Raw genomic sequence first — 110,491 nt, 5'->3', positions numbered from 1 at the left:
ACACCCTGACCAAAACCGAGTTCGCAGTGATAACCGTCGGGGTTGTCCAGACCGGCAAAGCCGCGCAACAACAGGCAGTAACGCTGGAATACCGGATTGATTTCCCGGCTATAGCTGTAGGTGTAGCCTTCGTCCGTGAAATAACCTTCGTTCCAGGCGTTGCTCATGGGTGCAGCCTCTTGAATCGTCATTGAAAGTGGCTTTATACGTGATGGACTCGCGCCATTAAAACCTCTCGGTGTCCACCAGGATGTTGTCGGCAGGATCGAACCATTCGATAGGGTCCATGTGGATATTTCGCAGGGCTACGGTTTGCCGGTGAGATACGTACAGCGGCTCGGCCCAATAATTGATCAGCATCGAGCGTCGGCGCGCGCCCGAAAGATTCCGGCTGCCGGCATGCAGCAGGTCGACATCGAACACCAGAATGTCGCCCGCACGGCCCGTGAGCTGGACGGATCGCGTCTCATCATGGACGTCAGCGGGCGGTGCTCCGGACACGGCAGCGAATGGCGCCAGTCCTGACCCCGGGGCACGGGCCAGCGATCCGACGGCAGTACACCCGCATCAAACGCCTGGCGCAGGTCGTCCAGCCACTCGGCGGGTATGGCGCGACGGAGCAGGGCAAAACCCTGCTGATGAAGCTGTTCACGGTTATTCATGATCGGACGTGTTCGCTCCTCACAAACGCAGGCCCATCTCCAGGGCGCGGGTCTCGAAGCCAAACTCGGCATACATGCGCACCGCGCGCTCGTTGAACGGCCAGACCGTCAGGCGCAAGTCTTGAGCATTTTGCTCGATAGCCCAGCCTTTCACCCGTTGAATCAGCGTGCGGCCAATGCCTTTGCCCCAAAACGGCTCGGCCACACAGACTGACCCGATGCGAACCACGTTCTGCGGCTGCATCAGCGGGCCGGAACTGGCGGACACGGTGGCCGTAATGAACGCCACGGGGCGCTCAGCGGCGCTGGCGATATAGACGATCTGGCCAGGCTTTTCGAATACCCCGGCCCAGTGCGGCAAGTCGCGGGCAAAATCTTCGGTCGCGGCGGCGTAGATATCGGGGCGGGCGGCGTGGTGTACCGAGTTGAGCAATTGGCCCAGCTCGCTCATTGCCAGCGCATCGGCGGCAGTGGCTGTGCGGTAGGCGATGATTTCTTCCATGATAAAAATTGCTCCTTGGGTGTGTTTATAAGTTCGCATCCTGCGGTAAACGGCGAAATAAAGCATCCGGGATCCTGCTGCATTTCAACGAAGCAGGGTGCACCTGGGTCGCTTTTTCAGGCCAATCTGTGCATTGAATGTTTCGGCGTTAAACGAATAATCGAGTGCTCGAATCTTTTGGAGTTGGGCACTGTATGGAAGCGTTACGCATTCAATCTGGCGACATTTATCGTTCATGGACGGCAGCCTCGGAGCGTCGCCCATGAGCCTGCATACCCGCACCAAACGCCTGACTGTACCGCAATTGGTGGCGATGAAAGGCCAACAGAAAATCGTCTCGCTGACGGCGTATTCCAGCGCGATTGCCAAACTGATCGACCCCATCGTCGACTTCATTCTGGTCGGTGATTCCACGGCCATGGTCGGTTACGGCCGCCCCTCGACACTGAGCATGCAGCTCGAAGAAATCATCGGTCACACGCGGGCGGTGGTCGATAGCACGCGCCTGGCCTGTGTGGTGGCCGACATGCCGTTCGGCAGTTATCAGGAATCCCATGAACAGGCCTTTCGCAATTGCGCTCAGGTGTTGGCGCGTACCGGTTGTGATGCGGTGAAGCTGGAAGCCAACAAGGCCTTGGCCTCCACTGTCGAATTTCTCGTGGCCCGTGGGATTCCGGTCATGGCCCATGTCGGGTTGATGCCGCAGTTCGTCAATGTCATGGGCGGTTTCAAGGCCCAGGGCCTGACGGCTGAAACCGCTGCGGTGATTGCCGAAGACGCCCGCGCCAATCTCGACGCGGGCGCCTTCAGCCTGTTGCTCGAAGGTGTGGCGGAGGGCGTGGCACGGCAGATTACGCTGGAGTCGAAAATGCCCACCATCGGCATCGGCGCTTCACCGGCCTGCGACGGGCAGGTGCTGGTCACCGAAGATGTACTCGGCCTGGGCGGTGAACATCTGCCGCGCTTCGTCAAACGCTACGCCGATGTCGGTGCGGTGATCAGCGAGGCTTGTGCGCAGTTTGCTGACGATGTGCGCCACGGCCGGTTTCCTGAAGCGCGGCATTGCTATGGACTGTAGACGCGGTTTTCTTCAGTGATCGACTGCGCCAGTCGTTGCACCGCGTGGGCAATGTTCTTGTCCCAATCGAGGCTGTAGCTCAGGCGCAGGTGCTGGTTCCAGGTGCCTTGCTGGCTGAAGATTTCGCCGGGGGCGATGACAATCCGCTCGGCCAGTAGGCGCTCGAACACCCGTTGCATGTTGATCGGCCGCACAGCCTTGAGCCAGAAGCTCGCACCACCTTGCGGGGGGAGCACCTGCCAGTGGCCGCTACCGTACTCTTCCAGCAAGGTCTGCAGCTGTTGCATGCGCTTGACCAACAGAGCGCGCAACATAGTCAGGTGCTGGTCAATGCGCCTGGAGTTGTAGAGTCTGGCAATCGCTTTCTGCCGCATCGGCGAGAGGCGAAATCCGCGCTGCATAAACAATCGATGAAACTGCGCTGCATGCTGGCGACACAGCACGTAGCCGTACGGCGCTTCGCCGCCAATAATCTTGTCGAATGTCGAGAACACCAGCAGCTTGTGCGGATCGGCAAAGTCCCGATAACGCGTAGCTGACTTGGAGAAACTCAACTCGCCCCACGTGTCGTTTTCGAACAGCCAGATTGCCCGCTCGGCCAGCCAGCGACAGATCTGCTGTTTATCCTGCGCGGGCATCAACTGGCCTTGAGGAATATTCACCGTGGAGGAGAGCACCGCCAAGCGTATCGGTTCGCGCGTGAGTAACGCCTTCAATGCAGGCAGGTTGAAGCGGCCGTCATCGCCGAAGGGCATTTCGACAACGCGGATATTGGCCGCCTGCAACTGGCGCAGAATCGCCCACGAGCAGGGCGATTCCACCAGCGCCACGCTGCCGCCGAGGTTCAAGGCACTGAGCGACAACTCCAGCACACTGCGCAGGTCCGCGCCGATATACACCTGCTCGGCCTGCCAGTGGTTGTGAGTGGAACGGGTGTAGCGTTCAGCCAGGGCCGCGCGCAATTCCGGCTCGCCGAGGGGCTGATAGAGCGGCGCGTGCGAGCGCGGGTATTGGCGGGTCAGTTCGCGCTCCATCGTCAACAATGGGCCTTGCAGCGACAGCAGCATCGCCGGCGCATCGCTGCTCAGTGCCAGCATTCCGGGCTGACGGGCGCTGGCGAAGACGTGATCCAGAAGATTGCCAGAGTTGGCCGTCACAGGTGCCGACGATATTGACCGGGTGAAATAGCCGAACCTGGCTTTGGCGTGGATTCTGCCTTCGTCCTCGAGCAGTGCGTAGGCGTATTTGGTCGTTGATACTGAAACGCCGAGGCGCAACGCCAGTTGTCGCAGTGACGGCAATTTTTGCTCACCCATGCCACTGGCGGCCTCGATCAATCCGACGAGGTAGTGGTAGACCGTTTGATAGGCGAACGCGGTGTCCTTGGGGGGCGTCAATGCTGTTCTCCTTGATTGTCAGCTTAGGGAGCAAACGGAAGACTGCGCTAAAGCAGTCAACTGTCCGTCTGCGCCGCCGCCCAGTGCTTCATCTCTTCAGCAATGAAGTGATTGACCAGGTCGCTGTATATTTTCTCAATGGCATCTGCATTCAAACCTTCGTTTTCGGCCCAGTCGCGACGGGTTGCCAACATCGCCTGAAAACGCTCCTGTGCCCGCACTGAGGCCGCCGAGGTCTTGAACTTCGAGGCAGCGAGTACGTACTGAAAGCGCTTGCCCAGCAGTTTGATCACCGCTTGATCGAGTCGGTCGATTTCACTTCGAATATCTTGCATGTCCGCACAGTCGGCGGGTTGTAACGTGTTGATGACGTCCATGTGCGTCTGTGCCTCTCGAATTGTTGTTGATCGTGCGGCGGGTTTTCAGGGGGTAAGCGCAGCGTTTTTTGTCACTTTGCCGGCGTTCTGAAAAAAACGCTCTGGGCGGCACGGTGCAAGGGCCGCAGATGACTGGCGATCCAGTAGCTCTTCACTGGCGAGGCGCCCGACGATCGCCGCCAGCGTCACTCCGGGATGCATCGCGCAAACGTAAATTCCGCCGACACCGGGCAGGTAACCGACAACGGGGATGCCGTCAGCGGGCATGGGCCGGAACCCGACGACGGCGGTTTGCGGCTCGATGGAAACCACTCCGTGAAGTTCATTTTGTATGGTTTCGGCGGTTCGCCAGGCAAGGTCTGTCGGCGAGTTGCCCGGCGCCTCGCCCAGATAATCTTCAGCGGCCAGCAACGTGCCGTCGGCACTTTGTCGAATTTCCATTTCGGGGCTGGAGATGATGCCTTTGACGAGGCCCGGTTGGGTCTTGTAGCGGATGAAAATGGCGGGGGAGGCGTCGATGGGCAGGGAGACGTTGAGCATCTGCGTTAACTGTTGGGTGCCGGTCCCCGCAGCAAGCACGACAAGGTCGGCATCGATCGCGCCCGTTGTGGTTTCAACGCCGGTGACATCGGCGTTGCAGGTTGTGAAACCGGTCACGCGGGTTTGCGTGAGCAATTGCGCGCCCAGCGCCCGGGCGCCGGCAATCAGGGCGTGGGTGGTTTGCACGGCGTCGAGTGCGCCTTCTTCCGCGCGATACAACGCGCAGGGTGGGGGATTTTTCAGGTTGGGCTCGCGGGCAAGCACCTCGGCAGACGATAACAATGTCGCCGACGCCGGATACTCTGCTGATTCGTTGTACGACAAAGCCCCGGTCCAGCGAATCTGCAAATCCGGCAGCTCGGTTTCGAGTCGTCGGTATGCTTCTATGGCCATACCGCGCAACTGCGCAATCGGATCAGCGCCGGCGTGCGAGGCATTGATCCAGGCGAAAGAGTTTGCCGTGACGCCGCTCGCGATCTCGTCAGCCTCGATCAGCGTGACGTGCGCTCCTTTGCCAGACAGGTGATACGCGAGGGAGGCGCCGACGATGCCCGCACCGACCACCACAATTCGCCCACGTGCTTTATGATCCATTTCAACATTCCCTGTTGTCGATCGGCTGATCCTGCAGCAGGGAGACGCGGCGAGCAACCAGAAAAAAGCCCGGCCAAAGCCGGGCTCGTCCGCTGGCAACGGCTTAAGCAGGCATATCTCCGGCGGGCATTTGGAATGTCAGTCCGTGACGGATGCTCAGTCGCTATGGATCAAGGGTCAGATTACGACGCCGAATGCTGACTGACGTGTTTTGGCCCCGCTAACGCCCAGGCAATCAACCCGAACAACGGCACAAACACGATCAGCACGATCCACACACCTTTATTGCTCGCTTTCCCCTCGCTCTTGCGCACCCGATTGATGGCCCAGAGTTCAATCAGCAGAAGAACTGCCGCCAGTACGATCCACACGGTTTCGATTTGCATTGGCTACCTCCTGATGGTCTGTTCGTTAGGTGGCGTGGGGGGCGGCGGGTTCATTTATTTTTCTTCAGTGCGTTGAGCTGCCGCGCCAGTTGCAAGGCTACGCGGCCGCTGTTGAAAGTCGGCAGCAGGTGGGTGAAAGGGATCTCGATGATCCGGTTTTCGCGCACCGCGCGCAGTTGCGACAACACCGGGTCGTGGGTCAACAGATAGCGTTTGCGACGGGCGGGTGACCATTCGGCGTCGGCCAGCAGAATCACGTCCGGGTCGCTGGCCAGCAGGGTTTCGCTGTTGACGGTGACTCGATAGAGGTTGATTTCGGCAAAGACATTGCGTGCCCCGGCAGCGGCCAATAACGGGGTGACAAACCCCCGCCGACCTTCGCTGTCGAGGCCTTTGACTTCGTTGTCGAGATAGAACACCGACAGCGATTTACCCGCACCGGCCAGGGCTCGGGCACTGGCGAGGTCGGCGTCCATGGCCTCACTCAATTGCCGCGCCTGTGGCTGTTTGTGCAGCAGCCTGCCCAAGGTCAGCAAGTCATTGCGCACATGCGCGAAGTAATCCAGCGAATGCCCGTTGCAGGCCGACTCCAATAGATAAGAACCGACGCCATTGCGCGCCAGACCCGAGCGTGAAGTCACACCGTCGCCGAATGCCGTGGCGAACCCGCCAATCACCAGATCAGGTTTCTGTGCGTAAAGCACTTCGCTGGCCGGGTATTGCCGCGCGATCACCGGCACACCGAAATACGCGGCTGGCCGCTGACCGGCATCGGTGTCATCCAGATACGCCACGCCAACCAGCGCTGGCCCGGCACCCAGCGCCAGGACGAGATCCGCCGCATGCTGATTGAGCGCGACGACGCGCGAAGGCGCAGCGGCGTTCCAGTCCTCGCCGCAATTACTGAAGCTGTCGGCGAGTGTCGGCATTGAACAGAGCAGGGCGCCAAGCGCTAACAGGATCGATTTCATCCCTGCGCCTTGACCAGCAAATCCGCGACCACTTCACCGCCCACCAGATGCCCCTCGACCAGCCGCTGCACCTCTTCATGGCTGTGCACGCCATACCAGCAACGTTCCGGGTACACCGTCACAATCGGCCCCAGATTGCACGGAAACTGGCAGTGCGTGCGCGTCAGCAAGACGCCGCCCGGCGTCTCGATGCGATCGTGCGCCAGCAAATGCCGGCGCAGGGTTTTCCATAACTGCAAGGCGCCGCGCTGGGTGCAGCGCGGGCCGGTGCAGAGGAACACATGGCGTGCGTGCTCGGGCACGTGCGACCAGTCCGGGTGCGTATCGACGCCGTCGACGGTTTTGATTTCACTCATCAGAAGCGGTACGTGTAGCGTACTTCGGAGGTGAACGGCCGGCCGAGGTTGTCGACGTTGCTCGAACGGCTGGTGACGTAGTCGCGGTCGAAGAGGTTTTCCACCAGCAGACTCACCCGGTGTTGGTGGGCGTTGTCGAGGTAGCGATAAGCGTCGGCGTCGACCACCGAATAATTGCCGTATTCGACTTGCTTCGAGCTTTTGATATCGCGGATGTAACGGATCGCACCGCCAACACCCCACAGGCGATTTTCCGATTCATAACCCACCCGCGAACGGGCGAAGAAGCTCGGGATGTCGTTGATGGTTACACCGGTGCGCGACTCGGTGAGGTTGCGGGTCATGTCCGCTTGCAGGCTCCACTGATCGTTGAGCGCCAGTTTCGCGTCCGCCTCGAAACCGCGCATCTGGATCGTGCCTTCACCGTTGACCCACTGAATGTCATCGACGGTGATCAGGTCGTCGATCTTGCGTTTGAACAGGGTCACGCTGGCGCTGACTTCGCGATCCAGCAGCAGGCCCTTGTAGTCGACACCCAGCTCCGTATTGCGGCTTTTTTCCGGTTTCAGGTTGCGGTTGCCGATCTCGTCGCCCGGCTCGTTGACGAACAGTTGCTCGGCGTTCGGCAGTTTGTAGGCGCTGCCGTATTGACCGCGCACCGACCAGTTGTCGTTGAGGTCATACAGCGAAGTGAGCATGCCGACCGTGGCGCTGTCGCCACCGCTCATGGCCTCGTGACGCACGCCGATGCTCGGATGCCAGTCGGGCAGGGCGTCGATCTGCGGGCGCAGTTGCGTGTAGAACGCATGGGCTTCGGCCTTGTCGTTGTCGATGATCAGCACGTCGTCCTGGCCCTTGAACCACTGGTTGTCGCTGCCGAACACCAGCACATGGCCGCCGGGCAATTCTGCTTTGCCTTCGGCCTGCACGCCCCAATCGGTGAAGCCCCAATAGTCGTTGTGGTTGATGACTTTTGTGCCGCCGCCGGCGACGTTGTTGACCCGGGTGTAGCGCGTGTCCCAGTCGTTGATATGGCCTTTGACGAAGTAGCTCAGACGCTCATTGACGGTCTGCTCGAAGGTCGCCGTGGCGATCTGCTGCACGCGGTCGTTGGTGGTCTTGTGATTGTCGACCGGACGGGCGAAGTCGAGGTTGGCGTCGGCGTATTGGTAGAACAGTTCCAGCCGCGCATCCTCGCCAAACGACTGAATCGCCTTACCGCCGAAGGTGGTGACTTCGTAGGCACGGTTCTTCCCAGAATCGTTTTTCATGTCGCGGTTGCGATACGGCTGATAGCCGTCGGAGACGTTGTGACTGACGTACGCCAGCAAACCCAGGTCGCCGAATCCGTTAGTGAAGATATTCTCGACCCGCGCATCCTCGGTGGTACCGCCAAAGCTGTCCACGCCCAGATTCACTTCGCCGGCGGCTTTGCGCGACTGCGGGCTGCGGGTGACGATGTTGATCACGCCGGATACGGCTTGGGTGCCGAACAACAGGCTCTGGCCCCCTTTGAGTACTTCGATGCGTTCGATGGCGTTGGCCGGCAGGGTGTCGAGATAGAGGCCGCCGTACAGGCGATTGTTCAGGCGCACGCCGTCGAGCAGGATCAGCGTATCGTCGTTGCGCCCGCCCAGCAGCGAATAGGTGCCGTAGTCGAACGGGCCATTTTTCGGCGCGACGTACAGGCCGGGAATGAACATCTGCATGACGCGACTGACATCGGCACTGGGGCCGGCGCGCTCGATCTGTTCGCGGCTGACGATCTCGACCTTGCTGCCGAACTTCGCCATGTCGGCGACCGTGGTCGACTCCACCGACGGTGCGGAAACGATTTGCTGATTGAGTTCCAGTGGTGTGTCGTCGGCCAGTAGCAGCGGGCTGAACAGGCAACCAAGAAACAGGGTTGGAGCAGAAGTGTAGAAAGGTCGAATCATTGTCTTCTCGAAAAGGATCTTCGCAGAAGAGCATGCAAGAGAAGGCATCGCGCACAGCCAATACCGGCCCATGCCCGCCCACCGCAGGATTTTGCCAAACAGCAATTCAGGCCGGTCTCCGGGCTCGCGCGTATCGAGGCTTTCACCTTCCCATGGCCGTCTAACCACAGTGGTGTATCGAAAGCATCACGCGCATACCGTTGCGGGGGCAGCACCGGACTTGTTCGAAAAGAACGTACCGGTTTCCCGTTTCACCCCATGCACGGCGGCATGGGACACCTGAAACTGGGCGGCATCTGAACATTCGAATGACCGTTCGTCAACTTGCCGATACAGGTACTCGACCCGCGAATTACCAACTTTGGAAATAACTACTAAGGTCTATAGCGGTAATCACAACGCAATATCGCGCGGCGTCGACAGGCGTGAGGGATTCGCCACGTACGCTGAACAGGGAGGTTCTCATGCACGGTGCCAGCGGCCATCCTCACGGTGGGCACGCCCCGCATTTCATTCGCAGCGCTTTACTGGTCGCCATGGCCAACACCCTGATGCTCGCAGACGCTCAAGCTGCGTGCGGGCCTTTGGCGGCGGGTGCCTACAACGTCTCGCAAACCTGTTTGCCGGCGGCCGGCGTCGATGCGTCGATCAGCACGCAGTCGGGCACTACCATTACCACTACGGCGGGTTCCTCGTTGAACAGTCGTGGCAACAATGCCAACACCACGCTGACACTCACTGGCACTACGGTAAACAGCACACCCCCAACGGCCGCCAACGCAGTGTTTGCCAATGTCATCGGCACCACCGGCAACGCCAGCCTCAGCGTCAATGGCGGGACCAACACGGTGAATGTCGGCGGCAGTGGCCTGGACGCGCTGGCGATCACCAATGCCAGCGCTGGCTCGTCGACGTTTTCGGTGAGTGCCGGCACCACGCTGAACATCCTCAATACCGTGGTCGGCAATGAACACGATGGCATCGACATCAACGCCAGCGGCGGCGGGGCGATCAACCTGAATCATCAGGGCAATGGCCAGATCACGTTGCTCGGCGGCAACGGCGTCTGGACCAAAGCCACGGGCAGTGGCGAGACCAACGTCAACGTCGGCAGTGGCGTGAGTATTCTGGTCAACAACGATGATGCACTCTCGGCCGGTCTTCCGATCATTGACGACACTTTGCCGACTGCCGGCATTGGTAACCACGCCGGCGTGCATACCCGCGCAGTCAATGGCAACACCACACTGATCAACGCGGCGAATGTGCAAAGCATCGGCATGAACGCCTTTGGCTTGTTCACCGAGGGCGGCACAGGCAATACCCGCCTGACCAACAGCGGCAACCTGAGTACCAGCGGCCTCAACGGTTTCGGCATTCGTTCGTTTTCCAGCGTTGGCAGCATCGCCATCGTCAACGACGGCGCCATCACCACCACGGGTGGCGGCGCCCACGGTATCTATGCCAATGACAATGTCGGCGGCAGCGGTTCGATCAGCATCGAGAACAATGCTGCCATCAACGTCGGCAGCACGGCCAATACCGCCGGTTCGCGGGCGATCTACGTGATCAAGCGCGGTACCGGTGATGTCGCGATCACGGGTAGCGGCAATATCAAAGTCCTCGGCGACATCAACACCACCCGGGCCTACGCGATCATTGTCAGCGCCGAAAACAACAATGTGCTGATTGATTACTCGGGCGATCTGTTCGCCAGCGGGTTTGGCGCGGGCGGTATACGGGTCGATTCGACCGGCGGCAATGTTCAGGTCAACTACCGTGGCGATCGCATCGAAACCCTGCACAGCAACGCCAACGGCATCTATGCCTCGACGCAGTCGCCGACGGGCACGGTCAACGTCAATTCCGGCGGCACGATCATCACCCACTCGAACGCTGGCTCGGGCGACGGCACGGGCATTGGTGCTTTTGGTATCCAGGCGCTGACGCTGGGCGGCGACGTGGGTGTCGTGTTCAACGGCCCGCTGATCGACGTCAACGGTCAGGGCGCGGCGATTCTGGCCGGCAATGCCTTCAACTCAGGCAGTGGGCTGGGCACATTGAGTGTCAGTAACAGCGGGGAGTTGATCGCGCGGGGCAATCAACAACGCGGTATCCGAACGTTGTCGGTCACTGGCGCGCAAAGTGTGGTCAACAGCGGCGCGATCCAGACCTTCGGTGCCAGCGACAGTCAGGGCATTCTCGCCCAGGCCTCGGGCGCCGCGAATTTGACCGTCAGCAACAGCGGCGCGATCACTACTCGAGGCGTTGGCTCGTCGGCCATAGACGCCTTGACCGAGGGCGGCAGCGTCAATGTCAGTAACAGCGCCACGCTTCAGGGTGGTCGGGCCGATAGCAGCGGCATTGCCCTTGGCGGTGCGAGCCAGACGTTGACCAACTCAGGTGCGATCACTGCGCTTAGCGATGTCGCCGTACGCGCCGATGCGACCACACCGGGCACGACGTTTGCGCTCAACAATACCGGGCAGATAACCGGCGCTGTGAATGCCGTCAGCGCGGCCAGCACGGTGGCCAACAGCGGCACCTGGACACTGCGCAATTTCACCGCCAGTAGTGCCAGCGGCAGTCGCGATACCTGGGGCGTTGCCGTCAGTGATCTCGGCTCATCGGGCGCCAACAGCATCGACAACAGCGGTGTGATTCGTCTGGCGGCGCAACCGGCGACGGGCATCGTCAGCTTCAACGCCAGCGGCGCCTATCTGCCCTTGGGGCAAACGGCCAATACGCCGACGCTGGGCGGTGCTGTACAGGGCCAGTTGCTCGGTGTAAACCGATTCACCCATAGCGGCACGCTCGACCTTGCCGCCGGCAGCAACACGGTCGGCAATGTGTTGCTGATCAGCGGGGCCAACACCGTCGGCACCGATGGCGGCGGGGTGTTTGTGTCCAATGGCGGCCGGCTGCTGCTTAACACCACGTTGAATGGTGGTGGCGCGAACAGCCTCTCGGACATGCTGGTTGTGGATTCGACAACCACCGCCAGCGGCGGCGCCACCGGCGTGATCGTGAGCAATGTCGGCGGCCAGGGCGATCTGACTCAGGGCAATGGTATTGCGGTGGTCGAACTGCTCAACAAGACCGAAGCCGCGAGCGACGCCAATGCCTTTCAACTGGCCCGGCGTGTTGTCGCCGGTCCGTACGAATATCGCCTGCAGCAAGGTGCCCAGGACGGTAGCGGCAAGGACACTTGGTATCTGCGCTCGGACGCGGTACCGCCGGACGGTCCTCCAGGCCCCGATCCTGATCCCGATCCCGATCCCGATCCCGATCCCGATCCCGATCCGACGCCCGATCCTTCCCCGGTACCCAATTACCGTCCGGAAGTGTCGCTGTACGGTGCCGTGCCCGCGCTGGCCCTGGTTTACGGCCGGACAATGGTCGACACCCTTCACGAGCGGGTCGGCGAGGAACGCCTGAATCGCGGTGATCCATTGCCCAAGGAAGACGAATCGACGTTGGCGCCATCGATGGGCTGGGGCCGGGTGATCTACCGCAGCGGCAAACAGGATGGCGACCGCAAAAACGCCTTGGGCAACACACCCGAGTACAACTATGACCTGACGGCATTTCAGGTCGGCACCGACCTTTACCGCAAGGACCGGCCCGACGGCAGTCACGAGCAGGCCGGGCTGTCATTGTCCGCCGGCACCATCGACGCCGGCGTCAGCCACTACACCCGGCGCGCCGCCGGCGAAGACACCTTGCGTGCGTACGGCGTCGGCGCGTACTGGACGCACTTCGGCCCCTCCGGCTGGTATCTGGACGGGGTGTTGCAGGTCAACCGCTTTGACATCGAAGCCAAACCCAACGACATGGCCAAACTGAAAACCCGCGGTTGGGGCTACACCGCCTCGCTGGAAAACGGCTACCCGTTCGAGGTCGACAAAGACTGGTACATCGAGCCGCAATTGCAAGCGATCTACAGTTACGTCGATCTGGGCAGCAGCGATGACGCCGGCGCGAAGATTCGCTTCAAGGACGTTGACTCACTGATCGGCCGCGCCGGCGTGCGTATCGCCAAGGACTGGGACACCGAGGGCGTCGACAACAGCGCACGGCGCACCAATGGCTGGATCCGTCCGAGCATCTGGCATGAGTTCAAAGGGCAACCGAAAACCGAATTTTCCTCCGAGTCGGGGTACATTCCGTTCGAATCCGACATTCAGGGCACGTGGGGTGAAGTGAATGTCGGGGTGGATTACCAGGCCAATCAACGCACCACGTTTACCGCATCGGCCGGCTATCGTCAGGGGTTCGACGGTGACAGCCATGGGTATGACGCGATGCTGGGGTTCAAGATCAATTTCTAGGGCTTTTGTACACGCCGCAAACCCTACATTGGATGGCTTGCTGACGCTCGGCCCTATATCCTTCACGCCTGTTTGATGGACTGACTTAGGGAAGAATTGCATGCCGTTCAGGGTGATGGTGGTCGGTGGTTACGGAAATTTCGGCAGTATCGTCTGCCGGCACCTGGCGCTGATGCCGGAGATCGGCTTGGTACTCTCCGGCCGTGATCCGCAAAAATTGCAGCGCAAAGTCGATGAACTGAATGGTCAATCGGGCATCGTCTGCGAAGGCTGGTGCGGTGATGCCATGGGTGCGGAGTTCGAAGCCGCTTTGCGTGTGCTGAACATTCAGTTGGTCGTACACACCGGCGGGCCGTTTCAAGGGCAATCCTATGCCGTTGCGCAGAGTTGCATCGATGCCGGCGTGAACTATTGCGACCTGGCGGACTGCCGCACGTTCGTCAACGGCATCGACGTGCTTGATGCGCGGGCGAAGCAGGCGGGTGTGGCGATCCTCAGTGGTTGCAGCTCGGTGCCGACGTTGTCGTCAGCCATCATCGATGAGCAGCGCCAGCGCTTTTCGCGCATTGACTCGATCGAGCATGGCATTTCCTCGTCGGCGAAAATGCCGGGGCTGTCGACCATCGAAGGCGTGCTCGCTTACGCCGGCAAACCGATCAAACAACTGAAAAACGGCAAGGTCCACGAAGTCTCCGGCTGGCTGGACCTGACCTTGCGCAAAATGCCGCAGATGGGTACCCGATTGCTGGCCAACGTTGATGTCCCCGACATGGATATTTTTGCCAATCGTTATGGTGCGCAGACCTTGAGCTTCAAGGCGGGCGCCGGTCTCAAACTCGGCGGCATCGCCAACGGTCTGCTGGCTCAGGCGCTGAAAATCGGGCTGGTGCGCGACCATGCTTTGTGGGCTGCAAGATTGCATCGCCTGGGCACGCGGTTCGAGCGTTTCGGCGATGGCAAAAGTGCAATGTACATCGACGTGCAGGGCCTCGGCATTGACGGCAAACCGTTGTCGATGACCGCGCAACTCACCGCCCTGAATGACAAAGGCCCCGAGATTCCCAGCTGCGCTGCCGTGGCACTGGCCACGAAAATGGCGCAAGGCTACGTGCCGTCCTCCGGTGCCCGGCCTTGCGTGGGCGAAATCAGCGTCGCCGAATACATGGCCGCGATCAACGACCCGGCCAACCTGAGCCTGGCCGTGCATTTCTCCGACGGGCAGCGCTGACATGCTCTATCTGTGCCTGAAGTACTTGCACATCATCGCCGCGATTTTCCTGTTCGGCTTCGGCATGGGTTCCTACCTCTACCTGATCGCCGCCAGCCGCACCGCCAACCCGCAGGTCATAGCGCACGTCGCGCGCATGGTCGTGCGCTTCGACACGTGGATCACCACACCGGCCGGTTTCGTGCAGATCATCACGGGGTATCTGTTGATGCGGCTTTCGGGGTTGTCGATGAGCACCGACTGGGTGCTGACCTCGCTGATTATCTTCTTCTGCGTCGGCTCGCTGTGGCTGCCGGTGTTGCTTCTGCAGAAGCGCTTGTACGTAATGGCGTCGAGTGCGAGCGAGACGGGGGCCGACCTGGATGAGCAATACCAAGGCGTGTACCGCCAATGGTTATGGATGGGCGTGCTCGGTTTTGCCGGGATGTTTGTCATCGTGCTGATGATGGTGACGAAGATGACACCGCTGCAGTTGTTCAGTTTTCTGGCGTAGGTACAGTTGCTTTGAGAAAGCGCTGTTCATGATCTGGAGTTGGCAACAGGCAAGCGTCGTACTTGCCGAACAGGCGATAGCGGTTCAGCGCAATGCGGTCGTAGGCCCAGTCGCGCAAGCCTCGCGGGAAGATGCGCAGCAGTCGTAATGGCTGCCAGCGGGCGGGTAATTGGCTGATGACTTCGAGAAAAGCGTCGGAGCGTTCCCAGTAGTGGCGGTCGCGGATGACGGCCATTGTGTCGAACTGATCTATGGGCAGGCCGGCCCACGCCAGCAACGCTTGGCCCTCCGGCGATTGAACCGCTGCCAAACGTACGCGACGCTGATGATCGTGACGAATCAAGAAGCGCGCCCAGCCGTTGCAGAGTTTGCAGACGCCGTCGAACAGGACCACGGATTCGCCGGGGTTGAGCAGCGGGGCTGGGGTTGGGCGGGTTTTTGGGGTGGACATGGTGTGGGTTCGGGAGATGCTGGAATTGCTGCGATCATAGCCTCAGAAGGTGCTTGGCGCGAATGGCCATATTCGGTGATCGCCGGACTTGCGCGTTAACCTGGACGCGCTGGCACTCTGCGAGAAAACGTAGATCAACTACAGTTTCCCTAACCAGTCTTTAAGGAAGTTCGTCTATGTCAGTGGATCAGGATCGTTTTTCTCGCGCTTTCAGTTTTGTGCTCAACAACGGTATTGAATTGTTCCCGGTGAAAATGAAGCGCAGGGATACCGGCGTCGTTGCCTTTCGCATATCAAAAGGGGGAACTGCCGGAAATACATTGGAGGTAGGGGAGGAGGTTGATGAAGAGACAATGATTTATAAGGTCTTGAAACTTGGCTATGCAGTTCGCTGCTGCTCGGTCGATGGGAGCATTCGGGGATTGTATAAACCGGATCAGCGATCTGTGCGCGAGGTACGTCGTTAATAAACATATTTGTTACCCCCCAAGAGGTTAACCCTTGCGGGTATCTGCACGCCACAGGCAACACGAACTCTAAAGGCCGGCGCTGAAGAGTCTCGAGTGCAGATCAGATTGCGAGGCTCTCAAGAATGGGCGAAATTAGGGTGGAAATGTAATTAGCCAAAAATATCTGACAGCTCCTTGGGGTAGTGTGGTTCCAAGGTGAATACTGGCGAGGTTTTAGCGAATTTGTTTATGTCGCCAGCTAATAACTCTGTGTATCTCTTGAATATATCTCTGAAGGTTTTAGGTACAGGTCCGTATAAGCTTTTGCAAGTCGCTACAAAGTCGGAAACTGCGCTTATGAAATGTTGGTCTGCCTGCGTTACTTCAATGTAATCGTAGGAGGCTTCACTGTTTTCTTTTGTATGAATATCGAAGTTATGAGCAGCAGCGTTCCTTGCCTGGCGTAGCTTGTGAAGCGCGTGGCAGATATCTTTGGAAAGAATTTTGTTTTCCTGCAGATGCTGTATGTGGTCGAAAAAATTAATCTCAGGTGCATTTTTTGTTATTGGTTTTCTACTTAGCCTTTTTTCCCAAGATTTTTTCGGTTTGTACTCTTTTAAACTTTCTGTGCTGGCTTTGGTTGCCATGGCTTCCAGATACAGTGCAGCTCCAATAACTTGGCCCTTTTTTTCAAAGCTTCCAAGGTCAATTGCGTGGCTAGGAAGGTTTTCTAGAACCCCAAGTTCCTCATCGCTCAGGCTATGAACGTATGCATGCAGTGTCAAAAAGTGCGGAATGGGTGCTTCGCTGTATATTAGGTCCCGAACGATATGGTGGACCTTTACTCCTAGGTGTGTTTCGTGGCGTCGGTTTGTTGCAGTCAACTTTTTTGCGAAAGTTGTGATGAAACGTTCCGTTAAAGGGATGTCCAAAAGTATCTGGTCTGCGTTCAGGTAAAATTTAATCTCAATGGTAATGCTGTCGGATGACAGGATATCAATAAAATATTTTAATGTTTTATCATCAAGTCTTGCTTCTTCGACTGGTGTGGTCGTGCCTTCTGTAGATATAAAAAAGCTGCGTAGTTTTGCACCCAGTCCGTAATTCAGGTCTTTCTTGATTTCATCAATGTTCATTCAATTTAGCTTCCCTTGGGGGCTGACGACTTATGTGCGTCAAGTGCCGATTTTTTCGGGCTTTGTCAAGGTGCAGAACAGTATTCAAACCGGCTAGGGTATATTTTTATTAATTAGACATTTTTACTTACTCTCGTTCTTTCGAGCCAAGGGGGCGGCCAAAAACTTCATCAAAGGCTAGTTCCGCTTGTTCGCGTATCATCTTTGAACTGCCTTTCATCTTGAGAATCAAAACTTTCCAGCGAAATTTACTATATGGTAAGTCATCGATATTGATTCCATTATTTTCATCGAGCTTCATGCAGACGTCGTATCGAACGCCTCTCTCAGGAAGATTTTCTCGATAGTTACGGTTGAATAGATGACTTTTAAGGCGATTTTTGACAGTGTAAGAGTGGCCTCTATAAATTGCCTTTAGACCATCGATGGTTAAGTTGCATCTGTTTTGCTCGGACTGATAATCAGACATGATCACATACAGTCCTGTTCCGTAGTACGTTGCCTCAACATCGATGCTGGAACTAACAGATTTTGAAGTAACTGATTTGTGGTCTTTTTTGTAGTCATGAGCCGAAAAGAAGTCTACGAAATGGCTTCGCACAGTTTCCTGCAGTTCACGTTCTAGCGTAACTAAGTTTTTGATGTCATACATGCATCGCGAGTCCAAAAGCTATCTAAGGAGTGGGCAATGGTTAGAGAGCGTGATCCGCTTCCAGTTGCCCTCACACTGCTGTTTCACCGCCCCGAACGTCCCTCACTCGATCTTTCGATCCGGCTCGCAGCGCATGCCGAAGCTTCAACGCCGGCCGTTCGACGCAGTAATACGAAACACCACTCAGCAAGAACGACAGCACCAACACCGTTGCAATCTTGTGCCAGTCGAATGAAGTAATCGGCGAGAGACCGTGCAGGAAGTAGAACACCACGAAGTGATTGAGGAATACGCCGTAGCTGATGTTGCCCAGGAACTCGTCAATCCGGTGAAACTTGAGCTTCGTCAGCAAGAACACTACGGGGATGCCCACGGCAATGCCTGCGGCCACTTCGGCGTTGAACGGTCGGCGTTCGATCCATCCCGCCATGATCGCTACAAAGATTAACGCCGCCGCCACAGCGGTACCACCAGCAATCGCTAAACCCTTCGCCTGTGGTTTGTAGAGATAGCTGCCGCACAGGAAGATGAACAGGACACCCGGCAACAAACGGTAGCCGTAAAAGTCGGTGTTGATGAGTCCAAGACACGCGGGGATGAAGACCGCGACGGACAAGGCGAAAGCCACACCGCGTGCTCGGTAGATGAGCAGGAACGGGATCACCAGGTAGAAGCACATCTCAAGGCCGAGCGACCACGCCGGTGGCAAAATCCAGATTCCGGATGCACCAAACATATAGAACCCGAGGGGCACGATGGCCAGGCTCGCGGCGATGTTTTTGACGGTTAATTCGGCCGCTTGCGGCGTACCGGGCAGCAGGAAGTAGATCACCGCACAAGAAACGACGAAGTAGAACAGGAACTGCGGATAAAGGCGCAAGGCCCGGTCCAGGTAGAACAGACCGACCTTTTCGGGCGCCTTGTAGTTGCGCTCGATCAGTGAAGTCATGACGAAACCGCTGATGAGCAGGAAGGAAATCACAGCAACCACACCCGGGTTGAACCCCATGAACATCTTGCCCAGATGCGAAACGGCGACCATAACGGCCAATAGCAGACGGTAGGCTCCCACGTGTATCCCCAAACGACCTTGTAGTTATGGCGGGTAAATTACGATGGTTTGTGGGTGGATTACAGGTTTTTCTCTGCGCTCGGAGCTAGGGAATGGCGGGGAATTTCAGGATTTCGGAGAATGCGGGATTTATGCGAGTCATTCGCAGTGGGCGAGAGCGCTCGGCACGGAACCAAGCGCTCAGGGTAGGGCGGGGCACTTACTGCTCCACCCTGACGTTTCAGCCTTTGTTTGCGTTCAGCTTGCGCAGTTCTTCGTAGGTCGCCGACTGGACGAACCAGAAGCCGGAAATGATGCACCAGCACAGGGTGCCGGCCACGAAGATACCCAGCGCCGGGAGGAACCCGCTGGTGAAAATCGCGACGATAGCGACCAGCCAGATGAACGCCAGGGACAGATAGAGGACGGTGTTGTTGACGCTGATGACGAAGTCTTTCACAGGGGCATATTCCTTGCGGGATGTAGAAAAATTCCCCCTCTCCGGGGGGCGAACCAATGCTATCACATTGCCTTCATGGTTCAAGGAAGGAGAACTCATTGCCGTGTGGAATGGGGACAGATTTATTTATCAGGCGGACCGGGCGCTTCTGGCCGAAAGCATACGCCCAATGCAATCTTGAGCCCTTTGTGACAGCAGCCACACCACAGCCACAAAGGGATTACCTATCAATCCACCGGCACAACATTATCCAGCGCTCGATTCACCGCCAATTCCCCCAGCATCACCACTTGCGCAATCCCCAGCGCAGTTTTGCGGTGGCCTGGGTCAAGGAGGGCAGCGAAGTTGCAGAGCATTTCGGTGGCAGAGCCGAGGGATTCGCTGGCGTTAACCAGCAAGGACTCGCTGTCGTAGTCGGAATTGGCCAGAAACATGGGTGCGTGTTTCTGGTCGCTGCCCATGATGCGTTGAGTCGGGGTGAGGTAGTAATCGAGTGCTCGTTCTGCTGCGTCGTTGAGTGTTCGGGAATCCGGGAATTTGTAGGGTGAGACTGGATCGATTTCTGGTGGATTCGGCGTTGGTTTGAACATAGATGAAGCTCCATATGGGACTTAAGGAGCCATCACCCTCGCTACCAAACGAAAGGTGGTGGCCATACGAAGGTTGGTAGACCGGCCCATATGGAAAATCCGGCGCGCCCGAAGACGCCCTGCGCATGGCCACCATAAAACAAATGCTGAAAAAGCATCTGCGCACGGTGACGTTATGCGTCATATGGAAGCGGGCTACCAAACCCCATCACTGTTTTTCAGTGACCCAGGAACGATAAAACCCGCGCCCCAGACGCACAAGCCGGCGGATTCTGGCGTAGTCGTAGGCAACGGCGCAAGACGTTGTAGCCTTAAGCAGGTAACGCGACGTGTCTTTTAAACAGCCACGAAAAACTCCTAAACACGCATCATCAACACGCCGTTCAAAATGACATTCGTCGGTCCACCCTGCAGTTCACGCAAAGGCTTGGAACCCTCACGTCGGGGAGCGCATCAACACTAGGTTGCAACCCAAAAAGACGAGGAAGGATACCCATGTCAGTTCATCCGATTTTGTTTCTGGGCGGTTCCGGCGCCATCGGCCACCATTCTGCCAAAGCCTTACGCGCCGCCCACCCCGAGGTCCCTTTACTGATCGGCGGCCGTGACCTGGCCAAGGCTCAACAAGCGGCAGAGGAAATGGGCGGGGCGCAGGGCGTGGTCATTGATCCTGCTGCCGAAGACTTGGGGTTGGGCGATCGCCCGGTCAGCGCCGTGGCGGTTTTCTACATGGATCATTCTCTTGCCGGGTTACGTTTTGCGCAGCAGCGCAAGGTGCCGCACCTGAGCATTTCTTCTGGCATTTTCGAAATTGCGCCGCAAATCGCCAGTTTCATCCATCGCCCTGACGCGGCGCCCATCGTCCTGGGTTACGAATGGATGGTGGGCGCGACGACCGTGGCGACATTGCACCTTGCCGAAGCGTTTGCCCGAGTGCGCGATATCCGTATTGATGCGCTGGTCGACGAAGAGGACGGCGGCGGGCCGACCGTGGCCAAGGATTTCGAACACCTGAACAAGATGCTGCCGGCCGCCCTGACTCGGCGCGACGGGGAGTACATCTGGCGCGAAGGGGAGGACAAGAACGTCAGCTTCCGCGCGCTGGACGGTACGCCGATGCAAGCCAGCGGTTTCTCGTCCATCGACGTCACTGGGCTGGCGGCCGCCACCGATGCGCCTAATGTGCAGTTCAATCTCGCCAGCGGGGTCAGTTCTTCGCGACGCGCGGGGCGGCCGATGTCGACTGAGATCCTTATCGAAATGGTTGGCGAGGATCGCCAGGGGCGACCGTTGCACACTCGGCATGCCCTCGTGCATCCGGCGGGCGCCGCCGCGCTCACGGGGTTGAGTATCGCGATGCTGCTGGAGCGACTGCTCGGCCTCGATGGTCGAGCGCCCACTGCGGCAGGTCTTTACTTCCCTTATCAGTTGCTCGAGGCCGGTGCGTATCTGGAGCGTCTGAGCAAGGAGGGCGGTGAGTTGCTTGATCTGAAAGTGCCGTAAGGCAGGTTTCTTTCGGAAAAGCTGATCTTGCTCATTGAGCCGCTGGCGAGCCTTGATGCGCCCGCCAGTGCTCATTCGCCCTCACGGCGATTGCCAAGCCCCGCCATCCGCCACCGGCACTTCACCCAGATCATAAGGATTGATCCCCTCAAGGCAGCCGACATTGAAGCCGAATTCATACGGATTGGTACTGCGTCGATGATGGGTGTAGATGCCGCAGTTACCGCAGAAAAAGTGCTCGGCCACTTGCTGGCCAAAGCTGTACTTCAACAGCGCAGACTGGCCACGGATCACTTTCAGGTCCGCCGCCGGCACTGCCGCAACGACTGCGCCACGGCGTTTGCAGAAGGAGCAGTCGCAGCGATGCGGCGCCGGCAGGCCGTCGGGCAGGTGGATTTCGAGAATGACGGCGCCGCAATGGCAGCTGGCTCGATGGTCACGGCGGATCAACGTATTGCCGATCTGTTTGAGCATGACTAAGCCTCCATCCAGTCCACCGTTGCCGTTTCGCGCCATTTGACCTCGGTGATGCCATACCGCTCGGCCTGGGGTTTAGAGATGACTTTCAACGGTGGCTTGCCGGGTTTGGGAATCGGCGCGATGCCGGCATCGCAACTCGCCCAATGCCATGCGTCAACATTGCGCATGGTTTTTGCGCGGATGACGAATGATTTTGGCTGGCCGTGAAGTTTGTATTCGATGACGAAGATGTCGACGTTGCTCATGCGTTCCTCCTTACGCTCATACGCAAATGAGTTTTGCCGTCGAAAAAAATTCAAAGGATTTTCGGGGTTTGTTTCAGGCTGCTGACAATTGTTTTGCTTTGAACGGTTGGAACCGGCGGAGGCCTAAAGATCAAGCCTTTACCAAGCAGACAGAACAGCAAAAATTCCCTCGATTTCAACCCCGGAGGTACCCGGTGAACAAGACGATCAGTGCCGAGGATTTGAACATTCAGCTCAAACACAACGATGACGCTGCACTGTTCAAATGGCTGCTCGCCAGTTTCCTGATGGGCAAGCGGATACAGGCCGAAATCGCCGCCGAAGCCTATCGGGTGATCGCTGATAAACACGGGCGCGATACACCACGCAAACTGGCCGCGTGTAGCCATCGTGAACTGGTCGCGATGCTCGGTGAGGCGCACTACGTGCGTTACGACGAGACCACCGCCGTACGGCTGCACGCCTTGGCACGCCGGTTGAACGACGAATACGCGGGCAAGGTCAGCCATATGGTCGAGGCCAGCGCTAATCGCCAGGCGTTTGAGAAACGGCTGGCGGAGTTCGACGGCATCGGTCCGAAAACCGTGGAAATCTTCATGCGCGAGGCAAGCGCTGTGATCAGCCTTTGATCGTGGGCCGTGACGAAAAGCGGTCACCGCCCAGATCGTGCAGAGCCTATTTGACTCGACGGCCAGAACGATTGATCGCCAACAGGCACAGCCCGACCAGCAGTGCGGCGCCTGCAACCAGCAGTGCCGAAGGTTGCATCGGCTGGCGCAAGCCTGATGCTGTATGCCGCTGCGATATCGCCAGTGGTCGGGTTTCAACGGTCGCTTCGTCAAACGTACGCAATGATGAAACGGCTTCTGCCTGAAACGGCATTTCCTCGATGCTCAGACGCAGGCCATCTGACAGTTCCAGTTTCCGCGCGGTGATCGTGCCAACGATTCTGTCTGGATAAACCGGTTCGCCATTGGGATCGAGTTGGTCATAGAAGAAGTTCTGCCCTTCGAGCCAGCCCACGGCCGTCTGCAACTCGGGGCCCAGGTAATACTTGCCGTCGAGGAAAAAGCCAGAAAACTGCGGCGCGCGCTCGACGCTTTCAATGCTGTAACGCTCACCCGCTTTCATACCGGTTTCAGGGGCAATCATGGTCAATCCCTCCGCTGTAGGTTCAGCGGTAGAGAACACGGAGCGACCGTCGTTCCATGTAAAGGAGGAAAGGTAGCCGTTGTCCCGAAATGAACCGGTAAACGGTGAAAACAACTTAGCCCGATGAAAACCGGACGAAGTTGCAGCGCTACAGGTTCATCGGGTGCCAGGACTTTTCTATATCCGTCAGGCCCGAGGTGGCGTTTGAGGCGCGGCACCAAACGCTATCACCGGTGTGTGGCTCAGACAGTAGCGAGCAGCGGAAGACGCGCCAACATGTTTTTCAACGCCAGTGCATCCCACGGCAGGTGTTCGGCGATGCCGATGCCTACAACGTCAGCAATGCTGGCAATGTCTGCCAGCAGCCGCACCACATGGGCGATGGACATCTTGCCTTGGGCGACGCCGTCAAACGTTCCCGGTGGCGCTTCTGGATTGGCGAACAGCAGCGAGCGGAAACCGTTCGGATCCAGTACATCCAGATCCAAGTGAATGGCCAGGTGTTTCGCACCGGTAGAACGGAACCATTTCAGCACCGGTTCGCTGCTGTGGGCCAATTGCGCGGGGCTGGCATGTTGCAGTCCCAGCCGTTCAATCAGAGCGGTTTCCACAGGCATTGTTTCCATCAAACCGGCATACATCACGTTTGCCGGTTTCAGCGGACATTTGACTGCAGCAGCAAAGTCCGCATCACCTTCGCCCAGCAGATTGCCCAGCACCATGGCGTGGGCATTGGCGAAGTCCGCAGGCGTTAACACGTCGGGGTGTGCATCGACCCAGAGCACGGCAAGGTCGCCGGCATAGCGCTCGTTGAGGTAGGCGAACGGTGCGAGATCCACCAGACAATCACCGCCGAGAATGACCATCCGATCCGGTGCATGCTCATCGATAATCGCCCGCGCACTGTGCAGTTGTTGCAACAACGCGCTACGCCCGCGGATCCCGCTCTCCATCGGTAACGGCTCGTCACTTGGCATTGCGACCGGCACCTCAGCCACCGGCCCGTGCGGATCGGGTGCCAGCCAGGCCAACAGTTGCGCGCCGAAATGATAAGGCGGGTTGTTGCCACCCTGCCATTGGGGGAAAAGCAGGCGCAGGGTTTTATCGTTCGAAGGGGGCATGCCGAGATTCCTGATGGGGGCGAGCAGACGGCTCAGAGGCGAAAAAGTACGGTGCCGGTGGCCTGGCGCGATTCGAGACGCGCTTAAGCCGTGTCATGGTGACAATGACCGCTATCGTGCGCTTTGCTGAACTGGCCAGACACTTCGCCTGACTGGCCAAGCGGTCATTGCTGTTTCGAAAAGACGCTGGGTGAAACGCCAAAAGCGCTTTTGAAGGCGCGGCTGAAGTGCGCCATGTTGGTGAAACCAAAGCAGAGTGCGACTTCGCTGACGCTGCGAGACGGGCCTTTCATCAGCGCCGTCCGGCAAGCCTGAAGACGTTGCTGCCACAGCCAGCGAGTGGCCGTTGTGCCCTCCATGGCGAACAGGCGGCTGAGTGCGCGCGGGGAGACATGAATGGCTTGTGCGATGGCCGCGAGGTCCAGCCCGGTGTCCTCAAGGTTGGCCAGCAAGAAGTCTTTGGCTTTCATCAGTTGCGCGTCATGACGGCTCGAGTGGCCAAGATCCGCGAGGTCGAACGCGCCTTCGAAAGCTGTGGCCAGCACTTCCAGCAACGCGCCACTCAAGCGTTCGCCGGCACGGGTTTGCTGAGGGCCGGTATCGAGCACTTCGACCATCATGTTGCCGGCCAGTCTTGCCAGTGCCGAATGGCTGTCGAGCGTGCGACTGACCAGGGCTTCGGGTCTGGGCAAGTGCTGGATCAATCGTTCGCGGGGGATCGCAATGACGATCTGATCGTCTCCCTTGGGGAAACGGCACCGGTAGGGTTCGGCACTGTTGAACAGCACGATATCGCCGCGAGCCTGTACCGATCGTCGCCCGCGTTGTTCCAGTTCGGCTTCTGTGCTGAGGGTGAGGCAAAGAAAAAACTGCTCAACGCCTGAATCTGTCTGTCTGCTTTCGTATTCGATGGGCGCCGATGAGATGTGCGTCAGCAGAATATCGCCTAGCGTGTTAGCGCTGAGGCGACCATCGAATGGCGTGTCGGACAGCGTGCGCTGGGTGGTCAGGCCGTACGTGGCGCACACTACCTCGCTCCAATAGTCGAGCCGCTCTTTGGCAAGCAAGGATCGAGGAGGGTAGAGAATGGCCATTGTCGTAGTAACTGACTCGCAGAGTGGGTTCGGCTAGCAAGGATGCTATCAGACCAGCAGGCTCAACGAACCCGAAAGCTATTCAGAGACTGCTCGCTGACTGATGGATATCTATATCGACCATCCGGTCTCCCCATGTCGATATCAGACACAACCATGGCGCACTCAGGCTGCCGGATTGTCGGACAATCCCGGTAAGGTGACGCGTCTTCACGTCAAAATAACCCCATCCAGATCATGGGGTTAATAAGAACTGCGGCGGTTGAACGGGCTTCTTTCGGGAAATTCAGCAGGCAACGATCGTGCTCGTTTGCCTGAGTCAACTCGCTTAAATGTCGATCAGCAGAGAACAAAAAAACCAATGATCAGCCCGAACTCAACGGATTCGAGTAGCCAATTGGCGCAGGGCTTCAAGCCTCGTCACGTCACCATGCTATCCATCGCCGGGATTATCGGCGCCGGATTGTTCGTCGGCTCGGGGCATGCCATTGCGGCGGCGGGGCCGGCGGTACTTCTGGCCTATCTGTTCTCCGGTTTGCTCGTCGTGCTGGTCATGCGCATGCTCGGCGAGATGGCGGTGGCCAATCCCGACACCGGGTCGTTCTCGACCTATGCCGACCAGGCCATCGGGCGCTGGGCGGGCTTCACCATTGGCTGGCTGTACTGGTGGTTCTGGGTTCTGGTCATTCCTATCGAAGCGCTGGCGGCCGGGCATGTGCTTAACCAATGGTTTCCGCAGGTTGATGCCTGGCTGTTCGCGTTGGGCTCGATCATTGCGCTGGTGGTGACCAACCTGTTCAGCGTGTCCAAGTACGGTGAATTCGAATTCTGGTTCGCCATGGCCAAGGTCGTGGCGATCATCGGTTTCATCGGTGTCGGTTTTGCTGTGCTGATGGGCTGGATTCCCGACAGGGAAGTCAGCGGCTTGAGCGGGCTGATGGCCGAGCACGGCGGATTTGCGCCCAACGGCTTGTCAGCGGTGGTCGGTGCTTTCATCACCATCATGTTCAGCTTCATCGGAACCGAAGCGGTGACCATCGCCGCCGCCGAATCGAATGATCCGTCGCGCAACATTGCCAAGGCCACGCGCTCGGTGATCTGGCGTATTGGCGTGTTTTACCTGCTGTCGATCTTCGTCGTCATCTCCGTGGTGCCGTGGAATGATCCGTTGCTCGCTTCGGTCGGCTCTTATCAGCGCGCCCTGGAAATCATGAACATTCCCCACGCCAAGTTTATGGTCGATGTGGTGGTGCTGATCGCCGTGGCCAGTTGCATGAACTCCTCGATCTACATTGCCTCGCGCATGTTGTACTCGCTGGGCCGGCGTGGCGATGCGCCGAAGATGCTCAAGGCGACATCCTCGGAAGGTGTACCGCGCGCAGCGGTCATCGCCAGCACCGTGATCGGTGCGTCAATTACCGTGTGGAGCTATTTCATGCCTGCCGGGCTGTTTCAATTCCTGCTGGCCAGCTCCGGGGCGATTGCCTTGCTGGTATACCTCGCGATCGCGGTATCGCAGTTGCGCATGCGGCGGATACTGCGCCAGCGCAACGTCGAGCTGACTTTTCGCATGTGGCTGTTTCCGTGGCTGACGTGGCTGGTGATTGTGTTCATCTGCGCAGCGCTGGCGGTGATGATGATCACTCCTGAACATCGCACCGAAGTCACCACAACTATTGGCCTGGCGCTGGCGATTTCCTTTATTGGCCTGTTGACGTCGCGGCATCCTGCGCCGGCGGCGAGGGTTACGTCGGTGGGGTAGGCGGTTGCGCCGAACCTGATACTCTCTTCGCGAAAGCCGAAGGGAATGACAGACGCCTGCGTCTCAGACCGATTCTTATGAGGACATGATGTCATCGATCTCCTCCGTGGCCGACGGTGCGACGCAATCCGTCGGGTTTCTGCTGTTAGACAAATTCACCCTCATGTCGCTGGCGTCCGCCGTCGAGCCATTGCGCATGGCCAATCAACTGACCGGGCGAACGCTGTATCGCTGGCACACCTTCAGCGCCAATGGCGCGGCGGTCTGGGCCAGTGATGGCGTGCCAATCACCCCGGATGGCTCGTGGAGTAATCCCTCCGTGGCGGACACGGTCATCGTCTGCGGTGGTGTCGGCATCCAGAGCGCAATTACCCGCGAGCACACGACCTGGCTGCAAGCCCTGGCGCGGCAATCGAAACGCTTGGGCGGGGTCTGCACCGGCAGTTGGGCGCTGGCCAAGGCCGGGTTGCTCGACGGTTACGAGTGCAGCGTGCACTGGGAATTTCTGGCGGCCATGCAGGAAGCTTTTCCGCGCGTCAACGTCAGCACCAGTCTGTTTACCCTCGACCGCAACCGCTTCACCAGCTCCGGCGGCACTGCGCCGCTGGACATGATGCTGCACCTGATTGCCCGCGATCATGGTCGTGAACTGGTCACCGCCATCTCCGAGATGTTCGTCTACGAGCGCATCCGCAACGAGCAGGATCATCAGCGCGTGCCGCTCAAGCATGTGGTCGGCACGCACCAGCCCAAGCTGCAAGAAGTCGTTGCGTTGATGGAAGCCAATCTTGAAGAGCCGATCGACCTGGACAACCTGGCCGAATACGTGGATCTGTCACGGCGGCAGTTGGAGCGGTTGTTTCAGAAGTACCTGCAATGCACGCCGTCGCGCTACTACTTGAGGTTGCGGCTTATTCGCGCGCGACAACTGCTCAAGCAAACCTCCTTGTCGATCGTTGAGCTGGCGTATGTTTGCGGTTTCGTCTCCACACCGCATTTCTCCAAATGCTATCGCGAACACTTTGGCGTGCCGCCGAGTGATGAGCGATCCGGTTCTGATATGAGCCGTAAATCGGCATCGCCACGGTCAGTGACCAAACCGCTGACGACGCTCGACCAAGCGCGCAATGAATCGACGTTTGCCAGCGTTCGGATGGTGGAGGGTGGCGATCTGGTGTCTACGGGCTGATCGTTCTGGTTCCCGCGATCACGACAAAGCCTGAATGACATCCGCAGCCATTTTTTCAGTACTTCTCATGCCGTCAACTCGCAACACCGGGGCTGTTTGCGCTGATAACCACGACTCGTGCCACGCTCGATTGCGTCCTGAAAAGTCTGGATTGTCGTATTGCGAGGCCCATTCTCGAAAGGCCACATGTATTTCATGCATATCACCACCGGGCGCAATCCGATCTCCAAAGCGGCGCCTTTCCCGTACTGCCAGCCGCTCAAGGCGAACGGGCGTAGGTGTGACCACGAACACAATCAGATCGGCATGGGTAATCAGCGCATCTCCCCAATTGATACACGAGCCGGTCAACACCCAATCGTCGTCGCCGAGCTCTCGCTGCATCAATGAAACGCGTTCATCGGGTAGTCGCTTAGTCGTGAACGGAGGATTGGTGGGCAGCCAATAATAATCATCGACATCGACGTGTTGCAGGTCGAGCAAAAGGGCGAGGTTCTGCCCCAATGTCGTCACGCCTGCACACGAAGCACCTGTAATGTAGATACGCAATTTTCCTCCTTGAACAAGAGCCTGTTTCGGGTTCGGCAAGGTATCAAGATAGCTCCCCGGGTGTCAGTACCGTTCATTATGGGCGCACGTTTTATCGCTGCAGATTCCGCATCCGTATAGTGCTTGCCCCGTTACATGATTCCCCATAAACCTTGCGACTGAATCGAAGTATTCAGCTCAATGACGCCGGTGAGTCGCCGGCAAACGGAGGGACCATGGACGCCACCGCAATTCCCGAAGGATTCACCCCATTTACCCGCAGCAGCCCGTTGCTTGATCTGCTTGGCCCGATCTACGCGAGAGGCAGTGGACTGCAATTGGAACTGGGATTGCTGACTGACTCACGCCATGCCAATGGCCGCGGTACCTTGCATGGCGGCGTATTGGCGACGTTGGCCGATGTCGGTATGGGTTACGCGATGGCCTTTTCCAGCGACCCTCCACAGCCATTGATAACCGCGAGCATGACCCTGGATTATCTTGGTGCCGTAAAAATGAATGAGTGGCTGGAAGTGCGTCTTGAATACTCGAAAAAAGGCCGGCAATTGGCGTTTGCTGCTGTCACCCTGCGTGTCGGTGAGCGCACTGTTGCGCGGGCCAGTGCGGTGTTTGCGGTGCCAATGAGTTGAAAGTGCGTGCCATCAAGGTGTTGCTCCCAGACCACATCATTATGCTGAGCGGGTGAGTGTTATCGAGTTGAATGACCGATCAGGCATTCGTAACTCACGAAAGACGCTTCGCATTCGACGAGAATATGAAAAGCGCCATCCTCTGTTTTGAGAAGATGCCAGTAGTCGTCCGTTATGTGGTATGCCGCAGGTGCGATCTGAACCAAATCCATTTTTTATTTCCGTAGGTTATTTTCGATTTCTGACCATGACGTGGCTGCGAATGCACGATTCTGCATGGTTGTTTCTGGCCGATTGCAGCCGCTCCTGACAGGCAGTAATCGGCCAGGAGCGGACATCCATGATGGGTAGCATTCAGGCTTGCAGTAGGTTCCAGAACGGTATTTAGACCAGCTTTTCAATAGAAATCGAGGTGGCTTGAATCGTGATATCTCCAAAATCACCTTCAAGCAATAAAACATTATCAACGATGTTTATCCCTTCAAGCTCCCCGAGTTCGCTGTAGTTTTGAACGCAAAGAGCGCCAAATCTGATAGCTAGCTCCGTACCGTCCGCGTTCCATGCCATCAGTTTTTTTTGGGTCCCGTCATCCAGACTCACAACGATCTCGAAATAACGATGAGCTTGGTCCACTGTGATCGACAAGACACGGCTTTCTTCAAGTGCACGAACATCCATTATGAAGCTTCTTTCGATTAAATCCGTATCCTACTACAGGCCTGTTTCGGCGAATGCATGCGCCCGAAGTGATTGTCTGCTTCTAGCCGACAGCTGCCCTCTGCGAAGGGCAGCTTTGGGGCGCTTTCTGCACCTCACGATAGACTGCTTTCGTTCGAAAGCTGCCTTTCATCAGGGGCAAAACCTACTAGAAGCGCGTAACTGATGTCTACCACGTCCGCAGCGATAGAGGCAGATTCGCTTGTGCCTTTTGTCCTACATAGATAGCGTAGCGCTCTGTTATCTAATGCAGAGTTTTTTATGAAATTTCACTCCGTAGTCATTGATACAAATTTTCTAATGCGCGACTATCCGCTACGCGGCAATGCACTGCAGAAAATGGTAAAAACCAAGAGCTTCTATGCGCTGGAGATTTGCATCCCAGAGGTTGTTCGCGATGAGTGCATCGGGAACTACGCCAAGGATATGGAAGCTGCCAGCAAAGAACTAATTGGGCTGTCCGATAAATTTGACAGGCTAGGTTTGCAGGGAGTATTGAGCAAAAATACTGCTGCTAAGAAAATGGATTCGTCGCGTCAAAAATACACGCGCCGGTTAGACGACTTTATTGCTGTTAACGATGTGAAGTTACTTCCTTATCCTGCTGTCAGGCATAAGGATGTCGTGGAGAGGATGTATCAGCAAAAAAAGCCGTTTACAGATGGTGGGGTGCGGGAGAAAGGCTATAAGGATTTTTTGATCATTGCATCTATTGAGGAGTACCTGAAGAGGGGCGTGCAAGATAACGTACTTCTCCTCACTGAAAATGTTGCCGATTTCGCTTGCGCTAAGGCATTGTCCAAGAAAGAGAATCCGTTGCTCCCGTTGGACGACCAGTATGGTTTGTCTAATGTCTATGTCGCTCGTTCGGCGGCGGTACTGTTTAGTGCGCTGAGTTCGAATGTCGGGCAATCATGCAGCAGTGAGGTCATCAGCACATTCAATGAGAAATTGGTAAGAGCCGTAAGCAAGCGGCTTTCCGATATGGACGCGGAACTATTATTCGACTTGTTTGGGGCTTTTTTGGATGTAAATATCGAACAAAATACTATCAGCTGCAAAGTTATTGAAAGTCAGATCCAAATTGATGATGAGGCGGAAATCATGGAGGCCAAGGGAATTATGAATGTCTCCTTTCGGTGTAAGTTCTCCGTGGACAACTTCGATGTGCAGGTTAAGATAGTAGACGATCAATTTGTTTTTATGAAGCAGGTTAAAGATAGAGTTTTTCAAGAGCGCCTGCCTTGGCGCGGAGAGTGGTCGGAAAGTTTTTCTGATGTGGAGTTTAACAAGGAATTCTTGTTTGAATACATTGATATCGACTATGTGGAAAGCAGTGAAGGTGTGACTGGCGAATTAGATGCATTGTATCTTTCCGTCTCCAGGTTGTAATGGCGCGGTTTTGGCGCCGATAAATGTTTAAGAGTCGAATTGTTGCATTTAACGCTCGCTTTTTTTCAATAAAATGATTCTTGATGATTCTCGGGTGCCGTTAGTGTCAAACACTCGCAATATGCGGGGAAAGTTTCCACCGCCGGCCCCTTCATAACGGCAACGTTAGCTTTGCGCTTGTTTCACTTTAAAGCGAAAACGCTCGGGGCAGCTTGCTCATATCATACCCACGGGGAAAAATTTAGTCGGTAGTAGCTAGGGCCGGTTATCGGCTAGGAAGGAAACTGAATGTCCGTTTTAGGCCGAAAGTAGCCGCTCACAGCGACTGCTCTCGGCCCACCTTCAAGCCTGATCCATCGCCGCCGCCACGCCCTGATCCTCCCCCAGAAACCCACCACTCTGATGCTGCCAGAGCCGCGCATAAATACCGTTTCTGCTCAGCAGCTCAGTGTGCGTCCCCTGCTCGATAATCCGCCCCTCATCCATGACAATCAGTCGATCCATCGCCGCAATCGTCGACAACCGATGCGCAATAGCGATGACGGTCTTACCCTGCATCATTTCATCGAGGCTTTCCTGAATGGCCACTTCGACTTCCGAGTCCAGCGCGCTGGTGGCTTCGTCGAGCAGCAGGATCGGCGCGTTCTTCAGCATCACCCGGGCGATGGCGATACGTTGGCGCTGGCCGCCCGAAAGCTTGATGCCGCGCTCACCGACCAGCGTGTCGTAACCGCTGTGGCCTTGCTTGTCGCTGAGTTGGCTGATGAAACCGTCGGCCTGCGCGTTGGCGGCGGCGCGGCGGATATCTTCGTCGCTGGCGTCCGGGCGGCCGTAGGCGATGTTGTCGCGTATCGAGCGGTGCAGCAGCGACGTGTCCTGAGTGACCATGCCGATCGCGCTGCGCAGACTGTCTTGCGTCACGTGCGCGATGTTTTGCCCGTCGATGCGAATCTCGCCGCTGTCGACATCATAGAAACGCAGCAGCAGATTGATCAGCGTCGATTTGCCCGCACCGGAGCGGCCGACCAAGCCAATTTTTTCGCCGGGCCGGATGTTCAGGCTCAAGTTGTCGAGGACCTGACGTTCGCCGTTGTAGTTGAAATTGACCTTGTCGAACGTCACTGCACCGCCCGCCGGCACCAGCACGCTGGCGTTCGGCGCGTCCTGCACTTTAGGGCCGCGGGTGAGGGTGGCCATGCCGTCCTGCACGGTGCCAATGTTTTCGAACAGCGACGTCATCTGCCACATGATCCAGTGCGACATGCCGTTGATGCGCAGCGCCATGGCGGTGATCGCCGCCACCGCACCGGTACCGACCTGACCCAGATGCCAGAGCCACAGCGCGTAGCCGCCGGCACCCAGAATCAGCCCGACCACCAGCGCCTGATTGACGATTTCGAACTGGCTGACCAGACGCATCTGGCGGAAACCGGTGAGCTTGAAATCCTCCATGGCGGCGCGTGCAAAGTGCGCTTCACGCTTGGAGTGCGAGAACAGTTTCACCGTGGTGATGTTGGTGTAGGCGTCGGCAATCCGCCCGGTCATCGATGATCGCGCATCGGCCTGTTCCTGGCCGACTTTCCCCAAGCGCGGCACAAAATAAACCATGGCCAGCCCGAATAACGCGAGCCAGGCAATGAACGGCAGCATCAGTTTCAAGGCAAAACCGCCAGCGAGGGCGATGATCGCAATGAAGTAAACGCCGATGCCCGGTGCGATTTCGATCAGGGTGAACAAGACTTCGCGCACCGCCAATGCGGTCTGCATGACCTTGGTCGTGACCCGCCCGGAAAATTCATCGGAGAAGAACGAAAGGCTTTGCCGCAGCATAAGCCGATGAAAGTCCCAGCGCAGCCGCAACGGTAAGTTGATCGCCAGGATCTGGTGCTGAACCATCGTGCGCAACGCCACCAGCCCAATGCTGATGAACAACACGATGCCGATGCCCCAGAGCACGCGACTTTCTTGCGCGGTGACACCGCCACCGGCCTGCCATGTCGAGAGCAAATCGACGACTTGCCCGAGAAAGGAAAACAGCCAGGCTTCGTAGATCGACACACCGGCACTGAGCAGCGCCAGCGCAAGGATATAACCGCGTGCGCCGCGCGTGCAGGCCCACAGGAACCGCATCAGGCCGACGGGCGGAGGCGGTGCTTCGTCGGGAGGAAATGGGTCGAGCCGTTGTTCAAACACGCGCAGCATTGTTGTCTCCGAAATGATCAGGGTCTGGGGATTCTGCCATTGAATGGCGGCTTTGAGGGTTTGCACGTCAATGGCTTGTCCCCATTGGGCGCTGGATTCCCGAGTATCGCCCGGGATTCCGGGTGCATGCCGGTCAGCTAAGCTGACTGCTCAGAAGCCTTGAGCAACGCAAGATGCAGCGAATACACCGGGTTTTCTGTTGGGAGTCGATGGGCAAAGGAAATGTTTAATTTCTTTTTGACGTTTCTGTTCGTGCTCATTCCCACGGCGTCGCTGTCACTCGACAGTTACCTTCGTTACCGGGTGGCCAAGAGCAAACCGGTGAGCAAGGCGTGGAGGGCTTGCAATCATGTTCTTTCAATCATGCTGATCATGCAGTTGCTTGGTTTGGCGCTGTACTTCTTTTACATCGCTTGAATCTGGCGGGTTTCGAAAGAGGGATCGATGTGGTGAGTTTCGCTTGCGCACTGTTGGTGATAGGCCTGGGGCTGATTTTGTATGTGTCAGATATTTTCGGCTATTCAAAGTCCGTTAAGGCAGAGCGGTCTCGGCTGATGTCCGCTCAGATGCTTACAAGGGAGCAGAGAGACAAGCGCCGGTATTATCGGTGGGCAGGCGCCGCGAGAGTTGTGGGTTGGATTGCGATAGCCGTGGGGCTTTTGCTCTTGATGCTCCGGTAGAGCAGAACAGTGTGGGACAGCGTTTCGGCGGCTGGCCGGGCTGCCAGTTTTCAATCTCGCAGCGCGCCAGCCTCAACGCGCGCCAAAATCCACTTTCGACTGTACGCCAGCACGCCCTCGGCGATGGCTGTGGGAAAGTGGATAAACCCGTGAGGCGAGGAGGGCAGCATGTACATTTCGACCGGGGCCGCTTGCGCCCAGCGCTTGGCGATCTCGAGAGTGTCATCGCGCAGCGGATCGAGTTCACCTGCAAACAGCAACGCGGGCGGGAAGCCGCTGAAATCGCCGTACAGCGGAGACAGCGGTGGCTGGCGGCGCTGCTCGTCAGTCAACTCGGGCGTAAGCAGACGTAGCGCCTCGACCATGCCCGGGCCGTCCAGCACCAACGTGTCTGCGGGGGCGGTGCGTACGCTGGGCGTGCCGGTCAGGTCGTAGACGCCGTAGTACAGCAATGCGCCGCTGATTCTCTGCAGCAGATCGGGCCATTGCTTCAGCGCCAGCAAGGTTGCCGCCGCCAGATGACCACCCGCCGATTCACCGACTACCACGACGGGCAGGCCGGCGAACTCAGCCTCTTGTAACAGCCAACGAGTGGCGTTGAGGCAATCCTCCAGCAGTCCTTCGATGGGCGTGGACACGGCCAGTCGATAATCCACCGAAACCACGGTCACCTGGCAGCTGTCGACGATGGCCGCGTTGAAGTTGTCGTCCATCTGCGCATTGCCGATCACCCAGCCGCCACCGTGAAAGTCCAGCACCACGCCTTTCGCCGGGCCTTTGGGGCGAATGATCCGCACCGGCACGTTATCAATCAGCTTGCGCTCAGCCGTCAGACCAAACTTGCGCAACACGCCGGAACCGCCGATCTGGCTGACGCGCAACAGCGCCTGAATCACACGCGGCGTCAGGCGATTGCGGATCTTGAAACGTGGCAGCCAGGCCAGCTTCCTGTTGAAGGCGCGCACCTCATCCAACTCGCGTTCGCCCTGCGGCCACGGTGTTGCAGTACCGCAATTGGCATTGCTCATCAGCGGTTCTTGATCAGGATGGAAAAATTCAACGCCGCCGCCACACACAGCCACGCCAGATAAGGAAACAGGATCAAACCAGTGATCAGGTCCAGTTGTATCGCCAGCACCACCATCGCCGCGACCACCAGCCACAACACGGTGAGAATCACCATCGCCGCCAGCACCTGATGCGCACCGAAGAACACCGGCGTCCACAGCGTGTTCAACGCAATCTGCGCCGCCCATAGCGCCAGCACGGTCTGGCTACCGGGAATCAGGCTCAAGCGGTAACCGGCCCAGGCCAGCAGCAGATAGATAATCGTCCAGGCCACGGGGAACGCCCAGTTGGGCGGGGTGAAGCCGGGTTTGTTCAGCCCTTCGTACCACGGCCCCGGTTTGAACATCACGCCGGTGGTTGCCGCTGCTGCGCAGGCCAGAAGAAAAATGAAGAAGGTCATCGCCTGTCCTTGGCTGAAATCAGCCGGTTGGGGGTTTAAGAAAGGGACGCCTCGGCAAGGAAAAAGTTTGCCATGAAATCCGGATTGGCCAGAGAGGCGATTCAATTTGAACTAAAAACTGACCACTGCGTCAGGATAATCAGTGCCTTTTCCAACTGACGTGGATGACATCATGTACACCTATCACATCGAATATCTGTTCAACGGCGAGCCGCGGACTTTTCTGCTTGAACTCAAGGAACAGCAGTTGTCCGAGCACGAAGCCGCGATGCATCTGCTGGAACTGCACTTGGGCGACGCTGAAAACGGCCTGATGATGCCCACTGCAGACTCAACACCCGAGCAGATCCTCGAACAGGCCGAGCGGGTAGGGATTACGGACATCAAGGTCGTCAGCCAGACCAACTGAAGGTTGAGGCAAACGTTGGCAACGGTGGGGATCCATTGCATGCTGCGCGCACACTTCACTGTACGCCCGGAGGACACGCCTTGCCGACCCTGAGCCGCGCTGATCTTGCTTACGTTCTACAACTCCTCGAGCAAGACACGATTCACGACTTGAGCCTTATTTCTCAGGCCGTGCAGATGAATCCTCGCGACCTGTTGAATCAAGTCGCGATTGCCATGGCCGATCAGTTCCTTAGCGGTGCACGCGACTTTCACGCATGCGACGAGGTGATGAATCTGTTGTTCGGCGATATCGTGAACCTCGGCATGGATGCCGAAATGCCCGAGCCGGCTTTTTCCATCTACCTCGCGTTTGATTCTGGAGAGCATTGGCACACCGGTGATAACAAGGAGGTCGTACCGTGGGAAAAATGGACGCGACCTGAGCTCGTGCAGATTCTTGGTCAGCTGACGGGTGGCTTGTCCGGAGGTCGTCGATAGTTACACGCTTTCTAGCGCTGGATGGTCGACAAGCACGTTTGCCCGGTCTTGATAGAACCGCAAAAACTCATCCGCCGGCATCGCTTTGCCAAACAGCCAGCCCTGACCAAAATGCACGCCGTGATCGCGCAGGTAATCGCGCTGGGCTTCGGTCTCGATGCCTTCGGCGACTATCTGCAGGCGCAGGCTCTTGGCCATTTCGATGATGTGGCCGGTCACGGTGCCGGTCGCGGCATCCTGATCGATATTATCGACAAACGATTTGTCGATCTTCAGCACGTCCAGCGGCAGTTGCTGCAAATGCTGGAGGCTGGAAAACCCGGTGCCGAAGTCATCGATGGCCGCCAGATAACCCAGCTCGCGGGCATGGTTGACCGTGGCCCGCGCGGCGTCGATCTCGACGAATCCGCGCTCGGTGGCCTCCAGCCAGATTTGATGCTGCTGCACGTTGGCCCGGTCCAGCGCGGCCTCCAGTTTCGCCAGAAAGCGCCCGCTGCTGACGTCCTTCGCCGCCAGATTGATCGCCACGTGCAAGCTGCGCTCCTTGACCAGCAACGGGCCGAGGTCACGCATCACATTGTCGATGACCTGATCGGTGATCGGCAGAATCAAACCGCTGTGCTCGGCCAGCGGAATAAACGCATCGGGGCACACCCGCGAGCCATCCGGATGCTGCCAGCGCACCAGTGCCTCCGCACCGACGCAGGCACCGTCGCTGAGGCGGATGATCGGTTGATAGTGAACAACGAACTCACGATTGCGCACCGCCATTTGCAGTTCCGCCAGCGGCGACAGACGTTGCCGGGTGCGGCGCACGATCAGCAACACCAGCACCCCGGCGAGCAAACCACCGATGGGCAATAGCAGTAACTCCCGGCGGATCAAGCCTTGCATCAGCTCATGGCGCGACAGCGCGGCGATGACGACCCAGTCGCCGCTGTGCACGAGGGTGTAGAGATAGCCGTCGGCAAGGCCCGAATGCGGGCCGGAATGCACGCGAGCAAGAAAGTGTTCCGCGCCCGGTCGCGAGGCACTGACCAATTGTCCGGCAGCAGTGCCGACCGTCAGGTGCAAATCCTCATCAAGCATCACCTGCAAAAACTGCTCGGGATCGACCAGCACGTTGAACGCCGCATACTGCAGCGCCATCATCGGCTTGGCCGCAACGATGCGCGACTGCACACCGAGCGACACACGCACGCCATCCGCGGTGGTGAAGTCTTCACGCCACGGCGCCGCATGCTGCCCGACCAGGCCCCATGACCCGCAGGCGTAAATCTCTTCTTCGACATAGCCGATAGACTTCACCGAGAGGGTGTTGATGGTCAGCAGACGCATCTCGTCGATGCTTTCCGGCGTGCACGGAGCGAGCCGGGAACCGGCGATGGATTTCAGCGCGCCGGCCGCTTCACTGAAGGTGCCATGGGCACGACTGGAGGCGACGGAAGCGAGGGTTTCCAGACTTTGTTGAGCCGCTGCCAGATTCAACATCCAGGCGACGTAACCCATCAAAATGACCGGAAGCAAGACACACGGAAGGCCCAGGAGAATGCTCCCCCAGACAATGCGTTTTTTGTTCATGGCGCCACCTTGGCCTCAAGGCCTGTGACGTGCGCACAGCACGGCTGTTTCCCAGCCCTTTCAGAATACCGCCGGTGTGTGGGGCAAATATTGCTGTAGATCAACCGCCGGCTCGCCTTGCGCGAGCATTCCATACACCGCAAAACTTTGTGGGAGCTGGCTTGCCAGCGATGGCGTCGGCACGTCCAGCATCCTCATAGCCAGACCTACCGCTTTCGCGGGCAAGCCATGCTCCCACAGGTATTGTGTGACGCCCGAAATCTTCAATCATCCAAGCAGACAGGTCTAAATTGCTCCCTGGATTAGCGCCTGGTACGGACCAATCGCGCACCCCACGGCCCGATCGCGCTGCCATTTCCATTCAAAGCAAAACTGTCATATTCAGTATCACTTGCCTACCCATAGTGACCAGCCCAACGCTTAAACAATGAGGCTGCACTGTGTTTCAACGTCTTCTGTGTTCGCTGTCCGTACTGAGCCTGTCCATCGCCGCCGCCCATGCTGCCGAGTCCGTGCCGCTGGACACGCCGCGCCTGCAAGGCATCGACAACTTCCGTGATATCGCCGGCATCACCACCGCGTACACCACGGCCCACGACGGCACGATGCGCAGCGGCGTGTTCTACCGCTCCAACGCGCTGACGCCGACGGCCAGCGATCTGGCGACCCTCAACAGCCTCGGCATCAAAGCCATCTACGACCTGCGCACCCCGAGCGAAATCGCCGCCACCCCGGACACAATGATCAGTGGCGCGACCTACCAGAACATCGACATCATCGGCAGCACCACCTCTGGCTCGAATATCACCAACATTTCCTTCAACAGCGCCGCCGACGCGATCGCCATGATGGAACAGACTAACCGCGCCTTCGTCAGCGATGCCGGCATGCGCAGCCAGTTCGGCAACTTGTTCAACGCACTCGCCAGCGTCGACGCCGCGCAACTGTTTCACTGCACCGCCGGCAAGGATCGCACCGGCTGGACCGCCGCCGTGTTGCAGAGCATTGCCGGTGTCGACAACGCAACCATCATGGCCAACTACCTGGCGACCAACGACTACACCGCCGCCCGCGTCGCCGCCACGCTGAAGGCGCTACCGCCAAGCATGGCCGCGATCTACGAGCCACTGCTCGGCGTCCAGGCTAGCTACTTGCAGGCCGGACTCGACGAAGTCACCGCCGAATACGGCAGCATGGACAACTACCTCAAACAAGGCCTCGGCCTGTCGCAAGAAACCATTTACGTCCTGCGCGGCAAACTGGTCGAATACAACAGCCTGCCGGGTCAGGCCGGGCTGATCGGCAACGCCGCTGCCGGCGCCGAATTGCTCCGCGAGTTGCAAAACACCAGCCTGTCCGGCACCTACAGCGCCTACAACTACTATCTGCAATCGGCGATCGATGCCGGCACCCTCGGCGGTGTTGAATCCCAGGTCGGCGGCCAGGTGCACGCCGACGCCGCCAGCTACCTGCTGCGCCAAAACGCGATGATCGAACAAGCCGCCGCACCGTTCGCCAGCGGCACTGATCTCAAGATCGGCCAATATCGCCTCTGGACCACCGCGCTCGCCGGCTACCTCGGCACCGACGGCTCGTCCCACGCCGAGAGCAGCAACGAACACAGCCAAGGCCTGATGGTCGGCGTCACCCAACGCTTCAGCGAACAACTCAGCGCACGCGGCGGCTTCGGCTACAGCAAAGGCACGGTCGGCGGCGCCGGTGGCGAAGCTGACACCGACTTCACCTTCCTCAATGTCGGCGCCCGCTACGGCTTCACCAGCCTTGAACAAGGCCTGTTCCTAGACGCCAACGCCAGCGCCGGCTACATCGACTACGACAGCAAACGCGATCTCGGCGGCGGCCTCGGCACCGCGAAGGGCGACACCCACGGCAACCTCAGCGGCGCCACGCTTGCACTCGGCTATCGCGCCCCGGTCAACGGCATGATCTTCGAACCAAGCCTGGGCTTCCGAGTCAGCCACCTCGACCTCAACGGCTTCAAGGAGAAGGGCAGCGAACTCTCACTCGACGTCGACGACAACACCGCCACCCGCCGCAGCGCCGTTGCCAATCTCAACGTCGCCTTTGCGCCGGTGGCGATGGGCGCATGGCAACTGGTGCCGGGCGTACAAGTGGGTTACGAACGCACACTGGGCGATAACCAGGTCGAGAGCCAAAGCCACCTGCTGGGCCTCGACATCGAACAACGCGCCGCCTTCGACAACCGCGACCAATTCAGCGGCGGCGTCAACGTCATGGCCAGCCTCGGCGCCCTGAGCCTCGGCGCAGAAATCGGCGCCAATGGCGGCGGCGACAGCCACGGCTTCAACGGCGGCCTCAAAGCCAGCTACGCCTTCTAAAAAAAGCGGGGTCAAGGAAGACCCCACTCCAACCAACACCACAGGTTCTATGGGTTGCTATCAATCTAAATCACACCACAAACCCCTGTGGGAGCTGGCTTGCCAGCGATAGGGCCAGCCCAGCCAACATCTCCATCGACTGACCCACCGCCATCGCTGGCAAGCCAGCACCCACAGGTTTTGTGGAGTGCCAACAATCTCAGGCACACCAAAAATCCTTGTGGGAGCTGGCTTGCCAGCGATTGGGCCAACACAGCCAATCTCTTCATTGCCTGACCCACCGCCATCGCTGGCAAGCCAGCACCCACAGGTTTTGTGGAGTGCCAACAATCTCAGGCACACCAAAAATCCTTGTGAGAACTGGCTTGCCAGCGATTTGGCCAGCACAGCCAACCTCTTCATTGCCTGACCCACCGCCATCGCTGGCAAGCCAGCTCCCACAGGTTTTGTGGATTGCCAACAATCTCAGGCACACCAAAAATCCTTGTGGGAGCTGGCTTGCCAGCGATTGGGCTAACACAGCCAACCTCTTCATTGCCTGACCCACCGCCATCGCTGGCAAGCAGCTCCCAAAGATTGTGGAATGCCAACAATCTCAATCACACCGCTGACCCCTGTGGGAGCTGGCTTGCCAGCGATTTGGCCAGCCCAGCCAACATCTCCATTGCCTTACCCACTGCAATCGCTGGCAAGCCAGCCACAGGTTTTGTGGATTGCCAACAATCTCAATCACAACACAGCCCCCTGTGGGAGCTAGCCTGCTAGCGATAGCGCCTTCCCAGCCACCATCACCACAACAGACTCACGCCCTCAATCCCGCCCGCGCAAATCCGCAGGACTCACCCCATAAGCCCCCTGAAAATACCGACAAAACCGCCCCACATTGCTAAACCCAAACCGCAACGCCACCTCCGTCACCGACCCCGAACCCCGCCGTTTCAAAACCTCATAAGCCCGCTCCAGCCGCACCTGTCGCTGATACGCCACAATCGACATCCCGACAAACCGCCGAAACCCCTCCTGCAACGCCCGCTGACTCACATGACTCAACCGCGCCAGATCCACACCACTGACCAACTGCTCCGGATGTGCCTGAATAAACTCCACCGCCAACTTCACATGCCGTGGCGCAACCATCGCCGTCGGCCGCCGCAACGCCTCGGAAAAGTTATGCGGCCAAGCCTCCAACACCGCATCAACCAACATCTCGCGCAACCGCGACGGCATCAACGTCCCGCTGTTGAGCAACAGATCAAACTCCGTCCCCGTCGCCAGATCAATCAACGCCTTGATCCCCTGAAACGCTGCCGTCTCAAGATCCACGCTCGGCTCAAAAACGATCTTCTGCAGAATCGGTTTATCCAACAACGCCGACAGTCGCTCGGTGAGCTGGTGACGATTGATCGACATCCCGTGATGCGCGTGATCATCCAGAAAGCGCATCGAACGGATATCCGCCTTATCAATCGCCAGCCCAACGTGCGACACCCCGATAGACTCGGTGGCATGGTTGAAAACGATCTTGCCGGCAGTGGGAATGACGAAGGTGATCTCGTCCTGTGGATCGGGGAAAGCGACGGTGAAATCACCGTGATAATGCATCCGCCGAAAACTCACACCATCGTGCCGCCCGTAAACGCCGCCGATAATGATGTTCGACGGCGGCGGCGGATTGTCCGCATATCGATTGCCAAACAATCTGGAAAACAGTGCACCGAAGTCGTCCGAACGAAGATTGTCGGAGCGCAGAATGATTTGCTGGCGAACAGGAGTCGGAAACACCTTGGCGGCACCTTCGGTTGGGGGCTCTAGGACAGGGGTGAAGGGTAGGGCGCCGAGGAGGTTAGCAGAGGAAATATGACCGGTTTGTGACAGCCGGAAACATGCCGTAACACCGCCGCGCCACGTTTAAGCAAAGGACACTCGGCAGCCAATCGCCGACATGGCAACCTGCTCGCCACTGTACTCAGCAAGCAAACACAGGCACCGCGCCAAGCCCCAGCCCCTGTTTGCCCAGCCCTGAAAGCCAAAAATCATCGGAGCGGCAATGCAAGCCAACACACAAACACTCCCCATCACCCTGACCCCGGAACTCGACTTCGACCAAAACGCCGCCAGCGCTTTCGGCGAATCGCTGACCCACGAATACACCCAAGCCACACCATTCCCGCACATCGTCATCGACAACTTCCTGCAAGCAGACGTCATCGCCAGCATTCGCGAACACTTCCCGGTCGAACCGACCAACAACGAACAGACCTACGAGCGCGGCTACAAAGGCCAACTCAAACGCCAAATCAGCCCTAACGCCTGCAGCCCGTACCTGAAGAACGTATTCAACACCTTCAACTCCGCACCCATGCTGGAATTCCTCGAAAAACTTACCGGCATACAAGGCCTGATCCCCGATCCGTATTTCGCCGGCGGCGGCCTGCACGAAACCAAAACCGGCGGCTTCCTCGGCGTGCACTCGGATTTTCGACTAAACAAAAAGCTCAACGTCGAGCGACGGCTGAACGTGATCATTTACCTGACCGAGGACTGGCAGGAGGCGTACGGCGGCAACCTGGAGCTTTGGGATGTGGGGATGAAGAAATGTCTGAAGAAGGTGCTGCCGATTTATAACCGGTGTGTGATTTTTAATACGGATAAGGACAGCAATCACGGGCATCCGGAGCCGTTGACTACGCCGGAGCACATTACTCGGCGGTCGATTGCGCTTTATTACTACACGGGGAGTGGGGTGGGCGGGGAGCCGGGGCAGAGGAATAAAACGCACTATAAGCCGCGGCCGAAGGATCGGTGGAGTTTGAGGTACTACATGAATAAGTTGTTTAGAACGAAAGCGTGAGGAGGCTGCGTAATCAGGGAAGCAGCCGTTTTTTGGACTGGGTGGTAGCAGCTGGTGGTGGTTCAGCTTTCGGCCAATTGCTGCCATTCACGAAAGGCTGCTCTCGGCCAATAGCTGCCATTCATAATGAGCAGTAAACCTCCCATTGCAGCCGGTCGCGCCCGACGCAGTCGATCAAAATCATCTGCTCATTCACGGTTGTGAGGGGGCGGAAAAAATCCAGACGCCTTGAAGGTCGATGTCTCAGTCCCTGTAGAGTAACGCTTCAACTACAACGCCAAACGCTGATGAGTGTTCGCGACGATTGGGGTAGTAGAGATGGTAACCGGCAAAGGGTTGACACCAATCTTCCAACACCCGCACAAGGCTACCGTCCGCAAGTTCCTTCGCCACCATGTCCTCTGGCAGGAAAGCCAAGCCACATCCCGCCACGGCCGCACGCAGAATTGGCACGCTGCTGTTGAATGTCCATTGGCCCTCGACGCGGGCCTTGAGCTCGTGGCCATCCTTTTCGAAATCCCATTGCATCAGGCTGCCGTGAGTCGGTAGGCGCAGGTTAATGCAGTTGTGCGCCGCCAGATCTCCCGGTTCCATCGGGTAAGGCCGATGCTGGAAATACTGCGGCGAGCCGACAACGGCGATGCGCAACGATGGCCCAATCGGTACGGCAATCATGTCCTTGGCTACCTGTTCGCCCAGGCGCACCCCCGCGTCATACCGCTGCGCGACGATGTCGGAAAGGGCGTAATCGACGGTGATTTCGACCCTGATGTCCGGGTAGTCGGGCAGCACCTTCAGCAGCTTCGGCCAGAGAATATTGTTCGCCGCATGCTCGGACGCCTGAATCCGCACATTGCCGGCGGGGGTGTCGCGAAACTCGCTGACGGCGGCCAGTTCCAGTTCGATCTCATCGAACCTCGGTGCCATCGATTGATACAACCGCTGACCCGCCTCGGTCGGCGAGACGCTGCGTGTGGTGCGCGTCAGCAGGCGCACACCCAAGCGGCTTTCCAGTGCGCGCATGGTGTGGCTCAGCGCCGACTGCGAGACGCCGAGTTGTGCGGCAGCACGGGTAAAGCTGCCTTCGCGGGTGATGACCACGAAGGCTTGCAGGTCGTTGAGATTGGCGCGGGACATTGATGAGAACCTCTCATGAGGGGGCGCGTGATTATTCCATGAAAGCAGGTCGCACACAGATGCGCGACCCCCAGAGAGTTGATTACAAGGTACGGGCGTAGAACGTGGTCAGTTTGCCAATCGCGGCATCGACATAACGCGGCACCCAGTAGGTTTCAATGTGGGTGGCGCCATCGAGGATGAACACTTCCTTGTCGGTGGTGCCGGTGGCTTTGGGGAACGCATCCTGGGTCATGTACAGGCTGTCGGCCTTGCTGCCGGCGATCATCAGCAACGGTTGATTGATCAATTCGATATGGTCGGTGGCGTCGAAACGCATCAGGTCAATAAGGCTGCTGGTGGTGTATTTGAAGGTCGAGTTCGGGTGCGCGTGGGTTTTCCAGTAGTACTCATAGCCTTGGCGATACAGTTCGAAAGGCAGTTTGGCAATCTGCTCGTCGGTGAGGTTGGCATCCCCCGAATACAGCACCGCGCCCCCCGCTGCTTCTTGCGCGCGGGCAGCTGATGCCTGCTGCAAACGTTGCTGGATGCTGTCCATTTGCGAGTCGTTGTAGCCGTTGCGGCGTACTCGACCCGAGTTGAACATGCTCACCGTCGCCAGGGATTTGAAGCGTTTGTCGGTTTGCGCCGCCGCCAACGAATAACCACCGCCGCCACAAATGCCGAGCAGGCCCAGACGATTGTCATCCACGCCAGCGAACTGGCTGATGAAATCGGCCATGCCGTGAATGTCTTCGATGCGATACGCCGGTTTATCGATGCTGCGCGGCTGGCCACCGCTGGCGCCCTGATAGGCCGCATCGGCCGTGATGGTGATGTAGCCCTGTTCGGCGAGCCGCTGGGCATAGAGACCGGCGACTTGCTCTTTTACGCCGCCATTGGGATGCGCAACCACCACGGTCGGGTAGTTCTTCTTCGCGTCGTAGTTGGCAGGAGTGTAGACATTGGCGGCGATGTCCAGCCCGTTGAGCTTATAGCTGACCGGGTGGATGTTGACCTTGCCCGGCTCGTTCTTGCTGATCGCGCCGTCATAGGCGAGTGTGAACGGGTTCTTCTTGTAGTCAGCGGCTAACGCTTCGCCCGCCGAGAGACCGACCAATGCCGACATGAGCGTGGCTTTGAGAGTGTTTTTCACGTGAAGCTCCTGAGCAAAAAAAGGGCGGCAGTAGCAAAAGTATTTGGGTCAGTCCAGCTGTTTTTCTTTGAGGAACTGCGCGACCAGATCAGCGATCTGCACGTTGTTCAGATCCGACATGGGGAAATGGGTATTGCCGTGAATGCCAATCTCCGGCAGGTGTATCAGTCGCACATCACCGCCATGGCGATTGACCGCGTCACGCCAGAGCCGGGCCATTTTCAGGCGTGCGCGCCAACTGTCCTGAGCGGGCAGATCGACTGTCTGTTCCGGAATGTTGTCTCCGTACAGGATCAGGATCGGAATGCGCGTCAGTGCCATGAATTGCTCCATCGGCACCGCTGCGCCTTGCACCGTGTCGAACGCGCTGGGAATCGGCGCCGGCACTTCACCGTCAGCAAACACGAAACTGCTGCCCGGTTCGAACGCCACGATGGCTTTGACCTTGTCGTTCTTGATCGCCGTCAACCAGCCCGGCCCGCCACCCTGAGAATGCGTAAACAGGATGCCGGGGCCGATTTTGTCGAACAGCGCCGACACACCATCGGAGACCACGCCCATGTCAAACGGCCCGGTGTTCGGCGTCATTGCCCTGAAAAACTGCTCGCGGGTCTGGGCGTCCTGTGCCACTTGCACGCCGTTGAAGTAGCGGGGCCAAAGGCCGATGCGGAACTGGTTGAACCACAGTTGTTCGTCCGGCACAGGCTTGATGGTGGTCTCGACCATGCTGCGCCCGGCATCACCACGCCGGGGCTGATCGATCAGATAGACGCCGTAGTGGCGGCGCAGAAAGATGTTCTGAAAACCCTCGCGACCATCGGCGGTGGTTTCCCAGGTCTTGGAAAACTGACCCGCGCCGTGCCACATGACGATGGGCAGTTTTCGCGCGTCCGCCGGGATTTGATAGAAGGCGTAGACGTGGTCACCGTGGTAGGTCTGGCCGTTGGGTGTCATCGGTTGGCGCGGGTTGAAGGTGCCCGGTGCCGTGGTCATCGTTCCGCCGGCGGCGAAGCTGCCTTGTTTCTGGATCAGCAGCGGGCCTTCGGAGTGGTTCGCGCAGGCCGCCAACAGGCTCAGCAGCGTGACGCTCAGTAAATGCTTTGCAGATTTCATGTCATTTCCCCGCTGTTGCGAGCGCTTGGGTCAGCGCTGCGCTTGCCCGCTTGGCAGTCTGTGTATCGCCATGCTTTTCAAGCAGCTCGGTGACCTGGCGCAACTGTGCCGCACTTAGCCCGACGCGCAGGCTCGCCGCCATGTGCGAACGCAGTTGCGATTCCACGCCCGGGGACGCTGCCAGCGCCCCGACTGTCGCCAGTTCGCGGCTTTGCCAGTCGAGGTTGTCGCGCTCGAAAATGTCGCCGAACAGATGGGTTTGCAGGAACCGGTTGATCACCGGAGCGAACTCGAACACCGGGCCTTTGACCGGGGCGCCGGAGATTTTCGTTTGATTCGCCGTACCCGCTGCCAATAGCTCATCCCCGACCGGAGTCGCCCGGCTCGGCTCACGTCCCGGCGCATCGTCAAGGCCGCGTTGTTTGCGCGCCTGCACCACGGTCATCAATTCATTCAAGGCGTTGAGGCTGCGGGGGAAGCCGACGTAGGCGTAGAGCTGCACGAGAACTTCACGGGTTTCGCTAATGGTCAGGCCGGCATCAAGCCCTTGGTTGAGCGCCGTGTTGAGGTTGGGCATGTCGCTGGTCGCCATGAACGCCGCGATCAGTGGAATGGCTTGTTGCTGGCTCGACAAGCTGGCTGCGCTGGCGGGTGTGCTGGTCATGGTGGGCGAAGCCTCGGCTGCTTGAGTGGTGACGCTGAACATCGCCCCGACGCCAAGGCAGAGCGCCATGAGTGTGGGGAGTGCAGTGCTGTTGCGGGTGTCAGTGATCATCGTGAAGGGCTCCATCCATTGCGGGGCGCTGCGGTGTCGCTGAATCGTACGGAGGTTGGTTATGGCGATTAACCCTGATATTGCGCATGGGTTCCTGAGCAGAACTCATGAATCGACGGAGCAGTCATCGCAGAAATCCAGACGCAACCCCGCAGATTCGGGGCTTAGACGTCGACTAGTCGATTGCCCCCAACGTGCCGGGAGCGCAACTTCGACACATTCCGTAACTTCATTTACCGGCGTATTGCGCATCCGAGACCTGTTCCCCCCAAGTGACGGTCTTGCCGTCCTCGGCTTCAGCGATGGCGATGTGGGTCATGCCGTTGCTGGCCGTGGCGCCATGCCAGTGACGGGTGTTCGGTGGAATCCAGACACTGTCGCCCGGACGGATCTCCTGACGCGCGCCACCCTCTTGCTGCACATAGCCGACGCCGGCAGTGACGATCAGCGTTTGCCCCAGCGGATGGGTGTGCCACGCCGTGCGTGCGCCCGGCTCGAAGGTCACTGTGCCGCCGCCGATGCGCGCCGGCGGTTCACCTTTGAACAGGCCATCAACGCGCACCGTGCCGGTAAAGTTTTGCGCCGCGCCCTTGACCGAGGGCTGCGCGCCGTTTGGCGTGATGCGGATTTCGCCGGCGGCCTGGGACTCTGCCGCCATCAGTGACAAAGCAACGAGTGGCGCAATCAATCGGTTCATCGGATTGGTTCTCCGGTCAGACAAGAAAAGCGGCGCCGCCCGTGGCGCCGCGTTGGGCAGACTCAGAGTCCGGTCATTTTCAGTGCCGATTCCGGCAGGCGTTCACCGTGCACCTGAATCTGCGCGATCTGCTCGTTGATCACGCGCAGATCGTCGCCGGTCAATTGCAGTTCGACCGCGCCCAGATTCTCTTGCAGTCGATGGGGTTTGGTCGTGCCAGGGATCGGCACAATCCACGGTTTTTGTGCGAGCAACCAGGCTAGCGCGACTTGCGCAGGTGTCGCGTGCTTACGCTCAGCGACGACTTTCACCACATCGACCAGCGCCAGGTTGGCCTTGCGCGCTTCGGGGGAAAAACGCGGGACGAAGTTGCGGAAGTCGCTGGCGTCGAACTGCGTGTGCTCATCGATCTGACCGGTGAGAAAACCGGCGCCCAGCGGGCTGAACGGTACGAAGCCGATCCCCAGTTCTTCCAGCACCGCCAGCAGCTCCAGTTCCGGGCCGCGCCAGAACAGCGAGTATTCGCTCTGTACCGCCGTGACCGGTTGTACCGCGTGGGCCCGGCGGATGGTTTCCACACCTGCCTCAGACAGGCCGAAATGCTTGACCTTGCCCTCGGCGATCAATTCCTTGATGGTGCCGGCGACGTCTTCAATGGGCACCTGCGGATCAACGCGGTGCTGATAAAACAGGTCGATGTGATCGGTACGCAAGCGCTTCAACGACGCCTCGGCGACGGCGCGGATACGCTCCGGCCGGCTATTGGTGCCGCCGCCTCGTGCACCGGTGATCGGGTCGATATCGAAGCCGAACTTGGTGGCGATGACGACCTGCTCGCGGATCGGCTGCAAGGCCTCGCCCAGCAGCTCTTCATTGGCGAACGGGCCATACGCTTCGGCGGTGTCGAACAAGGTGACGCCTTGCTCGTGGGCCGAACGAATCAGCTTGATCATGCTGGCTTGGTCGGCTGCCGGCCCGTAGGCCGACGTCATGCTCATGCAGCCAAGGCCCAATGCAGACACTTCCAGGCCATTGCCCAACGTGCGGTTTTTCATTATGTCACTCCGTACAGAATTCGATTAATGCGTGAGAGGGTGATCGTTCAGCCAGCCGTTCACGCGTTCCATGGTCTTGCGCTCCTGCTCACCCTCCATCACAAATCCTTCCAGCACTTTGGCCTTCGGCGCGTGCTTGACCAGCACACTGCGGCTGTTGCCCAAGCCGTAACCGCCGTGGGTGTTGAAGGGGATGAGGGTCTTGCCGGTCAGGTCGTGGGCGCTGAGGAATGCGCGCACGATCGGCGGCGCGGTTTCACCCCAGATCGGAAAACCGAGATAGATCGTGTCGTAGTCGCTGAGGGCATGAACCTTGTTCTGCAGCTCGGGCTCGAAGCCACTGTCACGCTCCTGGCGGGCCTGCTCCACGGTTTGCAGATAGTCCTCGGGGTAAGCGTGGGCCGGACAAATCTCGAACAGATCGGCACCCAGTCCACGCTGGATCAGCCCGGCAACCACACGGGTATTGCCCGAGCGCGAAAAATACGCGACCAGAATGCGCGAGCCAGAACGCGGTGTTTCACCGGCACTCTGCGTGTCGGCAAGCGACAGCAGTGGCGCGCTGGCCAATGCGGCGATCACCGTGCGCCGCAGCGGATCGTGATCGTTACTCATCGGCCGACACGCGCCTTGAGGGATTCGGGGTAGCGCTCGCCTTCGATGCGGACTTGCGCCAGCGCGGTATCAATCGCTTTGAGTTCGGCCGCATCGAGCGTGATCTCCGCGCCGCCGAGGTTTTCTTCCAGGCGATGCAGTTTGGTCGTGCCCGGAATCGGCACAATCCACGGTGCCTGCGCGAGCAGCCAGGCCAGCGCGATCTGCGCCGGTGTCGCTTGTTTCTGCGCGGCTATCTGACGGACCAACACCACCAGCGCCTGATTGGCCTGGAGCGCCGATTGGCTGAAACGCGGGACGATGCTGCGGAAATCGTCGCTGCCGTAAGTGGTCTCAGCCGTCACCGTGCCAGTGAGAAACCCCTTCCCCAGCGGACTGAAGGGCACGAAGCCAATGCCCAGCTCCCAAAGCGTCGGCAGGATTTCCTGCTCGGGATCGCGCCACCACAGTGAGTACTCGCTTTGCAGCGCCGTGATCGGCTGCACCGCATGCGCACGGCGAATGGTCTGCGCACCGGCCTCCGACAGGCCGAAGTGCTTGACCTTGCCTTCGCCAATCAAGTCCTTCACTACGCCGGCGACGTCTTCGATCGGCACGTTCGGATCGACGCGGTGCTGGTAGAGCAAGTCGATGTAGTCGGTCTTCAAACGACGCAACGAGCCCTCGACGGCTATTCGAATACGTTCGGGGCGGCTGTCCAGAGTCTGCTTTGTATTGTCGGCGCCGACGGCGAAGCCGAATTTTGTGGCGATCACGACCTGGTCGCGAACTGGCGCCAGCGCCTCGCCGACTACTTGCTCATTGATATAGGGGCCGTAGAATTCGGCGGTATCAAAGAACGTGACGCCTCGCTCAACGGCTGAGCGGATCAGTGCGATGGCTTGTTCGGTGTCCGTGGCCGGGCCATAACCATGGCTCAGACCCATGCAGCCGAGGCCGAGGGCGGATACTTCGAGTGAACTGTTGCCGAGTGTGCGTTTGTGCATGTTGATCTCCCGTTGGGCATGGGAAGAACAGTAAGCGCGCTAACGACTGAGGACTAGACGGGTAAATCGGCAAAGCTTGATGAGGTTTGCTCATCAGTCCCGGAAAAGGGGACGTGGCGACTGCCGAATGAAAGCCTGGGTCACGGTAGGCCATCACCGCTCGCACACAAAAAATCTGACACTTTCTTGACCGTCCGCTTTTGGCCGATTGCTGCCCGTGAATGCAATCAGAGGCAGCCTTTCCCATCCGAGTTGTGACGTCTCGATTCAAACGCTGATCAGCTAATGCGTGCGGCTATTGGAGGGCGATAGACAATGCCCTCCAACACATAGATTTTTAACAAGTGACCTGTTCTGGTAGCTTACGACGCTCACAAGGATTTGACAGGAAGTCATTATGGCCAAGCCAGCGGCGCGAAAAAGTGATCCATACAGTTGCCCATTGCCAGGACACGGCACCAACCCTATTGCGGTCGGCTCTCCCGACGTGTTTTTCGACGGACTGGCCGCAGCACGGCAAGGTGACGCGTGCACATGCGGGAGTGCGCTCTCATCTGGCCTATCTTCGACTGTGCTCATCAACGGTAAGAATGCCGCAACCATTGACACGGGTGGCACTCACGGCGGCGTCGTAGTTGGCGGGTCGGGGACGGTGATAATCGGTGATACCCATTCGCCTTGTGAGTTTGTTGCTCCTGCGCCGTTAGCGGGGTATGCGCGTTGGATCGGCTTCAGAATACCTGCGGACGAGAGCTACGAAGGCCTATCCTGCACCGCGCATTTTGATGACGGCTCATCGTTGCCCGGTGTATTTGATAAAGACAACGCCATTAAATTTTCGAACCTATCGGGGAAGGCGTGCGTGATGCTCCAATTTGAAGAGCAAGCATCCGAAGAAGCGGCATCTCTCACCGAAAGTCTATTGAATTCGATTTTGGGATAAGGACCATCCTATGACAGAGCCGTACATCGTCACTGGCAGCTATGTGGTCCAGCGAGAGCACGCCTTGCAAGACTCTCCTCTTGATCGGGCTTTAGAGCTAATGGAGGGCTCTGCGCTGCGGTTTTCACTGGATGCGATATCTGATGAAAAAACTCGAGCGAGCTATATCAAGAATATCCAGCGTATGTCTCAGCAAACACGCGATGACGTGAAAGCTGGAAAGATTACGGCGCAAGAGGGAGTGAAGTTCAGTCACGAGATGCGCAACAAAATCATGGTTGAGCATCGCAAGTTCACCTCTGCGCAGGGGCTGGCAATCGCCCAGAGGAAGAAAAAGGGTGGGACGGAGCTCAAAACACTTTTAAATATGTACTCTGAAAACCTATTCCAAAAAGGTTACGACAGCCTTTCGGAAATAGAGAAGAACAAAGTCCATTACACCATTCTGGAATCTTCGGGCCGGGATAATGCCAAGTTCTCGGCCGGTACAAAAAAGATGCTGATCATGGGCAAGCTTGGTGTTCTCGTAACTGCGGCTCTGGCGACATATCAGATATTGAATGCTGAAAACAAACCCAAGGAAGCTGCGCGCCAAGGAATCATTGTCGGTGCTGGGGCATTTGGTGGGGTACTTGCAGGGTTGGGCGTCAGCGCATTTTGCGGACCTGGTGCCCCCATTTGTGCAATCGCAGTGGTCTTGGTTGGAACAATCGCAGGCGGTGTTGCGGGCGAAGCTGTTGCGAGTTCATTGGATGAAGAGCTTGAGGAGTTCACGCATTGGGACATCTTCTGACTGAGCCAGAACTGACCAAGGTCAGAGCGGCACTCTCCGAGCCCTTCAACGACTTTCCGGTTGAATATGACTACCTAGCAAGGAAAGTAAGAGGCGTCGACCCTGACATTCTTTACGAAATTCTCTATTCAGAGGTCGCACCGGTGTGCTTCACCAATCTTGTGGCCGCAGTACCCCCGGTATGGACTGGTTTCGATCCTGACATACTCAGAGAGTCGATAGAGGAAAGGTTGGCTGCGAGAAAACGTAATTGGTTTCGTCGGCAGTTCGATAAGGTGTTGGTGCGCTGGCTGAAATACAACTACGCCTATATTTGGAAGGAAATCGCCAGCAGATTGTGATCCAGAATGCTTCAAGGCCTCAGCTTGGTGAACCTTGAAGACTGGCGACCACCGCAGCTGCTTTTTCACGCTAAAGGCAGCCTCCATCGGAAAGAGTGGGAGATCTCGAGATGCTGCGCGGAGCTGAGAACAGTGAGATGTTGCGGGAATACTACGAGATTCTGGTTACTCCAGAGGCCAAGCACGCGCTCTTGTACATGATTGGATGGGCATCAACGCTTAAGGGCTATGACTGCTTTCCAAGCTCGCACGGATACATCAAGGATTTTCGTTTCTTGCGTGAGGATGACTGCGATTTTGCATTCATTCCGAACCAAAAGTGGATGTTGTTCTACTTCAGAAAGCCGTGCCTGCGTCTCCAAAAGTTTTCGCGTGAGGAAATTTTTGGAAGAATTCCCGACGTAAAAGAGAATGCGAACGGAGAGTTTACTGTCAGGCTTAAAAGTATGAGCGACGTCATGCGCTTAGCTAGTTACATCGAAAGTTAGATGTGATCACGGTGATATTTGTTCGATTACATCAGTCGACTCCGAACAGCCGCAATGGGCCGAAAATTGGTCGTTATGCTCATTTTTCTCTCTGTTTTCTCCCGTATGGCGGCCTAATCGCCGCCATAGTCGGGGGCCGGTTACTCCGTTGGCACCACGTTATCCAACGCCCGATTCACTGCCAACTCCCCAAGCATCACCACCTGTGCAATGCCTTGCAGCGTCTTGCGTGCCGGTCCCTGCACCAGCCCGATCACATCCCCAAGCATCACCGATGCCGAGCCGAGTGATTCACTGGCATTCACCAGCAATTCCTCAGTCTTGGTGTTCGGGTTGGCGATAAACATCGTGTTGGTTTGGTACGGGGTGAGCATGATTTCCGGGGCGGGGCCGAGGTAATGGGAGAGGGCGCGGTCGACGGCTTCGTTGAATTTCTTGGCGTCTGGGGATTCGTCGCCCGCGATCGGGTCGGTTTCTGGTGGATTCGGTGTGATTTTGAACATGATGTAACTCCCTTGTGTCGCTTAAAAGGAGCCATCACCCTCTCGCTACCAAACGATGGGTGGCGGCCATGCACAGGTTGGTAGACCGGGACACAAGGAAAACCGGCGCGCTCGAAAGCGCCCTGCGCATGACCACCATAAAAGCCAGGCGAAGACTTTCGCCAATAGTGAAATTGCGCACCTTGTATACACGGGCTACCAAACCCGATCACTGCTATTCAGTGACCGACCCACAATAGAACCCGCATCCAAGGCGCACAAGCCGGCGGATTCTGGCGTAGTCGTAGGCAACGGCGCAAGGCGTTGTAGGTTGGGATGACGTAACTTGGGGTGTCTTTAAACAAAGTCCAGGAATTGCTTCAACAGGGCAGTTCGAGCTGTTTTTGCGATGTCTTTGTGGACTGGAGGAGCGATAGCCGTTTCGCGATCCACCGCAGCAAGTCCCGTGGCTAGAGGGGGAGTTAATTCGCCAGCGAAATCAGCGTGTCGATCACATTGATCGGCACATAAATCAACGTAATCGCCGCATACGCTTTACGCGACCGAGCCACAAATGCGCCAATCGGCAACGCAATCATGACCACATCGAGCAAACCCCAAAGCGCTACAGGCGATGCCTCAAACAACGTGACATTAACGATCAGCCCCAGGCACAGATACGTGGACAGCGACAGCAATGCATAGCGCCCATCCTGTTCGAAATACACGCGCAAACCGTGCTGCTCATCCTCACTGCGGCTCGGCAGCAACAACGCCGCGGTGACAAACAGCGACAGCGTCAGCATCACCAACAGTAGAAATTCGAGAAACGAGAAGGTCTGTTTCACCGTCGACAGTGCGTTGACGGCCCACCAGAATTGCAGCTGCATGGTAAACAGCATCACCGCCCAGACCAGCGCCACCCAATCTGGCTTGGCTACTCGGCGGATGCGGAACACCGTTAATACGCCAAGCAGCAGGCGGGTGACGGAGAGCCCGAGGATCATTGAGAGAACGGTGGCGACGATTGGGAAGTTGTTCATCAGGCCTCCCGGGGTACGCGTTATGGGTTAAAAGGGTGTTTTGCGCAGGCCCGGTGATTGGTAGCGTCATTCCTTGACCTTAAAACTAGCGTGTTCACGCGATAGGGCATGGCAGCGCCATGATCGGGCGGAGGACGACTTCACGCCTTGAACGGCTGGGTGTGAGTGATACGATCGTGGCGTGCCAACCACGCCAGCTAGCAGAATCCGTCACCATGAAGCCCAGTTTCGAGAAAATTCCCACCGAGGCCGATGCCTCTTGGACGCTGCTGAACCGGCGCTTACCCGAGGCGATTCCGTTCGAGTGGCATCACCATCCCGAGTATGAGCTGACGCTGACGTTGAACAGCCGAGGCCATCGCTATATCAGCAATGACGTTGCGCCTTACGATGACGGGGATCTGATTCTGGTGGGGCCGAATGTGCCGCATAGCTGGTCTTCGGCGGAGTTGATTGATCCGCGGCAGCCGCACGTTGCGTTGGTCATCTGGTTTTCGGCGGCGTGGGCGGAGTCGTTGGTGACGTTGTTCCCTGAGTTGGGGTCGGTTCGGCGGTTGCTCGCGGCGGCGGGGCATGCGTTGAGTTTCAGTGAGGACGCGTCTCGCGAGGTGCGGCCGGTGATTGAGGCGATGGTCGATCAGGAGCCGGCGGAGCGATTGATTGCGCTGCTGGCGGTGCTCGGCAAACTGGCGAAAGACGTTGATGCCACGCGGATTCTCCCAGCGCCGAGCACGCAGGCCGGGAGCCCCATCGTCGAAGACCCGCGCATCCATCGAGTCCTGGAGTACCTGCATGGGCACTACGCCCAACCCGTCAGTATTCCTGCTTTGGCCGAGATGGCGTGCGTGAGCGTGTCGGCGTTCCATCGAATGTTTCGTCGTCACACGCGCTGCACGGCGCTGGACTACATCGTGCGCTTACGGATCGGACATGCTTGTGCGCTGTTGATGCAAGGGCACACTACGGTTTCGCTGATCGCTGAGGCGGTTGGCTATTCGTCGTTGGCGCTGTTCAATCGTCAGTTCAAGGCGCAGAAAGGGCTGACCCCCTCGGAGTTTCGCCGCCAGCACGAGCATCATTTTCACTAGGTCGATCGTCCCGGCCCATCCGGGCAAAACGCCACAATCGTATTACCTGACGCTTCAATCGAGGCTGCCGCGATAGCCCTCGGAAGTGCTTCCATACCTGCCTGAATAACAAGAACAGCAGGTCATTCAATGAGCAAATACCAGGCATTCGAAAGCGCAACGCTTCCCGACGATTACCGAGCCAGCATCGTCAATATGAAGCGCGCGCTGCGTGAGCAGATCGGCGATGTGGATGCGTTGTTCGCCCAGGTCAGTGAGTTTGTTGCTGGCGAAATCGCCTCAATCAAAGAGCAGGAAGCGCTCACAGGTTCGGCTTGGCCGGAGCTGGAGTTCGCTGACATTCTCGCGGCGAAAGTGAAGCCGCAGCAGTTGGCGTTGATCAAACGCCGGGGTTGCGTGGTGATCAGAAACCACTTTCCACGAGCGCAGGTGTTGAATTGGGACAAGGGCCTGCTGGAATACCTCGATAAAAACCACTTCGACACTGTTTACCGTGGCCCGGTTGACCAGTTTTTCGGCAACCTTGAGGGTTCACGTCCGGAGATTTTCCCGATCTATTGGTCTGCGTCGCAAATGCAGTTGCGTCAGGACGAGCGGATGGGCGCCGCGCAATCGTTCCTCAATCGTCTTTGGAAAACTCAGTCGCACGGTCAGGAATGGTTCGACCCTGACGTCAATGCGCTGTATCCCGACCGGGTGCGGCGGCGCCCACCGGGCACCTATTCCAAAGGGCTGGGGCCGCACACCGATTCGGGTGCGTTGGAGCGCTGGTTGCATCCGGCGTACCTGAAGGTCTTCGACAAAATCTACAGCAACGATTTCAACGCCTACGACCCCTGGGACGCGGCGTTTCGTACCGAGGTTGATGAATACGCCTACAAGGACACGGTCAAGTGTTCCGCGTTTCGCACGTTTCAGGGGTGGACGGCGTTGTCTGACATGAAGGCGGATCAGGGCGTGCTGCATACCTTGCCGATTCCGAAAGCGATGGCGTACATGCTGCTTCGCCCGTTGCTCGATGACGTGCCCGAGGATGAGTTGTGCGGCGTGGCGCCCGGCAAAGTGCTGCCGGTTTCAAGGCAATGGCATCCGCTGTTGGTCGACGGGCTGAGCCCGATTCCGGATGTGCAGGCGGGGGACTCGGTCTGGTGGCATTGCGATGTGATCCACAGCGTCGCGCCCGTGGACAACCAACAAGGTTGGGGCAACGTGATGTATGTGCCTGCGGCGCCGATGTGTCCGAAAAATCGGCGTTACGCCAAAGATGTATTCAGGGCATTTGAACGGGGCGCGTCGCCTGACGATTTTCCGCCTGAGCATTACGAAAAAAACTGGCAGGAACGCTTCAGTGTCGAGGGCTTGAATGCACTGGGGCGCGCGGGTCTTGGGCTCGAGTAAGTCATCGAACTGCACCGCTGAATCCGTTCAATAACAACAATAAAGGTATCGAAAATGAACCGCATCAATCGCCTTGCTGCAATGGTTTCTTTGGCGTCACTTTTCCCCTTCGTCGTCCACGCCGCTGAAAGCAAAGGCTCCGTCGAGGTCGTTCATTACTGGACGTCCGGCGGCGAAGCCAAGTCGGTGGACGTGTTGAAGAAGATCATCGAGAGGGATGGTTTCACTTGGCAGGACAGCGCCGTCGCTGGCGGCGGAGGTGGCGCGGCAATGACCGTGCTGAAAACTCGCGCGGTGTCGGGCAATCCGCCCTCGGCCGCACAGATCAAAGCGCCGGATATTCAGGAGTGGGGTCGGCTCGATTTGTTGACCAGCGTGGATGACGTCGCCAAGGCCAACCATTGGGACAACCTGCTGCCCAGGACCATCGCCGACAGCATGAAATACGAAGGGCATTACGTCGCGGTGCCGGTGAACATTCATCGCATCAACTGGTTATGGCTGAACCCGGTGGTGCTGAAAAAGGCCGGCGTGAGCAAGGCGCCGGCTACTCTGGAAGAGCTGTATGCCGCTGGCGACAAGCTCAAGGCAGCGGGTTTTATCGCCATCGCCCATGGCGGCCAGGCCTGGCAGGACACCACCGTTTTTGAGAATCTGCTGCTGAGCGTCATGGGTGCTGACGGGTTCAAGAAAGCCTTTATTGATGTCGATGAGGCGACTCTCACCGGGCCAAAAATGACCGAGGTGTTTGCTGCATTGCACAAATTGCAGGGTTATCTGGATCCCGACGGCAATGGTCAGGACTGGAATCTGGAAACCGCCAAAGTCATCAACGGCAAGGCCGGTATGCAGATCATGGGTGACTGGGCGAAAAGCGAATGGACGGCGGCCGGCAAGCAAGCCGATGTCGATTACCTGTGCGTACCGTTTCCCGGCTCGCAGGGCGTTTACAGCTACACGATTGATTCGCTCGCGATGTTCAAATTGGCCACAAAGAACGACAACCCCGGCAACATTGCTGCTCGTGATGATCTGGCCAAGGTCGCGCTGGAGCCGGAGTTTCAGTATGTCTTCAACCAGAACAAAGGCTCCATTCCAGTGATTAAAGGGCTGGACATGAGCCGATTCGACAGCTGCGCTCAGGCCTCGGCGAAGGATTTTGCCAACGCCGAAAAGACCGGCTCACTGGCGCCGAGCATGGCGTTTAATATGTCGACATCGCAGGCCGTGCAGGGCGCGGTGTTTGATGTGGTGACGCACTTCATGAATGACAAAGATGCTGATCCGGCAAAGGCCGGAAAGCAGTTGTTGGCGGCGATCAGAGCTGCGCTGTAGGGCGAGAGGCTTTCCGGTTGGTCGCGGGGGACGGTCGGGGTTGATGAGGCGGGGCGGACGACGTTGAGTTTTGTGTGGGGCTGGCTGTCGGGAGCGAGTGGGGGCGGGGAGTCGAATTATGTTGAGGTTGTTGGGGAATAGTTGAGCGGGATTTACGGCTGTTGGATTTCGGTTGGATGAGCTGACGCGTAGCCGAATGGTTTTCGACTACGCGAGCCCTTCAATTACTGCAATTCCACCAATGCCTCACTCACCGCCATCACATCCCAAGTCCGCATCACCTGCGTAATCGCCGCATCAATGTTCTCAATCGGCGTGTCATCCCGAGCAAGGATGGAAATCCCCTGCAGGAAACTGTCGAACACCGTCGCCATCGCGGCTGCGTTCGTGTCGTCCGCTAACAATCCTTCACTCACACCACGTTCGACGCACGCCACAATCCCCGCGCGGGTTCGGGCGCGGGAGTGGGTGAGGGCTTGAGCGACGTGGGCGTTTTCCGGACTCGGGGCGCTCATGACGCCGAGGGTGACCATGCAGCCTTTGGGGTGGCCGTCGTCGCATTGCATGCGTGCTGACTGGCGCAGTGCGGTTTCGATGGCTTGGCGTGGCGGCAGGGTTTCGTCCCACAGGCATTCGGTGACCTGGGCGAAGGTCGCCAGGTAACGCTGCACGCATTCGTCGAACAGGGCTTCCTTGGAGCCGAACGCGGCGTAGAAACTCGGTGCGGAAATGCCGCCACCCAGTTCAGCCTTCAACAGTGAAAGGGATGTCGAGTCGTAGCCGTGTTGCCAGAACAATTGCATGGCCTGGTCGACGGCGTCGTCGCGATCGAATGCGCGGGGGCGGCCGGTTCTGGCCATAGCTGAAACTCCTCGGAAAGTGATTTGGATACTAGTCGATACATAAGTCGTTGACAACGTGCCTCGGCTGCCGCCAGTATTTTATATCGATCGGTACGCAAGTCTGAATTTCCAAACTCAAGGAGTTTCCCGTGACACCTTCATTGACTCTAACGGCGGCGCCCAAACGCCTGCCCATCGGCGCGCTGCTGGCGCTGGCCATGACCGGATTTATCTGCATCGTCACCGAAACCCTGCCCGCCGGGCTGTTGCCGCTGATCAGCGAAGGCTTGGCGATTTCGCCTTCGATGGCCGGGCAGATGGTCACCGCTTACGCGCTGGGCTCGGTGCTGGCGGTGATCCCGATGACCATTGCCACGCGCGGCTGGCGTCGGCGCAATGTGTTGTTGCTGACCATCGTCGGTTTTCTGCTGTTCAACTCGATCACGGCGCTGTCGTCGCACTATGGCTTGACGCTGGTGGCGCGGTTTTTCGCCGGGGTTGCGGCGGGTCTGGCGTGGAGTCTGTTGGCCGGTTATGCGCGGCGGATGGTCGAGCCTGATCAGCAGGGAAAGGCGTTGGCGCTGGCCATGGTCGGTACGCCGATTGCCCTGTCTTTGGGGGTGCCGCTCGGCACATGGCTGGGAGGGCTGGTCGGTTGGCGTACGACGTTCGGCATTATGTCCGGGCTAACTTTGATTTTGATCGTATGGGTGCTGGTGAAAGTCCCCGACTATCCACCACAGCCTGCGCATCGGCGCCTGTCGTTACGCAAAGTGCTGACGACGCCGGGCGTCCGGCCGGTGCTGGCGGTGGTGATCAGCTGGATGCTGGCGCACAACATTCTCTACACCTACATCGCGCCGTTTGTGGCGCCGGCGGGGCTGGCGGATCGAGTGGACCTGGTGTTGTTGGTGTTTGGTCTCGCGGCGTTGGCGGGGATCTGGCTGACCGCGAAACTGGTTGAGCCGCTGTTGCGCAAAACGGTGTTGGTGAGCCTCGCTACCTTCGCTGGTGTTTGCGTGGTGCTGGGATTTATGGGGCATGTGCCGCAGGTGATTTACATCGGCGTGGCGGTGTGGGGTTTGAGTTTTGGCGGCGCGGCGACGCTGTTGCAAACGGCGCTGGCCGATGCCGCCGGTGACGGCGCCGATGTCGCGCTGTCGTTGAATGTGGTGGCGTGGAACAGCGCGATTGCTGGCAGCGGGGTGGTCGGCGGGGTGTTGCTCGACCGCTGGGGCGTCGCCTCGTTTCCCTGGGCCATGGTGGTGCTGGTGAGCGTAGGGTTCGCCATTGCCTTCGGCGCGCGGGTGCATGGGTTCAGATCGGGGCCGCGTGTTGCTGGAGCGGTTGCGGTTGCCGGGCACTGATGCTCGGATGCGCGCACTGCGTGAGCCTCGAGGGCGACCACGAATCAATTACTTTGTCAGTGATTACAGCGGCCGAAGGATTACGGGTTCTTTGCTCGAGGAAGCCAATCAGGTTTCAGCGCGTCAGTAGTTCTATTGGCTCAGCCCCTTGGAATCCGCCAACCCGCCCTCATAACCATCGCTATATCCAACACCCCGAAGAGGAACGACACGCCATGACCACTCAAACCGAAACCGCCATCCTCGCCGGCGGCTGCTTCTGGGGCATGCAGGATTTGCTGCGGCGCTATCCCGGTGTGTTGCAAACCCGCGTCGGTTACACCGGCGGTGATGTGCCGAACGCCACCTACCGCAACCATGGCAACCACGCCGAAGCCATCGAGATCACCTTCGACCCGGCGGTGATCAGCTATCGACAGATCCTTGAATTCTTTTTTCAGATACACGACCCGAGCACGCCCAACCGCCAGGGCAACGACCTTGGCCCGAGCTATCGCTCGGCCATTTATTACCTCAACGAAGCGCAGCGCGACATCGCTGAAGACACGGCTGCCGATGTCGACGCCTCAAAACTGTGGCCGGGCCGCGTGGTGACTGAAATCGCACCGGCGGGGCCGTTCTGGGAAGCGGAGCCGGAGCATCAGGATTACCTTGAGCGCATTCCGAATGGCTACACCTGCCATTTCATTCGCCCGAACTGGAAGCTGCCGAAGCGCGCGTGAGCGGTGCACGCCGCTCATTCAGCGCCAGTACATAGGCGCTGAACATATCCGCCAGCCCGTCGGCGCATACCGAGATTTCCTCCTCGGTACGCGGGCTGCCGGAAAAATCCTTGCCGACCGAACTGAGCGTGGTCAGGATCAAATCGCACGCTGCGGTACGGATCTGCTCACCGACCTCGGGCAGTAACTCTTCCATGAATGTCGCGAAAATCTGCCGCCCGGCCGCACGCACTGCGTGGGCCTCGGGGGCGTTGCGGTAGAGCGGGGCGGCGTCGTTCAGCGCGCCGCGCATCTGCGCTTCGTCGCACTCTGAACGAATGAATGCCTGCACCAGCGTACGCAGGCGTTGGAGTGGCGGCTGTTCAAACTCCTGCAGAATTCGCTGCAGCATCTGGGTGGTGTGCAGCCACTCATCGCTCTGCAAGCGGAACAGGATTGCGGCTTTGTTGGGGAAGTACTGATACAGCGAACCGATGCTCACGCCAGCCTTTTCCGCGACCCGTGCGGTGGTAAAGCGAGTGGCGCCGTGCTCGCTCAAAACCTGAATAGCCGCTTGCAGAATAGCCGCCACCAGTTCGCTGGAGCGTGCCTGCTGCGGCTGTTTGCGTGAGGAAATACGGGCAGTCTGGCGGTGGGTCATGGCAGCTCGGACGTCAGAGGGGAATGCGAATAGCGCAAGAAGCGAATCGCTCGCATCATTTAAATGCGACGAATTGCTCGCATTCTAGTTTTTTTCTGACGGAAAGCAATCATGACAACCTTGACCACTGAACCTCTCGCAAGCCTGATCGAACGCCTCTACGCCCAAGCCGGCGCCGCCACCAGCCCGGTGCTGCACACGGTGCCTGGCGAAGAGCGCGAACGCCTGATGCACAGCAAAACCGAATACCTGAAACTCTATGAAATGCTCAAAGACCTGTGGCTGCCGGTCTCCCGCGACACAGGCAAACTGCTGTACATGCTGGCGCGCAACACCAAGGCCAAAGCGATTGTCGAGTTCGGCACCTCGTTTGGCCTTTCGACGCTGCACCTGGCGGCGGCGCTGCGGGATAACGGTGGCGGTGTGCTGATCGGCAGTGAGTTCGAACTGTCGAAAGTTGAAATGGCTCGGCATCATTTTGTTGAAGGTGGCGTCGGTGATCTGGTGGAGATTCGCCAAGGGGACGCGCTGGTGACGCTGGCAACGGATCTACCGGAATCGGTTGATCTGCTCCTGCTCGATGGAGCCAAGGCGTTGTATGGCGACGTGTTGAGTCTGGTCGAAAAACACCTGAAACCGGGGGCGCTGGTGGTGGCGGACAACACTGACTATTGCCCGGAGTACCTAGCCTACGTGCGGGCGCCGCAGAACGGGTATTTGTCTTTGCCGTTTGCGGATGAAATTGAGCTGTCGATGCGGCTGGGTTGAGCCCGTTTCTTCAGGGAGCCACTGGTTGATATGTGGCTCCAATTTGGACGGGCGGGAAACCAGTAAAAACACGGGTGGAAATCCTGGATTTGAGAAAACTTCCCTGTCTGACTTTCTCGATGGGTAATCTCGACCGCGACTGCCATCAATCAACGCTAATCAGCGAATCGCTATCACTTATCGGGACAGAACATTTCTAAATACGGTATAGCGCATAAAGGTCTGAAAACCTGTTACTTCTTACAGTATCCGAAGCGAATAAACTGCTAGAGCATGGTGTTTCACCAATGTTTTATTCATGAAAAGGGAGATACATCATGGCACTTACGATTAACACGAACGTTACTTCATTGATCGTTCAAAAAAATCTTGCTAAGACGCCGGATGTACTAAGCGCGTCGATGAACACATCAAGCAGCGAACCTAAGATTGATAGTGCAAAAGATGACACGGCAGGAACGCTGGAGGAACAGCGTACTGAAACACCGCCGCTTGAAGGAGAGCAGCATCGTACTGACGAAGAGCTGCCAAAAGGGAGTTAGGCGCCGCAAACTCGGAAGCCAGGTACTAAAAATCTGTGCCGGTACCTGGCTCTCGTCAGCAGCTGATTCCTCTAGGCTTCGCAGTCAATGCTTCGCATAATCGTTTTATGCTGAATGAACATCCGTCTTCGCGGGCAATCCCGCTCCCACAAGGTTATTCGGCATGTTCACAATAACGGCATCCCACAAAAACCTGTGAGAATGTGGCTTGCCCGCGAAGAGGCCGGAATGCATTGCATCATAGTCACCTGACACACCGCGATCATAAACAGGCCCGTCCTTCGTAGACTTAGAGCAAACTCCACGAAACCCCGACATAAACCCCCATCCCTTCACCCGGAGTAGACCGCGCCGCATCCAGTCCCTTGTCGTCATACCCCGGCGTGACCGTTGCTGCGTAGTGTTTGTTGGTCAAATTACGCATATCTACCCAACCTTGCCAGTCTCCCTTCGGCGCGTTGTAACCCAGCGTCGCGCCGAACAGTGCATACGGATCGGCGTAGTAGCTGTTGGCGTAATCCACCGCCACTTTGGACACCAGTTGCGTATTCACCGCCGCAAAGAACCCCTGCGGCCAGTCGTAACGCAACTCACCCTGGTAGTAATGCATCGGCAGGCCGGGGAGGCGGTTGTCGCCAAAACGATCATCATCGCGATAGTGGAAATCACTGAAGGTATACGCCTGACGCAAACTCAACTGACGGCCATCGGCCGCCGACCAGAGTTTGCTGTTCAGGCTCGCTTCAACGCCTTGGTGCACGGTCGGGCTGGCGTTGAGTTCGTACGGGGTGACGGCGGTGGCATCGGGCAGCACCGACAGCAGTTCATGCCGTACCTGCGCGTAGTACCACGCCAGACTCCACTCGCCGACGGCGCTGTCGCCACGACCGCCCAGCTCCAGCGTGGTCGCGGTCTGGTTCTGCAATTCGATTGGGTCTTTCTGCGTGCCGGTTGCGGCGCCATTACCCGCCGGGAAGCGTACGTTGGAGCTGTAGATCAGCGACCACGGATGCGGCGCCTCGACCGAGCGGCTGAGGTTGCCGAACACTTGCAGGTCCGGGGTGATCTGGTAGCGCAGGCCGAGACGCGGTGCGTAGTCCCAGTCGTTCATGCTGGTTTTGCCGCCGCTTTGCGGGTAGGTCACGGCGCTTTCGCGGCGGGTGTAGATGGCTGCGAGGCCGGTGGTCAGCCAGAGGTCGTCGGCGATTTCCAGGTCGTTGCCGAAGTGCAGAACGGTGTCCGAACCCTGATAGGTGAAGTTGCGCATGCGAGTACCGGGCAGGTAGCTGGCGGTGTTGCCGGAAGGGATGCGTACGAACTCGCTGGCGCCGTCGTTGGGCAGGTGCTTGGTTACGCGCAGGCCGACGTTGCTGCGGCTTTCCATGCCGAAAATCGTGTCGCGGCGTTTGTAGTCGAAAGTGCCGCTGACGTCGGTGTAGGCGACTTTTAAACGGTTCGGGCCTTCGCGCAGGTCCATCGGATAGTCGTGATAGATGAGACCGGTCTGGATGCTCGAATCGTCGTCGATGTAATAGGTGGTCTTGTTGCCGATGAACGTGCTGCCCGGCTGTTTGCGGCTATCGTCGCGCGCTACATAGGACGGATTGGCCGCCCGAGGCGAGTGTTCGATGGAGTGCTTGGTCACGCGGCCGGCGAGGTCGTTGTCGGTCTCGCGGTAGCGGAAATAGAAGCGCGTTTCCAGGTTCGGGTTGAAGCGATAGCCGAAGTTGGCGATCACGCCTTTGCTCTCGCTCGCGGTGTGATCCTGATAGCCGTCGGCGTTGGAATCGGTCAGCGACACGTAGTAATCGAAATCGCCGAGCACTTGCCCGGAACTGACCTGACGCTGCTGATAGCCGTGGCTGCCGGTGGCGTAGCGCACTTGCAGTTTTGGCGCGTTGTAACCGGTGTGGCTGACGTAATCGATGGCGCCGCCCAGTGCCAGCGAACCGCGATCAAAGCCGTTGGCGCCGCGCAGGACTTCAACGTGATCGACCCACAGTGGCTCGAGCAATTCATACGGCGTGCCACCCGGTCCGGTCAGCGGCAGGCCGTCGAGCATCGTGTAAAGCCCCGACGCATGCGCGCCCGGCGCGCGATTGATGCCCGAACCGCGGACCGAGATTTTCACGCCTTCGTTGCCCGCCGACTGCGCATAAACCCCGGGCTGATACGCCAGCACATCCTGATTGCTCGCCACACGGCCCTGCAATGGCTGACGCATGTCGACCACGTTGGTGCCGCCGGGGACCTGATCAAGGCGCTCTTGCGCTTCTTCAACGGATGCATCCGCCCCCCGTTGCTCATCGGCCGAAATCAGCACTTGCCCCAGTTCCAGACCTTGAGTCTCGGCCATTGCCGGGCAGGCGAGCGCCAGGCCGAGCAGGGCGGTGGGCAGGGATTTGGACGCGGGCATCGAAAAACTCCAGGCAGACAAGGGCAGGGCAATGAACAGTGCGACGCAATAAAGAACGAAGGAAACACATGGCAATTTGGCTTTTTGTCCGGCAATGGCAATCAGCACGGCATGAACTAACCTCACGTGTCTGGTTTGTCCCGTCAATCAACACTCTGTTTCTGCATTTATTGGAGAGAGGCCAAGGTCATGGCAAAAGGTAAAAAGAAGGCCGCCACGGCGCCTGAAAGTCCGAAGCTGAAGAACAAGGATTACCTTGAGCAGTTGCGCAAACTGCACGTCGAACTGGTCAAGTTGCAGGAATGGGTGATCGCCAAAGGCGTCAAGGTCTGCATCGTTTTCGAAGGCCGCGATGGCGCAGGCAAGGGCGGGACCATCAAGGCATTGACCGAACGTGTCAGCCCGCGAGTCTTTCGCGTGGTGGCGCTGCCGGCGCCGACCGATCGCGAGAAAAGCCAGATGCATGTGCAGCGTTATCTGCCGTATCTACCGGCGGCAGGCGAAGTGGTGATCTTCGATCGCAGTTGGTACAACCGCGCCGGCGTCGAGCGGGTGATGGGTTTCTGCACAGATGAGCAGGCCGACAAATTCCTCAGATCGATTCCCTGGGTCGAGCACGCCATCGTCCAGTCCGGGGTGATCCTGCTCAAGTACTGGCTGGAAGTCAGCCCCGAAGAGCAGACCCGTCGGCTTGAGGCGCGGATCAACGACGGGCGCAAGACCTGGAAACTGACACCGATGGACCTGAAATCCTACAGCCGCTGGTACGACTACTCACGGGCGCGGGACGAAATGTTCAAGCACTCCGACACCGAACACGCGCCATGGCTGGTGGCCGACTCCAACGACAAGCGCCGTGCCCGGCTGAACATCATCACCGATGTGCTCAGCCGCATTCCGTATGAGGATGTGAAGCGCGAGAAGGTCGAGTTGCCCAAGCGGCAGAAGCCGGGCAAGTACCGCGATCCGGATTATCCGTATAAACGCGTAGCGGAAAAGTTCTGACGAATTGCGTCAGACACAGGGGAACTGACCAGCACAAATCCCTGTAGGAGTGAGCCTGCTCGCGATAGCGGATTGTCTGTGGCGGATGTGTTGCCTGACACATCGCTTTCGCGAGCAGGCTCAATCCCACAGTATTCGGTGGTGTATCCATCATTGTTGATCGGCAAAGCCCTTTAGAAGCAAACAGTCCATCCGTCGACTGCGCTGAACCCCTTTGATCCCGTTTCTTTCTATCAAGGAAGCCCTTCACGAGATCATTCCCCGATGTTCAATCAGCGCAAACAAGAAAAACTGGCGGCATGGCGAAAATTGGCGACGCAATCGCAGATGCGACTGGATCCGGAAGAACAGTACGACGAACTGCTCAAGGCAGCCGATGAGATGGAGGAGCAGGGGTTGATCACCAGCGCCGAGTGGCGGCAGTTAGTTCGCGATGCAGGTAATGTGTTTACCGCTGATTTGGGGCGAACAAACGGTTAAGTCCTTCAGGTCACGCGACCTTTCTTCGACTTCAACTGTGCGCCCCTGGAATCGTGCAGTAGCCGCGCAAACGCGACTTTGTCGATCGGCCGACTCATGAAATAACCCTGCACCTCATTGCACTGATCGACCCCGAGAATATCCAGTTGCTCTTCAGTCTCGACGCCTTCGGCGGTGACAGTCAGGCCCATGGCTTTGCCCAGGCCGATGATCGCCTGCACCACCGCGCGATCATTGGTGCCGCTGCTGATCGAGGCGATGAAGCGCTTGTCGATCTTGATCCCGTCAAACGGATAGGCACGCAGGTAACCGAGCGATGAGTAACCGGTGCCGAAGTCGTCCATGTTCAGGCGTACACCCAATTCCTTCAGGGCATTCATGGTGGTCAGGGCGCCGTCGGTGTCGTTGAGCATCACGTTTTCGGTGATCTCCAGTTCCAGGCGGCTGGCCGGAAAACGGGTTTGCACCAGCACTTCACGAACATCCTCGACCACATCGCTGACGGCAAACTGCGCGGGTGACAGATTGACCGACAGCATAATGTCTTCCGGCCAACCCAATGCGGTTTCGCAAGCTTCGCGCAGCACCCAGCGACCGAGCGGGACAATCAGATCGGTCTGTTCCGCCAGCGGGATGAACAGGTCCGGACCGAGCAGGCCTTTGCTGGGGTGTTGCCAGCGCACCAGCGCTTCGACCGAAACGATGTGTTTGCCATCGACCTTGTAGCGCGGCTGATAGTGCAGGATGAATTCGTTGTGCTTGAGCGCGTGGCGCAGGTCATCCTCCAGTTGCCGGCGCGTCTGGATCTGATCGCTCATGTGCGCTTCGAAATAACACCAGGTGTTTTTGCCCTCGGATTTGGCTTGATAGAGAGCGATGTCGGCATAACGGATCAGGTCGCTGGGCACATAGCCGTGGCGGCGACTGAGCGAAATGCCGATGCTGGCGCCGATGTGCAGCGGGTGATGTTCGAAGACTATCGGTTGATGCAGGCTGCCGATCAGGCGGGTGCAGAATTTGTCGATCTCATTCTGACTGTCCATGCCGTTGAGCACGACGATGAATTCGTCGCCGCCCAGTCGCGCGACGATGTCGTGTTCGCGGGTGCATTCACGCAGGCGCACGGCGACTTCCTGCAGCACGGCATCACCGGCCGGGTGGCCAAGCGAATCGTTGATCGGTTTGAAGTTGTCGAGGTCGATCATCAGCAGCGACAGCGGCGGCGCGTGCTCCTTGAGCAGCAGCGCCTCATCCAGATAACGTGCGAGTTTGTTGCGGTTGGGCAGGCCGGTCAGGGCGTCGTGCATCGACAGATGCTGGATTTGCGCATGAGCGGCGACCTCGTCGGTGATGTCGCTGGCAGTGCCGCGATAGCCGATGACCGCGTGTTTGTCGAAGATTGGCCGGGCGGACAACCGACAGTGGCGCGTCTGGCCGGAGTGGTCACGGTAGGTGCAACGCAAGTCACTCGCGCTGTTCTCCTCGGTCAGTTTTCTCAGCCACAGTTCCAGCGGCGTGGTGTCGCAACTCAACAGGTGGCCGATGTCCTGCCCCAGCCACAGGGTTTGCGGGTAGCCGGTCACTTCGCTGAAGCGCGCCGACAGGTACGTCAGCGCCAGGTTGCGGTCGACTTCCCAGATCCAGTCGGACGCGGCTTCAGCCACGGCGCGAAAGCGTTCTTCACTGGCTTCCAGCTCGCGATTGGCGTGTTCCAGCGCCTGATTGGAGGTTTGCATGACGGCAAAACTCTGGTCGACGTACTGCGATGAGCGCAAGGCATGGCGGAAGAAGTACGCGGTCAGCAGCATCAGCACCACAATCGTCGCGCCGAGTGGCGGTAGCAATGACCACAGTAAATGTTGTCCGGGCCGTTCCAGATCAGCGATCAGGCTGTAACCGGTGCTGTCCAGCGGCACGCGAGGGCGGTTCGGGTCGAGCGTATCGTCCAGTGCCAGGGTCAGGTTATTCAAGCCGTAACCGCTGCCGATCAGGCGCAATTTGGTCGGCGTGAGTTTGTCGACGAACACCAGCACCGAAGAAGTCTGCGGATCGCCGAGTGGTCGCTCATCGTTGGGAATGATCGCTGCCGTCGACACCAGCGCCGGCCAGCCTTCGAACAGTGAATAGCGACTGACCGGCTTGGTCAGATCACCTTGGCCCAGCACTTGATCGAGTAACTCCGTGGCGCTCACCTGAACGAACGCGGACAGCTCGGCATCGACCATTTGCCCGCGCACCACCGCGTAACGGGTGCCTTCGCGGTTCAGCACGAACACGCCGTCATAGCCGTCACTGGTGAACAGGGTCTTGCCGAGGTTCTGCTCGGTGTAGGCCCAGTCGGTGTCGACCTGACCGCTCAAATGCTCGTAGGCGGTGGTCCAGTAGGCGTAGCTGGTGATGTAGTTTTTCGAGGCAGTGATGCGGTTTTCCAGCGCGCGAGCCGAGTAAAAGCGGGTTTTGTTGACCTCTTCGCTGTCCAGGCGCTCGGCGATACCCAGCAAAGCGACCGCCGCCGCAATCACGCCGCTGACAAACAGCGCACCGACCGCGAAGGCCAGGCGGCGGGTGACGGCGCTCTGGCGCGGTGGAAGCGGGGCTGCATAGCTGGAAAGGTCCATGTGCTCGTCCTTGATCCGCTGTCTTCTGAATCTAGAACCACGGCGCGGGCGCAATGTTCAGATTCTTCTCGGCGACTGCATTGAAAGCGTAGTGAAGCCCGCGTGATTTGCCTCCCCGAGTGCAGCGCGCCGATCAGCGGCGATTCCCGAAAGGGCAAGACTTCCCGCGCAAAAACCGGATAATGGCGCCCATTCGTTTAGCCGTATTCTGGTAATCCCGCATGGAAATCAAGGTCAACTTTCTCGACAACCTTCGACTTGAAGCCAAGTTCGACGACTTCACGGTGATCGCCGATCAGCCCATTCGCTACAAGGGCGATGGTTCGGCACCGGGGCCGTTCGATTACTTTCTGGCGTCGTCGGCGTTGTGTGCGGCGTACTTTGTGAAGTTGTACTGCGACACGCGCAACATCCCCACGGAAAACATTCGTCTGTCGCAGAACAACATCGTCGACCCGGAAAACCGCTACAACCAGATCTTCAAGATCCAGGTCGAGTTGCCGGCGGATATCTCCGAGAAAGATCGTTTGGGCATCCTGCGTTCCATCGACCGCTGCACGGTGAAGAAGGTCGTGCAGACCGGTCCGGAATTCATCATCGAAGAAGTCGACAACCTCGACGCCGATGCCCAGGCGCTGTTGATGCCGGTGGCCGGCTCGGACGCAGGCACCTTCATCGCCGGTAAGGACCTGCCGCTGGAACAGACCATCGCCAACATGTCGGGAATTTTGGCCGACTTGGGCATGAAGATCGAAATCGCTTCGTGGCGCAACATCGTGCCCAATGTCTGGTCGCTGCATATCCGTGATGCGCATTCGCCGATGTGCTTCACCAACGGCAAGGGCGCGACCAAAGAAGGCGCACTGGCCTCGGCGCTGGGCGAGTTCATCGAACGTCTGAACTGCAACTTCTTCTACAACGATCAGTTCTGGGGCGAAGAAATCGCCAACGCCGAATTCGTCCACTACCCGGACGAGCGGTGGTTCAAACCGGGCCCGAAAGACGAGTTGCCGAGCGAGATCCTCGACGACTACACCCTGAAGATTTACAACCGTGACGGCGAGCTGCGCGGCTCGAACCTGTTCGACACCAACTCCGGCAACACCCAGCGTGGCATCTGCTCGCTGCCGTTTGTGCGCCAGTCGGACAATGAAGTGGTGTACTTCCCGTCCAACCTGATCGAAAACCTCTACCTCAGCAACGGCATGAGCGCCGGCAACACCCTAGCCGAAGCGCAGGTGCAGTGCCTGTCGGAGATCTTCGAGCGCGCGGTCAAACGCGAAATCCTCGAAGGCGAAATGGCCCTGCCGGACGTACCGCAAGAAGTACTGGAGAAATACCCGAGCATCCTCGCCGGCATCAAAGGCCTGGAAGAGCAGGGCTTCCCGGTGCTGGTCAAGGACGCGTCGCTGGGCGGTGAGTTCCCGGTGATGTGCGTGACCCTGATGAACCCGCGCACCGGCGGCGTATTTGCCTCGTTCGGCGCCCACCCGAGCCTGGAAGTGGCGCTGGAACGCAGCCTCACCGAACTGCTGCAGGGCCGCAGTTTCGAAGGCCTCAACGATCTGCCGCAGCCGACGTTCTCCGGTCAGGCCGTCACTGAACCGAACAACTTCGTTGAGCACTTTATCGATTCCAGCGGTGTGGTTTCGTGGCGCTTTTTCAGTGCCAAACCAGATTTCGAATTCGTCGAGTGGGACTTCTCAGGCCAGGGTGAAAACTCCAACGCCGAAGAAGCCGCAACGCTGTTCGGCATCCTCGAAGACATGGGCAAAGAAGTCTACATGGCGGTCTATGAGCACATCGGCGCCAAGGCTTGCCGCATCCTCGTGCCGGACTACTCGGAGATCTACCCGGTCGAGGACCTGATCTGGGACAACACCAACAAAGCCCTGCAATTTCGCGCCGACATCCTCAACCTGCACAACCTCAGCAAGGTCGGCCTGCGCAACCTCGCCCAAGGCCTGGAAAACAGCGAGCAGGACGATTACACCGAGATCACCACGCTGATCGGCGTCGAGTTCGACGACAACACGCCGTGGGGCAAGCTGACCATTCTGGAACTGCGCCTGCTGATCTGCCTCGCCCTGCAGAAGTACGAACAGGCCAAGGATCTGGTCGAAGCGTTCCTGCAGTACAACGACAACACCGTTGAGCGCGGCTTGTTCTATCAAGCGGTCAACGTGGTGCTGGAGATGGAACTCGACGAAGACCTCGAGCTGGAAGACTACGAAGCCAACTTCCGCCGGATGTTCGGTGACGAGCGCATGGACGCGGCGATTGGCTCGGTCAATGGCAGCGTGCGCTTCTATGGCCTGACGCCGACCAGCATGAAGCTGGAAGGGCTGGATCGGCATTTGCGCTTGATCGAAAGCTATAAGAAGTTGCACACAGCGCGGGCGAATGTGACGGCTTTGTCGCGCTGATATCTGCGCTAGAACAAAAGCACCCTCGGGTGCTTTTTTTACCTGCAAGTCTTGAATCGTGTGAATGTCTTATAGGTGAGTAGTGGCCAAGTGCTAGAATTTGCCACGAGCGTCTGAAGTCACGGACGATGATTTAAAATCAGGGAGAAGTGTAAATGTCGGAAAAGATTGTAAAGTCCAAACTGGTCAACTTTCTGGTAGCTGATGTCGAGGTGAATTACGAGGAGGTGGGTGAGTTTTACGATGCTGTTGGCGCCGGCAATGTCGACGTGGTGGCCGGGGTCATGGAGTCGTTCAAGCAAGCTTATGGCGGTCTGTGGGTCGGTGGGAAGATGGTGCTGACCAAAACGGCGGTTCACCTCAATGCCAACGCCCTGAATCGCATGGTTCAGGACGGTACGTTAGACATCGAGATTCCGATCGGTATGATCCGCGCTGTCGCCAACGAAGGTGGATTCTTCACCAAGATCATCCGTCTGGACACCGACGCTGGTAGCGTCAAATTCCGCTGCTATGGCGCTAAAGAGGTGGTGGCGCTGATCGAAAGGATGATCGTGCCACGGGTCTCGACTGCGGTGCTCAAACGGTCTTCTAACGCTTAACGACCATGCGCCGCATTCGCCAGCAGCTCGGTATCCACTCGCACAAACACCGAGTCACCCACCGCCGTCAACACGTCCCCGGCAAACACCTCACAGATCACCCGGGTCTTGCGCCCGACGTCACCCTCGACTTTCGCGCGCAGAGTCAGCGGCACGCCCATCGGTGTCGGTTTGATGAATTTGATCCCAAGGTTGCCGGTGACGCAGTCGATACGCGGCAGGCTGCCAGGCTCGCGGTTTTCCGCGCGGTAGTGATACGCCATCGCCGTCCAGTTGGAATGGCAGTCGACCAGCATCGCGATCAGCCCGCCGTAGACCAGATCCGGCCAGCCGCAGTATTTGGCCTCCGGCAGGTGTTCGGCAATGACGTGCACGCCGTCTTCATGCCAATGGCTTTTGACGTGGAGGCCGTGCGGGTTGCGGCCGCCGCAGCCGTAGCAGACGCCTTCGGGCGCGGCGAGGTCTTGCAGAGGAGTATCGAGGCTGGACATGGTTTTTATTATCCTGGCGTGGTGAGTCCGGTCAGGCGCAAGCGATTGCGCCCGCCGCGTTTCGATTCGTAGAGGGCGGCGTCGCCTTGCTCGATCAGCGCGGTGAGGTTGGCTGGCGGTTTGTCGAACAGGCTGGCGCCGATGCTCAGTGTCACGGCGGCAGTAGTGGGGAATGTCTGTGAAGTGGTGCTCAGAAACTGCTCGCGCAGTGTGTTGCCCAGTTGCATGACGCGCTCACTCGATGCGCTGTTGAGCAGGATGACAAACTCGTCACCGCCCAGGCGCGCTGTCAGCGCATTGCGCGGCAGCACCGAGCGGATCATCTCGCTCATTGCGATCAGCAAACGATCCCCGGCGGTATGGCCGTACTGGTCGTTGACCAGTTTGAAATTGTCGATGTCGATCAGCAGCAGGGCGCCGGGATGCTCCGGCGATACGTGTTCGAGCAAGCGCGGTGCGCGTTTTTCCAGGGCGCGGCGGTTGTACAGGGCCGTCAGCGGGTCGCGCTCGGCGAGGCGGGCGATCTGTTTTTCCCGACGGTAACGTTCGGTGCCGGTCATCGACAGGGCGATCAACATGATTGCCATCGCACCCTCGACCAGAGAAATCTGAATGATCTCGCCCCGAAACGCCGCCAGATCGATCAACGTGCCGGGGATCACCACGGTCAGGGCTTTGGCCACGTAGAAGATCCCGTGACCGAGCAGGACGTAACGCAACTGCACCGCACCGACGCTCAGCGACTTGCCGTGGGGGCGCAGCAGTGAACTGGCCTTGAGGGTCGACAGCGCCACCAGCAGCGAATTGGCCGCCAGCATGACCTTCGACCACAGCGGCCCGTCCGGCAACAACAGCATGACCAGCCAAGTGGCGAAGATCAGATACCAGGCCGGCGACAGTCGGATCTGGGTGAAGCGCGCCACGCCGAGCAGGAACAGGAAGTGCGCGGTCACCAGCAAGCCGTTGGCGAACCAGATGCCGATCAGCAAAAAGCCGCTGCTGCGCAGCAGAGCCAGGGTGGAACCGACGGTGATGGTGGCGAAACCGGCGCTCCAGAACAGTAGCGAAGGCTCACGAATGCTGCGCCACTCGATCGCCAGATACAGCGCGGCGGCGGCTGCGAGGGCGATGGAAATGGTCAGCATCGTAGGTGGGTCGAGCGGCATTTCTGGATGAGCCTGTCTGATTGGCGGTGAGACCGGCGATTGTAAGCGTTCGGGCGGCTTTTTCGCAGCGGTCGTGTTGCCGCGCAGACCATTGGCAGCGGGGAGGGCGCGGTTGCTGACCGCCGCCCTGATCACCGTGCCGATCGGTCATTGCTCGGGCGTGAGCCAAGTGTCGACGACTCGACGATCCAGTTCTTCCCAATACGCCATACCCAGCACCCGCGTGGTGTTGAGCCCGCGCAGGTAGCCGCGCAACTGGTTAGCGGTGTCTTTGATGAGCTGCCGGTCGGTCGCGTCTTTGTTCAGCAATACGCTTTCGTACTGAACCAGATACTCGGCCACGCGCTCGCGGAAATCGGGCAGAACGGCGTCACGGATCAGGTCAAACGTTCTCAAGGCGAACTCCTCATTTCATGTTTTTCTCGTTGTGATTGAGTGTGTATCAGTCTGCACGTCGCGCAACTATTGCTAGAAGTAATAGTGACCATCAAGAAACGCAAGTTCTGCTTTGGCGGCAATCGGCGGAAAATCGCCTCCATCGAACACGCCGCTCAAGGAATCTGCGCGATGAAGACTATGACCCGACTGGCTTTGGTCGCCCTGCTGGCAGGCGGCGCACTGTTCACAGCACCGACTTACGCAGCCGACACCGGGTCGTGTCACTTCCAGACCATCACCGGCAGCAGCGCGACGTTGCAGCATTCGCAGACCGTGGGCGTGTTGCTCAGTGAGAACACGCTGGACAACCTGCAATACCTTGGGCGTTACCACGACATGGCGGTCAACGGTGCGAAAGGTGCGCTGGATTCGCGGATTCGAGCAGCCTTTGTCAGCAGTTCCGATCCGGAATTGGCCATCGACTGGCTGGTAAGTTCGCTGCAACAGCAGTTCTTGTCCGTGACCGTTTACGACAACCTTGATGCGTTGGTACAGGCGCATCCGGACATCGTGGTGAAACTCGACACCTTCAATCGTTTGCTGACGCAGCAAAACAGCCTGGTCGAAGCGCGTTTCACCGCACGTTTCTACGACGCCGACCTGCAATACATCGGCAAGGCTGAAGGCGCCGTTGAGAAACAGCTGCCCTCGGTGTGGGTGCATAACCAAGCGGCACCGGCCATTGCTGCACAAATCGACAGGCAGCGTGACTTGCAACTCAACGCCTTGAAGCAATTCGATGTGTCGCTCAAGGCGCTGGTGGCGTCGAGCTGATCACTTAAAACATAAATGGCGACGGCGGCTCCGTGAGGCTGAACCGTTGCCGGTTGAACCGAACCTTTATTTTCAGGATGACACCGATGCGTCTTTTATTTGTGCCTGCTTTGGCCTTTGCTTCTTTGTTGCTCGCCGGTTGTGCTTCGGCGCCGAATAACCCGAGCCTTACTTTGCAGACCAGCAAGACGCCTGCGCAGTACGCCGATTGTGTTGTGCCGAAGTTGCAGGGCAGTGCGTTGAACCCGACGGTTTCGCAGACTCAGCGTAGTTACCGGATTGTGGTGCCGAGCAAGATTTCTGCTGACAACGTGCTTGAGGCGTACAAGGCGGGTAATGGCGGCAAGGTGTTTATTTACGAGCGGCATTTGTTGGCTTCGAATCTTTTGCCTTCGAGTTTTGAGCGGGCGGCGCAGGATTGCATCTGATTTTCGCTTTTGTATGGATTTGACTGAGCTCCTTTGGTTGGCCGCAACCAACCAATTTTTTGCCTCGCGCCCTGATGTGGTTGCGGGGCTTTTTTTTGTTTGGGCTTGGCGGCCTTTGGGCCGACCATGCTCGGGGTGTTCTTTGTGAATATCCGTTGCTGCGGTGATGGCTTATTACGGTTTCGCCCTTACGGCGACTCACTTTTTTTCAAACGCCAAAAAAAGTAAGCAAAAAACGCTTGCTCCTGCGTGCGGCCCGCTCGCTGGGGCTCGGGGTTCCTTCGCTGCGGGATCGATCCGGGCGCAGCGTCTCCGGTTTGCTTCGCTGCACCTACTCCCGCTGTGTTTGGCTGCGCCAAACGGTCGCTGCGCTCCCACGCCCGGATCAATCCCTCCACTCAGCCTTCCGACGTCGCCCGTGGATCAAGATCAAGAGCAGGCGAGCTGATACTCGGCCTATTGAGTGGTGAAGGGCGCGGGTGTTCGGCTTTTGATTTGCGTTGTTGCTGCCCTTCATCGGAACGCCGCCCGCCCAGCCCTCTCCCGAGGGAGAGGGAGCCGATTTGTGGGCTTTTCAAAATCTGAGTTCAACGCGGTATCGCACGTCGGCGTAACTCTCCCAAACACCATCGTCAGTCCCCTCTCCCTTTGGGAGAGGGCTAGGGTGAGGGGCTTTTGATCTGGGCTATGCAGCAGGTTGCTGTAACATGCGGCGACTTCACTTATGCGAGCAGCGGAAATGGATTCTCACTCGATATTGACCTTCACTCTGGTCGCCGCAATTGCCATCGCCAGCCCCGGGCCGGCGACTTTGATGGCGATCAATAACAGTCTCGCGCATGGGCAGCGCAGCACGATCTGGTCTTCGCTGGGCAATGCCAGTGGTTTGTTCTGTCTGTCGGCTGCGGCGATGTTGGGGCTGGGTGCGTTGTTGGCCAGTTCGGAAATTCTGTTCAATGCGGTAAAAATCATCGGGGCCGGGTATCTGTTCTACCTCGGGGTCAAGCAGCTGTTCAAGAAGGGCCCGATGCTGCCGGAGGGTGTCGAGGGGGAGGCGAGCATGGTGCGGCCGACTCGCGGCAAGTTGTACAAGTCGGCGTTCCTGACGGCGGTGACCAATCCCAAGGCGACGATGTTTTTTACCGCATTGTTTCCGCAGTTCATTGATCAGGGCGCCGCGCTGTTGCCGCAGTTTCTGATCCTGACTTCGATCTTCATGGCGTTGTCGGTGTCGTCACTGAGCGTGTACGCCGCGTTGGCTTCCCGCGCCAAGGGCGTGCTGACCCGGCCGGCGTTGTCCCGTTGGGTCAGTCGTGTGGTCGGTTCAACGTTTATCGGTTTTGGCGCAGCGATTCTGACGATGCGTCGGCAGGCGGCTTAAACCCATTTGAACCGGGCCGGGAATCTCGCCACGAAGCAGGTTCCCAACTCGGCGCTTGAGGTCACGCTCAAGGTGCCGTTGTGCGCCGTCGCTATCTGCGACGCGATATAAAGTCCCAACCCCAAACCCTCGCAACGCTGCCCGGCTTCGGCGCGGGAAAACGGTTCGAACAGCAGTGGCATCAGCTGCGCTGAAATCGGCGTGCCCTGATTGGTCAGGGAAATCACGATCTCGTCGTTTTCTGCACAAGCATTGAGGACGATCGGTGTGCTGTTCGAGCCGTGGGTAACCGCATTGCCCAGCAGATTGGAAAGCAATTGGCTGATCCGTAGCACATCGCAATAGACGCCTGCCGGCACATCCAGTTCATGAATGAATTTCGCCTGCGGATGGGACGCCTGAACCTCGGCAAGGGTCAATTGCAGGGTGTGCTGCAAGTCGTCCACCAGCTTGCGCTGCACCGGAATCCCGCCGCCCAGACGTCCTCGGGCAAAGTCAAGGATGTTTTCGATCAGCACGCCCATGCGCACCGAGCTATTGCGGATCGCCGCAATCAGGTTGAGCGAGCGCTTGTCTTCGGTTTTGCTTTGCAGCAGGTCGGCGCTCATGCGCACGGCGCTCAGTGGTGTGCGCAAGTCGTGGCCGAGTACGGCGATGAATTGCTCGCGCAGGCGCCCGAGTTCATTGGCGTTGTCCAGCTCGATTTGGGTCGCTTCCAGATGGCGTTGCGTGTCCAGGTTCATGGCGATCAATTGAGCGAACAAGGTCAGTGTTTTGGTAATGGCCGGTTCGTCGATATTGGCCGGGACCGAGTCGATAGCGCACAGAGTGCCGAAGAAGTCGCCATTGGCTTTGACGATGGGAATGGAGATGTAGCTTTCCAGGCCATAGGTTTTCGGCGTGTGGTGCAGCGAAAAGACCGGGTGCGCACTGGCGTGCCCGAAAATCACCGGTTGTTGATGCTGGCGTATCTCGTGGCAGATAGTCGATTCAAGTACCAGCTCGCCACCGGGTTTGAGCCCGAAATCAATAGAGTCATCGACGGCGCACGCCACCCAGTTGCTTTCGGTGACCCGCGCTACCGCAGCGAAACGCATGCCCGTGAGGTGCTTGACCATGCTCAGGATGACCGGAACAGCTTCAATGCTGCGGATCGCGTCGATGTCGGGGGTAAAGGCCGGATTGGTCATAGCGCGATGCTTCGTGAAGAGTTCGCTCAGAGACTAACGGTTCTTACTGCTTATGACTAATGAAGAGGCCAGAAAGTACAAGGGCGCCGTGGATGTCCCCGGCGCCCTTGTTTATTGCTGCTGATCAGAACGTCAGTGACTCAGAACTTGTATTTGGCGGTCAGCATGTAGCTGCGCGGGTTGCCATAGTTGTCGTTGGAACCCCACGTGACATTGGAGCCGATGGCGGAGTAGTAGACGCGGTCAAAGATATTGTTCGCGTTAACCTGAAGATCCAGGTGTTTGTTGACCTCGTACCCGGCCATCAAATCAGTGACGGCGTAGCCACCCTGTTCGAGGCGGTAGCTGCCGTTATTGGCCAGGGCGACATCGTTGTACATGCGGCTCTGCCAGTAGACGTTGCCACCCACGCGCAGGTGTTGCAGCGGACCCTGGAAGCGGTACACGGTGGAGACCTTGAACAGATGCTCAGGCGTGTCGGTATCGAAACGCTGATTGTTGTTCGTCGGGTTCTCGTCTTTGATGTAGTGCGCGCGGGTGTAGGTGTAGCCGGCGCCGACCTGCCAGTTGTCGGTCAGCGCGCCTTGCAGTTCCATGTCCACGCCTTGGCTGCGGATCTTGCCCGATGACCCGTAGCAGGTCAGGACCGGGCAACCGAACTGATTGTCGGCCAGGGTGGCGCGGCCGGTCTGGTCCATCTGGAACACGGCCAGACTGGCGTTGAGGGCGCCGTTGAAGTACTCGCCCTTGATGCCCACCTCGTAGTTTTCGCCGACGATCGGCTCGAGCACCTTGCCACCGAGGTCCTTCTGGGTTTGCGGGGTGAAGATGTCGGTATAGCTGGCGTACACCGAGTGATGGTCGTCGAGTTTGTAGATCAGACCGGCATAGCGAGTGACGTTACGAGTGACCTTGTAATCGCCATCGCCGGAGCGGTCATCGTAGTCGTACCAGTCGAGACGGCCGCCGAGGATCAGCGTCAGCGGATCGGCCAGGCTCAGGCGGGTGGTCAGGTACACCGCGTCCTGGGTGGTGACGTTGCGGGTCTTGCCGTCACGGACGAAGTCAGGCTTGGGCGCGCCAATCGGCCAGGCCGTGGTGTACGGATCGTATTCCTTGGTGGTCGCGTCATATACGCGGTTGCTGGCGCCGACCACCAGTTCGTGGCTGCGGCCGAACGCTTCGAACGGGCCGCTGGCAAACACGTCGAGCGAGTGTTGCTTGTCGGTGTGATGGGATTGATAAGCGGTGGTTTCCAGCGGGCCCGCGTAACGCGACAGGTAAGTCCCGGAGAACTCGCCGTCGAGGGTCGAGGACGAGCCGGCGACGTGCAGTTTCCAGTCATTGTCGAAGCGATGCTCGACTTCACCGAACACGGTGTCGATTTGCAGCTTGCGGTTTTCCCAGTCGGTACCCGGGTAGGTGGAGCGGGGCAGATCGAGGTGATGGCCGTTGGTGCCAATCGGCAGGCCGCCCCAGAAATAGTTGGTTTGCTCATTCTGCCGCGAGAAGCCGAGGGTCGCGGTGGTGCTGTCGCTCAGGTCGGCTTCACCGATGGCGTAGAACAAACCATGATCGTTTTCTTCCTTGTCGCGGAAGCTGTCGGCGCCCTGGTAGGAACTGACCACGCGGCCACGCAGGGTGCCACTTTCGTTCAACGGGCTGGAGGCGTCGATCTCGCCACGGTAGTCATCCCAACTGCCGGCGGCGCCAGTGAGGGTGACGCGTTGATCGGCGGTCGGACGTTTGCGCACCAGGTTGATCGCCGCCGAAGGGTTGCCGGCACCGGTGACCAGGCCAGTCGCACCGCGGACGATTTCGACGCGATCGAACATCGCCAGGTTCGGTTGCACCGCCATCGAGAACGGCGAGTAGGAACTCGGCAAGCCGTCGTACATGATGGTGTCGATGTCGAAACCGCGTGAACTGTACGTCTGCCGCCCTGGGCCGCTGGCCTGACTGAGGAACAGTCCCGGCGTGCCTTGCACCACATCGTTGATGCTGGTCATGTTCTGGTCGTCCATGCGCTGACGGGTGATCACCGTCACCGCCTGAGGCGTTTCGCGCATGGTCAGCGACAGCTTGGTCGCCGTCCGCATCGGGCCAGTGGTGTAAGACTGGGTGTCCTCGGTGGTGCTGCTCATCTGCGTGGCGCCGATTTCCGTCGCATCCAGTTCCAGCGTGGTCGGCGCGGTTTTTTCAGGCGTGGCGGGCGTTGTCTCGTCGGCCAGTGCCGGTGCGATGCTGGCCATGCAGATGGCGAGCGCCAACAGGTTAGGTGAACGGTTTGAACGGCGGTGAATGGTGCGAAACGACATCAATCTGCTTCCCCAAATGATACGAAAACGAATCCAGTGCGAGTGCGTGTAGGAATTATTCGCATTAGTGTGTCAGATCATTCCGGGTGAAGAAAGGCGTACGGCTCAGTTAGTTAACGAATTTTTCACAATTGGCTGACCGCTCTGCGGCGCGGGTTGGCGCAGAGTCGTGGTTTTTTGGGGGGCAAATGAGATGTAGCAGACCGGTCACAAAGTTCGGTGACCGGCGCTGCTGAGGGGCGTGCTCAGTGGGTGAATATGACGAACAGGGTTGTCAGTTCAGATCGCTGGCGTCGTGCCGCTCGGGCACTTGAGTCGCTTCATCGCCCCACGTGCGATTGACGCGTTGCCCACGAACGACTGCCGGCCGTTTGGCGATGTCTTCGGCCCAGCGCTGCACATGCGTGTATTCGTGCGCCGCGAGAAACTCGGCGGCGGAATAAACGTTGTTGCGCACCAGTTGCCCGTACCACGGCCAGACCGCGATGTCGGCGATGGTGTAGCTGTCGCCGGCCAGGTAGGCGCTTTCGGCCAGGCGCCGATCGAGCACATCCAGTTGGCGCTTGGCTTCCATGGTGAAGCGGTTGATCGGATACTCCATCTTTTCCGGCGCATAGGCATAGAAATGCCCGAAACCACCGCCCAGGTACGGCGCGGCGCCCATTTGCCAGAACAGCCAATTCAAGGTTTCGGTGCGGCCGGCCGGGTCTTTCGGCAGGAAGGCGCCGAACTTTTCGGCCAGATACAGCAGGATCGAACCGGATTCGAACACACGAATCGGCGGCTCAACGCTCCGGTCCAGCAGCGCCGGGATTTTCGAGTTGGGGTTGATCTCGACAAAACCGCTGGAGAACTGATCGCCTTCGCCAATGCGAATCAGCCAGGCATCGTATTCGGCAGCGCTGTGTCCCAGCGCTAGCAGCTCTTCCAGCAGAATCGTGACTTTGACGCCGTTGGGCGTGGCCAGCGAGTAGAGCTGCAGCGGATGTTTGCCGACTGGCAGCGTCTTGTCATGGGTGGGGCCGGCAATCGGTCGATTGATACTGGCGAACTGTCCTCCTGACGGGGCTTCGTTTTTCCAGACCTGGGGCGGAACATACGGCGCTTTGCTCATCTAAGGGGCCTCTTCGTTGGCAAGTGGAAAAAATACCTCGCTGATAAGAGACAGGACACCACAGAACTCGCTGTGTAATCCAGAGGTCGCCAGGCCAAATGTCCCCTGCATTCAAGACTGGCCAATCCCCGGAATCAATAAACATGCGGCAAGGCCAATCAGGGCGGTGCCAATCACCCGGTCAATGACTCGCTGTTTTTCCAGCATGCGGCGGCGCAATCCCTCTGTGGAGAAGAACAACGCGACCAGACTGAACCACACCCAGTGGGCCAGCGACATAAACAATCCGTACGCGAAGTTAATGGCGAGCGAGCTACCGGCCTGAACAAACTGGCTGTATGCCGCGACGACAAACAACATGGTTTTCGGATTCAGTGCATTGGTCAGAAAACCGCTGCGAAACACCGCCCAGGCTGAGGGGGCCGAGCCGCCAGCGTCCGCAAACGTCATCACCGAGGTATTGGTAAAAGATTTGATGCCCAGATAAACCAGGTATCCGCCGCCCAGCAGTTTCATCGCCATAAACAACAAGGGCGACTGCGTGATGATCACGGCCACGCCAAACACCGTGTAGAGCACATGAACCTGCACGCCACAGGCGATGCCCAGCGCCGCCATCAAGCCACTGCGTCGCCCGAACGCGTAACTGTTGCGGGTGACCATGGCAAAGTCCGGGCCAGGGCTGATCACCGCCAACATCGTGATGGCGATCATCAGAAACAACTCATTCATCAACATTCTCCAGTCATTATTTGCGCTACGTTAACTCACAGATGTCGCGCTGCATGACGCGACCCGGATCGTGATCAGTACAGCGTTTGGCGCAAATGATGAAGAATTGTCGTCTGCAGAAAAAACGATTTATAGTCGCGTAAATCTGTGAGAAATCGTCGTCTATATGAACTTGCCCCCATTGGCTGCCTTTCGTTTTTTCAACACCGCCGCGCAGACCCAGAGTTTCGTCAAAGCCGCGCAACAGTTGCACGTCACTCACGGCGCGGTGAGCCGTCAGGTGCGTTTGCTGGAGGAGGCGATCGGGGTCGAGTTGTTTGAACGGCGCAACCGGGCGATCTTTCTCAATCAGGCCGGTCGCCTGTTGTTCGAGGTCACTCGACCGATGTTCGAGCAGTTGGAAGGGGTGGTTTATCGTTTGCATCAAGAGCGCCATGACGATGTGCTGGTGGTGTCTTGCGAGCCGACCATCGCCATGAAATGGCTGATCCCGCGTCTGCCCGACTTTCACCGCAGCCACCCGCACATTCAGGTGCAACTGCTGACTGCCGGAGGGCCGATCGACTTCGCCCGCTCAGGTGCTGACCTGGCGATCCGCCGAGACGATTTTCACTGGGACGAATCGGTTCATGCCGTGACGATTTGCCAGGAGTGGATAGGCCCGGTTTGCCTGCCCTCGAAAAAGCCCGAGTCCGCTGATTTGCGCGGCGCCTGCCTGTTACGCAGCAAAACGCGTCCGCTGGCATGGGACAACTGGCTGCGGCTTGTCGGCCAAGGCGTACCGGACGGCAGTCGCGTCGACTACGAACATTTCTATCTGTGCATCCAGGCAGCATTGGCCGGCCAGGGCATCGGCATGGCGTCTTTTCTGATGGTGCAAAGTGAGCTGGAGTCCGGGCAATTGATCGCACCGTTCGGTTTTACGCAGGACGGATCGACCTACTGCTTGCTATCGCCACGGCCGTTCGAAAGCTGCGCCAACAGCACCGCCTTCCGAGTGTGGCTGACTGAAGCGATGAACGTGTGCCGTTCTCATCGCTGACCTCCTGAACAGAGCTGCTGCAACGAACCTGTTAACGCTTGGCGCACAATCAGCTCAACTCAGCGCTGCGGCCATTGATCCTTGATTTCAAACCACGGCGCCTTCGACGTCACTTCGACGTGTTGCTGTTTTTCGCTGGTGAACGTTGTGTCCAGCGTGCCCAGCGCGACCGAAATCCATTCCCTGTGCTCACCCTCATCACGCGCCCAGAACAGTGACGAGCCGCAGTGCGAGCAGAACTGGCGCTGTACCGCTTCAGAAGAACGGTAAGACTTGACTTGATCGGCCCCCGCCAGCAATTCCAGATTCTGGCGCAGCACGCTGCCATAGCTGGCAAATGCCGCACCATGGCTTTTGCGGCACTGGCTGCAGTGGCAGTGCGAAAGTGCTTTGGGCCGTGAGCGGATCTGGTATTTCACCGTACCGCACAGGCAACTGCCCCGGAAGGTTTGAGGGGAGGGCGTGAGCATTATTATTGGGAGTCCTTATAAGTGATGGCGTGTTTCAGGCTGTCGGGTGACTGCGCCAGAAACCCGGTAATCAGGGAAATCACTTGCTGCTGAATCACCGCGCGTGGACGGCCACCCTCGCCATCGGTGCAGATGATGCTGTCGCCCGGTACGTCTTTGTCGAGTATGGCCACGGCGCCAGGTTTGCAGATCGCCATAAAGGTGAAATGGCTGGCATCGCTGATTTCGACGAAGCGCGATGAGGTTTTCGGCAGGCGTTTGGCGAGGTCGACGGATTCCAGTTGCGCGGGCAGTTCTTTCGACGGTACGCCGGCGGCGATCACCAGGATCGGTACGGGGTAGGTCGCCAGGCTTGCATCGGTCATCCCGCGCGACAGCCCCAGGTCCAGTGACACCACGGCAGTGATGCGCTTGTCACGCCAATCGGCGGCGAGCTGAGCTTTCGATTGCGCCGTGCTTTCAGTGTTCATCTGTTGATACGCCGTGCAACTGATCAATTGCGTTTGGACTTTGCAGTCGTCGGCAAAGCGCTTGGGGTCGAAGCGCGCGCCGCCGCTTTCCAGCACCGTCCAGCCACCGAGAGAATGGCCGATAACGGCAATTCGATCCTTGGCCACCGTACCGAATTTACCCGGTTGCGCCGTTACCGCATCAATGGCACGGCTGAGGTCAACGGGGCGTTGCCACAGTTGCGCTGCTGCTTGCGGGCTGCGATCGCGGCTGGTAGTGCCGGGATGGTTGACCGCGGCGACGATGTAACCCTGATGGGCCAGCGCACTGGCCAGCCACGTCTGGTTGATCCAGCTGCCGCCGTTGCCGTGGGAAATCACCACCAATGGATGCTCACCCTTGGCGGCTGGGGCGTCGAGCACGGCAGGGGCGCCGACGAAGACCGGGTTGTCACCGAACAATTGGGGCGTCGCATCCGTGGTCGCACTCGGGTACCAGACGACCATTTCCAGCGGGCGCTCGTTGCGCGGATCGGCCAGCGTGGCGTACTGGAAACCGACGGGTCGGGTATCAGCGAATACGTGGCTGCTCAAGCAGATCAGTAGCAAGGCGCCGAGAGACTTTTTCATTGTTGTTATCTTCCGTGATGGGCCGAATGGGCGAGGTGAACTTTGCCCGATTTCGCGCGCTTCAGCGAGCCTCTTTAATCCCTGCGTCTTAAACATTTTCCATCGGCCAGCGCGTGGCCAGATGCGCTGTCAGATAGTCCAGAAAGGCTTTGACCTTCGGCGTCATCGCCGCGCGTTCCTGTACGCAGGCGTAGATGTCCATCGGCTCGACAACGGAGTGGGTGGCGTCGCTGTGTTCAAACAGCGGCACCAATTGCCCGCTCGCCAGATAAGGTGCCGCGACAAACTCCGCCAGCCGGGTGACCCCGGCGCCGTGGACCGCCATTTGCGCCAGCGCATCGATGTCATCACTGACGGCGGTGGCATTGATCGGGGCATCGAAACGCCGGCCGTCGCGAGTAAAACTCCAGCGCAGAAAACGCCCGTCCAAGGGATAACGAAAGGCCAGGCAAGCGTGGTTTTGCAGGTCGTCTGGTGATTGCGGGCGACCGGCGCGTTGTAGATAGGCCGGCGCGGCGCACATGATGAAGGGCAGCGAAACGATCTTGCGCGCGACGATGCCGTCCTCCAGTTGCGGTTTGATCCGCAGGCTCAGATCGATGCCGTCCTGGATGTGGTTGATCTTGCCATTGGTGGTCGAGAGTTCGATGAGCAGACGCGGATGCCGAGCAGCGAAACCGGCGATCAGCGAGGCCAGCACATGGCGGCCGAACGCAGACGTCGACGCGATACTCAAGCGGCCCTGCAACTCGGTTTCATCGCTGCTGATCGAGCTTTGCGCGGCTTCCAGGTCCGCCGCAATACGGCGAACTTTCTCGTAGTAAACCGCGCCGTTTTCGGTCAACGCCATGCTGCGCGTGGTGCGCTGCAACAGGCGCACGCCGAGATGCGCCTCCAGTCGATTGATCGTCTGGCTCACCGCCGCCGCGCTCACGCCCAAGGTCTTGGCGGCGCCGACAATCGAGCCGGCTTCAACCACTTTGATAAAGCTGGCAATCGCCGCTAACAGATTCATCCATGCCCCGTTGAGGGTTGATTCGTAAGTTCTGCTTTATAAAGTACCTGCGGTTGAGCGTCTAGTTGCAGCCGGAGGGCTTTGCTAACGTGCGGTCTCCCTGTCAATGGATGGAAACGCCTTATGAATCAACCAACAAATTCCGAAACCATGATCCTTGGCCGTCGAAAGCTGTCGCCGCGCGCCACGCCTTATGTGTTTGCGTTGTACATGGCGACGATCATGGCGTTTCTGATGTCGCTGGTGATCACTGCCGCCAACTCCGGCATTGATAATGATTACCTGGGTAATGCCTTGCACGCCTACAAGCTGGCGATGCCTGCGGCGTTCCTGTGCATCCTCATCGTGCGGCCGATCGTGATCAAACTGGTCGCGTGGACAGTGCATCCGCATTGTTGAAAACCGCCACGTCAGCAGTGACTGTTCTGACGTCTTCGCGAGCAGGCTCGCTCCCACATTGGAACTCAATTCCCGGTGGGAGCGAGCCTGCTCGCGAATGGCCTGGGGTCTCAGAAAAATTCATCGAGCAACTGATAAAAGGCGATCCGCTGCTGATCCGGCTCGACGCCATAAACCTCGAAAAACAAGGGCAGCCACTGCTCGCCGAGGTTGTCCGTGATGCTGTGCGCAGCCAACGCCAAATCCTGATAACGATCAGCAACGCCCAGGCGTCCGCAGTCGACAAACCCGCTGAAACGACCATTGGCTGCGAGCAGGTTGGGCAGGCACGCATCGCCATGAGTCACCACCAGATCCTCGTGCGCCGGGCGTGTGGCGAGCAACTGCTCGAACACTTCCTCGGCGGATTGTCCGAGGCGCGAGTCGTCGAAGTCTTCTTCATCGATCAGCCCGGCGAGCAGGTGTTCGCGGGCCCGTGTGATCTTCTGCTCCAGGCAATGATCGAACGGGCAACTGTCGATCGCGACCGCATGCAGTGCGCGCAACGCCTGGGCTGCGAGCGTGACGATCTGCTGCGGCGAGAGGTGCTCGCTGCTGGCCAGATCGCGACCGGCCACGGCGGTCATCAACAGCCAGTTGTGTTGCGCTTGCGTGGTGGTGTCGAGCACTCGCGGCGCCGGCAAATCCTGAGTCGCCATCCAGCGTAACCGCTGCACTTCACCGGGCAACTCGCCCCAGGTCATCACCTGTTCGGTTTTGACGAATTGCGGCGCAGCCCCGGCAGGCGTGATCCGCCATACATCAGCGCGCGATTCGCCAATGGTCTGCTGTTCAATGGCCGCACCGGCAAATTGGCTGCGCCATGCTGCTGGGAAATCCATGTCTTTTGTCCTTGTCATTATCGATGTGCGCATTGTGCCGCTCTGGCGGTTTTGTTCGCAAACAAGAATCGGCGCGGAGAAATCCATCGAAACTTCGCCAACGCCCCGAGTGTCCAGACCCTTACACCTCCCGGCGGATGTGCTGCCGGGACAGCTCCATGCAGCGGAGAAAGACGAGGATCGAGATGACGATGACAGTGGGAGATTTTCTGGTCGAGCGGCTCAGCCAATGGGGCGTTACGCGGATTTTTGGTTACCCGGGTGACGGCATCAACGGCGTGTTCGGCGCGCTCAGTCGGGCCAAGGGAAAAATCGAATTCGTCCAGGCGCGCCATGAAGAGATGGCTGCGTTCATGGCCTCGGCACACGCCAAGTTCACCGGTGAGCTGGGCGTGTGCATTGCCACTTCCGGCCCAGGCGCCTCGCACCTGATCACCGGCCTTTACGATGCGCGCATGGACCACATGCCAGTGTTGGCCATTGTCGGCCAGCAGGCACGCACGGCGCTGGGCAGTCACTACCAGCAAGAGCTGGATCTGGTGTCGATGTTCAAGGATGTCGCCGGGGCCTTTGTGCAGCAGGCGTCGGCGCCTTCACAGGTGCGGCATCTGCTCGACCGGGCCGTGCGCACGGCCGTGGGCGAACGCCGGGTAACCGCGCTGATTCTGCCTAACGATTTGCAGGAGCTGAAATACGAAGCACCGGCACGCGCGCATGGCACCGCGCATTCCGGGGTGGGTTACACGAAACCCAAAGTGTTGCCTTATGACGTGGATCTGCAGCGTGCCGCTGACGTTTTGAACGCGGGCGAGAAGGTCGCGATTCTGGTTGGCGCGGGGGCTTTGCAGGCGACCGATCAAGTCATCGCGGTGGCCGAAAAACTCGGCGCGGGCGTCGCCAAGGCTCTTTTAGGCAAGGCCGCGTTACCCGACGATCTGCCTTGGGTCACCGGCAGCATCGGCCTGCTCGGCACCGAGCCAAGCTACAAGCTGATGAGCGAATGCGACACTTTGCTGATGATCGGTTCGGGTTTTCCCTATGCGGAGTTTCTGCCCAAGGAAGGCCAGGCGCGGGGCGTACAAATCGATTTGCAGCCCGACATGCTCAGCCTGCGCTACCCGATGGAGGTCAATCTGGTTGGCGACTCGGCGGAAACACTCGCGGCGTTGTTGCCGCTGCTTGAGCAGAAAACCTCTGGCAAGTGGCGCAAGAAAGTCGAAGGCTGGCGCGGTAGCTGGGAGAAAACCCTGGAAAGACGTGCGATGGCCAAGGCTGACCCGGTCAACCCGCAAAGGGTGGTGTATGAGCTGTCACCGCGCCTGCCCGATCAGGCAATCATCACCAGCGACTCCGGCTCGTGCGCCAACTGGTTTGCCCGTGATCTGAAGATTCGCCGTGGCATGCAGTGTTCATTGTCCGGTGGGCTGGCGTCCATGGGCGCCGCTGTGCCTTACGCGATTGCCGCCAAGTTCGCCTATCCCGAACGTGCAGTCATCGCGCTGGTGGGCGATGGCGCGATGCAGATGAACAACATGGCCGAGCTGATTACCGTCGCCAAATACTGGCGACAGTGGGCGAGCCCGAAATGGATCTGCGCGGTGTTCAACAACGAGGACCTTAATCAGGTCACGTGGGAGCAGCGGGTGATGGAGGGTGATCCGAAATTCGAAGCTTCGCAAAGCATCCCCGATGTGCCTTACCACTTGTTCGCCATCTCCATTGGCCTGAAGGGCATTTTTGTCGATCGCGAAGAAGACGTCGCCGCTGCCTGGGAGCAGGCACTGGCCTCGGAGGTGCCGGTGTTGATCGAGTTCAAGACTGATCCGAATGTGCCGCCGCTGCCACCGCACATCAAACTTGAGCAGGCGAAGAAATTCGCCACGACGCTGCTCAAGGGCGATCCGGATGAGGCCGGGGTGATCGTGCAGACCGCGAAGCAAGTACTCGGCGCGGTGTTGCCCGGAAAAAAGTAACCGGTTAATCGACAGGCAACTGTTGATCGTTCCCACGCTCTGCGTGGGAACGCCTCTAGGGACGCGGAGCGTCCAGTGACGCGGAGCGTCACGGGCAACATTCCCACGCAGAGCGTGGGAACGATCACCGATCGAGTGGGCACGACAAGAGGTAAGTTGATGATTTTCGTGGGCTGTGCAGGTTGGAGTCTGGGGCGCGAGCATTGGCCGGCATTTCCGGTGGAAGGCTCGCAGTTGCAGCGCTACGCTTCGCGCCTCAACTGCGTGGAAATCAACAGCTCGTTCTACCGTCCCCATCGCCGGCAAACCTACGAACGTTGGGCCGATGGCGTACCGGAGGCCTTTCGCTTTTCGGTGAAAATGCCCAAACACATCACCCATGAATTACGCCTGGCGGGATGTGAGGCAGCGTTGGACAAGTTTCTGGCTGAGTGCGGCGGGTTAGGCGAGCGTCTCGGTTGCTTGCTTGTGCAATTGCCGCCATCACTGGCGTTCGACGCCACCATCGCCGAAGCCTTTTTTAAGATACTGCGTCAGCGCTTCTGCGGCCCTGTGGTGCTCGAGCCACGGCATGAATCGTGGATCATCGCTGAGCCGATGTTGATGACTTGGCAGATCGCCCAAACAACCGTCGATCCCTCGCGCATCAGCAATGATGCTGCGCCCAGTGGCTGGGGGGGAACCCGGTATTGGCGCCTGCACGGCTCACCGCGCATTTACCACAGCGCCTACGATTCAACGTATCTGCTAGACCTCGCACAAGCTCTGCAATCAGCGGCCGCAGCAGGTGCTGCGACCTGGTGCATATTCGACAACACCGCCAGCGGCGCAGCGCTGGGCAACGCCTTGACGCTGGCCACACTGACGGCCGATTGGGAGCAGGAATGTGCGGCCGTGAAACTCAACCTGGCGAAGAAGCCCTCACCCTAGCCCTCTCCCAGAGGGAGAGGGGACTGACCTAGGTATTTGTGCAAGTAACGCCGACTTGAAATACCGAGTTGAACGCAAGATTTGAAAAGCGCACAAATCGACTCCCTTTCCCCCTCGCCCTTGGGGGAGAGGGGACTTACCGAGGTGTTCATGCAAGTAACGCCGACTTGAAATACCGAGTTGAACGCAAGATTTGAAAAGCGCACAAATCGACTCCCTTTCCCCCTCGCCCTTGGGGGAGAGGGGACTTACCGAGGTGTTCATGCAAGTAACGCCGACTTGAAATGCCGAGTTGAACGCAAGATTTGAAAAGCGCACAAATCGGCTCCCTTTCCCCCTCGCCCTTGGGGGAGAGGGGACTGACCGAGGTGTTTGTGCAAGTAACGCCGACTTGAAATACCGAGTTGAACGCAAGATTTGAAAAGCGCACAAATCGACTCCCTTTCCCCCTCGCCCTTGGGGGAGAGGGGACTTACCGAGGTGTTCATGCAAGTAACGCCGACTTGAAATGCCGAGTTGAACGCAAGATTTGAAAAGCGCACAAATCGGCTCCCTTTCCCCCTCGCCCCTTCGGGGAGAGGGCTGGGGTGAGGGGGTAGATCGAACAGACTGTCGCGATCGCCTGCAAAACCACTAATTACCATCGGCCACTTTGCGCTCTATCTCATCGATCTTGCGCTGCAGCGTCTCGGCGTCCTGCTCCTTCACTCTCGTGGACGAGGGTGTGATGACCTTATCCACGGCTTCGGTGTCATCGTCCCGGTCTTCAAGATCGCGCTCGACCACATTCACCGGTTTGCCAGACGTGTCGGTTGGCGGGGCGTTGGGGGTTTTATCGTCACTGTTCATGTTGGTGACCTCCAGGGGTGTAAACATTGGAGGCAGGCTGTGCGGCAGGCGTTCGATATTTTTGCCGGGTAGTGCCGAATGGCGCCCTCCCGCGTTGGAGAGGGCGCGCTGACGGTGTTCAGTCTTTGAGAATGTCGCGATCCTTGGTTTCCGGCAGGAAGAACGTACCGAGTATCGCCGTCATCACCGCAATCACGATCGGGTACCACAAGCCGTAATAGATGTCCCCGGTCGCGGCGACCATGGCAAACGCCACGGTCGGCAGGAAGCCACCGAACCAGCCGTTGCCGATGTGATAGGGCAGCGACATCGAGGTGTAGCGAATGCGGGTCGGGAACAGCTCGACCAGCCACGCCGCAATCGGGCCGTAGACCATGGTCACGTAGATCACCAGCACGGTGAGCAGGAGCAGCACCATCGGGTAATTGGTTTTCGCCGGATCGGCTTTCTCCGGATAACCGGCCTCCTTGAGTGCGCTGCCGAGGGTCGCGGTGAACGCATCGTTGCGAGCCTTGAAGTCAGCGGCCGGCAGGGCGCTGCCTTCAAAACTTTCGACCACTTTGTCGCCGATGCGCACTTGCGCGACGGTGCCGGGTTCGGCGATCACGTTCTCATACGGTATCGCGCGTTTTGCCAGCAGGGTCTTGGCCAGGTCGCAGGAGCTGGTGAATTTGGCCTTGCCCACCGGGTCGAACTGGAACGAGCATTGATCGGGGTTGGCGATCACTTTGACCGGGTTCTTCTCCTGAGCGATGAACACGTCGGGGTTACCGTACTGGGTCAGCGCGTGGAAGATCGGGAAGTAGGTCAGCGCCGCCAGCATGCAGCCGACCATGATGATCGGCTTGCGCCCGATGCGGTCGGAGAGGCTGCCGAAAATCACGAAGAACGGCGTGCCAATCAGCAGTGAGCCGGCGATCAACAGGTTGGCAGTTTGCGGGTCGATCTTCAGTGTCTGCAACAGAAAGAACAACGCGTAAAACTGTCCGGTGTACCAGACCACCGCTTGCCCGGCAGTGCCGCCGAGCAGCGACATGATCACTACTTTGAGATTGTCCCAGCGCGCGAAGGACTCGGTCAGCGGCGCCTTCGACGCCTTGCCTTCAGCCTTCATTTTCTGGAACACCGGCGACTCGCTCAGTTGCAGGCGGATGTACACCGAGACGATCAACAGCAGGATCGACAGCAGGAATGGAATCCGCCAGCCCCACGCCTCGAAGGCTTCAGTGCCCAGCGCGGTGCGGCAGGCGAGGATCACCAGCAACGACAGAAACAGGCCGAGGGTTGCGGTGGTTTGAATCCACGAGGTGAAGAACCCGCGTTTGTTGCGCGGCGCGTGCTCGGCCACGTAAGTCGCGGCGCCGCCATACTCGCCACCCAGCGCCAGACCCTGCAGCAGGCGCAGGGTAATCAGGATGACCGGGGCAGCGACACCGATGGTCGCGTAGCCGGGCAAAATACCGACGATCGCTGTCGACACACCCATGATGACAATGGTGATGAGGAAGGTGTGTTTGCGCCCAATCATGTCGCCGAGCCGGCCGAACACAATCGCCCCGAACGGCCGCACCGCGAAGCCGGCGGCAAAGGCGAGCAGGGCAAAAATGAACGCGGTGGTTTCGTTGACGCCGGCGAAGAAGTGCTTGGCGATGATCGCCGCCAGTGAGCCGTAGAGATAAAAGTCGTACCACTCGAAAACCGTACCGAGGGACGAGGCGAAGATAACCTTGCGCTCCTCTTTGGTGATGCCGCCGCTGCGCGGTGGACTGCCGGTGGATGCTGTGTCGATTGTGGCCATGGGTGTTCTCCGTCGTGCTTATTGTTGAAGGCCGGAGTCCCCCGTTACTGCTTATCGCACTCTGGCCTTGTGGCAAATACCGCCATTGCTTTCGCGTGAAACTTGCACAGTCTGACCGCCTCGCATGGCTGCAAGGTTTCCTGAAGCATAATCAGCTTTTGCCAGATATCCACCCGCAGACCTTTACGTCTGAGGCGGCTGAGAAGTTTGCGGTGAAGATAGACGCAATGATGGCACTGAGCTATCTTTCACCTCACTTCTCCCCGGCCATGTGCCAATGACGAACACAGGAAGTGAAGGATGAGCAAAGGATCGCTACTCAAAAGTCATCATGTTTCCTTGCACTAAGTGCGGTCTGTGCTGCAGAAACCTTGATAAATCACCCCTCTATGCCTCTTTGGACAGGGGAGATGGTGTGTGCGTCAATTTCGAAGAAAGCACCCACCTGTGCCGTATTTACGATACGAGGCCGCTGATCTGCCGGATTGATGATTTCTACGATCAGCATCTGGCGGGGACGATGCGCCTTGAGGACTACCATGCTGCAAACGCTCACGCCTGTAAGGAAATGCAGCAGCAGAATTTGATTGTTGTCGCTAATTAATCGAGAGGGATCTGAAATGCCATTACCGTTTATTTTGTGGGGTGCAGCGGCTGCACTGGCGGCTACAGGCGTCGTGAAGGGGGTTCAGGCATCGGGCAACTTCGATAAAGCCAAGGAGATTGGCGAAGAGGCCGAGGCCCAATACAACAAGGCTTCCAAAAGCCTCGACAAGTCTCGCAAAGAGACTCAAGGCGAGTTGGAAGCGCTGGGTGAGTTGAAGGTTCACACGTTTACCCACCAGATCAAATACCTGGTCGAAGCGATCAAGAAACAAAAGAACGCCAAAAGCACGCTGAAAGGGTTTAACGAAGACCTGACGATCGAAGAACTCAAGGATTACGAAAAGCTCGTACTCAACTCTTTGGAAATTGAAAAGGGTCTTGCTTCCGGTATCGGCGGTGGCGCATTGGCCGCGATCGGTGCCTACGGTTCGGTCGGTGCTCTGGCGAGCGCCTCCACCGGGGCCGCGATTTCCGGACTTTCAGGCGTTGCGGCCACCAATGCCACGCTGGCCTGGCTTGGCGGTGGGGCTCTCAGTGCAGGCGGTTTTGGCATGGCAGGCGGTATGTTGGCGTTGGGGGGGATTGTGCTGGGTCCGGCGCTGGCCATTGGCGGTTTCATGATGGCCAGCAAGGCGGAAGAAGCACTGACCAAGGCACACCAGTATGACGCGGAGGTTGCCACGGCGATTGCCAATATGGAGGTGGTCAAGACCACACTCAAAGGCGTTCGCTCCAATGCCAAGGAAATCACCAACACCATCAATGAGTTAGTCGTACGTTTCGAGCAGGTCAAAGTCGATAACGATAATGACCCCGTCGCATTCGAACAAATGCTGGCCTTGGGAGTAGGGCTCAAGAAGGTCCTGGATGTAGCGATCATTGCCGATGACGGCGGCGCCACTAAAGACATCAAGCGCACACTCTCCGGCATTCTGACCCTGGACTAAGACCATGAAAAATGAAATTGCAGGCCTGGTAGGAAAGCTCCCCGTCAACCCGGCTGATACCGCCGGCGAGTCTTTTAAAATGCTCGTGTCGGCCTGGTCCGAGTACAAGAAAATTTCCGAGGTCGAAGAAACCAAACGAACGGAAATCAATGCTTATAAAGAAACGCAGTTGGCCAGAATCGAGGGTCAACGCAAAGTGCTGGAGCAGTATCTCTCGGGGATGTTCAAGGAGAGAGCCACGACCATAAGCGGATTCTTTGAGGCGTTGGATAAAGGTATTGCCAGCGGCAATAGTGAGTTGATCAGTTCGTCGATTGGCGCGATCGTCAGTATTACCAAAGAGTCTCCACTGGCAGGCGCACGGGAAATTATCGGGGCAATGTATAACCCCGAGGTGAAAACCATCGAGATCTGACTGAAGTCTCGTCAGGCCGGCGCCGAATAAGGCGCCGGTTATCATTCATACTCACGCCTTGACCCAACGCTGACGACTCCACGCACTCAGCCAGTCGACCACAAACACCAGCACCAGCATCGCCAGAATCACCGTGCTCGCTTGCGCTTCCTGAAACAGGCTGAGGCTGACATAGAGCATCTGCCCAAGCCCGCCGGCGCCGACAAAACCCAGTACGCTGGCCATGCGGATGTTGTTTTCCCAGCGATACAGAATGTAGGCGAGCAACTGCGGCGCCAGGTTCGGCAGTGTGCCGTAGCAGAACGCAAGAATCGGGTTGCCACCCTGCAAACGAATGGCTTCGGCCGGTTGCGGCGGCGTATTTTCCAGTGCCTCGGCGAACAAGCGGCCGAGCACGCCGGTGGTGTGCAGGGCGAGGGCGAGGGTGCCGGCGTTCGGGCCGAGGCCGGCGGCAAGCACCATCAGTGCGGCCCAGACCAGTTCCGGAATCGCCCGCAAGGCATTGAGCAACAGGCGCGAGGCACTTTGCAGCGGCCAGCCAAAGCGCCCGGCGGCGGGCAGGGCGAGAACGATGCCGAACACCGCCGCGAGTAGCGTGCCGAGGGCCGACATGGCCAACGTTTCCAACGAACCGTGGAAGATGGCCTTGAGGTAATCGGCGCTCAAATCCGGACTGAGAAAACGCTGCACATACGCGCCCATCTGCTTGAGACTGGTGGCGCTGCCCAGTTCACCGAGATCCAGCCCCAGATAAGCGAAGGAAGCAACCACTGCCAGCGCGATGCCGGCGATCAGCAGCAGGTTGATCAGGCGATTCATGTCAGCCTCCAGCGCAACAAGCGGCTGAGTTGATCGGCGGCCAGCACCAGAATCAGAAAGCACAGCAGAATACTGGCGACTTCACCGCCGGCGAACATGCGGATCGACAGATCGATCTGCTGACCCAAACCTCCGGCGCCGACAAAGCCCATCACCACTGACGCACGGATCGCGCATTCCCAGCGATAAACCGTGTAGGAAAGCAGCTCCGACGCGACATTGGGTAACGTGCCGTAAGCAAACGCCGCCAGTCGGCCGCTGCCGGCCTGCAACAACGCGTGCGCCGGGCGCTGGTCGGTGGATTCGAAAATCTCCGCGTAGACCTTGCCGAGCATGCCGCTGTAGGTGATGGCGATGGCCAGCACACCGGCTGCCGGCCCCAACCCTACGGCGCGCACAAACAGCAGCGCCCAGACGATTTCCGGCACGCTGCGCAGGAAAATCAACAGTCCGCGCACCGGCCAGCGCAACAGACGCCCCAGTCGGCTTGGCACTCCACCGCGTGAAGCGGCGGACAGCGACAGCGCGCGGCTGGCAAGCAGGCCTGCCGGTATCGCCAAGACCAACGCCAATGCCATGCCAGCAGTGGCGATGGCCAGGGTCTGCAGGGTGGCTTTGAGCAGTAACTGCAGAAACGCTTCGTCGTGCGCCGGTGGCCAGAATTGCGCGACAAAACGGCCCATTTCATTCTGGCTGTCGGGCAGCAGCACGCCCAGATTCAACTCGCTGAGCTGAATGCCCGGCCACAGCAAGGCAATCGCCAATAGCGTCAGCAGCAGCCGTGGCCACGCCGCGGGATCGCGTGAATCGGCTTTCAGCATCGTGGAATCTGCACAGTCAAAGGCGCCACCGCAGCGGTCGGCGATTGCAGTTTTTCGTTGGCGTACAGCGCGTCGAGCATCTCGTGGCTGACTTGATCAGAGGCGCTGTCGAACAGAATCTGCCCGTCGCGCAGACCGATGATTCGCGGGAAGTGCGACAGCGCCAGATCCACCGCATGCAGGCTCGCCACCAGCGTGACGTTATGTTCGCGGGCGTGCCGCGATAGGATCGACAGCGTGTGCCCGGCCATCACCGGATCCATGGCTGACACCGGTTCGTCGGCCAAGAGGATTTCCGGCGCCTGATACAACACGCGAGCGATGCCGACACGTTGCAGCTGACCGCCAGACAGTTGCTGACAATGGGCGAACAATTTGTCGCCCAGATCCAGCCGCGCCAACGCCGCGCGTGCACCGGCCACATCCAGCGGATGCAACAAATTCAAAAGACTTTTGCCCAGGCTCCACTGGCCGAGCTTGCCGGCCAGTACCGCCGTCACCACACGCTGACGTGGGGGCAACGGCGGTGCCTGATGCACCAGACCGATTCGCGCACGCAGGCGTTGGCGTTGGCGGGCGGACAAGTGCCAGGCGCGTTCACCCAACACTTCAATTTCACCGCTGCTGGGCCGCAACGCGGTGGCCAGCAGGTTGAGCAAACTCGATTTTCCGGCCCCGGACGGGCCAATGATGGCGACCTGTTCGCCAACGCCAATCTGCAAATCGACACCGCGCAGGGCGTCGACTCCATTGGCGTGGCGCAGGTGGCCCTGGTTGAGGCTCAGGGTCATTTCAGCAATTCGGCGGCGCGGGCGGCTTCCTCGATGCCCTTGTAGTTCTCGGGCTTGGTGTCGATGAAACGGCTGGCGGCCTGCAGATCAAGAATCTTTTTCTGCTCCGGGTTGGCCGGGTCCAGATCGAGGAAGGCTTTCTTGATTTTCGCCGCCAGTGCCGGGTCGAGGGTGCCGCGCACGGTCCAGTTGTAATCGAAGTAGGTCGGGGTGGTGGCGAAGACTTTGACCTTGTTGGTGTCGACCTTGCCGGCATCCACCAGTTTTTGCCAGACGCTGGCGTTCAGTACACCGGCGTCGACCTTGCCGGCCTGCACCCAGGCTACGGTGGCATCGTGCGCGCCGGAGTAGGCGACACGGCTGAAATACGCTTCAGGCTTGATGTTGTCGTTTTTCAGCATGAAGTAACGCGGCATCAGACTGCCGGAAGTGGACGATACCGAACCGAAGGCGAAGGTCTTGCCCTTCAAGTCGGCGAGGCTCTTAACGTTCGGGTCAGCAGTGATGAATTTGCTGGTGAACTGCGCATCCTGTTCGCGTTGTACCAGCGGAATCACCGGCGTCGTTGCATCAGTCTTCAAACGCGCCTGCACAAAGGTAAAACCGCCGAGCCAGGCCATGTCGAGGCGATCAGTCGCGAGGGCTTCAACCACTGCCGGGTAATCGGCCACCGGCACGAACTGCACCTTCATGCCCAGTTGCTGCTCCAGATAGGCACCCAGCGGCTCGAATTTGCGCAGCAGTTCGGTCGGCGCTTCATCGGGAATCGCGCTGACCCGCAAAACGTCGGCGGCGTGGGTCACAAGGGCAGAAAAGGACAGCGCCAGGCCGGCGGTCAGTGCCAGGGTTCGTTTGAGCATGGGAATCTCCGTTTCGTGAGCGTCAAAAGGGCTGAAGTGGCGACGTGAGGCGCAAACTCAGGGTAGACGAAACGGCGAGGTTATACGCACTCAAGGCATCAAAGACCAGCATCAACAGATGTGGATTTGTAAGCCGGCCAACCCTTGCAGGCGAGCGTTGATCGTATTGTTCGCCGGGGCGCGGGCGATGCCGGACGCGACGAGTTCACTTCGCTTGTTGAATTCTTGCCTGAGTGTCCTGATCGATGAGGGCGCGCAGTGCAGCGAAAACCGGTGCGGCACTGGTGTGCTTTTTGCCGTAGGTCAGATTGAAGCGGTAGTCGAAGTCCGCCGGGTTCTGGCCCTGAGTGTGTTGCAACAGGGTTTCCAGTTTATCCAGTGCCTTGACCGCTTTGGCTTCGGTTGACCGGGCATGTTCGTAGTCGTCCCACAACGCAAGAATCTCGTTTCTCAGCGCCTCATCAAGCGAGCGGGTGAGCAGCAGAAGGTCATTACGCTCCTGCTCAGCCTTGTCGGGGAACGCGGCCTGATCGACTGCCGGGATGTCGCCGTTGATCGCTTCGCCCAAGTCGTGAATCACGCACATCTTGAGCACTTTCAGCAGGTCGAGTCCGACCAGTTCATCGGCGAAAACCATCGCCATCAGGCACAGGCGCCAGCTGTGTTCGGCGGTGCTTTCGGTGCGGCCGCTTGAGGTGTGTGCGCTTCGGAGAACGTCCTTGAGTTTTTCCGCTTCACGCAGAAATTCAAGGCGTCCGCTGATTTTTTCGAGGTCCATGAACTTGCCCGGTTGTGGTGCCGAGAGGCAAGCCTAGAGCCGGTGGGGTTGAGCGTCCACGCATAAAATATGCGTTCAAAGCGTCTCGACCAGCCGCGCCGCCGTGCCGTCGGACAACGGAATGCGGGTCCAGCGGCACAGGCTCTGGCGGATTGGCACGAGGTCGGAGTCGTTGTTGCCGGTGACAAATTCCAGCGCCGGTGGCGCCTGCAGTTCGCGCCAGCCGAGGGCGTCGAGTGCGAGTTCGTTGCTGGCGATTTCCGGCGTCACGAAACGCCACAACGATTGCCCGAGCAATTGGCTCAACGGGCTGGCGAACTGCGCGGCACGTGCCGGGGAGCAGGCCAGCAAGCGGTGGGTGAGGTCACAGACCAGATGCACCGGTCGCGTGCTTTCGCGCACCAGACGGGCGAGAGCCTGATCGGCTGCCGTGTCGAGACGCGCGGCCAGCAATTGCTCAAGCTGTAGATGCGCAGCCGGATCCAGCGCCAGCACGCCACTTTCCCAACGGGAAATAGTCGATTGGGTGACGTTGAACATCTGCGCGGCATGGCTTTGCTTGACGCGATGCAACAAGCGCCAACGACGCAGGGCGATGCCGGGGAGGGCAGATTTGAGCAATGAAACTGACATGATGGATGTCGGAAAAATCTAAAGGGCCGCCAGTCTGAAGACTGCCGACCCCTGCTGCAAATCGATCTGACGATCAGACTGCTTCGGGCAGTCTGGCAATGACCTTGATCTCGAAATCAAACCCATACAGCCACGTCACACCAACAGCCGTTACCGTCGGATGCGGCGCCTCGCCCCAGAACTCGGTCAGCACCACATCCCAGATCGTCTCGAATTTCGACTGGGGGTCAACGATAAACACGGTGACATCGACCACGTCATCGAAGCTGCCACCGGCCTCCTCAAGGATTGCATTGAGGTTAGTGAAAGCCTGACGCACCTGGTTTTTCAGGTCCGGCTCGGGCGTGCCGTCCTCGGTGCTGCCGACCTGTCCCGAGACAAACAGAAAACCGTTGGAGCGAATGGCTGGCGAGTATCGATGCCGCTCATAGAGGGTGCGGCGTGCGGGTGGGAAAACAACATCGCGCTGAGTCATGGGAGTGTCTCCTTCATTTGAGTTGATGGAGCCACTGTAGGTATTTGCAGACAGGCGATAAACGCGCAAGCTTGGCGTTCACTGTTTGTGAAATCCAAACAATCGAGGGCGCACCTTGGACCGTTTTGACGCAATGCAAGCCTTTGCCCGGGTGGTCGAGGCGGGGAGTTTCACCAAAGCGGCAGAAACCCTGCACATGAGCAAAACCACCGTGACGCAACTGGTTCAACAGTTGGAGGCACGGCTGCGGGTCAAACTGCTCAACCGCACCACGCGCAAGGTCAACGTCACCGCCGATGGCGCGGTTTATTACGAGCGGGTGATCAAGTTACTGGCGGATATGGACGACGCCGAAACCAGCCTGCCCGGCGCGGCGGCGATGCCCAAGGGCCGACTGCGCGTGGACGTCCCGAGTCCGCTGGCACGGTTGATTCTGGTGCCGGCCCTGCCTGAGTTTCACGCGCGTTATCCGGATATCCAGATCGACATGGGCGTCAGCGACCGCATCGTCGACATCATTGATGAGAATGTTGATTGCGTGGTGCGCGGTGGCGAACTTATGGACTTGTCGCTGATGGCGCGCAAGGTCGCCGACCTGCAGTTGGGCGTGTTTGCCGCGCCGCAATACCTGGCGCGGGCGGGCACACCTGCGCATCCACGGGAGCTGGAAGACAGCCATCATCGCGTAGTCGGTTTCCTCTGGGCACGCACCGGCAAACCAGTGCCGTATGCGTTGCACAATGCCAGTGAAAACCTGCAAATCAAAGGCCGCCACGTGCTCGCGGTCGATGATGGTAATGCCTACCTCGCGGCAGGTCTGGCGGGCTTGGGCGTGCTATGGCTGCCCAAATACATGTCTGCCGAACACGAGGCGCGCGGCGAACTGATGCCGCTGTTCGAGGACTGGAAACTCGAGTCGATGCCGCTCTACATCGCGTATCCACCGAACCGCCATGTCAGCCTGAAACTGCGAGTGTTCATCGACTGGATTGTCGAGGTGATGGCGCAGCATGACCCGGTGATCGATAGGCTGGGGTTGCGATCAACGACAGGTGATTGACTCTGACGCCATTCGAGCCAACTATCGGCGCACAACAACATGACCGATGGACCCGAACTTGATCGAACGACGCCAATTCAGTGGAGGCATGAAGGGGAAAAACCTCCGCTATCTGAATGAGCAGGGCGCAGATGAAACGCGCCTGACCCGCACCGGTTTTCTGCTGCTCGAACACTTTTCATTGCCGGCGTTTACCCAAGCGCTGGACACCGTTGTCACTACCAACCTGTTGCGTCCGGGTTTGTTTTCCTCGCGTACGTTTGGTTTGGGTGACGGCGAAGTCATCAGTGATCTGGGGCTGGTAATCCGCCCCGATGCACGTCTGGATTCGGCCGCGCTTCAGCAACTGGATCTGCTGGTGGTGTGTGGCGGGTATCGCACCGAACTGCGGGCGAGTGATGAGTTTATTCATTTGCTGCGGGCCGCAGCGGAGCGGGGCATCAGTCTCGCCGGGTTGTGGAATGGCTCTTGGTTTCTCGGCCGCGCCGGGTTGCTCGATGGCTATCGCTGCGCGATCCACCCGGAGCATCGCCCGGCACTCACGGAAATTGCTAAAACCACCCATGTCAGCAGTGAGCCTTACGTGATTGATCGCGACCGGCTGACGGCTTCGAGTCCGTCCGGTGCTTTTCACATGGCACTCGACTGGATCAAAAGCCTGCACGGCAAAGCCTTGGTCGAAGGCATCGAAGACATTCTGGCTTTTGAGGAGTCGCGCTACCGGCGGATCAAACCGGATGAAAATCTCTGCGTCAGTGCGCCGTTGCGTGAAGTGGTGAAGCTGATGGATGCCAATCTGGAGGAGCCGCTGGAGTTGGAGCAACTGGCGGTGTACGCGGGCCGATCCCGTCGCCAGTTGGAGCGCTTGTTCAAGGAACAACTGGGCACCACGCCGCAGCGTTATTACCTCGAACTGCGCATCACCGAAGCAAGGCGTTTGCTGCAACACACCGAGCTGTCACAAGTGGAAGTGCTCGTAGCGTGCGGCTTCGTTTCCCCAAGCCATTTCAGCAAATGCTACAGCTCATATTTCGGCTACAGACCCTCCAAAGAAAAACGGCTGGTCAAATAACCCAAGCCGTTACCCACCTGAATTCACCTCGATATCCCACGTCGGCGTACCTCTCCCAAACACCTCGGTCAGTCCCCTCTCCCTCTGGGAGAGGGCTAGGGTGAGGGAATTGGCAGCAGTGGTCCCCAACTGTTTCCTTACCTGAGTTCACCTCGGTATCCCACGTCGGCGTACCTCCCCCAAACACCACGGTCAGTCCCCTCTACCTCTGGGAGAGGGCTAGGGTGAGGGGCTTTTAAACACCATCACCCACACACGTTTAACTTACACGCACTGTTACGCCATAACGGCTACAACACCTTGCGCCGTTGCCTACGCGTACGCCAGAATCCGCCGGCTTACGCGCCTTGAGGCGGGCTGTATCGTTTCCCTGTCACTGCAAAACAGTGATGGGGTTTGGTAGCCCGTCTTCTAAGCGTAATGCGCCGCTATATGCAGTCTCTTTTCGGGGCTCGGTTTTATATGGTGGCCATGCGTGGGGCTCTTTCGGGAGCGCCGGGGTTTACTCGCTTAGACCGGTCTACCAACCCGCGCAATGGTCACCACCCTCGTTTGGTAGCGCGAGTGATGGCTCCTTATTCTTTGCTAAGCGAGTGTCATCCATGTTCAAAATCACGCCAAACCCGCCAGAAACCGATCCAATCCCCTACGACGCCGCACTCGAACCTCAAAACATCAAAGAGGCCACCGACCGCGCGATCAACTTCTACCTCAATCCTTCCGCGCTGAAGACTTCAATCCCCACCCGCAAAACCGGCAAGATCTACCTGATCGACCCCACGGTGGATAACGATACCCTACTCGTCGAAGCCACTGAAACCTTGTCCTGCGCCAGTGACATGGCCCGAGATCTCGCCGATGTGATCGACCCCTCACAGCGCAAAAAGATGCTGATCCTGCAACAGGTGATCATGCTCAGTGAGCTGGTGGTCGGTCGAGTTCTGGATAACCAGCGCTTGCCGCACTAGTCGCGATGCAGATGGGTGAGGGGGCGTGCCCCCTCATTTGCACGGAAGCGTCCGCGATCGCGGCGCTTCACGCCTTCTATCAAAGAACCTGAAGCGGTTCTTGTCTGGAGTTTCAGCTGATGTCTCAGCCACCTGAACCACCGGTCACAGACCTGGTGTCCCCGTACGCATCGCCCAATTCAAGAAAGCTCCACGAAGCCGCAGAACGGGCGCTTGACCATTACCTGTTGCCTGCCGCGATCATGGCCACACCCTATACGCCCAGTACGATGTTCATGGTTAACCCGCAATCCGACGCCGAGTCCTTGCTGAGCAATGCCAGCGGTTCCCTGGCGTCCGCCACGGTGATGCTCGGTAATTTTGCCGGGGTGCTGGAGGGATCGAACCGTCATACGCTGCTGGGTATTGCGCAAGTGGTCATGTTGGGGGAGTTGGCGGTGAACAAAGCGTTGGATCTGGTTGTGCCGACTGAGTGATCGCGCACGTTAGTCGGGATTGAGGGTGTTTGGTCGGGCATGATCGCGAGCAGGCTCACTCCTACATTTGAAATGCGTTCCCCCTGTAGGAGTGAGCCTGCTCGCGATGACGCCCGTTCAGGCAAGGAATCTGCAAAACGTGAGCATCCCTCAAGCCTCAATCCCACCCTCAAATAATCAAGCAGTCAGCCAGAGCGGCTGACTGCTTGTTTGTTTCTACAGGTGATCCGCATCAATCACAGCCTTGGCAAACGCCTGCGGATCTTCCTGCGGCAAGTTGTGGCCAATCCCGCCATTGATCAAACGGAACTGATACTTGCCGGTAAAGCGCTTGGCGTAATCCTCCGGCGCCGGGTGCGGCGCACCGTTGGCATCGCCTTCAAGGGTGATGGTCGGCACGCTGATCGACGGCGCGGTGGCGAGTTTCTGTTCCAGCGCGGCGTACTTCGCTTCGCCCTGTACCAGGCCCAGACGCCAGCGGTAATTGAACACGGTGATGTCGACGTGATCCGGGTTCTCCAGTGCCTTGGCACTGCGATCGAACGTGGCGTCGTCGAATTTCCATTGCGGCGAAGCGGTTTGCCAGATCAGTTTGGCGAAATCATGAGTGTTCTTCTCATACCCGGCGCGACCACGGTCAGTCGCAAAGTAGAACTGATACCACCACTGCAATTCTGCCTTGGGCGGCAGCGGGTTCTGCCCGGCGGCCTGATTGCCGATCAGATAACCACTGACCGAAACCAAAGCTTTCACCCGTTCCGGCCACAGCGCCGAGACGATGTCCGCCGAGCGCGCGCCCCAGTCATAACCGCCAAGCACCGCTTGCTTGATCTTCAGCGCGTCCATGAAATCGATGACGTCACTGGCCAGCGCCGCCGGTTGGCCATTGCGCAGGGTGTCTTTGGAGAGGAACTGCGTATCGCCATAACCGCGCGCATACGGCATCAATACCCGATACCCCTTGGCCGCCAGCAACGGTGCGACTTCGTCGTAGCTGTGAATGTCGTAGGGCCAGCCGTGCAGCAGGATTACCACCGGGCCATTGGCAGGGCCGGTTTCGGCGTAGGCGACGTCGAGCACGCCGGCCTTCACATGTTTGAGCGGGCCGAAAGGCGAGGGCGCGGAATAGCTGACGGCGGAAGGTTCTGCGGTTTGCGCCTGAGCGCTGCCAAAAGCGCCGAACAACGACAAAGCCAGAATCGACAAGCCGAACGCGGTTTTGCGGGTGTGCAGTGCCATCTTCATGGTGACTTCTCCTTTGCGAGCCTTTGGCCAAGGGTTCTGAATGAACACCTGAAACCTTGAGTGCATTTGAGCGCGGAGAGGTATCTGGCCTGTGTCGAAGAACGGCTTTGTTGCAAGTCGATGTGTCGCGGTGGGGTTCGTACACAGTCTGATACACGGCAACGAAACCGACTCACCACGGGCCTGATTCAGGCCAAAATAATAAGTCGCTGTTTTAAAACAAAAAATATTTCACTTCGCGCTTCCCAAAGCCAAAAAACCTTGGTAAATTGCGCCCCGTTCTCACAGCGAACCTAACGAAGTAGCTGGAAAGAGCAGTAGGGGCGTCGCCAAGCGGTAAGGCAGCAGGTTTTGATCCTGCCATGCGTTGGTTCGAATCCAGCCGCCCCTGCCATATTCGAAAAAACGCCAACTTCGCAAGAAGTTGGCGTTTTTTATGCCTGCGATTTGGCCAGGCGGAGCAGGGCAGGCGTGCGCGGCGCCGAAGCACCGCGCACGCCGTCCACTCAGTGCGGTGCGCGCGGGATGGTTTTCATCAGGTCTTCGGGGCTGATGTGGCCGACCACGCTGCCCGGTTGCGGCAGGTTGAGGATGTGGCCTTTCATCTTGCCGATGATGTGCATCTCGCACGGCTTGCAATCGAACTTCAGCGTCAGCACTTCATCGCCGTGGATCAACTGCATCGGCGCAACTTTGGTGCGCACGCCGGTCACGCCTTTCGCCTGTTTCGGGCACAGGTTGAAGGAGAAACGCAGGCAGTGCTTGGTGATCATCACCGGCACTTCGCCTGGCTCTTCATGCGCTTCGTACGCCGCGTCGATCAACTTGACGCCGTGACGGTGGTAGAAGTCGCGCGCCTTCTGGTTGTAGACGTTGGCGAGGAAGGTCAGGTGCGAATCCGGGTACACCGGCGGCGGGTTGGTTTCGGCTTTACGGCCGCCACGCGGGTGAGCGGCGACACGGGCGGCGGTCAGGGCTTCGATCACTTCACGGCGCAGCGACTTGAGCTGCGAGTTCGGGATGAAGAACGCCTGTGGCGCATCCAGCTTGATGTCGGTGGCGTGGTACTGCGTGGTGCCGAGCTGGCCGAGCAGATCACGCAGCTGTTCCAGAGCTTGCTCAGGCTTGTTGGCCACACCGAACGGGCCGGCGAGGGTGACACTGGCGCTGATGCCTTCTTCACTGGTGGCGGTCACTTCCAGCTGTTCTTCACGCAAACGCGCGACCCAACTCAAAGCCACGCGACGCTCGGACGAAGTTTTTTGCAGCGCCTGTTGCCAGTTGTGATCGAGGTTGCGATTCAACGGGTGGTTCGGCCGCAGCTTGTACAGGCCTTCGGGCATTTCGTTCGGCTCGACGCGATAGCGGTAGCGCTTCTCGCCGTCTTCTTCGAACTCGCCTTTGGCTTCAGCGATGTTGGCGCGGAAACCGACCACTTCGCGTTTGACCAACACGTTGAGGCCATCACCGTTGGACAGCGGTTCGTGGGTCACGACCTGCATGTCGCGTTTGCCGACTTTCTCGACCGTGCCCACTGGCAGACCGGTGAAGGTAGGCGAGTCGAAAGCGCCGATGTCGATCTTGCGATCGGTGACGAAGTAGTCGGTGCTGCCCCGGTGGAAAGTCTTTTCCGGGTCAGGCAGGAAGAAGTGCGCGGTGCGGCCGCTGGAGGCGCGGGCCAGGTCCGGGCGATCTTCGAGCACGTCGTCGAGGCGCTGGCGGTAATAGGCGGTGATGTTCTTCACATAACCCATGTCCTTGTAGCGACCTTCGATCTTGAACGAACGCACACCGGCTTCAACCAACGCGCGGATGTTGGCGCTCTGGTTGTTGTCCTTCATCGACAGCAGGTGTTTTTCGTAGGCGATCACGCCACCCTTTTCATCTTTGAGGGTGTACGGCAAACGGCAGGCCTGCGAGCAGTCGCCACGGTTGGCGCTGCGACCGGTCTGCGCGTGGGAAATATTGCACTGGCCGGAGAAGGCCACGCACAACGCGCCATGAATGAAGAACTCGATGGCGGCGTCGGTTTCGTCGGCGATGGCGCGGATTTCTTGCAGGTTCAGCTCACGGGCCAAGACCAGTTGCGAGAAACCGGCCTGATCGAGGAACTTCGCCCGCTCCAGCGTCCGAATGTCGGTCTGGGTCGAGGCGTGCAGCTCGATCGGCGGAATGTCCAGCTCCATCACGCCCAGATCCTGAACGATCAGCGCGTCGACACCGGCGTCGTACAACTGATGGATGAGCTTGCGCGCCGGCTCCAGTTCGTTGTCGTGCAGGATGGTGTTGATGGTGGTGAAAATTCGCGCGTGATACTTGCGGGCGAATTCCACCAGTTCGGCGATTTCGCCGACTTCGTTGCAGGCGTTGTGGCGCGCACCGAAGCTCGGGCCGCCGATGTACACGGCATCAGCGCCGTGCAGGATCGCCTCACGGGCGATGGCCACATCGCGGGCAGGGCTGAGCAATTCCAGATGATGCTTGGGCAAGGACATAGTTTTTTTAGTCAGGCTGTCACGGTTAGGCGCGCATTCTACCCGTGAAACGACATGTCGGCACCTATGTAGCCGATGGACTGCCAATCGCGCTACACACGTTTCGCGGATTCGCGCAACTGTCAGACCTGTCAGTTGTTGTGCAGTAGGAAGTTCGAAATAGTAATGAAATCACTCGCCGAACATTCATTACGAAAAGGACATGTTGCTATGAACGATAAAGACTATTTTCGTTATTTAGGCATCAACAAAAATAATTTGAACAGAAGGACTCGCGCGCCGGAAATTTACTACAAAGCAGTGATTGATCCCGTCCATCCGCACCTTGACGGGCCGGTATTCCAGGCAACCAAAGAAGGCAGAGCTTTCTACTTCGGTTCCGCCGAGACCTTTAGCCTGATCGCGCACCATAGAGAGCATGCAAACGACATTTTCGAAATAATGTCATTCGTTATCAATAACGAGCTACCCGATGGGGAACACGACATAGGGGGGCAGGGTAGTAGTGTTCAAGGGCTCATCACAATGACCCCGCATATCATCTATGCCAAGGCGGGGAAAATTAAGTTTCAGAGAAATGACGCGAACAGTTCGATAACCGCCAGTTTCTACTTCGACTTTGAGCTTGAGGATGACGGCCAAATAAAAAAATACAGCGTGAAGGAAGGAAAGTTATCGCTTGTCGCAACAGGGCCACTTGAAGCCCGGAAGCAATCCTGAAAATGACCCGAGCCAGCCTTTAGAGGCTTGGCTCGGGTTTTAAGCTTCGATGAATCGGCGGCTGATGACTTAAAGGCGTGGAACTCAGGCCTTGGCCGCCATCGCAGTCACTTCCACACGCATGCCTTCAACTGCCAGCGACGCCACACCTACCGCCGCACGCACCGGCCATGGCTTGGCGAAGTAGCGCTTGTAAACCTCGTTGAATGCCGCGCGATCGGCCATGTCGGTCAGATAGATGGTCAGGTGCATTACGCGGTCCATCGAGCTGCCGGCGCGTTCCAGCGCAACTTTCAGCGCTTGCAGGGTGCATTCGCTTTGCAGGGTGATGTCGCCCAGTTCCAGACTGCCGTCGGCACGGGTCGGGATCTGCGTGGACATCATGATCCCGTTGAACGTGGTGACGTCCGACGAAATCGAGTCTGCGTCCGGATCGGGGGTAAAGGTGATGTCTTGGTTAGCCATGCGGATCCCTTGTTTGAGCGAGTAAATCGCGCCAGTTTACAGATTCAGGGCTAACGGACAAATGATCAGCCGCCACCGCAGTGAAAGCGTTGAGGGCGATCAAACCGGCTGCGTCGCCGCTTCTGCCGCTATGGCTGCAACGACGCTGGGGCGGGCGGCGATGCGACGGGAGTGGGCGGCCAGCGCCGGCCAGTGCTGCAGGTCGATATTGAAGCTTGGCAGCCACGTCAACACGCTAAACAGGTAGGCATCGGCGACTCCGAATGTGCCCAGCAAATAGTCCTGATCCACCAGCCTGCGGTTCAGGTAGTCGAGGCGTTTGAACAGTTTTTGCGTAAAAATCGTTTTGGTCGCTTGTGGCATTTGCGCATCGAACAGCGGTGCACAGCCACCGTGAATTTCCGTGCTGATGAAGTTCAGGTCCTCTTGCAAGCGCGTCCGCTGCCAACTGCCGAGTGTCGGCGCCAGTGCGCTTTCGGCGACCTGATCGGCGAGGAACTGCAGGATCGCCGGGCCTTCTGTCAGCGCTTCGCCGTTATCCAGGAGCAACGCAGCGACGTAGCCCTTGGGGTTGATGTCGCGAAAGTCTTGTCCGTCGGCCGTGCGCTTGCTCTGATTGTTGACGCGAATCAGCTCGAAGGGCAGGCCCGATTCGCGCAACACAATGTGCGGCGCCAGCGAGCAGGTCATCGGGGCGAAATACAGTTTCATGGCACTTCCAGTGGGTGGGGAAGTGTCAGCATCCCTTGCAGGGACAGGTCTTCGCAAAGGTCATTTGCGGTGTTAGCGTATGACAAAATCTCATGAGTACCGAACTCGCCATGGTCGCCAGACTCCCCTCGCTCAACGGCTTGAAAGCGTTTGAGTGTGCCGCTCGGCATATGAGTTTCACCAAGGCTGCCGAAGAACTGAACGTCACGCAAACCGCCATCAGCCATCAGATCCGCCGTCTCGAAGAGGAGTTGGGCGTGAATCTGTTTCTGCGGCTCAAGGATGGGCTGGCCCTGACTGAAGACGGCCA

Annotated in this window: 112 protein-coding genes, 1 tRNA gene, 1 pseudogene and 1 riboswitch (2 of these 115 cut by a window edge); of the genes and pseudogenes, 48 read left to right on the top strand and 66 right to left on the bottom strand. The window is 58.5% G+C overall.

The window, feature by feature from the left end; all coding sequences use genetic code 11:
• The 3 genes and pseudogenes from ACZZ0A_RS12900 to ACZZ0A_RS12890 all read right to left on the bottom strand — a co-directional run.
• A protein-coding gene (locus tag ACZZ0A_RS12900) for a class I SAM-dependent methyltransferase (protein ID WP_007916114.1) crosses the window boundary here: on the bottom strand, positions 1 to 167 show its 5' end (the start). Its footprint begins 1,375 nt before the window's first position; the window shows 167 of its 1,542 coding nt (coding positions 1-167); its start codon is at positions 165 to 167; its stop codon lies off the left edge, out of view.
• A gap of 58 nt (positions 168 to 225) precedes the next feature.
• Positions 226 to 662, bottom strand: a pseudogene (locus ACZZ0A_RS12895) (phytanoyl-CoA dioxygenase family protein).
• Between the two features lie 19 nt (positions 663 to 681).
• The gene (locus tag ACZZ0A_RS12890; protein WP_463543227.1) at positions 682 to 1,164 is read right to left on the bottom strand and encodes a GNAT family N-acetyltransferase; all 483 of its coding nucleotides are present in this window, start codon (positions 1,162 to 1,164) and stop codon (positions 682 to 684) included.
• A 262-nt stretch (positions 1,165 to 1,426) separates the two neighbouring features.
• Here ACZZ0A_RS12890 and panB point away from each other — a divergent pair, with 262 nt between their 5' ends.
• The gene (gene panB / locus ACZZ0A_RS12885) at positions 1,427 to 2,242 is read left to right on the top strand and encodes a 3-methyl-2-oxobutanoate hydroxymethyltransferase (protein ID WP_463543226.1); all 816 of its coding nucleotides are present in this window, start codon (positions 1,427 to 1,429) and stop codon (positions 2,240 to 2,242) included.
• Here the strand turns inward: panB and ACZZ0A_RS12880 are convergent.
• The 7 genes from ACZZ0A_RS12880 to ACZZ0A_RS12850 form a co-directional block, all read right to left on the bottom strand.
• Complete coding sequence (locus tag ACZZ0A_RS12880) at positions 2,230 to 3,639, bottom strand: aminotransferase-like domain-containing protein (protein ID WP_463543225.1); 1,410 nt, start codon at positions 3,637 to 3,639, stop codon at positions 2,230 to 2,232. The genes panB and ACZZ0A_RS12880 overlap by 13 nt on opposite strands.
• A gap of 56 nt (positions 3,640 to 3,695) precedes the next feature.
• Positions 3,696 to 4,016, bottom strand: coding sequence for an isochorismate lyase (locus ACZZ0A_RS12875; RefSeq protein WP_463543223.1), 321 nt, complete (start codon positions 4,014 to 4,016; stop codon positions 3,696 to 3,698).
• Between the two features lie 45 nt (positions 4,017 to 4,061).
• Positions 4,062 to 5,150 (bottom strand): NAD(P)/FAD-dependent oxidoreductase, encoded by a 1,089-nt coding sequence (locus ACZZ0A_RS12870; protein ID WP_463543222.1) that lies wholly within the window; start codon positions 5,148 to 5,150, stop codon positions 4,062 to 4,064.
• A 182-nt stretch (positions 5,151 to 5,332) separates the two neighbouring features.
• On the bottom strand, positions 5,333 to 5,536 hold the full coding sequence (locus ACZZ0A_RS12865) for a PLD nuclease N-terminal domain-containing protein (RefSeq protein ID WP_007916127.1): 204 nt from the start codon (positions 5,534 to 5,536) through the stop codon (positions 5,333 to 5,335).
• 50 nt (positions 5,537 to 5,586) lie between these two features.
• Positions 5,587 to 6,507: an ABC transporter substrate-binding protein gene (locus ACZZ0A_RS12860; RefSeq protein WP_463543221.1), complete on the bottom strand. Its 921-nt coding sequence runs from the start codon at positions 6,505 to 6,507 to the stop codon at positions 5,587 to 5,589.
• Positions 6,504 to 6,863, bottom strand: coding sequence for a (2Fe-2S) ferredoxin domain-containing protein (locus ACZZ0A_RS12855; RefSeq protein ID WP_007916129.1), 360 nt, complete (start codon positions 6,861 to 6,863; stop codon positions 6,504 to 6,506). The genes ACZZ0A_RS12860 and ACZZ0A_RS12855 overlap by 4 nt, the downstream gene beginning before the upstream one ends.
• On the bottom strand, positions 6,863 to 8,800 hold the full coding sequence (locus ACZZ0A_RS12850) for a TonB-dependent receptor plug domain-containing protein (RefSeq protein ID WP_463543220.1): 1,938 nt from the start codon (positions 8,798 to 8,800) through the stop codon (positions 6,863 to 6,865). Before ACZZ0A_RS12850 ends, ACZZ0A_RS12855 begins: the two co-directional genes overlap by 1 nt.
• 92 nt (positions 8,801 to 8,892) lie before the next feature.
• Positions 8,893 to 9,098: riboswitch (cobalamin riboswitch) on the bottom strand.
• A 166-nt stretch (positions 9,099 to 9,264) separates the two neighbouring features.
• Between ACZZ0A_RS12850 and ACZZ0A_RS12845 the strand changes: the two genes are divergently transcribed.
• From ACZZ0A_RS12845 to ACZZ0A_RS12835, 3 genes are all read left to right on the top strand, one after another.
• A complete protein-coding gene (locus ACZZ0A_RS12845) occupies positions 9,265 to 13,131 on the top strand; it encodes an autotransporter outer membrane beta-barrel domain-containing protein (protein ID WP_463543219.1) in 3,867 nt (1,288 codons plus the stop codon).
• A 100-nt stretch (positions 13,132 to 13,231) separates the two neighbouring features.
• Positions 13,232 to 14,359, top strand: a complete 1,128-nt coding sequence (locus ACZZ0A_RS12840; protein ID WP_463543218.1) for a saccharopine dehydrogenase family protein — start codon at positions 13,232 to 13,234, stop codon at positions 14,357 to 14,359.
• A 1-nt stretch (position 14,360) separates the two neighbouring features.
• On the top strand, positions 14,361 to 14,852 hold the full coding sequence (locus ACZZ0A_RS12835) for a DUF2269 family protein (RefSeq protein WP_007916136.1): 492 nt from the start codon (positions 14,361 to 14,363) through the stop codon (positions 14,850 to 14,852).
• On the opposite strand, the gene ACZZ0A_RS12830 is transcribed toward ACZZ0A_RS12835, so the two are convergent.
• Entirely contained in the window at positions 14,836 to 15,303 is a 468-nt protein-coding gene (locus tag ACZZ0A_RS12830) for a thiol-disulfide oxidoreductase DCC family protein (protein ID WP_463543217.1), read from the bottom strand. The genes ACZZ0A_RS12835 and ACZZ0A_RS12830 overlap by 17 nt on opposite strands.
• Before the next feature lie 176 nt (positions 15,304 to 15,479).
• Between ACZZ0A_RS12830 and ACZZ0A_RS12825 the strand changes: the two genes are divergently transcribed.
• Complete coding sequence (locus tag ACZZ0A_RS12825) at positions 15,480 to 15,770, top strand: hypothetical protein (protein WP_463543216.1); 291 nt, start codon at positions 15,480 to 15,482, stop codon at positions 15,768 to 15,770.
• Between the two features lie 152 nt (positions 15,771 to 15,922).
• Here ACZZ0A_RS12825 and ACZZ0A_RS12820 read toward each other — a convergent pair whose 3' ends face one another.
• The 5 genes from ACZZ0A_RS12820 to ACZZ0A_RS12800 all read right to left on the bottom strand — a co-directional run bounded on the left by ACZZ0A_RS12820 (position 15,923) and on the right by ACZZ0A_RS12800 (position 19,641).
• Positions 15,923 to 16,888: a DUF4145 domain-containing protein gene (locus ACZZ0A_RS12820; protein ID WP_463543215.1), complete on the bottom strand. Its 966-nt coding sequence runs from the start codon at positions 16,886 to 16,888 to the stop codon at positions 15,923 to 15,925.
• 127 nt (positions 16,889 to 17,015) lie between these two features.
• Positions 17,016 to 17,540, bottom strand: coding sequence for a hypothetical protein (locus ACZZ0A_RS12815; RefSeq protein ID WP_463543214.1), 525 nt, complete (start codon positions 17,538 to 17,540; stop codon positions 17,016 to 17,018).
• Positions 17,541 to 17,610: 70 nt separating this feature from the next.
• Positions 17,611 to 18,612: an acyltransferase family protein gene (locus ACZZ0A_RS12810; protein WP_463543213.1), complete on the bottom strand. Its 1,002-nt coding sequence runs from the start codon at positions 18,610 to 18,612 to the stop codon at positions 17,611 to 17,613.
• Positions 18,613 to 18,832: 220 nt separating this feature from the next.
• Positions 18,833 to 19,051 carry a hypothetical protein gene (locus ACZZ0A_RS12805; protein WP_007916145.1) on the bottom strand — a complete coding sequence of 73 codons (219 nt, stop codon included), beginning with the start codon at positions 19,049 to 19,051 and terminating at the stop codon, positions 18,833 to 18,835.
• 227 nt (positions 19,052 to 19,278) lie between these two features.
• Positions 19,279 to 19,641 carry a DUF6124 family protein gene (locus ACZZ0A_RS12800; RefSeq protein WP_463543212.1) on the bottom strand — a complete coding sequence of 121 codons (363 nt, stop codon included), beginning with the start codon at positions 19,639 to 19,641 and terminating at the stop codon, positions 19,279 to 19,281.
• 495 nt (positions 19,642 to 20,136) lie between these two features.
• On the opposite strand from ACZZ0A_RS12800, the gene ACZZ0A_RS12795 reads away from it, so the two are divergent.
• The gene (locus ACZZ0A_RS12795) at positions 20,137 to 21,144 is read left to right on the top strand and encodes an NAD(P)-dependent oxidoreductase (protein WP_463543211.1); all 1,008 of its coding nucleotides are present in this window, start codon (positions 20,137 to 20,139) and stop codon (positions 21,142 to 21,144) included.
• An 81-nt stretch (positions 21,145 to 21,225) separates the two neighbouring features.
• On the opposite strand, the gene ACZZ0A_RS12790 is transcribed toward ACZZ0A_RS12795, so the two are convergent.
• Together ACZZ0A_RS12790 and ACZZ0A_RS12785 are read right to left on the bottom strand one after the other, a co-directional pair.
• A complete protein-coding gene (locus ACZZ0A_RS12790) occupies positions 21,226 to 21,618 on the bottom strand; it encodes a GFA family protein (RefSeq protein WP_463543210.1) in 393 nt (130 codons plus the stop codon).
• A gap of 2 nt (positions 21,619 to 21,620) precedes the next feature.
• The gene (locus ACZZ0A_RS12785) at positions 21,621 to 21,869 is read right to left on the bottom strand and encodes a DUF6555 family protein (RefSeq protein WP_007916153.1); all 249 of its coding nucleotides are present in this window, start codon (positions 21,867 to 21,869) and stop codon (positions 21,621 to 21,623) included.
• Positions 21,870 to 22,063: 194 nt separating this feature from the next.
• Between ACZZ0A_RS12785 and ACZZ0A_RS12780 the strand changes: the two genes are divergently transcribed.
• Positions 22,064 to 22,498, top strand: a complete 435-nt coding sequence (locus tag ACZZ0A_RS12780) for an HhH-GDP family DNA glycosylase (RefSeq protein WP_095111944.1) — start codon at positions 22,064 to 22,066, stop codon at positions 22,496 to 22,498.
• A gap of 46 nt (positions 22,499 to 22,544) precedes the next feature.
• On the opposite strand, the gene ACZZ0A_RS12775 is transcribed toward ACZZ0A_RS12780, so the two are convergent.
• The 3 genes from ACZZ0A_RS12775 to ACZZ0A_RS12765 all read right to left on the bottom strand — a co-directional run bounded on the left by ACZZ0A_RS12775 (position 22,545) and on the right by ACZZ0A_RS12765 (position 25,170).
• Positions 22,545 to 23,021: a short chain dehydrogenase gene (locus tag ACZZ0A_RS12775; RefSeq protein WP_463543209.1), complete on the bottom strand. Its 477-nt coding sequence runs from the start codon at positions 23,019 to 23,021 to the stop codon at positions 22,545 to 22,547.
• A 242-nt stretch (positions 23,022 to 23,263) separates the two neighbouring features.
• Positions 23,264 to 24,142 carry an arginase family protein gene (locus ACZZ0A_RS12770; RefSeq protein ID WP_414915995.1) on the bottom strand — a complete coding sequence of 293 codons (879 nt, stop codon included), beginning with the start codon at positions 24,140 to 24,142 and terminating at the stop codon, positions 23,264 to 23,266.
• Between the two features lie 164 nt (positions 24,143 to 24,306).
• The gene (locus ACZZ0A_RS12765; protein ID WP_463543208.1) at positions 24,307 to 25,170 is read right to left on the bottom strand and encodes a helix-turn-helix domain-containing protein; all 864 of its coding nucleotides are present in this window, start codon (positions 25,168 to 25,170) and stop codon (positions 24,307 to 24,309) included.
• Positions 25,171 to 25,597: 427 nt separating this feature from the next.
• Between ACZZ0A_RS12765 and gabP the strand changes: the two genes are divergently transcribed.
• Together gabP and gbdR are read left to right on the top strand one after the other, a co-directional pair.
• On the top strand, positions 25,598 to 26,998 hold the full coding sequence (gene gabP / locus ACZZ0A_RS12760) for a GABA permease (RefSeq protein WP_007916180.1): 1,401 nt from the start codon (positions 25,598 to 25,600) through the stop codon (positions 26,996 to 26,998).
• Between the two features lie 88 nt (positions 26,999 to 27,086).
• Positions 27,087 to 28,187, top strand: coding sequence for a choline metabolism transcriptional regulator GbdR (gbdR, locus tag ACZZ0A_RS12755; RefSeq protein ID WP_463543207.1), 1,101 nt, complete (start codon positions 27,087 to 27,089; stop codon positions 28,185 to 28,187).
• A gap of 18 nt (positions 28,188 to 28,205) precedes the next feature.
• Here the strand turns inward: gbdR and ACZZ0A_RS12750 are convergent, their stop codons facing one another.
• Positions 28,206 to 28,736, bottom strand: a complete 531-nt coding sequence (locus ACZZ0A_RS12750) for an ATP-binding protein (protein WP_463543206.1) — start codon at positions 28,734 to 28,736, stop codon at positions 28,206 to 28,208.
• 215 nt (positions 28,737 to 28,951) lie between these two features.
• On the opposite strand from ACZZ0A_RS12750, the gene ACZZ0A_RS12745 reads away from it, so the two are divergent.
• The gene (locus ACZZ0A_RS12745; RefSeq protein ID WP_463543205.1) at positions 28,952 to 29,365 is read left to right on the top strand and encodes a PaaI family thioesterase; all 414 of its coding nucleotides are present in this window, start codon (positions 28,952 to 28,954) and stop codon (positions 29,363 to 29,365) included.
• Positions 29,366 to 29,749: 384 nt separating this feature from the next.
• Here ACZZ0A_RS12745 and ACZZ0A_RS12740 read toward each other — a convergent pair whose 3' ends face one another.
• Positions 29,750 to 30,043, bottom strand: a complete 294-nt coding sequence (locus ACZZ0A_RS12740; RefSeq protein WP_463543204.1) for a hypothetical protein — start codon at positions 30,041 to 30,043, stop codon at positions 29,750 to 29,752.
• 300 nt (positions 30,044 to 30,343) lie between these two features.
• Here ACZZ0A_RS12740 and ACZZ0A_RS12735 point away from each other — a divergent pair, with 300 nt between their 5' ends.
• Positions 30,344 to 31,474 (top strand): PIN domain-containing protein, encoded by a 1,131-nt coding sequence (locus tag ACZZ0A_RS12735; protein WP_463543203.1) that lies wholly within the window; start codon positions 30,344 to 30,346, stop codon positions 31,472 to 31,474.
• Between the two features lie 342 nt (positions 31,475 to 31,816).
• Here ACZZ0A_RS12735 and ACZZ0A_RS12730 read toward each other — a convergent pair whose 3' ends face one another.
• On the bottom strand, positions 31,817 to 33,676 hold the full coding sequence (locus tag ACZZ0A_RS12730; protein WP_463543202.1) for an ABC transporter ATP-binding protein: 1,860 nt from the start codon (positions 33,674 to 33,676) through the stop codon (positions 31,817 to 31,819).
• Positions 33,677 to 33,898: 222 nt separating this feature from the next.
• Between ACZZ0A_RS12730 and ACZZ0A_RS12725 the strand changes: the two genes are divergently transcribed.
• On the top strand, positions 33,899 to 34,093 hold the full coding sequence (locus ACZZ0A_RS12725; RefSeq protein ID WP_007916204.1) for a hypothetical protein: 195 nt from the start codon (positions 33,899 to 33,901) through the stop codon (positions 34,091 to 34,093).
• 313 nt (positions 34,094 to 34,406) lie between these two features.
• Here ACZZ0A_RS12725 and ACZZ0A_RS12720 read toward each other — a convergent pair whose 3' ends face one another.
• Together ACZZ0A_RS12720 and tspO are read right to left on the bottom strand one after the other, a co-directional pair.
• Positions 34,407 to 35,384: an alpha/beta hydrolase gene (locus tag ACZZ0A_RS12720; protein WP_463543201.1), complete on the bottom strand. Its 978-nt coding sequence runs from the start codon at positions 35,382 to 35,384 to the stop codon at positions 34,407 to 34,409.
• Positions 35,384 to 35,824: a tryptophan-rich sensory protein TspO gene (gene tspO, locus ACZZ0A_RS12715; RefSeq protein ID WP_007916213.1), complete on the bottom strand. Its 441-nt coding sequence runs from the start codon at positions 35,822 to 35,824 to the stop codon at positions 35,384 to 35,386. The genes ACZZ0A_RS12720 and tspO overlap by 1 nt, the downstream gene beginning before the upstream one ends.
• Positions 35,825 to 35,966: 142 nt before the next feature.
• Here tspO and ACZZ0A_RS12710 point away from each other — a divergent pair, with 142 nt between their 5' ends.
• Both ACZZ0A_RS12710 and ACZZ0A_RS12705 read left to right on the top strand, forming a co-directional pair.
• Positions 35,967 to 36,233, top strand: coding sequence for a hypothetical protein (locus ACZZ0A_RS12710; protein WP_007916215.1), 267 nt, complete (start codon positions 35,967 to 35,969; stop codon positions 36,231 to 36,233).
• An 80-nt stretch (positions 36,234 to 36,313) separates the two neighbouring features.
• Positions 36,314 to 36,712, top strand: coding sequence for a hypothetical protein (locus ACZZ0A_RS12705; RefSeq protein ID WP_463543200.1), 399 nt, complete (start codon positions 36,314 to 36,316; stop codon positions 36,710 to 36,712).
• Here ACZZ0A_RS12705 and ACZZ0A_RS12700 read toward each other — a convergent pair whose 3' ends face one another.
• Positions 36,713 to 38,293 carry an EAL domain-containing protein gene (locus tag ACZZ0A_RS12700; RefSeq protein WP_463543199.1) on the bottom strand — a complete coding sequence of 527 codons (1,581 nt, stop codon included), beginning with the start codon at positions 38,291 to 38,293 and terminating at the stop codon, positions 36,713 to 36,715.
• A gap of 440 nt (positions 38,294 to 38,733) precedes the next feature.
• On the opposite strand from ACZZ0A_RS12700, the gene ACZZ0A_RS12695 reads away from it, so the two are divergent.
• Positions 38,734 to 40,653 (top strand): tyrosine-protein phosphatase, encoded by a 1,920-nt coding sequence (locus ACZZ0A_RS12695; protein WP_463543198.1) that lies wholly within the window; start codon positions 38,734 to 38,736, stop codon positions 40,651 to 40,653.
• 810 nt (positions 40,654 to 41,463) lie between these two features.
• Here ACZZ0A_RS12695 and ACZZ0A_RS12690 read toward each other — a convergent pair.
• Complete coding sequence (locus ACZZ0A_RS12690; RefSeq protein WP_463543197.1) at positions 41,464 to 42,435, bottom strand: AraC family transcriptional regulator; 972 nt, start codon at positions 42,433 to 42,435, stop codon at positions 41,464 to 41,466.
• 265 nt (positions 42,436 to 42,700) lie between these two features.
• Here ACZZ0A_RS12690 and ACZZ0A_RS12685 point away from each other — a divergent pair, with 265 nt between their 5' ends.
• On the top strand, positions 42,701 to 43,504 hold the full coding sequence (locus tag ACZZ0A_RS12685; protein ID WP_463543196.1) for a 2OG-Fe(II) oxygenase: 804 nt from the start codon (positions 42,701 to 42,703) through the stop codon (positions 43,502 to 43,504).
• Between the two features lie 243 nt (positions 43,505 to 43,747).
• Here the strand turns inward: ACZZ0A_RS12685 and ACZZ0A_RS12680 are convergent, their stop codons facing one another.
• The 8 genes from ACZZ0A_RS12680 to ACZZ0A_RS12645 form a co-directional block, all read right to left on the bottom strand.
• A complete protein-coding gene (locus ACZZ0A_RS12680; protein ID WP_007913030.1) occupies positions 43,748 to 44,641 on the bottom strand; it encodes a LysR family transcriptional regulator in 894 nt (297 codons plus the stop codon).
• A gap of 82 nt (positions 44,642 to 44,723) precedes the next feature.
• Positions 44,724 to 45,776, bottom strand: coding sequence for an alpha/beta hydrolase (locus ACZZ0A_RS12675; RefSeq protein ID WP_007913032.1), 1,053 nt, complete (start codon positions 45,774 to 45,776; stop codon positions 44,724 to 44,726).
• Between the two features lie 48 nt (positions 45,777 to 45,824).
• On the bottom strand, positions 45,825 to 46,769 hold the full coding sequence (locus ACZZ0A_RS12670; protein ID WP_177321049.1) for an alpha/beta hydrolase: 945 nt from the start codon (positions 46,767 to 46,769) through the stop codon (positions 45,825 to 45,827).
• 121 nt (positions 46,770 to 46,890) lie between these two features.
• Positions 46,891 to 47,664 (bottom strand): carboxymuconolactone decarboxylase family protein, encoded by a 774-nt coding sequence (locus ACZZ0A_RS12665; RefSeq protein WP_007913034.1) that lies wholly within the window; start codon positions 47,662 to 47,664, stop codon positions 46,891 to 46,893.
• A 229-nt stretch (positions 47,665 to 47,893) separates the two neighbouring features.
• Positions 47,894 to 48,361, bottom strand: coding sequence for a (R)-mandelonitrile lyase (locus ACZZ0A_RS12660; RefSeq protein WP_007913035.1), 468 nt, complete (start codon positions 48,359 to 48,361; stop codon positions 47,894 to 47,896).
• A 62-nt stretch (positions 48,362 to 48,423) separates the two neighbouring features.
• Positions 48,424 to 49,416 carry an aldo/keto reductase gene (locus ACZZ0A_RS12655; RefSeq protein ID WP_007913036.1) on the bottom strand — a complete coding sequence of 331 codons (993 nt, stop codon included), beginning with the start codon at positions 49,414 to 49,416 and terminating at the stop codon, positions 48,424 to 48,426.
• A 24-nt stretch (positions 49,417 to 49,440) separates the two neighbouring features.
• Entirely contained in the window at positions 49,441 to 50,031 is a 591-nt protein-coding gene (locus ACZZ0A_RS12650; RefSeq protein WP_007913038.1) for a flavodoxin, read from the bottom strand.
• Complete coding sequence (locus ACZZ0A_RS12645; protein ID WP_007913039.1) at positions 50,028 to 51,017, bottom strand: aldo/keto reductase; 990 nt, start codon at positions 51,015 to 51,017, stop codon at positions 50,028 to 50,030. The genes ACZZ0A_RS12650 and ACZZ0A_RS12645 overlap by 4 nt, the downstream gene beginning before the upstream one ends.
• Positions 51,018 to 51,414: 397 nt before the next feature.
• Here ACZZ0A_RS12645 and ACZZ0A_RS12640 point away from each other — a divergent pair, with 397 nt between their 5' ends.
• The 4 genes from ACZZ0A_RS12640 to ACZZ0A_RS12625 all read left to right on the top strand — a co-directional run bounded on the left by ACZZ0A_RS12640 (position 51,415) and on the right by ACZZ0A_RS12625 (position 53,582).
• On the top strand, positions 51,415 to 51,960 hold the full coding sequence (locus ACZZ0A_RS12640; RefSeq protein WP_007913041.1) for a PAAR domain-containing protein: 546 nt from the start codon (positions 51,415 to 51,417) through the stop codon (positions 51,958 to 51,960).
• A gap of 10 nt (positions 51,961 to 51,970) precedes the next feature.
• The gene (locus ACZZ0A_RS12635) at positions 51,971 to 52,753 is read left to right on the top strand and encodes a hypothetical protein (RefSeq protein ID WP_414916006.1); all 783 of its coding nucleotides are present in this window, start codon (positions 51,971 to 51,973) and stop codon (positions 52,751 to 52,753) included.
• Complete coding sequence (locus ACZZ0A_RS12630; protein ID WP_007913045.1) at positions 52,738 to 53,094, top strand: DUF7079 family protein; 357 nt, start codon at positions 52,738 to 52,740, stop codon at positions 53,092 to 53,094. The genes ACZZ0A_RS12635 and ACZZ0A_RS12630 overlap by 16 nt, the downstream gene beginning before the upstream one ends.
• Before the next feature lie 110 nt (positions 53,095 to 53,204).
• On the top strand, positions 53,205 to 53,582 hold the full coding sequence (locus tag ACZZ0A_RS12625) for a hypothetical protein (RefSeq protein WP_095111967.1): 378 nt from the start codon (positions 53,205 to 53,207) through the stop codon (positions 53,580 to 53,582).
• Between the two features lie 140 nt (positions 53,583 to 53,722).
• Here ACZZ0A_RS12625 and ACZZ0A_RS12620 read toward each other — a convergent pair whose 3' ends face one another.
• Together ACZZ0A_RS12620 and ACZZ0A_RS12615 are read right to left on the bottom strand one after the other, a co-directional pair.
• The gene (locus tag ACZZ0A_RS12620; RefSeq protein WP_007913049.1) at positions 53,723 to 54,085 is read right to left on the bottom strand and encodes a DUF6124 family protein; all 363 of its coding nucleotides are present in this window, start codon (positions 54,083 to 54,085) and stop codon (positions 53,723 to 53,725) included.
• 461 nt (positions 54,086 to 54,546) lie between these two features.
• Complete coding sequence (locus tag ACZZ0A_RS12615) at positions 54,547 to 55,107, bottom strand: hypothetical protein (RefSeq protein ID WP_463543195.1); 561 nt, start codon at positions 55,105 to 55,107, stop codon at positions 54,547 to 54,549.
• 215 nt (positions 55,108 to 55,322) lie between these two features.
• On the opposite strand from ACZZ0A_RS12615, the gene ACZZ0A_RS12610 reads away from it, so the two are divergent.
• The 3 genes from ACZZ0A_RS12610 to ACZZ0A_RS12600 all read left to right on the top strand — a co-directional run bounded on the left by ACZZ0A_RS12610 (position 55,323) and on the right by ACZZ0A_RS12600 (position 58,928).
• Positions 55,323 to 56,195 (top strand): helix-turn-helix domain-containing protein, encoded by an 873-nt coding sequence (locus ACZZ0A_RS12610; RefSeq protein WP_176472282.1) that lies wholly within the window; start codon positions 55,323 to 55,325, stop codon positions 56,193 to 56,195.
• A gap of 129 nt (positions 56,196 to 56,324) precedes the next feature.
• Positions 56,325 to 57,593 carry a DUF1479 domain-containing protein gene (locus ACZZ0A_RS12605; protein WP_007913055.1) on the top strand — a complete coding sequence of 423 codons (1,269 nt, stop codon included), beginning with the start codon at positions 56,325 to 56,327 and terminating at the stop codon, positions 57,591 to 57,593.
• A gap of 54 nt (positions 57,594 to 57,647) precedes the next feature.
• The gene (locus ACZZ0A_RS12600) at positions 57,648 to 58,928 is read left to right on the top strand and encodes an ABC transporter substrate-binding protein (protein WP_463543194.1); all 1,281 of its coding nucleotides are present in this window, start codon (positions 57,648 to 57,650) and stop codon (positions 58,926 to 58,928) included.
• A 224-nt stretch (positions 58,929 to 59,152) separates the two neighbouring features.
• Here the strand turns inward: ACZZ0A_RS12600 and ACZZ0A_RS12595 are convergent, their stop codons facing one another.
• On the bottom strand, positions 59,153 to 59,788 hold the full coding sequence (locus ACZZ0A_RS12595; RefSeq protein ID WP_463543193.1) for a TetR/AcrR family transcriptional regulator: 636 nt from the start codon (positions 59,786 to 59,788) through the stop codon (positions 59,153 to 59,155).
• A gap of 131 nt (positions 59,789 to 59,919) precedes the next feature.
• On the opposite strand from ACZZ0A_RS12595, the gene ACZZ0A_RS12590 reads away from it, so the two are divergent.
• Both ACZZ0A_RS12590 and msrA read left to right on the top strand, forming a co-directional pair.
• Complete coding sequence (locus tag ACZZ0A_RS12590; RefSeq protein ID WP_463543192.1) at positions 59,920 to 61,137, top strand: MFS transporter; 1,218 nt, start codon at positions 59,920 to 59,922, stop codon at positions 61,135 to 61,137.
• A gap of 215 nt (positions 61,138 to 61,352) precedes the next feature.
• Complete coding sequence (msrA, locus tag ACZZ0A_RS12585; protein ID WP_007913059.1) at positions 61,353 to 61,859, top strand: peptide-methionine (S)-S-oxide reductase MsrA; 507 nt, start codon at positions 61,353 to 61,355, stop codon at positions 61,857 to 61,859.
• Here msrA and ACZZ0A_RS12580 read toward each other — a convergent pair.
• Entirely contained in the window at positions 61,822 to 62,499 is a 678-nt protein-coding gene (locus tag ACZZ0A_RS12580; protein ID WP_123376835.1) for a TetR/AcrR family transcriptional regulator, read from the bottom strand. The genes msrA and ACZZ0A_RS12580 overlap by 38 nt on opposite strands.
• A 111-nt stretch (positions 62,500 to 62,610) precedes the next feature.
• Between ACZZ0A_RS12580 and ACZZ0A_RS12575 the strand changes: the two genes are divergently transcribed.
• Together ACZZ0A_RS12575 and ACZZ0A_RS12570 are read left to right on the top strand one after the other, a co-directional pair.
• Positions 62,611 to 63,267 (top strand): O-methyltransferase, encoded by a 657-nt coding sequence (locus ACZZ0A_RS12575; RefSeq protein WP_463543191.1) that lies wholly within the window; start codon positions 62,611 to 62,613, stop codon positions 63,265 to 63,267.
• A gap of 317 nt (positions 63,268 to 63,584) precedes the next feature.
• Positions 63,585 to 63,809 (top strand): hypothetical protein, encoded by a 225-nt coding sequence (locus ACZZ0A_RS12570; RefSeq protein WP_007913065.1) that lies wholly within the window; start codon positions 63,585 to 63,587, stop codon positions 63,807 to 63,809.
• Between the two features lie 289 nt (positions 63,810 to 64,098).
• On the opposite strand, the gene ACZZ0A_RS12565 is transcribed toward ACZZ0A_RS12570, so the two are convergent.
• On the bottom strand, positions 64,099 to 66,225 hold the full coding sequence (locus ACZZ0A_RS12565; RefSeq protein ID WP_463543190.1) for a TonB-dependent receptor family protein: 2,127 nt from the start codon (positions 66,223 to 66,225) through the stop codon (positions 64,099 to 64,101).
• A gap of 189 nt (positions 66,226 to 66,414) precedes the next feature.
• Here ACZZ0A_RS12565 and ppk2 point away from each other — a divergent pair, with 189 nt between their 5' ends.
• Both ppk2 and ACZZ0A_RS12555 read left to right on the top strand, forming a co-directional pair.
• Complete coding sequence (gene ppk2, locus ACZZ0A_RS12560; protein ID WP_123376839.1) at positions 66,415 to 67,230, top strand: polyphosphate kinase 2; 816 nt, start codon at positions 66,415 to 66,417, stop codon at positions 67,228 to 67,230.
• 264 nt (positions 67,231 to 67,494) lie between these two features.
• On the top strand, positions 67,495 to 67,710 hold the full coding sequence (locus ACZZ0A_RS12555) for a hypothetical protein (RefSeq protein ID WP_007913071.1): 216 nt from the start codon (positions 67,495 to 67,497) through the stop codon (positions 67,708 to 67,710).
• Between the two features lie 5 nt (positions 67,711 to 67,715).
• Here ACZZ0A_RS12555 and ACZZ0A_RS12550 read toward each other — a convergent pair whose 3' ends face one another.
• Positions 67,716 to 70,328 carry a bifunctional diguanylate cyclase/phosphodiesterase gene (locus ACZZ0A_RS12550; protein ID WP_463543189.1) on the bottom strand — a complete coding sequence of 871 codons (2,613 nt, stop codon included), beginning with the start codon at positions 70,326 to 70,328 and terminating at the stop codon, positions 67,716 to 67,718.
• Positions 70,329 to 70,549: 221 nt separating this feature from the next.
• On the opposite strand from ACZZ0A_RS12550, the gene ACZZ0A_RS12545 reads away from it, so the two are divergent.
• A complete protein-coding gene (locus ACZZ0A_RS12545; RefSeq protein ID WP_007913075.1) occupies positions 70,550 to 72,754 on the top strand; it encodes an OsmC domain/YcaO domain-containing protein in 2,205 nt (734 codons plus the stop codon).
• A 155-nt stretch (positions 72,755 to 72,909) separates the two neighbouring features.
• The gene (locus ACZZ0A_RS12540; protein WP_007913077.1) at positions 72,910 to 73,356 is read left to right on the top strand and encodes a hypothetical protein; all 447 of its coding nucleotides are present in this window, start codon (positions 72,910 to 72,912) and stop codon (positions 73,354 to 73,356) included.
• Here ACZZ0A_RS12540 and ACZZ0A_RS12535 read toward each other — a convergent pair.
• The 3 genes from ACZZ0A_RS12535 to ACZZ0A_RS12525 all read right to left on the bottom strand — a co-directional run bounded on the left by ACZZ0A_RS12535 (position 73,353) and on the right by ACZZ0A_RS12525 (position 75,409).
• On the bottom strand, positions 73,353 to 73,847 hold the full coding sequence (locus ACZZ0A_RS12535) for a PaaI family thioesterase (RefSeq protein ID WP_123376842.1): 495 nt from the start codon (positions 73,845 to 73,847) through the stop codon (positions 73,353 to 73,355). The genes ACZZ0A_RS12540 and ACZZ0A_RS12535 overlap by 4 nt on opposite strands.
• Before the next feature lie 8 nt (positions 73,848 to 73,855).
• Complete coding sequence (locus ACZZ0A_RS12530) at positions 73,856 to 75,013, bottom strand: GGDEF domain-containing protein (protein ID WP_123376843.1); 1,158 nt, start codon at positions 75,011 to 75,013, stop codon at positions 73,856 to 73,858.
• 147 nt (positions 75,014 to 75,160) lie between these two features.
• Complete coding sequence (locus ACZZ0A_RS12525; protein ID WP_123376844.1) at positions 75,161 to 75,409, bottom strand: hypothetical protein; 249 nt, start codon at positions 75,407 to 75,409, stop codon at positions 75,161 to 75,163.
• Between the two features lie 171 nt (positions 75,410 to 75,580).
• On the opposite strand from ACZZ0A_RS12525, the gene ACZZ0A_RS12520 reads away from it, so the two are divergent.
• From ACZZ0A_RS12520 to ACZZ0A_RS12510, 3 genes are all read left to right on the top strand, one after another.
• Positions 75,581 to 76,225, top strand: a complete 645-nt coding sequence (locus ACZZ0A_RS12520; RefSeq protein WP_414893597.1) for an ATPase — start codon at positions 75,581 to 75,583, stop codon at positions 76,223 to 76,225.
• An 86-nt stretch (positions 76,226 to 76,311) separates the two neighbouring features.
• Positions 76,312 to 76,653 (top strand): hypothetical protein, encoded by a 342-nt coding sequence (locus ACZZ0A_RS12515; protein WP_007913083.1) that lies wholly within the window; start codon positions 76,312 to 76,314, stop codon positions 76,651 to 76,653.
• Positions 76,654 to 77,392: 739 nt separating this feature from the next.
• The gene (locus tag ACZZ0A_RS12510; protein ID WP_007913084.1) at positions 77,393 to 78,034 is read left to right on the top strand and encodes a LysE family translocator; all 642 of its coding nucleotides are present in this window, start codon (positions 77,393 to 77,395) and stop codon (positions 78,032 to 78,034) included.
• Here ACZZ0A_RS12510 and ACZZ0A_RS12505 read toward each other — a convergent pair.
• From ACZZ0A_RS12505 to ACZZ0A_RS12490, 4 genes are all read right to left on the bottom strand, one after another.
• On the bottom strand, positions 78,031 to 79,224 hold the full coding sequence (locus tag ACZZ0A_RS12505) for a GAF domain-containing sensor histidine kinase (RefSeq protein ID WP_007913086.1): 1,194 nt from the start codon (positions 79,222 to 79,224) through the stop codon (positions 78,031 to 78,033). The two genes, ACZZ0A_RS12510 and ACZZ0A_RS12505, sit on opposite strands and share 4 nt — an antisense overlap.
• Positions 79,225 to 79,364: 140 nt before the next feature.
• Positions 79,365 to 81,542: a TonB-dependent siderophore receptor gene (locus ACZZ0A_RS12500; RefSeq protein ID WP_463543188.1), complete on the bottom strand. Its 2,178-nt coding sequence runs from the start codon at positions 81,540 to 81,542 to the stop codon at positions 79,365 to 79,367.
• Positions 81,543 to 81,816: 274 nt separating this feature from the next.
• Positions 81,817 to 82,656: a glutathione-dependent disulfide-bond oxidoreductase gene (yghU, locus tag ACZZ0A_RS12495; protein ID WP_463543187.1), complete on the bottom strand. Its 840-nt coding sequence runs from the start codon at positions 82,654 to 82,656 to the stop codon at positions 81,817 to 81,819.
• A 111-nt stretch (positions 82,657 to 82,767) separates the two neighbouring features.
• Positions 82,768 to 83,388: a LysE family translocator gene (locus ACZZ0A_RS12490; RefSeq protein WP_463543186.1), complete on the bottom strand. Its 621-nt coding sequence runs from the start codon at positions 83,386 to 83,388 to the stop codon at positions 82,768 to 82,770.
• A 166-nt stretch (positions 83,389 to 83,554) separates the two neighbouring features.
• On the opposite strand from ACZZ0A_RS12490, the gene ACZZ0A_RS12485 reads away from it, so the two are divergent.
• The gene (locus ACZZ0A_RS12485; RefSeq protein ID WP_463543185.1) at positions 83,555 to 84,430 is read left to right on the top strand and encodes a LysR substrate-binding domain-containing protein; all 876 of its coding nucleotides are present in this window, start codon (positions 83,555 to 83,557) and stop codon (positions 84,428 to 84,430) included.
• A gap of 59 nt (positions 84,431 to 84,489) precedes the next feature.
• On the opposite strand, the gene ACZZ0A_RS12480 is transcribed toward ACZZ0A_RS12485, so the two are convergent.
• The 3 genes from ACZZ0A_RS12480 to ACZZ0A_RS12470 all read right to left on the bottom strand — a co-directional run bounded on the left by ACZZ0A_RS12480 (position 84,490) and on the right by ACZZ0A_RS12470 (position 86,994).
• Complete coding sequence (locus ACZZ0A_RS12480; RefSeq protein WP_007913096.1) at positions 84,490 to 84,900, bottom strand: GFA family protein; 411 nt, start codon at positions 84,898 to 84,900, stop codon at positions 84,490 to 84,492.
• Between the two features lie 2 nt (positions 84,901 to 84,902).
• Positions 84,903 to 85,979, bottom strand: a complete 1,077-nt coding sequence (locus ACZZ0A_RS12475; RefSeq protein ID WP_463543184.1) for an alpha/beta hydrolase family protein — start codon at positions 85,977 to 85,979, stop codon at positions 84,903 to 84,905.
• 88 nt (positions 85,980 to 86,067) lie between these two features.
• Positions 86,068 to 86,994: a LysR family transcriptional regulator gene (locus tag ACZZ0A_RS12470; protein ID WP_123376852.1), complete on the bottom strand. Its 927-nt coding sequence runs from the start codon at positions 86,992 to 86,994 to the stop codon at positions 86,068 to 86,070.
• A gap of 123 nt (positions 86,995 to 87,117) precedes the next feature.
• On the opposite strand from ACZZ0A_RS12470, the gene ACZZ0A_RS12465 reads away from it, so the two are divergent.
• A complete protein-coding gene (locus ACZZ0A_RS12465) occupies positions 87,118 to 87,393 on the top strand; it encodes a DUF2798 domain-containing protein (protein WP_123376853.1) in 276 nt (91 codons plus the stop codon).
• Between the two features lie 110 nt (positions 87,394 to 87,503).
• Here the strand turns inward: ACZZ0A_RS12465 and ACZZ0A_RS12460 are convergent, their stop codons facing one another.
• The gene (locus ACZZ0A_RS12460) at positions 87,504 to 88,274 is read right to left on the bottom strand and encodes an APH(3')-II family aminoglycoside O-phosphotransferase (RefSeq protein WP_007913110.1); all 771 of its coding nucleotides are present in this window, start codon (positions 88,272 to 88,274) and stop codon (positions 87,504 to 87,506) included.
• Between the two features lie 185 nt (positions 88,275 to 88,459).
• On the opposite strand from ACZZ0A_RS12460, the gene ACZZ0A_RS12455 reads away from it, so the two are divergent.
• Together ACZZ0A_RS12455 and ACZZ0A_RS12450 are read left to right on the top strand one after the other, a co-directional pair.
• Positions 88,460 to 90,247 carry a thiamine pyrophosphate-requiring protein gene (locus ACZZ0A_RS12455; protein ID WP_463543183.1) on the top strand — a complete coding sequence of 596 codons (1,788 nt, stop codon included), beginning with the start codon at positions 88,460 to 88,462 and terminating at the stop codon, positions 90,245 to 90,247.
• Between the two features lie 159 nt (positions 90,248 to 90,406).
• Positions 90,407 to 91,177, top strand: a complete 771-nt coding sequence (locus ACZZ0A_RS12450; protein WP_463543182.1) for a DUF72 domain-containing protein — start codon at positions 90,407 to 90,409, stop codon at positions 91,175 to 91,177.
• A 633-nt stretch (positions 91,178 to 91,810) separates the two neighbouring features.
• On the opposite strand, the gene ACZZ0A_RS12445 is transcribed toward ACZZ0A_RS12450, so the two are convergent.
• Both ACZZ0A_RS12445 and ACZZ0A_RS12440 read right to left on the bottom strand, forming a co-directional pair.
• The gene (locus ACZZ0A_RS12445; protein ID WP_150652879.1) at positions 91,811 to 92,026 is read right to left on the bottom strand and encodes a hypothetical protein; all 216 of its coding nucleotides are present in this window, start codon (positions 92,024 to 92,026) and stop codon (positions 91,811 to 91,813) included.
• Positions 92,027 to 92,144: 118 nt separating this feature from the next.
• On the bottom strand, positions 92,145 to 93,824 hold the full coding sequence (locus tag ACZZ0A_RS12440; RefSeq protein WP_414894441.1) for an MFS transporter: 1,680 nt from the start codon (positions 93,822 to 93,824) through the stop codon (positions 92,145 to 92,147).
• 331 nt (positions 93,825 to 94,155) lie between these two features.
• Here ACZZ0A_RS12440 and ACZZ0A_RS12435 point away from each other — a divergent pair, with 331 nt between their 5' ends.
• Genes ACZZ0A_RS12435 through ACZZ0A_RS12425 form a run of 3 tightly spaced genes read left to right on the top strand, consistent with a single transcriptional unit; the run spans position 94,156 to position 95,792 of the window.
• Positions 94,156 to 94,428 carry a YkgJ family cysteine cluster protein gene (locus tag ACZZ0A_RS12435; RefSeq protein ID WP_338010061.1) on the top strand — a complete coding sequence of 91 codons (273 nt, stop codon included), beginning with the start codon at positions 94,156 to 94,158 and terminating at the stop codon, positions 94,426 to 94,428.
• A gap of 16 nt (positions 94,429 to 94,444) precedes the next feature.
• Positions 94,445 to 95,377, top strand: coding sequence for a hypothetical protein (locus tag ACZZ0A_RS12430; protein WP_007919115.1), 933 nt, complete (start codon positions 94,445 to 94,447; stop codon positions 95,375 to 95,377).
• A 4-nt stretch (positions 95,378 to 95,381) separates the two neighbouring features.
• Positions 95,382 to 95,792: a hypothetical protein gene (locus ACZZ0A_RS12425; protein WP_007919113.1), complete on the top strand. Its 411-nt coding sequence runs from the start codon at positions 95,382 to 95,384 to the stop codon at positions 95,790 to 95,792.
• A 51-nt stretch (positions 95,793 to 95,843) separates the two neighbouring features.
• Here ACZZ0A_RS12425 and phnE read toward each other — a convergent pair whose 3' ends face one another.
• The 7 genes from phnE to ACZZ0A_RS12390 form a co-directional block, all read right to left on the bottom strand.
• On the bottom strand, positions 95,844 to 96,611 hold the full coding sequence (gene phnE / locus ACZZ0A_RS12420) for a phosphonate ABC transporter, permease protein PhnE (protein WP_463543181.1): 768 nt from the start codon (positions 96,609 to 96,611) through the stop codon (positions 95,844 to 95,846).
• On the bottom strand, positions 96,608 to 97,432 hold the full coding sequence (locus ACZZ0A_RS12415; protein ID WP_463543180.1) for a PhnE/PtxC family ABC transporter permease: 825 nt from the start codon (positions 97,430 to 97,432) through the stop codon (positions 96,608 to 96,610). The genes phnE and ACZZ0A_RS12415 overlap by 4 nt, the downstream gene beginning before the upstream one ends.
• The gene (locus ACZZ0A_RS12410; RefSeq protein ID WP_463543179.1) at positions 97,426 to 98,223 is read right to left on the bottom strand and encodes a phosphonate ABC transporter ATP-binding protein; all 798 of its coding nucleotides are present in this window, start codon (positions 98,221 to 98,223) and stop codon (positions 97,426 to 97,428) included. Before ACZZ0A_RS12410 ends, ACZZ0A_RS12415 begins: the two co-directional genes overlap by 7 nt.
• Positions 98,220 to 99,083, bottom strand: coding sequence for a putative selenate ABC transporter substrate-binding protein (locus ACZZ0A_RS12405; RefSeq protein WP_095111994.1), 864 nt, complete (start codon positions 99,081 to 99,083; stop codon positions 98,220 to 98,222). The genes ACZZ0A_RS12410 and ACZZ0A_RS12405 overlap by 4 nt, the downstream gene beginning before the upstream one ends.
• A 205-nt stretch (positions 99,084 to 99,288) precedes the next feature.
• A complete protein-coding gene (locus ACZZ0A_RS12400; RefSeq protein ID WP_463543178.1) occupies positions 99,289 to 99,861 on the bottom strand; it encodes an HD domain-containing protein in 573 nt (190 codons plus the stop codon).
• 75 nt (positions 99,862 to 99,936) lie between these two features.
• Entirely contained in the window at positions 99,937 to 100,494 is a 558-nt protein-coding gene (locus tag ACZZ0A_RS12395; protein ID WP_123376860.1) for a helix-turn-helix transcriptional regulator, read from the bottom strand.
• 73 nt (positions 100,495 to 100,567) lie between these two features.
• Positions 100,568 to 100,969, bottom strand: a complete 402-nt coding sequence (locus ACZZ0A_RS12390) for a RidA family protein (protein WP_007919094.1) — start codon at positions 100,967 to 100,969, stop codon at positions 100,568 to 100,570.
• A gap of 115 nt (positions 100,970 to 101,084) precedes the next feature.
• Here ACZZ0A_RS12390 and ACZZ0A_RS12385 point away from each other — a divergent pair, with 115 nt between their 5' ends.
• From ACZZ0A_RS12385 to ACZZ0A_RS12370, 4 genes are all read left to right on the top strand, one after another.
• Positions 101,085 to 102,029: a LysR family transcriptional regulator gene (locus tag ACZZ0A_RS12385; RefSeq protein ID WP_463543177.1), complete on the top strand. Its 945-nt coding sequence runs from the start codon at positions 101,085 to 101,087 to the stop codon at positions 102,027 to 102,029.
• A gap of 46 nt (positions 102,030 to 102,075) precedes the next feature.
• The gene (locus ACZZ0A_RS12380) at positions 102,076 to 103,101 is read left to right on the top strand and encodes a GlxA family transcriptional regulator (protein WP_463543176.1); all 1,026 of its coding nucleotides are present in this window, start codon (positions 102,076 to 102,078) and stop codon (positions 103,099 to 103,101) included.
• Between the two features lie 602 nt (positions 103,102 to 103,703).
• Positions 103,704 to 104,069 carry a DUF6124 family protein gene (locus ACZZ0A_RS12375; RefSeq protein ID WP_463543175.1) on the top strand — a complete coding sequence of 122 codons (366 nt, stop codon included), beginning with the start codon at positions 103,704 to 103,706 and terminating at the stop codon, positions 104,067 to 104,069.
• A gap of 119 nt (positions 104,070 to 104,188) precedes the next feature.
• A complete protein-coding gene (locus ACZZ0A_RS12370; protein ID WP_007919067.1) occupies positions 104,189 to 104,545 on the top strand; it encodes a DUF6124 family protein in 357 nt (118 codons plus the stop codon).
• A 216-nt stretch (positions 104,546 to 104,761) separates the two neighbouring features.
• On the opposite strand, the gene ACZZ0A_RS12365 is transcribed toward ACZZ0A_RS12370, so the two are convergent.
• Positions 104,762 to 105,790 carry an alpha/beta fold hydrolase gene (locus tag ACZZ0A_RS12365; protein ID WP_007919066.1) on the bottom strand — a complete coding sequence of 343 codons (1,029 nt, stop codon included), beginning with the start codon at positions 105,788 to 105,790 and terminating at the stop codon, positions 104,762 to 104,764.
• Between the two features lie 319 nt (positions 105,791 to 106,109).
• Here ACZZ0A_RS12365 and ACZZ0A_RS12360 point away from each other — a divergent pair.
• A tRNA-Gln gene (locus ACZZ0A_RS12360) sits at positions 106,110 to 106,184 on the top strand.
• Between the two features lie 112 nt (positions 106,185 to 106,296).
• Here ACZZ0A_RS12360 and ACZZ0A_RS12355 read toward each other — a convergent pair.
• The gene (locus ACZZ0A_RS12355) at positions 106,297 to 108,285 is read right to left on the bottom strand and encodes a peptidase U32 family protein (protein ID WP_463543174.1); all 1,989 of its coding nucleotides are present in this window, start codon (positions 108,283 to 108,285) and stop codon (positions 106,297 to 106,299) included.
• Between the two features lie 210 nt (positions 108,286 to 108,495).
• Here ACZZ0A_RS12355 and ACZZ0A_RS12350 point away from each other — a divergent pair, with 210 nt between their 5' ends.
• Entirely contained in the window at positions 108,496 to 109,005 is a 510-nt protein-coding gene (locus tag ACZZ0A_RS12350) for a hypothetical protein (protein ID WP_463543173.1), read from the top strand.
• Positions 109,006 to 109,089: 84 nt separating this feature from the next.
• On the opposite strand, the gene ACZZ0A_RS12345 is transcribed toward ACZZ0A_RS12350, so the two are convergent.
• Complete coding sequence (locus tag ACZZ0A_RS12345; protein ID WP_007919637.1) at positions 109,090 to 109,470, bottom strand: RidA family protein; 381 nt, start codon at positions 109,468 to 109,470, stop codon at positions 109,090 to 109,092.
• 99 nt (positions 109,471 to 109,569) lie between these two features.
• Positions 109,570 to 110,181 carry a glutathione transferase GstA gene (gene gstA, locus ACZZ0A_RS12340; protein ID WP_463543172.1) on the bottom strand — a complete coding sequence of 204 codons (612 nt, stop codon included), beginning with the start codon at positions 110,179 to 110,181 and terminating at the stop codon, positions 109,570 to 109,572.
• 110 nt (positions 110,182 to 110,291) lie between these two features.
• On the opposite strand from gstA, the gene ACZZ0A_RS12335 reads away from it, so the two are divergent.
• On the top strand, positions 110,292 to 110,491 hold the start of the coding sequence (locus ACZZ0A_RS12335) for a transcriptional regulator GcvA (RefSeq protein WP_177321047.1). 709 nt of this gene lie beyond the right edge of the window; the window shows 200 of its 909 coding nt (coding positions 1-200); the start codon lies at positions 110,292 to 110,294; its stop codon lies beyond the right edge, outside the window.

The sequence above is a fragment of the Pseudomonas sp. AC242 genome, assembly GCF_979258655.1.
This window is presented reverse-complemented; position numbering and strand designations above follow the sequence as displayed.

Coding starts and splice junctions, on each gene's coding strand:
- tspO (WP_007916213.1), bottom strand. CDS start 35,824: ATGACCTTCTTCATTTTTCTTCTGGCCTGCGCAGCAGCGGCAACCACC.
- ACZZ0A_RS12770 (WP_414915995.1), bottom strand. CDS start 24,142: ATGCCCCCTTCGAACGATAAAACCCTGCGCCTGCTTTTCCCCCAATGG.
- ACZZ0A_RS12875 (WP_463543223.1), bottom strand. CDS start 4,016: ATGGACGTCATCAACACGTTACAACCCGCCGACTGTGCGGACATGCAA.
- ACZZ0A_RS12665 (WP_007913034.1), bottom strand. CDS start 47,664: ATGATCACTGACACCCGCAACAGCACTGCACTCCCCACACTCATGGCG.
- ACZZ0A_RS12860 (WP_463543221.1), bottom strand. CDS start 6,507: ATGAAATCGATCCTGTTAGCGCTTGGCGCCCTGCTCTGTTCAATGCCG.
- panB (WP_463543226.1), top strand. CDS start 1,427: ATGAGCCTGCATACCCGCACCAAACGCCTGACTGTACCGCAATTGGTG.
- ACZZ0A_RS12625 (WP_095111967.1), top strand. CDS start 53,205: ATGCTGCGCGGAGCTGAGAACAGTGAGATGTTGCGGGAATACTACGAG.
- ACZZ0A_RS12680 (WP_007913030.1), bottom strand. CDS start 44,641: ATGTCCCGCGCCAATCTCAACGACCTGCAAGCCTTCGTGGTCATCACC.
- ACZZ0A_RS12450 (WP_463543182.1), top strand. CDS start 90,407: ATGATTTTCGTGGGCTGTGCAGGTTGGAGTCTGGGGCGCGAGCATTGG.
- ACZZ0A_RS12575 (WP_463543191.1), top strand. CDS start 62,611: ATGACAACCTTGACCACTGAACCTCTCGCAAGCCTGATCGAACGCCTC.
- ACZZ0A_RS12865 (WP_007916127.1), bottom strand. CDS start 5,536: ATGCAAATCGAAACCGTGTGGATCGTACTGGCGGCAGTTCTTCTGCTG.
- ACZZ0A_RS12790 (WP_463543210.1), bottom strand. CDS start 21,618: ATGCTCAAACAGATCGGCAATACGTTGATCCGCCGTGACCATCGAGCC.
- ACZZ0A_RS12510 (WP_007913084.1), top strand. CDS start 77,393: ATGGATTCTCACTCGATATTGACCTTCACTCTGGTCGCCGCAATTGCC.
- ACZZ0A_RS12615 (WP_463543195.1), bottom strand. CDS start 55,107: ATGAACAACTTCCCAATCGTCGCCACCGTTCTCTCAATGATCCTCGGG.
- ACZZ0A_RS12890 (WP_463543227.1), bottom strand. CDS start 1,164: ATGGAAGAAATCATCGCCTACCGCACAGCCACTGCCGCCGATGCGCTG.
- ACZZ0A_RS12475 (WP_463543184.1), bottom strand. CDS start 85,979: ATGAAAAAGTCTCTCGGCGCCTTGCTACTGATCTGCTTGAGCAGCCAC.
- ACZZ0A_RS12400 (WP_463543178.1), bottom strand. CDS start 99,861: ATGGACCTCGAAAAAATCAGCGGACGCCTTGAATTTCTGCGTGAAGCG.
- ACZZ0A_RS12535 (WP_123376842.1), bottom strand. CDS start 73,847: ATGTCCAGCCTCGATACTCCTCTGCAAGACCTCGCCGCGCCCGAAGGC.
- ACZZ0A_RS12610 (WP_176472282.1), top strand. CDS start 55,323: ATGAAGCCCAGTTTCGAGAAAATTCCCACCGAGGCCGATGCCTCTTGG.
- ACZZ0A_RS12540 (WP_007913077.1), top strand. CDS start 72,910: ATGTCGGAAAAGATTGTAAAGTCCAAACTGGTCAACTTTCTGGTAGCT.
- ACZZ0A_RS12655 (WP_007913036.1), bottom strand. CDS start 49,416: ATGAAAAACCGCACGTTGGGCAATGGCCTGGAAGTGTCTGCATTGGGC.
- ACZZ0A_RS12380 (WP_463543176.1), top strand. CDS start 102,076: ATGGACCCGAACTTGATCGAACGACGCCAATTCAGTGGAGGCATGAAG.
- gstA (WP_463543172.1), bottom strand. CDS start 110,181: ATGAAACTGTATTTCGCCCCGATGACCTGCTCGCTGGCGCCGCACATT.
- ACZZ0A_RS12425 (WP_007919113.1), top strand. CDS start 95,382: ATGAAAAATGAAATTGCAGGCCTGGTAGGAAAGCTCCCCGTCAACCCG.
- ACZZ0A_RS12700 (WP_463543199.1), bottom strand. CDS start 38,293: ATGAACAAAAAACGCATTGTCTGGGGGAGCATTCTCCTGGGCCTTCCG.
- phnE (WP_463543181.1), bottom strand. CDS start 96,611: ATGAATCGCCTGATCAACCTGCTGCTGATCGCCGGCATCGCGCTGGCA.
- ACZZ0A_RS12375 (WP_463543175.1), top strand. CDS start 103,704: ATGTTCAAAATCACGCCAAACCCGCCAGAAACCGATCCAATCCCCTAC.
- ACZZ0A_RS12720 (WP_463543201.1), bottom strand. CDS start 35,384: ATGAGCAATGCCAATTGCGGTACTGCAACACCGTGGCCGCAGGGCGAA.
- ACZZ0A_RS12600 (WP_463543194.1), top strand. CDS start 57,648: ATGAACCGCATCAATCGCCTTGCTGCAATGGTTTCTTTGGCGTCACTT.
- ACZZ0A_RS12645 (WP_007913039.1), bottom strand. CDS start 51,017: ATGCACAAACGCACACTCGGCAACAGTTCACTCGAAGTATCCGCCCTC.
- gbdR (WP_463543207.1), top strand. CDS start 27,087: ATGTCATCGATCTCCTCCGTGGCCGACGGTGCGACGCAATCCGTCGGG.
- ACZZ0A_RS12685 (WP_463543196.1), top strand. CDS start 42,701: ATGCAAGCCAACACACAAACACTCCCCATCACCCTGACCCCGGAACTC.
- ACZZ0A_RS12490 (WP_463543186.1), bottom strand. CDS start 83,388: ATGAATGAGTTGTTTCTGATGATCGCCATCACGATGTTGGCGGTGATC.
- gabP (WP_007916180.1), top strand. CDS start 25,598: ATGATCAGCCCGAACTCAACGGATTCGAGTAGCCAATTGGCGCAGGGC.
- ACZZ0A_RS12660 (WP_007913035.1), bottom strand. CDS start 48,361: ATGAACCGATTGATTGCGCCACTCGTTGCTTTGTCACTGATGGCGGCA.
- ACZZ0A_RS12550 (WP_463543189.1), bottom strand. CDS start 70,328: ATGGACCTTTCCAGCTATGCAGCCCCGCTTCCACCGCGCCAGAGCGCC.
- ACZZ0A_RS12855 (WP_007916129.1), bottom strand. CDS start 6,863: ATGAGTGAAATCAAAACCGTCGACGGCGTCGATACGCACCCGGACTGG.
- ACZZ0A_RS12620 (WP_007913049.1), bottom strand. CDS start 54,085: ATGTTCAAAATCACACCGAATCCACCAGAAACCGACCCGATCGCGGGC.
- ACZZ0A_RS12580 (WP_123376835.1), bottom strand. CDS start 62,499: ATGACCCACCGCCAGACTGCCCGTATTTCCTCACGCAAACAGCCGCAG.
- ACZZ0A_RS12840 (WP_463543218.1), top strand. CDS start 13,232: ATGCCGTTCAGGGTGATGGTGGTCGGTGGTTACGGAAATTTCGGCAGT.
- yghU (WP_463543187.1), bottom strand. CDS start 82,656: ATGAGCAAAGCGCCGTATGTTCCGCCCCAGGTCTGGAAAAACGAAGCC.
- msrA (WP_007913059.1), top strand. CDS start 61,353: ATGACCACTCAAACCGAAACCGCCATCCTCGCCGGCGGCTGCTTCTGG.
- ACZZ0A_RS12350 (WP_463543173.1), top strand. CDS start 108,496: ATGAACGATAAAGACTATTTTCGTTATTTAGGCATCAACAAAAATAAT.
- ACZZ0A_RS12635 (WP_414916006.1), top strand. CDS start 51,971: ATGACAGAGCCGTACATCGTCACTGGCAGCTATGTGGTCCAGCGAGAG.
- ACZZ0A_RS12800 (WP_463543212.1), bottom strand. CDS start 19,641: ATGTTCAAACCAACGCCGAATCCACCAGAAATCGATCCAGTCTCACCC.
- ACZZ0A_RS12485 (WP_463543185.1), top strand. CDS start 83,555: ATGAACTTGCCCCCATTGGCTGCCTTTCGTTTTTTCAACACCGCCGCG.
- ACZZ0A_RS12370 (WP_007919067.1), top strand. CDS start 104,189: ATGTCTCAGCCACCTGAACCACCGGTCACAGACCTGGTGTCCCCGTAC.
- ACZZ0A_RS12795 (WP_463543211.1), top strand. CDS start 20,137: ATGTCAGTTCATCCGATTTTGTTTCTGGGCGGTTCCGGCGCCATCGGC.
- ACZZ0A_RS12570 (WP_007913065.1), top strand. CDS start 63,585: ATGGCACTTACGATTAACACGAACGTTACTTCATTGATCGTTCAAAAA.
- ACZZ0A_RS12430 (WP_007919115.1), top strand. CDS start 94,445: ATGCCATTACCGTTTATTTTGTGGGGTGCAGCGGCTGCACTGGCGGCT.
- ACZZ0A_RS12650 (WP_007913038.1), bottom strand. CDS start 50,031: ATGAGTAACGATCACGATCCGCTGCGGCGCACGGTGATCGCCGCATTG.
- ACZZ0A_RS12465 (WP_123376853.1), top strand. CDS start 87,118: ATGAATCAACCAACAAATTCCGAAACCATGATCCTTGGCCGTCGAAAG.
- ACZZ0A_RS12410 (WP_463543179.1), bottom strand. CDS start 98,223: ATGACCCTGAGCCTCAACCAGGGCCACCTGCGCCACGCCAATGGAGTC.
- ACZZ0A_RS12470 (WP_123376852.1), bottom strand. CDS start 86,994: ATGAATCTGTTAGCGGCGATTGCCAGCTTTATCAAAGTGGTTGAAGCC.
- ACZZ0A_RS12405 (WP_095111994.1), bottom strand. CDS start 99,083: ATGCTCAAACGAACCCTGGCACTGACCGCCGGCCTGGCGCTGTCCTTT.
- ACZZ0A_RS12445 (WP_150652879.1), bottom strand. CDS start 92,026: ATGAACAGTGACGATAAAACCCCCAACGCCCCGCCAACCGACACGTCT.
- ACZZ0A_RS12740 (WP_463543204.1), bottom strand. CDS start 30,043: ATGGATGTTCGTGCACTTGAAGAAAGCCGTGTCTTGTCGATCACAGTG.
- ACZZ0A_RS12480 (WP_007913096.1), bottom strand. CDS start 84,900: ATGCTCACGCCCTCCCCTCAAACCTTCCGGGGCAGTTGCCTGTGCGGT.
- ACZZ0A_RS12390 (WP_007919094.1), bottom strand. CDS start 100,969: ATGACTCAGCGCGATGTTGTTTTCCCACCCGCACGCCGCACCCTCTAT.
- ACZZ0A_RS12595 (WP_463543193.1), bottom strand. CDS start 59,788: ATGGCCAGAACCGGCCGCCCCCGCGCATTCGATCGCGACGACGCCGTC.
- ACZZ0A_RS12555 (WP_007913071.1), top strand. CDS start 67,495: ATGTTCAATCAGCGCAAACAAGAAAAACTGGCGGCATGGCGAAAATTG.
- ACZZ0A_RS12545 (WP_007913075.1), top strand. CDS start 70,550: ATGGAAATCAAGGTCAACTTTCTCGACAACCTTCGACTTGAAGCCAAG.
- ppk2 (WP_123376839.1), top strand. CDS start 66,415: ATGGCAAAAGGTAAAAAGAAGGCCGCCACGGCGCCTGAAAGTCCGAAG.
- ACZZ0A_RS12460 (WP_007913110.1), bottom strand. CDS start 88,274: ATGGATTTCCCAGCAGCATGGCGCAGCCAATTTGCCGGTGCGGCCATT.
- ACZZ0A_RS12530 (WP_123376843.1), bottom strand. CDS start 75,013: ATGCCGCTCGACCCACCTACGATGCTGACCATTTCCATCGCCCTCGCA.
- ACZZ0A_RS12640 (WP_007913041.1), top strand. CDS start 51,415: ATGGCCAAGCCAGCGGCGCGAAAAAGTGATCCATACAGTTGCCCATTG.
- ACZZ0A_RS12745 (WP_463543205.1), top strand. CDS start 28,952: ATGGACGCCACCGCAATTCCCGAAGGATTCACCCCATTTACCCGCAGC.
- ACZZ0A_RS12835 (WP_007916136.1), top strand. CDS start 14,361: ATGCTCTATCTGTGCCTGAAGTACTTGCACATCATCGCCGCGATTTTC.
- ACZZ0A_RS12500 (WP_463543188.1), bottom strand. CDS start 81,542: ATGTCGTTTCGCACCATTCACCGCCGTTCAAACCGTTCACCTAACCTG.
- ACZZ0A_RS12775 (WP_463543209.1), bottom strand. CDS start 23,021: ATGATTGCCCCTGAAACCGGTATGAAAGCGGGTGAGCGTTACAGCATT.
- ACZZ0A_RS12395 (WP_123376860.1), bottom strand. CDS start 100,494: ATGTCAGTTTCATTGCTCAAATCTGCCCTCCCCGGCATCGCCCTGCGT.
- ACZZ0A_RS12505 (WP_007913086.1), bottom strand. CDS start 79,224: ATGACCAATCCGGCCTTTACCCCCGACATCGACGCGATCCGCAGCATT.
- ACZZ0A_RS12605 (WP_007913055.1), top strand. CDS start 56,325: ATGAGCAAATACCAGGCATTCGAAAGCGCAACGCTTCCCGACGATTAC.
- ACZZ0A_RS12785 (WP_007916153.1), bottom strand. CDS start 21,869: ATGAGCAACGTCGACATCTTCGTCATCGAATACAAACTTCACGGCCAG.
- ACZZ0A_RS12670 (WP_177321049.1), bottom strand. CDS start 46,769: ATGACCACGGCACCGGGCACCTTCAACCCGCGCCAACCGATGACACCC.
- ACZZ0A_RS12815 (WP_463543214.1), bottom strand. CDS start 17,540: ATGTATGACATCAAAAACTTAGTTACGCTAGAACGTGAACTGCAGGAA.
- ACZZ0A_RS12435 (WP_338010061.1), top strand. CDS start 94,156: ATGTTTCCTTGCACTAAGTGCGGTCTGTGCTGCAGAAACCTTGATAAA.
- ACZZ0A_RS12730 (WP_463543202.1), bottom strand. CDS start 33,676: ATGCTGCGCGTGTTTGAACAACGGCTCGACCCATTTCCTCCCGACGAA.
- ACZZ0A_RS12355 (WP_463543174.1), bottom strand. CDS start 108,285: ATGTCCTTGCCCAAGCATCATCTGGAATTGCTCAGCCCTGCCCGCGAT.
- ACZZ0A_RS12345 (WP_007919637.1), bottom strand. CDS start 109,470: ATGGCTAACCAAGACATCACCTTTACCCCCGATCCGGACGCAGACTCG.
- ACZZ0A_RS12365 (WP_007919066.1), bottom strand. CDS start 105,790: ATGAAGATGGCACTGCACACCCGCAAAACCGCGTTCGGCTTGTCGATT.
- ACZZ0A_RS12850 (WP_463543220.1), bottom strand. CDS start 8,800: ATGATTCGACCTTTCTACACTTCTGCTCCAACCCTGTTTCTTGGTTGC.
- ACZZ0A_RS12830 (WP_463543217.1), bottom strand. CDS start 15,303: ATGTCCACCCCAAAAACCCGCCCAACCCCAGCCCCGCTGCTCAACCCC.
- ACZZ0A_RS12735 (WP_463543203.1), top strand. CDS start 30,344: ATGAAATTTCACTCCGTAGTCATTGATACAAATTTTCTAATGCGCGAC.
- ACZZ0A_RS12565 (WP_463543190.1), bottom strand. CDS start 66,225: ATGCCCGCGTCCAAATCCCTGCCCACCGCCCTGCTCGGCCTGGCGCTC.
- ACZZ0A_RS12845 (WP_463543219.1), top strand. CDS start 9,265: ATGCACGGTGCCAGCGGCCATCCTCACGGTGGGCACGCCCCGCATTTC.
- ACZZ0A_RS12415 (WP_463543180.1), bottom strand. CDS start 97,432: ATGCTGAAAGCCGATTCACGCGATCCCGCGGCGTGGCCACGGCTGCTG.
- ACZZ0A_RS12870 (WP_463543222.1), bottom strand. CDS start 5,150: ATGGATCATAAAGCACGTGGGCGAATTGTGGTGGTCGGTGCGGGCATC.
- ACZZ0A_RS12820 (WP_463543215.1), bottom strand. CDS start 16,888: ATGAACATTGATGAAATCAAGAAAGACCTGAATTACGGACTGGGTGCA.
- ACZZ0A_RS12455 (WP_463543183.1), top strand. CDS start 88,460: ATGACGATGACAGTGGGAGATTTTCTGGTCGAGCGGCTCAGCCAATGG.
- ACZZ0A_RS12825 (WP_463543216.1), top strand. CDS start 15,480: ATGTCAGTGGATCAGGATCGTTTTTCTCGCGCTTTCAGTTTTGTGCTC.
- ACZZ0A_RS12515 (WP_007913083.1), top strand. CDS start 76,312: ATGCGTCTTTTATTTGTGCCTGCTTTGGCCTTTGCTTCTTTGTTGCTC.
- ACZZ0A_RS12520 (WP_414893597.1), top strand. CDS start 75,581: ATGAAGACTATGACCCGACTGGCTTTGGTCGCCCTGCTGGCAGGCGGC.
- ACZZ0A_RS12725 (WP_007916204.1), top strand. CDS start 33,899: ATGTTTAATTTCTTTTTGACGTTTCTGTTCGTGCTCATTCCCACGGCG.
- ACZZ0A_RS12440 (WP_414894441.1), bottom strand. CDS start 93,824: ATGGCCACAATCGACACAGCATCCACCGGCAGTCCACCGCGCAGCGGC.